General features: G+C 58.7%; 114 protein-coding genes, 2 tRNA genes, 1 pseudogene and 1 riboswitch (1 of these 118 running past the window's edge). Of the genes and pseudogenes, 51 read left to right on the top strand and 66 right to left on the bottom strand.

Annotated elements, in window-relative coordinates:
• Positions 1-651 carry the 5' end (the start) of a preprotein translocase subunit SecA gene (secA, locus tag NW805_RS08380; protein WP_414422218.1) on the bottom strand. The gene continues 2223 nt to the left of window position 1, outside the view, so 651 of the gene's 2874 nt are visible here — the first part of the coding sequence; it begins with the start codon at positions 649-651; the stop codon falls past the left edge of the window.
• 228 nt (positions 652-879) lie between these two features.
• On the opposite strand from secA, the gene NW805_RS08375 reads away from it, so the two are divergent.
• From NW805_RS08375 to purU, 3 genes are read left to right on the top strand one after another with little or no spacing between them, the layout of a single operon-like run.
• Positions 880-1224, top strand: coding sequence for a TatA/E family twin arginine-targeting protein translocase (locus NW805_RS08375; RefSeq protein WP_011434012.1), 345 nt, complete (start codon positions 880-882; stop codon positions 1222-1224).
• A gap of 3 nt (positions 1225-1227) precedes the next feature.
• Entirely contained in the window at positions 1228-1488 is a 261-nt protein-coding gene (locus NW805_RS08370) for a hypothetical protein (RefSeq protein ID WP_414422217.1), read from the top strand.
• A gap of 57 nt (positions 1489-1545) precedes the next feature.
• Positions 1546-2394 carry a formyltetrahydrofolate deformylase gene (gene purU / locus NW805_RS08365; protein WP_414422216.1) on the top strand — a complete coding sequence of 283 codons (849 nt, stop codon included), beginning with the start codon at positions 1546-1548 and terminating at the stop codon, positions 2392-2394.
• On the opposite strand, the gene NW805_RS08360 is transcribed toward purU, so the two are convergent.
• The 4 genes from NW805_RS08360 to NW805_RS08345 all read right to left on the bottom strand — a co-directional run bounded on the left by NW805_RS08360 (position 2395) and on the right by NW805_RS08345 (position 5602).
• The gene (locus NW805_RS08360) at positions 2395-3183 is read right to left on the bottom strand and encodes an ABC transporter ATP-binding protein (RefSeq protein ID WP_414422215.1); all 789 of its coding nucleotides are present in this window, start codon (positions 3181-3183) and stop codon (positions 2395-2397) included.
• 9 nt (positions 3184-3192) lie between these two features.
• Positions 3193-4029 (bottom strand): ABC transporter permease, encoded by an 837-nt coding sequence (locus NW805_RS08355; protein ID WP_414343731.1) that lies wholly within the window; start codon positions 4027-4029, stop codon positions 3193-3195.
• A 46-nt stretch (positions 4030-4075) separates the two neighbouring features.
• The gene (locus NW805_RS08350) at positions 4076-5107 is read right to left on the bottom strand and encodes an ABC transporter substrate-binding protein (protein ID WP_414330863.1); all 1032 of its coding nucleotides are present in this window, start codon (positions 5105-5107) and stop codon (positions 4076-4078) included.
• A gap of 186 nt (positions 5108-5293) precedes the next feature.
• Complete coding sequence (locus NW805_RS08345; RefSeq protein WP_238376787.1) at positions 5294-5602, bottom strand: gas vesicle protein GvpV; 309 nt, start codon at positions 5600-5602, stop codon at positions 5294-5296.
• Between the two features lie 100 nt (positions 5603-5702).
• On the opposite strand from NW805_RS08345, the gene NW805_RS08340 reads away from it, so the two are divergent.
• Positions 5703-6197 (top strand): pentapeptide repeat-containing protein, encoded by a 495-nt coding sequence (locus tag NW805_RS08340; RefSeq protein WP_414422214.1) that lies wholly within the window; start codon positions 5703-5705, stop codon positions 6195-6197.
• Between the two features lie 14 nt (positions 6198-6211).
• Here the strand turns inward: NW805_RS08340 and NW805_RS08335 are convergent, their stop codons facing one another.
• Positions 6212-6520 carry a hypothetical protein gene (locus tag NW805_RS08335; RefSeq protein ID WP_414330858.1) on the bottom strand — a complete coding sequence of 103 codons (309 nt, stop codon included), beginning with the start codon at positions 6518-6520 and terminating at the stop codon, positions 6212-6214.
• A gap of 195 nt (positions 6521-6715) precedes the next feature.
• On the opposite strand from NW805_RS08335, the gene NW805_RS08330 reads away from it, so the two are divergent.
• The 3 genes from NW805_RS08330 (at position 6716) to tenA (ending at position 9564) form a co-directional block, all read left to right on the top strand.
• Positions 6716-7447, top strand: coding sequence for an aldehyde oxygenase (deformylating) (locus tag NW805_RS08330; RefSeq protein WP_414422233.1), 732 nt, complete (start codon positions 6716-6718; stop codon positions 7445-7447).
• A gap of 110 nt (positions 7448-7557) precedes the next feature.
• Positions 7558-8583 (top strand): long-chain acyl-[acyl-carrier-protein] reductase, encoded by a 1026-nt coding sequence (locus tag NW805_RS08325; RefSeq protein WP_011434004.1) that lies wholly within the window; start codon positions 7558-7560, stop codon positions 8581-8583.
• A gap of 321 nt (positions 8584-8904) precedes the next feature.
• Positions 8905-9564 carry a thiaminase II gene (gene tenA / locus NW805_RS08320; RefSeq protein WP_414422213.1) on the top strand — a complete coding sequence of 220 codons (660 nt, stop codon included), beginning with the start codon at positions 8905-8907 and terminating at the stop codon, positions 9562-9564.
• Between the two features lie 3 nt (positions 9565-9567).
• Here the strand turns inward: tenA and NW805_RS08315 are convergent, their stop codons facing one another.
• From NW805_RS08315 to rpoB, 4 genes and pseudogenes are all read right to left on the bottom strand, one after another.
• Positions 9568-10287 carry a uracil-DNA glycosylase gene (locus NW805_RS08315; protein WP_414422212.1) on the bottom strand — a complete coding sequence of 240 codons (720 nt, stop codon included), beginning with the start codon at positions 10285-10287 and terminating at the stop codon, positions 9568-9570.
• Positions 10265-14182 (bottom strand): annotated as a pseudogene (locus tag NW805_RS08310) (DNA-directed RNA polymerase subunit beta'). Before NW805_RS08310 ends, NW805_RS08315 begins: the two are co-directional and overlap by 23 nt.
• 53 nt (positions 14183-14235) lie before the next feature.
• Positions 14236-16119, bottom strand: a complete 1884-nt coding sequence (locus tag NW805_RS08305) for a DNA-directed RNA polymerase subunit gamma (protein WP_414382414.1) — start codon at positions 16117-16119, stop codon at positions 14236-14238.
• 115 nt (positions 16120-16234) lie between these two features.
• The gene (rpoB, locus tag NW805_RS08300; protein WP_414422211.1) at positions 16235-19654 is read right to left on the bottom strand and encodes a DNA-directed RNA polymerase subunit beta; all 3420 of its coding nucleotides are present in this window, start codon (positions 19652-19654) and stop codon (positions 16235-16237) included.
• 574 nt (positions 19655-20228) lie between these two features.
• Between rpoB and NW805_RS08295 the strand changes: the two genes are divergently transcribed.
• On the top strand, positions 20229-20942 hold the full coding sequence (locus tag NW805_RS08295) for a heme oxygenase (biliverdin-producing) (RefSeq protein WP_414422232.1): 714 nt from the start codon (positions 20229-20231) through the stop codon (positions 20940-20942).
• An 84-nt stretch (positions 20943-21026) separates the two neighbouring features.
• Here the strand turns inward: NW805_RS08295 and NW805_RS08290 are convergent, their stop codons facing one another.
• Together NW805_RS08290 and NW805_RS08285 are read right to left on the bottom strand one after the other, a co-directional pair.
• Positions 21027-21557: a pentapeptide repeat-containing protein gene (locus tag NW805_RS08290; protein WP_414356737.1), complete on the bottom strand. Its 531-nt coding sequence runs from the start codon at positions 21555-21557 to the stop codon at positions 21027-21029.
• Positions 21558-21656: 99 nt separating this feature from the next.
• Positions 21657-22982 (bottom strand): RNA-guided endonuclease InsQ/TnpB family protein, encoded by a 1326-nt coding sequence (locus NW805_RS08285; RefSeq protein WP_414422210.1) that lies wholly within the window; start codon positions 22980-22982, stop codon positions 21657-21659.
• Between the two features lie 156 nt (positions 22983-23138).
• Between NW805_RS08285 and NW805_RS08280 the strand changes: the two genes are divergently transcribed.
• The 3 genes from NW805_RS08280 (at position 23139) to NW805_RS08270 (ending at position 25360) form a co-directional block, all read left to right on the top strand.
• Entirely contained in the window at positions 23139-23678 is a 540-nt protein-coding gene (locus NW805_RS08280) for a phosphoribosyltransferase family protein (protein ID WP_414422209.1), read from the top strand.
• A gap of 19 nt (positions 23679-23697) precedes the next feature.
• Positions 23698-24708, top strand: coding sequence for a putative 2-dehydropantoate 2-reductase (locus NW805_RS08275; RefSeq protein WP_414422208.1), 1011 nt, complete (start codon positions 23698-23700; stop codon positions 24706-24708).
• Positions 24709-24787: 79 nt separating this feature from the next.
• A complete protein-coding gene (locus NW805_RS08270; protein WP_414341609.1) occupies positions 24788-25360 on the top strand; it encodes a metal-binding protein in 573 nt (190 codons plus the stop codon).
• Between the two features lie 1169 nt (positions 25361-26529).
• Here NW805_RS08270 and NW805_RS08265 read toward each other — a convergent pair.
• Complete coding sequence (locus NW805_RS08265) at positions 26530-27285, bottom strand: ankyrin repeat domain-containing protein (protein WP_414422207.1); 756 nt, start codon at positions 27283-27285, stop codon at positions 26530-26532.
• 236 nt (positions 27286-27521) lie between these two features.
• Here NW805_RS08265 and NW805_RS08260 point away from each other — a divergent pair, with 236 nt between their 5' ends.
• The gene (locus NW805_RS08260) at positions 27522-28115 is read left to right on the top strand and encodes a J domain-containing protein (protein ID WP_011433991.1); all 594 of its coding nucleotides are present in this window, start codon (positions 27522-27524) and stop codon (positions 28113-28115) included.
• Here NW805_RS08260 and NW805_RS08255 read toward each other — a convergent pair.
• Entirely contained in the window at positions 28112-29524 is a 1413-nt protein-coding gene (locus NW805_RS08255; protein WP_414422206.1) for a 2-succinylbenzoate--CoA ligase, read from the bottom strand. The genes NW805_RS08260 and NW805_RS08255 overlap by 4 nt on opposite strands.
• Before the next feature lie 146 nt (positions 29525-29670).
• Here NW805_RS08255 and petG point away from each other — a divergent pair, with 146 nt between their 5' ends.
• The 3 genes from petG (at position 29671) to NW805_RS08240 (ending at position 32629) form a co-directional block, all read left to right on the top strand.
• Complete coding sequence (petG, locus tag NW805_RS08250) at positions 29671-29784, top strand: cytochrome b6-f complex subunit V (RefSeq protein ID WP_011433989.1); 114 nt, start codon at positions 29671-29673, stop codon at positions 29782-29784.
• 63 nt (positions 29785-29847) lie between these two features.
• On the top strand, positions 29848-31476 hold the full coding sequence (locus NW805_RS08245) for a bifunctional pantoate--beta-alanine ligase/(d)CMP kinase (RefSeq protein WP_414422231.1): 1629 nt from the start codon (positions 29848-29850) through the stop codon (positions 31474-31476).
• 115 nt (positions 31477-31591) lie between these two features.
• Positions 31592-32629, top strand: a complete 1038-nt coding sequence (locus tag NW805_RS08240) for a hemolysin family protein (protein WP_414422205.1) — start codon at positions 31592-31594, stop codon at positions 32627-32629.
• Between the two features lie 36 nt (positions 32630-32665).
• On the opposite strand, the gene NW805_RS08235 is transcribed toward NW805_RS08240, so the two are convergent.
• Genes NW805_RS08235 through NW805_RS08225 form a run of 3 tightly spaced genes read right to left on the bottom strand, consistent with a single transcriptional unit; the run spans position 32666 to position 35291 of the window.
• Complete coding sequence (locus NW805_RS08235; RefSeq protein ID WP_414373588.1) at positions 32666-32983, bottom strand: hypothetical protein; 318 nt, start codon at positions 32981-32983, stop codon at positions 32666-32668.
• A gap of 15 nt (positions 32984-32998) precedes the next feature.
• The gene (locus NW805_RS08230; protein ID WP_414331286.1) at positions 32999-33304 is read right to left on the bottom strand and encodes a DUF4126 family protein; all 306 of its coding nucleotides are present in this window, start codon (positions 33302-33304) and stop codon (positions 32999-33001) included.
• A 4-nt stretch (positions 33305-33308) separates the two neighbouring features.
• Positions 33309-35291 carry an ATP-binding protein gene (locus NW805_RS08225; protein WP_414422230.1) on the bottom strand — a complete coding sequence of 661 codons (1983 nt, stop codon included), beginning with the start codon at positions 35289-35291 and terminating at the stop codon, positions 33309-33311.
• A gap of 369 nt (positions 35292-35660) precedes the next feature.
• Between NW805_RS08225 and NW805_RS08220 the strand changes: the two genes are divergently transcribed.
• A complete protein-coding gene (locus NW805_RS08220) occupies positions 35661-36638 on the top strand; it encodes a deoxyhypusine synthase family protein (protein WP_414422204.1) in 978 nt (325 codons plus the stop codon).
• Positions 36639-36648: 10 nt separating this feature from the next.
• Here NW805_RS08220 and NW805_RS08215 read toward each other — a convergent pair whose 3' ends face one another.
• The 3 genes from NW805_RS08215 to NW805_RS08205 all read right to left on the bottom strand — a co-directional run bounded on the left by NW805_RS08215 (position 36649) and on the right by NW805_RS08205 (position 38688).
• Positions 36649-37116, bottom strand: a complete 468-nt coding sequence (locus tag NW805_RS08215; RefSeq protein ID WP_414422203.1) for an ankyrin repeat domain-containing protein — start codon at positions 37114-37116, stop codon at positions 36649-36651.
• Positions 37117-37219: 103 nt separating this feature from the next.
• The gene (locus NW805_RS08210) at positions 37220-38038 is read right to left on the bottom strand and encodes an MBL fold metallo-hydrolase (RefSeq protein ID WP_414382440.1); all 819 of its coding nucleotides are present in this window, start codon (positions 38036-38038) and stop codon (positions 37220-37222) included.
• Positions 38035-38688 carry an anthranilate synthase component II gene (locus tag NW805_RS08205; RefSeq protein ID WP_011433980.1) on the bottom strand — a complete coding sequence of 218 codons (654 nt, stop codon included), beginning with the start codon at positions 38686-38688 and terminating at the stop codon, positions 38035-38037. The genes NW805_RS08210 and NW805_RS08205 overlap by 4 nt, the downstream gene beginning before the upstream one ends.
• Positions 38689-38883: 195 nt before the next feature.
• Between NW805_RS08205 and NW805_RS08200 the strand changes: the two genes are divergently transcribed.
• Complete coding sequence (locus tag NW805_RS08200; protein WP_414422202.1) at positions 38884-41295, top strand: DEAD/DEAH box helicase; 2412 nt, start codon at positions 38884-38886, stop codon at positions 41293-41295.
• Between the two features lie 43 nt (positions 41296-41338).
• Complete coding sequence (locus tag NW805_RS08195) at positions 41339-41674, top strand: hypothetical protein (protein ID WP_414422201.1); 336 nt, start codon at positions 41339-41341, stop codon at positions 41672-41674.
• 260 nt (positions 41675-41934) lie between these two features.
• Here the strand turns inward: NW805_RS08195 and NW805_RS08190 are convergent.
• The 7 genes from NW805_RS08190 to NW805_RS08160 form a co-directional block, all read right to left on the bottom strand.
• Positions 41935-42019 (bottom strand) — tRNA-Ser (locus NW805_RS08190).
• A gap of 74 nt (positions 42020-42093) precedes the next feature.
• Complete coding sequence (locus tag NW805_RS08185) at positions 42094-42522, bottom strand: DUF2358 domain-containing protein (protein WP_414422200.1); 429 nt, start codon at positions 42520-42522, stop codon at positions 42094-42096.
• The gene (locus tag NW805_RS08180; protein WP_414422199.1) at positions 42519-43316 is read right to left on the bottom strand and encodes an MBL fold metallo-hydrolase; all 798 of its coding nucleotides are present in this window, start codon (positions 43314-43316) and stop codon (positions 42519-42521) included. The genes NW805_RS08185 and NW805_RS08180 overlap by 4 nt, the downstream gene beginning before the upstream one ends.
• A gap of 15 nt (positions 43317-43331) precedes the next feature.
• On the bottom strand, positions 43332-44672 hold the full coding sequence (locus NW805_RS08175; RefSeq protein WP_414422198.1) for a TldD/PmbA family protein: 1341 nt from the start codon (positions 44670-44672) through the stop codon (positions 43332-43334).
• 54 nt (positions 44673-44726) lie between these two features.
• A complete protein-coding gene (locus tag NW805_RS08170) occupies positions 44727-46004 on the bottom strand; it encodes an RNA-guided endonuclease InsQ/TnpB family protein (RefSeq protein WP_414422229.1) in 1278 nt (425 codons plus the stop codon).
• Positions 46005-46008: 4 nt separating this feature from the next.
• Positions 46009-46737 (bottom strand): DUF4351 domain-containing protein, encoded by a 729-nt coding sequence (locus NW805_RS08165; protein ID WP_414422197.1) that lies wholly within the window; start codon positions 46735-46737, stop codon positions 46009-46011.
• 159 nt (positions 46738-46896) lie between these two features.
• On the bottom strand, positions 46897-48357 hold the full coding sequence (locus NW805_RS08160; RefSeq protein ID WP_414422196.1) for a TldD/PmbA family protein: 1461 nt from the start codon (positions 48355-48357) through the stop codon (positions 46897-46899).
• A gap of 281 nt (positions 48358-48638) precedes the next feature.
• Here NW805_RS08160 and NW805_RS08155 point away from each other — a divergent pair, with 281 nt between their 5' ends.
• Positions 48639-49259, top strand: a complete 621-nt coding sequence (locus NW805_RS08155; protein ID WP_414331024.1) for a uracil-DNA glycosylase — start codon at positions 48639-48641, stop codon at positions 49257-49259.
• A gap of 47 nt (positions 49260-49306) precedes the next feature.
• On the opposite strand, the gene NW805_RS08150 is transcribed toward NW805_RS08155, so the two are convergent.
• The gene (locus tag NW805_RS08150; RefSeq protein WP_414407448.1) at positions 49307-50164 is read right to left on the bottom strand and encodes a methyltransferase domain-containing protein; all 858 of its coding nucleotides are present in this window, start codon (positions 50162-50164) and stop codon (positions 49307-49309) included.
• 122 nt (positions 50165-50286) lie between these two features.
• Positions 50287-51081 (bottom strand): CDP-alcohol phosphatidyltransferase family protein, encoded by a 795-nt coding sequence (locus NW805_RS08145; RefSeq protein ID WP_414422195.1) that lies wholly within the window; start codon positions 51079-51081, stop codon positions 50287-50289.
• Between the two features lie 16 nt (positions 51082-51097).
• On the opposite strand from NW805_RS08145, the gene NW805_RS08140 reads away from it, so the two are divergent.
• Together NW805_RS08140 and NW805_RS08135 are read left to right on the top strand one after the other, a co-directional pair.
• Positions 51098-51247: a hypothetical protein gene (locus NW805_RS08140; protein WP_187147236.1), complete on the top strand. Its 150-nt coding sequence runs from the start codon at positions 51098-51100 to the stop codon at positions 51245-51247.
• Between the two features lie 132 nt (positions 51248-51379).
• Positions 51380-52363, top strand: coding sequence for an ABC transporter ATP-binding protein (locus NW805_RS08135; protein WP_414344385.1), 984 nt, complete (start codon positions 51380-51382; stop codon positions 52361-52363).
• A gap of 95 nt (positions 52364-52458) precedes the next feature.
• Here the strand turns inward: NW805_RS08135 and NW805_RS08130 are convergent, their stop codons facing one another.
• The 4 genes from NW805_RS08130 to NW805_RS08115 form a co-directional block, all read right to left on the bottom strand.
• Positions 52459-53574 (bottom strand): glycosyltransferase family 4 protein, encoded by a 1116-nt coding sequence (locus tag NW805_RS08130; RefSeq protein WP_414422194.1) that lies wholly within the window; start codon positions 53572-53574, stop codon positions 52459-52461.
• 139 nt (positions 53575-53713) lie between these two features.
• The gene (locus NW805_RS08125; RefSeq protein WP_414383973.1) at positions 53714-53854 is read right to left on the bottom strand and encodes a hypothetical protein; all 141 of its coding nucleotides are present in this window, start codon (positions 53852-53854) and stop codon (positions 53714-53716) included.
• A 131-nt stretch (positions 53855-53985) separates the two neighbouring features.
• Complete coding sequence (locus NW805_RS08120) at positions 53986-54267, bottom strand: M50 family metallopeptidase (RefSeq protein WP_414422193.1); 282 nt, start codon at positions 54265-54267, stop codon at positions 53986-53988.
• Positions 54152-54718 carry a M50 family metallopeptidase gene (locus NW805_RS08115; protein WP_414422192.1) on the bottom strand — a complete coding sequence of 189 codons (567 nt, stop codon included), beginning with the start codon at positions 54716-54718 and terminating at the stop codon, positions 54152-54154. Before NW805_RS08115 ends, NW805_RS08120 begins: the two co-directional genes overlap by 116 nt.
• 159 nt (positions 54719-54877) lie before the next feature.
• Here NW805_RS08115 and NW805_RS08110 point away from each other — a divergent pair, with 159 nt between their 5' ends.
• Complete coding sequence (locus NW805_RS08110; RefSeq protein WP_414422191.1) at positions 54878-55510, top strand: class I SAM-dependent methyltransferase; 633 nt, start codon at positions 54878-54880, stop codon at positions 55508-55510.
• Positions 55511-55532: 22 nt separating this feature from the next.
• Here NW805_RS08110 and NW805_RS08105 read toward each other — a convergent pair whose 3' ends face one another.
• From NW805_RS08105 to NW805_RS08090, 4 genes are all read right to left on the bottom strand, one after another.
• On the bottom strand, positions 55533-56360 hold the full coding sequence (locus tag NW805_RS08105) for a thiazole synthase (protein ID WP_414328934.1): 828 nt from the start codon (positions 56358-56360) through the stop codon (positions 55533-55535).
• A gap of 42 nt (positions 56361-56402) precedes the next feature.
• Positions 56403-56600, bottom strand: coding sequence for a sulfur carrier protein ThiS (gene thiS / locus NW805_RS08100; protein WP_414422190.1), 198 nt, complete (start codon positions 56598-56600; stop codon positions 56403-56405).
• The gene (locus NW805_RS08095) at positions 56588-57856 is read right to left on the bottom strand and encodes an FAD-dependent oxidoreductase (protein ID WP_414422189.1); all 1269 of its coding nucleotides are present in this window, start codon (positions 57854-57856) and stop codon (positions 56588-56590) included. The genes thiS and NW805_RS08095 overlap by 13 nt, the downstream gene beginning before the upstream one ends.
• A gap of 416 nt (positions 57857-58272) precedes the next feature.
• Complete coding sequence (locus NW805_RS08090) at positions 58273-59349, bottom strand: ABC transporter substrate-binding protein (RefSeq protein WP_414406969.1); 1077 nt, start codon at positions 59347-59349, stop codon at positions 58273-58275.
• Positions 59350-59920: 571 nt separating this feature from the next.
• Here NW805_RS08090 and upp point away from each other — a divergent pair.
• The 3 genes from upp to NW805_RS08075 all read left to right on the top strand — a co-directional run bounded on the left by upp (position 59921) and on the right by NW805_RS08075 (position 62464).
• Positions 59921-60610 (top strand): uracil phosphoribosyltransferase, encoded by a 690-nt coding sequence (gene upp / locus NW805_RS08085; RefSeq protein WP_414344397.1) that lies wholly within the window; start codon positions 59921-59923, stop codon positions 60608-60610.
• 275 nt (positions 60611-60885) lie between these two features.
• The gene (locus tag NW805_RS08080) at positions 60886-61770 is read left to right on the top strand and encodes a hypothetical protein (RefSeq protein WP_414422188.1); all 885 of its coding nucleotides are present in this window, start codon (positions 60886-60888) and stop codon (positions 61768-61770) included.
• Positions 61757-62464, top strand: coding sequence for a tetratricopeptide repeat protein (locus tag NW805_RS08075; protein ID WP_414422187.1), 708 nt, complete (start codon positions 61757-61759; stop codon positions 62462-62464). Before NW805_RS08080 ends, NW805_RS08075 begins: the two co-directional genes overlap by 14 nt.
• A gap of 82 nt (positions 62465-62546) precedes the next feature.
• Here NW805_RS08075 and NW805_RS08070 read toward each other — a convergent pair whose 3' ends face one another.
• From NW805_RS08070 to NW805_RS08060, 3 genes are all read right to left on the bottom strand, one after another.
• Positions 62547-62693 (bottom strand): hypothetical protein, encoded by a 147-nt coding sequence (locus NW805_RS08070; RefSeq protein ID WP_414422186.1) that lies wholly within the window; start codon positions 62691-62693, stop codon positions 62547-62549.
• 72 nt (positions 62694-62765) lie between these two features.
• Complete coding sequence (locus tag NW805_RS08065) at positions 62766-63422, bottom strand: LptF/LptG family permease (protein ID WP_414422185.1); 657 nt, start codon at positions 63420-63422, stop codon at positions 62766-62768.
• Positions 63380-63967, bottom strand: a complete 588-nt coding sequence (locus NW805_RS08060; protein ID WP_414422184.1) for an LptF/LptG family permease — start codon at positions 63965-63967, stop codon at positions 63380-63382. The genes NW805_RS08065 and NW805_RS08060 overlap by 43 nt, the downstream gene beginning before the upstream one ends.
• Positions 63968-64179: 212 nt before the next feature.
• Here NW805_RS08060 and NW805_RS08055 point away from each other — a divergent pair, with 212 nt between their 5' ends.
• Positions 64180-65610, top strand: coding sequence for a pyruvate kinase (locus tag NW805_RS08055; RefSeq protein WP_011433950.1), 1431 nt, complete (start codon positions 64180-64182; stop codon positions 65608-65610).
• A gap of 12 nt (positions 65611-65622) precedes the next feature.
• On the opposite strand, the gene lptB is transcribed toward NW805_RS08055, so the two are convergent.
• On the bottom strand, positions 65623-66351 hold the full coding sequence (lptB, locus tag NW805_RS08050) for an LPS export ABC transporter ATP-binding protein (RefSeq protein WP_011433949.1): 729 nt from the start codon (positions 66349-66351) through the stop codon (positions 65623-65625).
• Positions 66352-66614: 263 nt separating this feature from the next.
• On the opposite strand from lptB, the gene NW805_RS08045 reads away from it, so the two are divergent.
• Positions 66615-66911, top strand: a complete 297-nt coding sequence (locus tag NW805_RS08045; RefSeq protein WP_011433947.1) for a hypothetical protein — start codon at positions 66615-66617, stop codon at positions 66909-66911.
• Between the two features lie 167 nt (positions 66912-67078).
• Complete coding sequence (locus NW805_RS08040; RefSeq protein WP_041436730.1) at positions 67079-67570, top strand: pentapeptide repeat-containing protein; 492 nt, start codon at positions 67079-67081, stop codon at positions 67568-67570.
• Between the two features lie 76 nt (positions 67571-67646).
• Here the strand turns inward: NW805_RS08040 and NW805_RS08035 are convergent.
• From NW805_RS08035 to NW805_RS08010, 6 genes are all read right to left on the bottom strand, one after another.
• Positions 67647-67727 (bottom strand) — tRNA-Leu (locus NW805_RS08035).
• A 90-nt stretch (positions 67728-67817) separates the two neighbouring features.
• On the bottom strand, positions 67818-68741 hold the full coding sequence (locus NW805_RS08030) for an NAD(+) kinase (RefSeq protein ID WP_414422183.1): 924 nt from the start codon (positions 68739-68741) through the stop codon (positions 67818-67820).
• A gap of 273 nt (positions 68742-69014) precedes the next feature.
• Positions 69015-69587 (bottom strand): response regulator, encoded by a 573-nt coding sequence (locus NW805_RS08025; RefSeq protein ID WP_414384216.1) that lies wholly within the window; start codon positions 69585-69587, stop codon positions 69015-69017.
• A gap of 287 nt (positions 69588-69874) precedes the next feature.
• A complete protein-coding gene (locus NW805_RS08020) occupies positions 69875-70189 on the bottom strand; it encodes a DUF3007 family protein (RefSeq protein ID WP_414331908.1) in 315 nt (104 codons plus the stop codon).
• A gap of 28 nt (positions 70190-70217) precedes the next feature.
• Positions 70218-70439 carry an NAD(P)H-quinone oxidoreductase subunit L gene (gene ndhL / locus NW805_RS08015; protein ID WP_414331907.1) on the bottom strand — a complete coding sequence of 74 codons (222 nt, stop codon included), beginning with the start codon at positions 70437-70439 and terminating at the stop codon, positions 70218-70220.
• A 108-nt stretch (positions 70440-70547) separates the two neighbouring features.
• The gene (locus NW805_RS08010) at positions 70548-70952 is read right to left on the bottom strand and encodes an NIL domain-containing protein (protein WP_414344412.1); all 405 of its coding nucleotides are present in this window, start codon (positions 70950-70952) and stop codon (positions 70548-70550) included.
• 295 nt (positions 70953-71247) lie between these two features.
• On the opposite strand from NW805_RS08010, the gene NW805_RS08005 reads away from it, so the two are divergent.
• Together NW805_RS08005 and NW805_RS08000 are read left to right on the top strand one after the other, a co-directional pair.
• Positions 71248-71418, top strand: a complete 171-nt coding sequence (locus NW805_RS08005) for a hypothetical protein (RefSeq protein WP_414344414.1) — start codon at positions 71248-71250, stop codon at positions 71416-71418.
• Between the two features lie 7 nt (positions 71419-71425).
• Complete coding sequence (locus NW805_RS08000; RefSeq protein WP_414422182.1) at positions 71426-73861, top strand: endonuclease MutS2; 2436 nt, start codon at positions 71426-71428, stop codon at positions 73859-73861.
• 95 nt (positions 73862-73956) lie between these two features.
• Here the strand turns inward: NW805_RS08000 and NW805_RS07995 are convergent, their stop codons facing one another.
• From NW805_RS07995 to NW805_RS07985, 3 genes are all read right to left on the bottom strand, one after another.
• The gene (locus NW805_RS07995) at positions 73957-74211 is read right to left on the bottom strand and encodes a hypothetical protein (protein ID WP_011433939.1); all 255 of its coding nucleotides are present in this window, start codon (positions 74209-74211) and stop codon (positions 73957-73959) included.
• Between the two features lie 122 nt (positions 74212-74333).
• Positions 74334-74762 (bottom strand): urease subunit beta, encoded by a 429-nt coding sequence (locus NW805_RS07990; RefSeq protein ID WP_414422181.1) that lies wholly within the window; start codon positions 74760-74762, stop codon positions 74334-74336.
• A 49-nt stretch (positions 74763-74811) separates the two neighbouring features.
• Positions 74812-75114, bottom strand: coding sequence for an urease subunit gamma (locus NW805_RS07985; RefSeq protein ID WP_011433938.1), 303 nt, complete (start codon positions 75112-75114; stop codon positions 74812-74814).
• Positions 75115-75473: 359 nt separating this feature from the next.
• Between NW805_RS07985 and hrcA the strand changes: the two genes are divergently transcribed.
• The 8 genes from hrcA (at position 75474) to NW805_RS07945 (ending at position 82430) form a co-directional block, all read left to right on the top strand.
• A complete protein-coding gene (gene hrcA, locus NW805_RS07980) occupies positions 75474-76625 on the top strand; it encodes a heat-inducible transcriptional repressor HrcA (RefSeq protein WP_414422180.1) in 1152 nt (383 codons plus the stop codon).
• Between the two features lie 53 nt (positions 76626-76678).
• Entirely contained in the window at positions 76679-77713 is a 1035-nt protein-coding gene (gene tilS, locus NW805_RS07975) for a tRNA lysidine(34) synthetase TilS (protein WP_414422179.1), read from the top strand.
• Between the two features lie 381 nt (positions 77714-78094).
• Complete coding sequence (gene grxD / locus NW805_RS07970; protein WP_041437553.1) at positions 78095-78433, top strand: Grx4 family monothiol glutaredoxin; 339 nt, start codon at positions 78095-78097, stop codon at positions 78431-78433.
• Positions 78434-78462: 29 nt separating this feature from the next.
• Positions 78463-78753 carry a BolA family protein gene (locus NW805_RS07965; RefSeq protein WP_414329320.1) on the top strand — a complete coding sequence of 97 codons (291 nt, stop codon included), beginning with the start codon at positions 78463-78465 and terminating at the stop codon, positions 78751-78753.
• Between the two features lie 44 nt (positions 78754-78797).
• Entirely contained in the window at positions 78798-79154 is a 357-nt protein-coding gene (locus tag NW805_RS07960; RefSeq protein WP_414422178.1) for a phage holin family protein, read from the top strand.
• 327 nt (positions 79155-79481) lie between these two features.
• Entirely contained in the window at positions 79482-81038 is a 1557-nt protein-coding gene (locus NW805_RS07955; protein WP_414422177.1) for a B12-binding domain-containing radical SAM protein, read from the top strand.
• Between the two features lie 26 nt (positions 81039-81064).
• Positions 81065-82225 (top strand): SpoIID/LytB domain-containing protein, encoded by a 1161-nt coding sequence (locus NW805_RS07950; RefSeq protein WP_414422176.1) that lies wholly within the window; start codon positions 81065-81067, stop codon positions 82223-82225.
• 37 nt (positions 82226-82262) lie between these two features.
• Positions 82263-82430: a hypothetical protein gene (locus NW805_RS07945; RefSeq protein ID WP_011433927.1), complete on the top strand. Its 168-nt coding sequence runs from the start codon at positions 82263-82265 to the stop codon at positions 82428-82430.
• An 89-nt stretch (positions 82431-82519) separates the two neighbouring features.
• Here NW805_RS07945 and topA read toward each other — a convergent pair whose 3' ends face one another.
• Positions 82520-85303, bottom strand: a complete 2784-nt coding sequence (topA, locus tag NW805_RS07940) for a type I DNA topoisomerase (RefSeq protein WP_414422175.1) — start codon at positions 85301-85303, stop codon at positions 82520-82522.
• 196 nt (positions 85304-85499) lie between these two features.
• Here topA and NW805_RS07935 point away from each other — a divergent pair, with 196 nt between their 5' ends.
• Entirely contained in the window at positions 85500-85946 is a 447-nt protein-coding gene (locus tag NW805_RS07935) for a VOC family protein (RefSeq protein ID WP_414329315.1), read from the top strand.
• Between the two features lie 42 nt (positions 85947-85988).
• Here the strand turns inward: NW805_RS07935 and NW805_RS07930 are convergent.
• A protein-coding gene (locus NW805_RS07930) for an IS5-like element ISSoc13 family transposase (RefSeq protein WP_414421590.1) occupies positions 85989-86731 on the bottom strand; the annotation gives its coding sequence in 2 pieces (ribosomal slippage) (positions 85989-86413 and positions 86413-86731; 744 coding nt in all).
• 269 nt (positions 86732-87000) lie between these two features.
• Here NW805_RS07930 and NW805_RS07925 point away from each other — a divergent pair.
• The 3 genes from NW805_RS07925 to NW805_RS07915 are packed head-to-tail and all read left to right on the top strand — an operon-like array spanning position 87001 to position 90106.
• Positions 87001-88194 (top strand): RNA-guided endonuclease InsQ/TnpB family protein, encoded by a 1194-nt coding sequence (locus tag NW805_RS07925; RefSeq protein WP_414422174.1) that lies wholly within the window; start codon positions 87001-87003, stop codon positions 88192-88194.
• 16 nt (positions 88195-88210) lie between these two features.
• On the top strand, positions 88211-89179 hold the full coding sequence (locus tag NW805_RS07920; RefSeq protein WP_414422173.1) for a CobW family GTP-binding protein: 969 nt from the start codon (positions 88211-88213) through the stop codon (positions 89177-89179).
• Positions 89180-89233: 54 nt separating this feature from the next.
• A complete protein-coding gene (locus tag NW805_RS07915; RefSeq protein WP_414422172.1) occupies positions 89234-90106 on the top strand; it encodes a hypothetical protein in 873 nt (290 codons plus the stop codon).
• Positions 90107-90316: 210 nt separating this feature from the next.
• On the opposite strand, the gene NW805_RS07910 is transcribed toward NW805_RS07915, so the two are convergent.
• A complete protein-coding gene (locus NW805_RS07910) occupies positions 90317-91285 on the bottom strand; it encodes a 30S ribosomal protein S1 (protein ID WP_011433921.1) in 969 nt (322 codons plus the stop codon).
• Between the two features lie 195 nt (positions 91286-91480).
• Here NW805_RS07910 and obgE point away from each other — a divergent pair, with 195 nt between their 5' ends.
• The 4 genes from obgE to NW805_RS07890 are packed head-to-tail and all read left to right on the top strand — an operon-like array spanning position 91481 to position 94351.
• Entirely contained in the window at positions 91481-92539 is a 1059-nt protein-coding gene (obgE, locus tag NW805_RS07905) for a GTPase ObgE (RefSeq protein WP_414383139.1), read from the top strand.
• A 39-nt stretch (positions 92540-92578) separates the two neighbouring features.
• Positions 92579-92953, top strand: coding sequence for a hypothetical protein (locus tag NW805_RS07900; RefSeq protein ID WP_238376778.1), 375 nt, complete (start codon positions 92579-92581; stop codon positions 92951-92953).
• 18 nt (positions 92954-92971) lie between these two features.
• Positions 92972-93685: an L-threonylcarbamoyladenylate synthase gene (locus NW805_RS07895; protein WP_414331536.1), complete on the top strand. Its 714-nt coding sequence runs from the start codon at positions 92972-92974 to the stop codon at positions 93683-93685.
• Positions 93686-93721: 36 nt separating this feature from the next.
• On the top strand, positions 93722-94351 hold the full coding sequence (locus NW805_RS07890) for a PAP/fibrillin family protein (RefSeq protein ID WP_414422171.1): 630 nt from the start codon (positions 93722-93724) through the stop codon (positions 94349-94351).
• On the opposite strand, the gene NW805_RS07885 is transcribed toward NW805_RS07890, so the two are convergent.
• From NW805_RS07885 to trpC, 6 genes are all read right to left on the bottom strand, one after another.
• Entirely contained in the window at positions 94348-95244 is an 897-nt protein-coding gene (locus tag NW805_RS07885) for a hypothetical protein (RefSeq protein WP_414422170.1), read from the bottom strand. The genes NW805_RS07890 and NW805_RS07885 overlap by 4 nt on opposite strands.
• A gap of 97 nt (positions 95245-95341) precedes the next feature.
• Positions 95342-96382, bottom strand: a complete 1041-nt coding sequence (locus NW805_RS07880) for a sirohydrochlorin chelatase (RefSeq protein ID WP_414422228.1) — start codon at positions 96380-96382, stop codon at positions 95342-95344.
• Between the two features lie 32 nt (positions 96383-96414).
• Positions 96415-96551, bottom strand: a riboswitch (cobalamin riboswitch).
• Positions 96552-96678: 127 nt separating this feature from the next.
• Complete coding sequence (locus NW805_RS07875) at positions 96679-98994, bottom strand: heavy metal translocating P-type ATPase (RefSeq protein WP_414422169.1); 2316 nt, start codon at positions 98992-98994, stop codon at positions 96679-96681.
• A gap of 112 nt (positions 98995-99106) precedes the next feature.
• A complete protein-coding gene (locus NW805_RS07870) occupies positions 99107-99301 on the bottom strand; it encodes a copper chaperone (RefSeq protein WP_414383147.1) in 195 nt (64 codons plus the stop codon).
• Between the two features lie 59 nt (positions 99302-99360).
• Positions 99361-99600 carry a DUF5340 domain-containing protein gene (locus NW805_RS07865; protein ID WP_041436722.1) on the bottom strand — a complete coding sequence of 80 codons (240 nt, stop codon included), beginning with the start codon at positions 99598-99600 and terminating at the stop codon, positions 99361-99363.
• A 63-nt stretch (positions 99601-99663) separates the two neighbouring features.
• Positions 99664-100584, bottom strand: coding sequence for an indole-3-glycerol phosphate synthase TrpC (gene trpC, locus NW805_RS07860; protein ID WP_414422168.1), 921 nt, complete (start codon positions 100582-100584; stop codon positions 99664-99666).
• A gap of 263 nt (positions 100585-100847) precedes the next feature.
• Here trpC and hmpF point away from each other — a divergent pair, with 263 nt between their 5' ends.
• The 4 genes from hmpF (at position 100848) to fabD (ending at position 105911) form a co-directional block, all read left to right on the top strand.
• Positions 100848-102575: a pilus motility taxis protein HmpF gene (gene hmpF, locus NW805_RS07855; protein ID WP_414422167.1), complete on the top strand. Its 1728-nt coding sequence runs from the start codon at positions 100848-100850 to the stop codon at positions 102573-102575.
• 360 nt (positions 102576-102935) lie between these two features.
• Complete coding sequence (plsX, locus tag NW805_RS07850) at positions 102936-104033, top strand: phosphate acyltransferase PlsX (protein ID WP_414422227.1); 1098 nt, start codon at positions 102936-102938, stop codon at positions 104031-104033.
• Positions 104033-105040, top strand: a complete 1008-nt coding sequence (locus NW805_RS07845; protein WP_414422166.1) for a beta-ketoacyl-ACP synthase III — start codon at positions 104033-104035, stop codon at positions 105038-105040. The genes plsX and NW805_RS07845 overlap by 1 nt, the downstream gene beginning before the upstream one ends.
• A 4-nt stretch (positions 105041-105044) precedes the next feature.
• Positions 105045-105911: an ACP S-malonyltransferase gene (gene fabD / locus NW805_RS07840; RefSeq protein ID WP_414422165.1), complete on the top strand. Its 867-nt coding sequence runs from the start codon at positions 105045-105047 to the stop codon at positions 105909-105911.
• A 300-nt stretch (positions 105912-106211) separates the two neighbouring features.
• On the opposite strand, the gene NW805_RS07835 is transcribed toward fabD, so the two are convergent.
• Entirely contained in the window at positions 106212-107714 is a 1503-nt protein-coding gene (locus tag NW805_RS07835; protein WP_414422164.1) for a glycoside hydrolase family 3 protein, read from the bottom strand.
• A gap of 767 nt (positions 107715-108481) precedes the next feature.
• Here NW805_RS07835 and NW805_RS07830 point away from each other — a divergent pair.
• Positions 108482-109165: a hypothetical protein gene (locus NW805_RS07830; protein WP_414422163.1), complete on the top strand. Its 684-nt coding sequence runs from the start codon at positions 108482-108484 to the stop codon at positions 109163-109165.
• A 35-nt stretch (positions 109166-109200) separates the two neighbouring features.
• Here the strand turns inward: NW805_RS07830 and NW805_RS07825 are convergent, their stop codons facing one another.
• The 6 genes from NW805_RS07825 to NW805_RS07800 all read right to left on the bottom strand — a co-directional run bounded on the left by NW805_RS07825 (position 109201) and on the right by NW805_RS07800 (position 112708).
• Entirely contained in the window at positions 109201-110484 is a 1284-nt protein-coding gene (locus tag NW805_RS07825; protein WP_414422162.1) for a class I SAM-dependent methyltransferase, read from the bottom strand.
• A gap of 7 nt (positions 110485-110491) precedes the next feature.
• Entirely contained in the window at positions 110492-110665 is a 174-nt protein-coding gene (locus NW805_RS07820) for a hypothetical protein (protein WP_414344869.1), read from the bottom strand.
• 47 nt (positions 110666-110712) lie between these two features.
• Positions 110713-111264: an NAD(P)H-quinone oxidoreductase subunit J gene (locus NW805_RS07815; protein ID WP_414358109.1), complete on the bottom strand. Its 552-nt coding sequence runs from the start codon at positions 111262-111264 to the stop codon at positions 110713-110715.
• A 1-nt stretch (position 111265) separates the two neighbouring features.
• The gene (locus NW805_RS07810; RefSeq protein ID WP_414374115.1) at positions 111266-112006 is read right to left on the bottom strand and encodes an NADH dehydrogenase subunit K; all 741 of its coding nucleotides are present in this window, start codon (positions 112004-112006) and stop codon (positions 111266-111268) included.
• A complete protein-coding gene (gene ndhC / locus NW805_RS07805; protein ID WP_414331498.1) occupies positions 111997-112359 on the bottom strand; it encodes a photosynthetic/respiratory NAD(P)H-quinone oxidoreductase subunit C in 363 nt (120 codons plus the stop codon). The genes NW805_RS07810 and ndhC overlap by 10 nt, the downstream gene beginning before the upstream one ends.
• Before the next feature lie 106 nt (positions 112360-112465).
• The gene (locus NW805_RS07800; protein WP_414422161.1) at positions 112466-112708 is read right to left on the bottom strand and encodes a hypothetical protein; all 243 of its coding nucleotides are present in this window, start codon (positions 112706-112708) and stop codon (positions 112466-112468) included.
• Positions 112709-113090 lie beyond the last annotated feature (382 nt).

Raw genomic sequence — 113090 nt, 5'->3', positions numbered from 1 at the left:
CTCGTCGATAAGGATTGAGTCCACCTCGTCGATGATGCAGTAGTTAAAGGGCCGTTGCATCACCTCTTTGATATCGGTGGCCATGTTGTCCCGCAGGTAGTCGAAGCCCAGCTCGCTGTTGGTGCAGTAGGTGATGTCGCAGTTGTAGCTGCGGCGCTTTTCTTCGGGTGACATGCCCTCTTGCACTAGACCGACCGTCAGGCCCAAGAAACGGTGCACCTGCCCCATCCACTCCGAGTCGCGCCGCGCCAAGTAGCCGTTGACGGTAACGATGTGAACCCCCTTCCCAGTCAGGCCGTTCAAGTAGGCAGGCAGGGTGGCGACCAGGGTTTTCCCCTCGCCGGTTTTCATTTCGGCAATCTGGCCTTCGTGCAGCACCATGCCGCCGATGAGCTGTACGTCGTAATGGCGCAAGTTCAAAACTCGCTTGGCGGCCTCCCGCACCACGGCAAACGCCTCCGGCAAGAGATCGTCCAGAGATTCTCCTCTGTCCAAGCGCTGGCGAAACTCTGTGGTCTTGGCCTTGAGCTCCGCATCCGAAAGAGAGGCGATCTCGATCTCCAGCGAGTTGATCAACTTGACGACAGGACGGTACTGCCGGATCTTCCGATCGTTAGGATCCCCGAGGAGCTTTTGTAGGGTTTGGAGCATGGGCAAGCCTAGGCCAATGAAGAACATTGATTAATGATGCAATCTTACCATTTTGACTTGGCCGGCCAGGGAGAGGTGGGCCCAGATGAGCTGAGAGGAGAACACCAAAGCCAACCAAAGCCATCAGAATGGATGAGGAGAGCCGGCAGTTACTTGCAGTCCGCGGCAAGAAAATGTCACTCTAGGGAGGCGAAGGGATCCCGACCAAACCGTACTCTGCCGAGGCTCATGAATTTTTTGGGTGTTGGACTGCCGGAAATGTTGGTCATCTTTGCGGTGGCTCTCTTGGTTTTTGGGCCCCGCAAACTGCCGGAGATTGGTCGCACGCTGGCCAAAACCCTGCGCAGCCTGCAGGATGCTTCCAGAGAGTTCGAGGCGCAACTGAACAAAGAGGCCCAAGAGCTGGAGAAAGCCACCCGCGGGACAACGGCTGCTGCCACTCCCAAGGCTTCCCGAACAGCAGCCGCGGCTGAGCCCAAAGCCGAGTCGGTCGCCACAGCCGATACACCCACCTCAGAGATGGCTCCCCCCCCATCCGCAGCCGACGACGCTCAAACAGCAGACGCTGCCTAACCTATGGCCCGCTTCACCCCCCTTTGCTTCGGCCTGGAAATCACGCGCCTGTTCGAGCAAGGGCAGTCCTACTTTGCTCCTGCTAAGGTGGAGACCTGGCTGCGGCAGCATGGCCAAAACCCGTCTGACTATGAGATCTCGTTTCACCAGGAACTGCCCCCTGCCGGCTCTTCTGCGGCGATGTGGATTCGCATCGACTTGAAGCGTTGGGATGGCCAGCCGGTGGATCCCTGGCTATTGGAAGAGATCAACCGGGTAGATTGAGAATGGATTGCTCTTGGGGAGAGCCAGTCCCCACAAAGTTGAGGCTGTTGTCTACCGATGCCCAGTGCCACCCTGTTGGTATCTTGCCCTGATCAAAAAGGGCTGGTAGCCAAGCTCTCCAGCTTCATCTACAGCTACGGCGGCAACATCATTCACGCCGATCACCATACGGATCCCGAGGCAGGACTGTTCTTGAGCCGCATCGAGTGGGACTTGGAGGGCTTCCAACTGGAGCGAGGGGAAATTGTCCCCGCCTTTTCGGGTATTGCCCGTGGGATCCAAGCCAACTGGGAACTGCATTTTTCCGACACTCGCCGTCGCATTGCGTTGTGGGCCAGCAAGCAAAGCCACTGCCTTTTGGATCTGATCTGGCGGCAAAGGGCGGGAGAACTGCCCGCCGAGATCCCCTTGATCATCAGCAATCACCCCGACCTGGAATCGGTGGCCCGCTCCTTCGGTATCGATTACTACCACATCCCCGTTTCTCCAGAGGGCAAAGCCGCAGCCGAAGCCCGTCAGCTCGCTCTCCTGCAGGAATATCGAATTGACCTGGTGGTGTTGGCCAAGTACATGCAGGTCTTGAGTGGGTCGCTGCTCCGCCAAGCCCCGCCGGTCATCAACATTCACCATTCCACCCTGCCCGCCTTTGCCGGAGTCAACCCCTACCACCGCGCCCATCAACGGGGGGTGAAGATCATCGGCGCGACTGCCCACTATGCCACCGAAGATCTGGACGAAGGGCCGATCATCGAGCAAGACGTGGTGCGGGTCAGTCACCGCGATACCGTTGCCGACCTCGTCCGCAAAGGCCGCGACATGGAACGCCTAGTCCTGGCACGGGCAGTGCGGTATCACCTGGAGAATCGGGTGCTGGTGTACCACAACAAAACGGTGGTGTTTGCCTGATCAGCCCGCGGGCGCAGCGTTGCTCAACGGGATCCCTTTCTGGTTTCGTAGGAGAGCCAAGATCTCGTCCTTCACCTCTTGGAAGGAAGAAGTGCGCTTGAGACTGTAGTCGCGCCGACTGGGGAAATCAACCCGGAGCTCCCGTTTCACCCGCCCAGGATGGGACGTGAGTACATAGATGCGCTGGGCCAGAAAGACGGCCTCTTCCACATCGTGGGTAATCATCAAAATTGAGGTGCGCGTGCGCTGCCAGAGATCCAGCAAAAACTCCTGCATCGTCTCCTTGGTTTGCACGTCCAAAGCGCCAAAAGGCTCATCCATGAGCAAAATCTTCGGCTGGGCCGCCAGAGCTCGGGCAATGGCCACCCGCTGCTGCATACCGCCCGAAAGCTGCTTGGGCAGAGCCTTGGCAAAACGCTCCAGGCCGACGATCTCCAGAAAATAATCCACACGGGCTTCCCTTTCCTGCCGTTTTACCCCCTGCAATTTCAGGCCAAAGCCGACGTTCTCCGCCACGGTCATCCAGGGGTAGAGGGTGTAGGACTGGAACACGACTCCCCGATCCGCTCCCGGCCCAATCACCGGCTCCCCATCGACGCTGATGGATCCTCGGCTAGGCTGCTCCAACCCGGCAATCAGGCGCAGTAGGGTGGTTTTACCAGAGCCGGAAGCCCCCACCACACAGACAAACTCCCCCGACTCCACATGCAAATTCACCCCATCCAGAGCCAAGATAGGTCCACGACGGGTGGGGAAGGATTTGCTCAGGCCGACCACTTCCAAATGCACGACACCACCTCATAAAAAGGCCCAACGACAGGTCAAACGTACCAAGCGTCGCAGCAGCCAATCCAGCAGAAAGCCGATCAGCCCCAACACAATCAAGCACGCAAAAATCTCGTCGGTTCTAAAGAAGCGCTGGGCTAGCTGGATCCGCCTACCCAAACCCTCATTGGCGGCCACCAATTCTGCCACCACCACCAAGTTCCAAGAGGCAGCCATGTTGACGCGGAAGGTGTCGAGAATGTTCGGGGTGATGTATGGAGTGATCACCTGCAGCAACACCTGCCAGCGCCGCCCCCCCAAGGTGTAGGTGGCCTCGATCAGCTCTTTGGGAATGAACTTCACCGCATCCATGATCATCAGCATGTTGAAGAAAACGGTGCCGATGAAAATTAACCCGATCTTGGGGGCCTCATCCAAACCCAAGTAAATAATCAACAGCGGGGTGAAGGCAGGAGCGGGCATGTAGCGAAAGATGCCGCTAATCGGCTCGATCAAGGCGCGGATGCTGGCGAAGGTGCCCATGGCAATGCCGATGGGGGTCGCCACCACTGCTGCCAACAGAAAACCGCTGCTAACCCGACTGAAGCTGGCCAAGGTATCCTTCCACAGCAGGCCGTCTCGCCACAGGCGCAGCAGGGCCGCCCATACCGAAGGGGGAGAAGGCAAAAAACGCGGCGGTACCCACCCCGAGACCGATAGGCCCCACCACAAGCCGAAAGGCACCAGCACCGATAGCGCCGTCAGCAGCAAGGCCAAGGGGCGCGGGATCTCTTCGGCAATGCGCCAAAACACCGTCGGGGGCAGACTGGGGCGGGTGGGTGGAGGCGATTCAGCCGGAGCAGTCAGCATCGTACCTTACCTCACTGGTGGCCCATGAAGGGATCCCGGATATCTCTCACCGTCTAACACCCACCGACTCGGCATAGGCGCGAACGAAGCGGTCATCGAACAATGCCTCCAGATCCTTGGGCCCCTCCGAGATGAAGCCCACTCTCACCATGAAGTCCACCATTTGTCTGGCCGCATAGGGCATGTGCTGCATTCCCTCGCCGGGGCTGAAGGCTTTTAGGTTGTCTTCTATGGTGAAGAAACGAATGCCATCTTTGAACAGTTGCAGCTCCTCTGGGGTGACACCGGCACGTCTGGCCATGATTTCGTCGGCTCGCTGCGGGTTCTCCTCCATGAACTTCAGAATATCGAACCAGCTATTCACCAAAGCCTGCACCTGATCCGGCTGCTCGTCAATCAATTTTTGGCTGACCACCAACAAATCGGGAATGGCCCCTGGGAACTCCGCCGAAGAGAACAGCTCCTTGCTTCCAGGGCGCTCCAGGGCTGTCAACCAAAAGGGCGGAAAGGCTCCCACCGCATCCACCTGACCGGCAGCAAAAGCAGCGGCGGCGGCTCCGGTTTCCAAGGGCACAATGATCACATCGTCGCGGGAAAATCCCTCCCGCTCCAGCCCCAGCGTCAGCAGAAAGTCATCCACCACGCCTTCTTCCACAGCCACCCGCTTACCCACTAGGTCGGCAATGGTGTTGATCCCTTCCCGGACGATGATCTTGTCGTTGCCTGCCGAGTTGTCGTTGACCAGCACCACCACCTGACCATTCACAGATTTCGGCGCGAAGGAGAGCGTATCGTTCAGGGTTTGGGTATTGGCATCCAGTTGTCCGGCGGCAAAGGCTTCCATCGACTCAATGTAGCCATCGAACCAGCGCAACTGCACGTTGGCCCCATTTTTCTTGAAAATGCCCTCTTCTTCTCCAATGGCCCACGGCCACCAACCTGCCCAATTGCTGTAGCCCATCTGAATGGGGGGTCGGGCCAGAGCGGGAGAGGAGCTTCCCAGCAAAAGGGTGGGCAACAACCCTAGCACCCAGGACAAAAACCGGCGGCGACGCGAGATCTGTGGAGAAGAAGTCATAAGCCTGGAAGTTCAAGTAACTGTGCAGCCAGCTTGAGAATGGCTGTTCGCTGGCCTGGATTCTATGGTCGGCTTGAGACGAGCAGCAAATAGTTAATTTGGCTACAAAATCCCCCAACTTGTTGCTTGGGTTGGCTTTGGATTTTCCGATCTTCCAGAGTGATGGGACTTAACCAAGGGGATCCCTCAATACTCGAAGGTCATGGGCGGGAAGCGGGAAGGGCGGGATCTGAGCTGGGCGGGTTCAGAGGCAGGAGCGGGATCCCGAAAGGCTTTTGCCTCCTGCTGAAGGTGTTGCATGGCCTGCTCGATTTCCTGAAGTCGCGCGTGGATTTGCCCTTGCCGCTCTCGAATAAACTCTAGCTCTTGGTTGAGCCGCTGCTTTTCGACAGTGAGCTGCTGCATTTCGGCATAGAGGGCGGATTCGGTTTGGCGGCGAGGGATCGAGCGCAGCTTGGGGCGAGGTCGAGTTCGGGGCACACGGGGCAAGCTCATAAGGGGGGATCCCGGAAAACGGCTTGCGCCTATCCTAGCGTGCTCTTGGCGGCCCTTCTATTCCTAGGTAGGATCCATTCGTCCGGTGTGGAAAACAGCGATGGTGGAAACTGGAGCAGACCTGTTGCAACGCTACGGCAGCGGTGAGCGGGACTTCAGCAACAGCCAACTGGCCGGAGCTGATCTGGCCGGGGCCGACTTGGCCGGGATCGACTTGGGGGGATCCATTCTCCACCAGGCAAAGCTGGCCTCTGCCAACCTGGAGCGGGCCTACCTGAGCGGCGCCGACCTCAGCCAAGCGGATCTGCAGGGATCCAACCTGCGGCTGGCCAACCTAGAGAAAGCCAAGCTGCAGGGATCCCGATTGCAAGGAGCCAACTTGCGTGGGGCCAACCTGGCCGAAGCGGACTTGAGCGAAGCCGATCTCAGCCAAGCGGACCTGGCAGGGGCCAATCTCACCGGGGCCAACTTGAGAGGAGCCCTTCTTGCCCAGTGCAAACTCAAGCTGGCCAACCTGCGAGGGGCTTGCTACGACGCCACCACTCAGATGGAAGCGGGTGTTACACCGGTGGAGCTGGGCATGGTTCAAGCCTAGAGGGGGAAATGGGGCTAGTCCTCCGGCTCCAAGTCCAGGATCTCCTGAATTTCGGCATCGGTATAGCCCACCGCCCGCAACTTCTCCGATACCGTCTGAATCTCCCCTGGAGACAAATCCTGCTGCCGTACCCGATCCCAGAGATTGGCCACAATCTGCAGCAGCAAACCGCTGCTCTCCGCCTCAAACAGCTCAAAAGCCGTGGCTAGCTCAATGGCCTGCAGCACCTCCTCGGCACTGCCAATCGGCTGATCGAGGGATCGTTCCTCCAGCTCCACCAGCAACTGGCGCAGTTGGTTCAGGCCATCCCCAAGAGCAGACATACAGCAGGCTCCACAACGGCACTCGAACCCTCACCCTAGCAGACCCCTATCATTCCGCAAAAGGAATCCCGCCAATTCTGCGGCAGCTACAGCTATTCTGAGTTAAGAGAGCGATTCAACTGCAATCGAGGCGATTGTCGAGTCAGCATAGACAATCAACAACACCCAAACAACACCGAGAGGAGATGCATGAGTATGGCCCCAGTGAACGTCCTGCCCAATACCCCCCAGCCTTTAGCCGATGAGGGTGGCACCACCTTGGACTATGGCAGCGCGGTTTACCGGCAGGCCTACTCTCGCATCAACGGCATTGTGATCGAAGGGGAACAAGAAGCCCACGACAACTACCTCAAGCTGGCCGAGATGTTGCCGGAAGGGGCAGAGGAGCTGCACAAGCTGGCCAAGATGGAATTGCGGCACATGAAAGGCTTTCAATCCTGCGGCAAAAACCTGCAGGTAGAGCCGGATAGGGAGTTTGCCCGCACTTTCTTCGCCCCTTTGCGCAACAATTTCCAAAAAGCGGCAGCAGCCGGAGACCTAGTTACCTGCTTGGTCATTCAGTCGCTGATCATCGAATGCTTTGCCATTGCCGCCTACAACATTTACATCCCCGTCGCCGATGAGTTTGCCCGCAAGATCACCGAGGGGGTGGTCAAGGATGAATATCTGCACCTCAATTTTGGAGAGCGCTGGCTAGGGGAGCATTTTGGCGAGGTCAAAGCGCAGATCGAAGCGGCCAACGCCCAGAACCTGCCCTTGGTCTGGCAGATGCTGCAGCAGGTGGACCAGGATGTAGAAGCCATCTATATGGATCGCGAGGCCATCGTCGAGGATTTTATGATTGCCTATGGAGAGGCGCTGGCCAACATCGGCTTCAGCACCCGCGAGGTGATGCGCCTCTCAGCCCAGGGTTTGCGGGCAGCATGACCCACCTCAGCATTCATCCTCTGCCGGCGGACTGCAGTTCTAGGCTGGCTACAGGCGGGTATGGACATGTTTTGATGGGATCCATCAGTTATCCAAGCGGGTAAATCTCTATGTTCGGCCTGATTGGGCACTTGACCAGCCTGGCCCATGCGAAGCGGGTGGCAGACAAGCTGGGTTATTCCGAATATGCGGAGAGCGACCTGGAGTTCTGGTGCATGGCTCCCCCTCAGGTGGTGGACGAGATCACGGTAACCAGCATCACCGGCCAAAAGATTTATGGGCAGTACGTCGAATCCTGTTTCTTGCCGGAGATGTTGGCGGGGGGACGGGTGAAGGCAGCTTGTCGGAAAGTGTTGAATGCCATGGCCCTAGCCCAGCGGCGCGGCTTGAACATTACTGCTTTGGGGGGATTTAGCAGCATCATTTTTGAGACTTTTCGCCTCGACAGTCTCCGGCGAGTCCGCAACATTGACTTGGAGATCCAACGCTTTACCACCGGCAATACCCACACGGCCTACATCATCTGTCAGCAACTGCAGTTGGCGGCCCAGCGCTACGCCATGGACTTGGCAGCCGCTACGGTTGCGGTGGTGGGGGCGACCGGAGATATCGGCAGCGCCATTTGTCAATGGTTGGTGGCCCACACTCACTTGGGCAAATTGTTGCTCATCGCCCGAGAGCGACGGCGTCTGGAGGAATTGCAGGCCAAGCTCAAGCAGGGGGAGATCTCTTCGCTGGAAGAGGCCCTGCCCCGCGCTGACTTTATCGTTTGGGTGGCCAGCATGAGCCAAGGCATGGCCCTCGATCCCCAAGTTTTGCCGGATCCCTGTGTCATCATCGACGGTGGCTACCCAAAGAACATCGCCTCCAGCTTGCAGCGAAAGGGACTCTACGTCATTGACGGGGGGATGGTGGAGCACTCTTTGGATATTGAATGGAACATCATGCAGTTTTTGAATGTGGCCAACCCGGCCCGTCAGCTTTTTGCCTGCTTTGCTGAATCCATGCTGCTGGAGTTTGAGGGGCTGTACACCAATTTCAGTTGGGGCCGTAATTTGATCACCCTTGAGAAATTGGATCTGATCGGGCAGCTTTCCCGCAAGCATGGGTTCCGCCCCCTCATGCCCGAAGCCTAATTGAGATTCAAAATGAAGAAAGCCTCAGCCCCAGCAGAGGTGCTGGCCCTGGTCAGGTCAATCACCAATCGAGTAAACTACCCGACACCAACCGCTAGGCGGTACGGAGCGGGCTTTTAGTAGCCCTGCAGTTAGCAAGCCAACCACGAGCCTCTGGGGTGGTTTACTGCACCCCCAATCGACCGTTACCAGTGCCTTAAAAAAAACCGTTTCTGGTGCCCGCAGTATTATTATAGCATTCCTCCCAACACTGACTTTATAGGTACAGTGCGGGGCTCCTGCAATTTCTAGCTGAAGACCAAACGCCGAGAGACGGTCGCCATGCCCCAGTCCTTTACTGCCCACCTTTGGCAAGCCATTCAGCCCATCTACAAGCAAATCCTCGATCACCCCTTCAACCGAGAGTTGGCAGCGGGCAGCCTATCGCGGCAGCGGTTCCAGTTTTATTTGCAGCAAGATGCTCTTTATCTCACGGATTTTGCCCGCGCTCTGGCCTTGATCGGAGCTCGTTCCGAAGGGGCTGAGCAAGTGGTGAGTTTCTTGAACTTTGCCCTGGGAGCCATTGTGGCCGAACGCAGCCTGCACGAAAGCTATTTTCGCCTCTACGACATTCAACCCGAAACGGCCTATGCTCCTGCTTGTTTTACCTATACCCGTTTTTTATTGGCTGCGGCGGCTGTGGATCCCTATGAGGTGGCCATTGCTGCTGTGCTGCCCTGCTTTTGGATCTACCGAGAGGTGGGATCCACCATCTATCGCACCGCGCAGCCTGACAATCCCTACCAACAGTGGATCGACACCTACGCCGGGGAAGAATTTGCCCAAGTGGTGCAGCAGGCTTTGGACATCACCGACTCCGTCGCTCAGCAGGCTACAGAACCGCTGCGGGAAAAGATGAGGGCAGCTTTTGTCACTGCCTCCCGGTTGGAATGGCTGTTTTGGGACAGTGCCTATCGCCTCGAATCTTGGCAACCCGCCTAATCCTCAGCCGGTCGGGCCGGCATATAAAGGCAGCAACTGCTGGGCCTGCGCGAAAACGGCATCCAACATCGGCTCCGTCAGCAGCCGTGTGGCCGTGTTGCGCCGGCTGGGATGGTAAGACGCCAGCAAATAGCGACCCTCTGCCAGGGGAATAACGCAGTTGTGGCCAAAGCGGGGACGGGGCCTGAGAGGTGGCAAGAGCGTCAGAGCGTGTTGGAAGGCAAAATGCCCCAACGTCAGGATCACTCGCACCTGGGTTAGCAGCTCCAGCTCTTGCTTCAGGTAGCCCAGGCAGGTCTTGGCTTCTATGGCGGTGGGGCGGTTCTCCGGGGGCACACAGCGCACCACTGCCGAGATGTAGCAATCCTGCAATTGCAGGCCATCCTCTCGGTGGGTAGAGGTGGGCTGATTGGCAAACCCGGCTCGGTACAGGGCGCGAAACAGCCAGTCCCCGCTGGGATCCCCGGTAAACACGCGCCCGGTGCGGTTGCCCCCATGGGCTGCCGGCGCCAACCCGATCACCCACAGCCGCGCCTGCGGATCCCCGAACCCTGGCACCGGTCGGCCCCAGTAGAGCTGGTCGCGAAAACGGGCCACCTTCTGAAGGGCGACTGCCTCTCGCCAAGCCACCAAGCGGGGGCAGCGGCAGCAACTGACGATTTCAGCTTGCAAAGTGGCCCACTCCTGGATCCCCAGCGCCCTACTCCTCCTCGTCGTCGTCATCCTCCTCCAGCTCGTCGAAGGCAGGGGTGGAATCGTCGATCAACTGATCGTCTTCCAAGATCAAACGAGGCGGCAGCTCCGGCAACACTGCAGGCTCTTCTTCCTCTTCGTCAGGCTCCGGTTCGGGGGTGATCTCCTCGTAGGTGGTGAAGCCCGTGCCTGCCGGGATCAAGCGCCCGATGATTACGTTTTCCTTCAAGCCGCGCAGCCAGTCGGATTTGCCCTCAATGGCCGCCTCAGTCAGCACGCGGGTGGTTTCCTGGAAGCTGGCCGCTGAGATGAAGCTGTCGGTATTCAAGCTGGCCTTGGTGATCCCCAGCAGGACGGGCGTGTATTTGGCCGGCGCCCCTCCGGTAATGGCCATGGTGGCATTGATCTGCTGGATTTCCCGCAACTCCACCAGCTCCCCCGGCAACAGGATGGTGTCGCCACCATCATCCACCCGCACCTTGGAGGTCATCTGGCGCACCACGATCTCAATGTGTTTGTCGGAGATCTCCACCCCCTGGGAGCGGTAGACGTTCTGCACTTCGTTGACAAAGAAGCGCTGCACCTCCCGCAGAGCCAACCGTGCGGCTTGGTCATCTCCCAAGGTTTGGCGATGGTACTCGTAGTAGATCTCCAAGAGGTCGTGGGGGTTGGCAGGGCCATCGGTTAGGGGATCCCCCACCCCCACCGGCTGTCCGTCCACCACCATCAAGCTTTGCCCCGGCAGCACAGGATAGTCTCTAACGGTGCCATCGGCTTCGATGACCTTCAAATCCGGCTCCTCTCCCCGCCAGCTCAGTTGAACGGTGCCGGGCCGCTTGGCCAGAACACACATTTCCTTGGGCTTGCGGGCCTCCAGCAGCTCCTCAATCCGCGGCAGACCCTGGATGATGTCCCCCGTCTTGGCCCGCTCAAACACCAGGAGGGCCAGGGAATCCCCCCGCTGCACCAGATCGCCATCTCGTACCTGCAGAATGGCACCCGCAGAAACCAAGTAGGGCCGCGCTATCCGCAACACCACTTGGCCGTCCGTTATCTGCATTACCTGTCCCGACTGTGGAGAAGGGATCCCGGGAGCAAGCTCATCTCCGGCCCGCACCAGCGCCCCTACCGCCACGCTGGCTGAACCTGTCAGGGGCACCTGCACCAGATCGTCGTCGGTAATCACCAGCACCCGCCGCACCACTTCCGCTCCCTGGCGGATCCCTTGGACGATCCCGGCCTTTTTGGCTTGGATTTCGGTTCGGGCAATAACACCTCCCCTGGAGATGGAGTCTCCTTCGCTCACCAACAGCCGAGTGTGGGTGCTCCCCTGTGTCAGATCTGCCTCCACATCGCGGCGCAGCAGCAGGGTTTCCAGAATCACCAGTTGCAGGCGGCGAATATCTGGATCCTTCTCGTCTTGGATTAGCTCGATATCGGCCTTCAGTTGTGGGGCGTCGGTATCGATTTCCAGCACCAGTTGGGTGCGCAGGAGCTCTACAGGGCCTACCGACTTCACCCGCTCCCCATCTTTGAAGGGAACCCGCTGCACCGCCCGCAGACGAATGGAGCGACCGGACTCGCTGGTGGACTCTTGAGTGGGCACCAAGGGCCGGTCGGGGATCTCGTACTCCTGCACCGGACGCAGCAGCAAGCCTGGGCCTTCGGGAGTTTCCACGTGTTCCAGGTAGACCAGTCGGTCGGGAACGATGCTGCTGAGCACCGGTTGCCCTGGCTGGATTAGGGTGCCACTTTTCACTTCCAAGTCGGCGGGGTTGTCCACCAGATGCAGGGATCCCGGCTTGATGACAATCTCCCGCAGAATGTCGTTCTTCTGGATGACTTCGACAACACCGGCATTCTGGCAAAAGATGTCTTTCACCACCTCAGTGCCTGCTTCCACATACTGGCCATCGTCCACGTTCAGCAGGGAGATGTCCTTGTTCACCTCGTGGGTCTCTTCTGGGATCCACAGCAGGGTGCCGCCCTGGATGACTTCGTAACCTTGCTTGGCCTTGCCGCGCCGTGCCACCTCAATGCCGGCGAACTTCACCAAGCCTCCCGTCTGACTGCGGAAGTGGTTGTCGATCAGCTCCGCCACCACCTCATCGTTGCCCACTTTGGTGCCCGGAGTAGCCTTGAGAACAAAGGTCTGCCCACTGGAAGTGTCCAGCAAAAATTGTTCCCGCCCCTGGTGGGATTCCACCCGTACCCGTGCTTCCCGCAACACCACCGAAGCGTTGATGATCTCCACCTCGCGCCCACTTCTGGTGTCGCTGCGCTCCGGTAGTCGCACAATGCCGCCATGCTCCGTCACCAGCGAGGTTTCGGCGATCACATCCCCCGCCTGCACCCGATCCCCGTTTTTCACCACCGGCTCGGCCCCCGGAGGCAGGTTGTACACCTGTCCAGACATCACCCAGATCAATCCCTGCCGCTGGGCAGTGTAGGTGGTGTTACCCTGGCGGTCAGTCTTCTCCTCGATGGGCAGATCGGCAAAGCGAATTTCTCCAGCCAGGTCGGCCACCACCTCTTTCTGGGCTTTCTCGGTGCTCTTACGGCTGGCCTTGGCCAGGGACACCTCTGCAATCAACTGATCCCGCTGCACCTGGGCTCCGTCCCGCACCAGCAGGGTGGATCCCTGAGTCATGTCGAAGGACTCCCGTTGACCGTCTGGGCCTTCCAAAATGATTTGGTTGTTTACCTCCACTTGTAGAGCATCGTCGCCGTGGCGGGTACGGAAGGGGCGGGTGCGCAGATTTTTCGGGAACCGCACCACACCCGCAAAGGGGGCGCGAATTTGGCGGGCCACCTCCCCTGTAAACACGCCTCCCGTGTGGAAGGTGCGCATGGTCAACTGGGTGCCCGGCTCCCCAATCGATTGGGCGGCGATGATCCCGACCGCTTCCCCCAGATCCACCAGGCGGGAGTGGGCCAAGCTCCAGCCATAACACATCCGGCACACGGAGCGGTTGGCTTCACAGGTGAGGGGAGAACGCACCATCACCTGGCGGATGCCAGCCTCTGCAATGGTTCTAGCCAAGTCGTGATCCACTTCTTGGTTGCGGCGGGCGAGGATCTCCTGAGTTTGTGGATGCACCACGTCGCGCGCCAACACTCGGCCCACCAAGCGCTCCTCCAGAGACACCACCACCTTGTCCCCGTCCATCAGGTATTCCAGAAGGATGCCCTGCTCAGTGCCGCAGTCAGATTCCCGCACGATCACATCCTGAGACACATCCACCAAGCGGCGGGTGAGGTAGCCAGAGTCGGCGGTGCGCAGGGCCGTATCCACCAAGCCCTTGCGGGCCCCATAGGAAGAGATGATGTACTCGGTAACGGTCAGGCCCTCGCGGAAATTGGTTTTGATGGGCAAATCGATGATCTCCCCCTGGGGGTTGGCCATCAGGCCGCGCATGCCCACCAACTGCCGTACCTGGGAGACATTCCCCCTCGCCCCCGAGTTGGCCATCATGTAGACGGAGTTAAGGGGATCGTTCTGGCGGAAGTTGCTGAGCATCTCCTCCTTGATCTGGTCGTTGGTTTGGTTCCAGGTGTCGATCACCTTTTGGTAGCGCTCCACCTCTGTGATTTCCCCGCGGGTGTAGATCTCGGTGGACGCCTAAAAATAAAAAAAAAAAAGAGCCAACAACTGCCGCTTGCTGGGGGGAACTAGCAGATCTTCGACGCTGATGGAGACGGCTGCCTGGGTGGCGTATTTGAAGCCCAGGGTCTTCAGAGCATCCGCCATCTGAGCGGTGCGGGCTGTGCCGTAGCGGGCAAAAGACCAGGCAATCAGGTTACGCAGCTCTTTTTTGCCAATTTGATAGTTGCGAAAGGGCACAGGGGGCAAAGGGGCGTCGGCTTTGTTGCCGTCGGCAGCCTGCCGCGACAGGCCAGCGGAAAATCGTCCTTTTTCGCTCATGATGCCTCGCTAGAGAGAAGGGGAGAGAAGAGCCGTCCTACGGCAGAGGGTAACTACGCAGACAAAATATCCTGCACGGTCTTGTTAAAAATGATCCGGCCCGGCGTGGTGCGAATGTACTGGCTGATCACGTTGCCGTTTTGATCTTCGCGGATACGGCGGTAGTTGGTGATCTTGAGGCGGATGCCGCCCGCTTCTTCGATAATTTGCGGCTCGGACTCTTTTTCGCCCTTGCCCAACTCCATCGGGCCGTGGTAGCGCACCCAGACCTTGCTGTGCAGGCCGATGGCGCCGCGGTCGTAGGCGATGAGAGCATCTTCCAAGCTGGCGAAGAAGCGATCGCCAATATCTGGCGCGTGGGGGTTGTCCGCCGTCAGGTAGTAGCACCCCAACACCATATCTTGGCTGGGGGTGATGATGGGAGCGCCAGTGGCCGGGGAGAGGATGTTGTTGGTGGCCAGCATCAGCAGGCGCGCTTCCGCCTGGGCTTCCAACGACAGGGGCACATGCACCGCCATCTGGTCGCCGTCGAAGTCAGCATTGAAGGCGGGGCAAACCAGAGGGTGAAGTTGAATCGCCCTTCCCTCCACCAGGATCGGTTCAAAGGCTTGGATCCCGAGGCGGTGCAGCGTGGGAGCGCGGTTGAGCAAAACCGGGTGGCCGTCGATCACGTCCTCCAGCACATCCCAAACCTGCGGGTCGTTGCTTTGGATCAGCTTTTTGGCGGCCTTGATGTTGTTGACGATGCCCCGCTTGATCAATTTGTGGATGACAAAGGGCTGGAACAGCTCGATGGCCATCTCTTTGGGCAGGCCACACTGGTGCATGCGCAGGTTGGGCCCCACCACGATCACCGAACGCCCGGAGTAGTCCACCCGTTTGCCCAACAGGTTTTGCCGGAAGCGCCCCTGTTTGCCCTCGATGATGTCGGAGAGGGACTTGAGGGGACGGTTGTTGGCCCCCGCCACTACGCGCCCCCGCCGACCGTTGTCGATCAGCGCGTCCACCGCCTCCTGGAGCATGCGCTTTTCGTTGCGCACAATGATCTCCGGTGCCATGATCTCCTGCAGCCGGGCCAGGCGGTTGTTGCGGTTGATCACACGACGGTAGAGATCGTTGAGGTCGCTGGTGGCAAAGCGGCCCCCATCCAACTGCACCATGGGGCGCAGATCCGGCGGGATCACCGGCAGCACCCGCAACACCATCCACTCCGGACGGGATCCGGTGGCAATGAAGTTGTCGATCACCCGCAGCCGCTTGATCAGGCGCGCCCGCTTTTGGCCGCGAGCAGTGGTGATCTCCTCCCGCAGTTGCTCCGCCTCTTTTTCCAGGTCGATATCCTTGAGCAGGCGCTCGATGGCCTCTGCCCCAATCATGGCCCAGTTCTCCGGCAGTTGCAGTTCGGATCCCTCCTCGTACATCTGATCTTCGATCTCGAGGAATTGATCCTCCGTCAACAGTTGCTTGTAAGAGAGATTCTGGGCATTGCCCGGATCCACCACTACGTAGGCGTTGAAGTACACCACTTGCTCCACATCCCGCAGCGGCATGTCCAACAGAGTGGCAATGTGGCTGGGGATCCCTTTCAAATACCAAACGTGGGTGACCGGAGCGGCCAACTTGATGTAGCCCATGCGGTGGCGGCGCACCCGCGACTCGGTCACCTCCACCCCACAGCGCTCGCAGACGATCCCCCGATGCCGTACTCGCTTGTACTTACCGCAGTGGCATTCCCAGTCTTTGGCCGGCCCAAAGATGCGCTCACAGAAAAGACCATCCATCTCCGGCTTGAGGGTGCGGTAATTGATGGTCTCGGGCTTGGTGACTTCCCCCACCACTTGACCATTCGGCAGGGTGCGCTGGCCCCACTCCATGATCCGTTCTGGAGAAGCCAAGCCGATTTTGACATAGTCAAAGCGTTGCTCTGTTTTGGCCATCGCCGTTTTCCTCCTGGCTTGCTGAACCCAAAGGAGAGGGAAGCCCCACCCTCCTTCGTGGGTTGAAGGGGATCCCCGTCACGTTCGCGTCAGGGGTGGGGAGCGCTCTCAACCCTCAAAAGTCCTCTTCCTCCTCCTCGTCCTCATCTTCCTCAAGGCTGCGGCTGGCATTCGCGTCAGCGGTGCGGAGCACTCTGGTAAAGGCGGGTGATGGCGAGAGATCCTCAGCCGTAACCGATTCATAGGTGGGTCGAGAGGGAGTGTGACGGTTGGAAGTATCGGCCATCAGATCCACTTCCACATCGTGGGTTTGCCCTTCGCTGTCCACCTCCACCTTGTGTACAGACACATCTAGGCAGAGGGACTGCAACTCCCGTACCAGCACCTTGAAGGACTCCGGCGTGCCGGGTCGAGGGATCGGCTTGCCCTTGACAATGGCGTTGAGAGCCTCGTTGCGCCCCACCATGTCGTCGGACTTGACGGTGAGCAACTCCTGCAGGATGTAGGCTGCCCCAAACGCCTCCAAAGCCCACACCTCCATCTCCCCAAAGCGCTGGCCGCCCTGCTGCGCCTTGCCCCCTAGCGGTTGCTGGGTCACCAAAGAATAGGGGCCGGTGGAGCGGGCATGGATCTTGTCATCCACCAAGTGCACCAGCTTCAGCATGTAGGCGCGGCCCACCGTAACGGGCTGGTCGAAGGGCTCCCCGGTGCGACCATCAAACACCTGGATTTTGCCGCAGTACCTGCCTTCCGGGTTGAAGATCCAGTCCTTGCCGGTCTTCTCTCGGGCTTCCCTCAGCTTGGCCTCCACCGTCAGACGGGAGGCTTCTAAACCGTGCATCTCATCAAAGGGCATCAGCTTGAAGCGCACTCCCAGATGTTCTGCTGCCCAGCCCAGCAGGCACTCGTACACTTGGCCCACGTTCATCCGGGAAGGCACCCCCAAGGGGTTGAGCACCACATCCACCGGTGTGCCGTCCGCTAGGTAGGGCATGTCCTCAATCGGCAAGATGCGGGAGATGATGCCTTTGTTGCCGTGACGGCCCGCGATCTTGTCCCCCACCTGGATTTTGCGCTTGAGGGCAATGTAGACCCGCACCACCATGTTGGCGCCGGGAGGCAGCTCATCCCCCTGTTCGCGGGTAAAGATGCGTACATCCACCACCCGACCGCGCTCGCCGTTGGGCACCCGCAGCGAGTTGTCCCGCACATCCCGAGCCTTTTCCCCGAAAATGGCCCGCAATAGCCGCTCTTCTGGGGGCTGATCCGACTCCCCTTTGGGGGTGACTTTGCCCACCAAAATGTCGCCGGCCTCCACCCAAGCCCCAATGCGCACAATGCCGTTCTCATCCAGGTCCCGCAGGGCATCTTCCCCCACGTTGGGGATTTCGCGGGTAATCTCCTCAGGGCCCAGTTTGGTTTGCCGGGCCTCGATCTCGTGCTTCTCGATGTGTACCGAGGTAAAGACATCGTCGTAGACCAGCCGCTCGCTGATCAAGATGGCATCTTCGTAGTTGTAGCCCTCCCAGGGCATGTAGGCCACCAACACGTTTTGGCCCAAAGCCAACTCGCCCCCTTCGGTCGCCGGGCCATCCGCCAGCACCTGGCCAGCCACCACCCGATCCCCCGTATAGACAAGGGGACGCTGGTTGAGGCAGGTGTCTTGGTTGGAGCGCTGGTATTTCTGCAGGCGATAGACAATTGGATCCCCGCCGTCGTCTGGCCGCACCACGATTTCGTCGGCAGAGACATAGGTCACCACGCCATTGGTGCGCGACACCACCACCATGCCGGAGTCGCGTGCCGCCTGGGCTTCCAGGCCAGTGCCCACATAGGGCCGATCCGGCTTGAGCAGGGGCACCGCCTGCCGCTGCATGTTTGCTCCCATCAAGGCACGGTTGGCGTCATCGTGCTCCAGGAAGGGGATCAAGGAGGTGGCCACCGAGATGACCTGCACCGGCGCCACTTGGACGTAGTGCACTTCTGTGGGGTGGGCGGTGGTGAACTCTTGGCGGTAGCGCACCGGCACCAAGTCGGCAGTGATGCGGCCCTCGGCATCCACCGGCACATCCCCCGGGGCCACGCGGTACTCGTCCTCTTCGTCAGCGGTGAGGTAGACCATGCCCAGATCTTTGCGCACCACGCCGTTCTCGACCCGGTAATAGGGGCTTTCGATAAAGCCGTACTGGTTGACGCGGGCGTGGGTGGCCAGGGATCCAATCAACCCGGCGTTGGGGCCTTCTGGAGTTTCGATGGGGCAGATGCGGCCGTAGTGGCTGGGGTGGATATCCCGCCCCGCAAAGCCGGCCCGTTCCCGACTTAGGCCGCCGGGGCCCAGGGCAGATAACCGGCGCTTGTGGGTCAGCTCCGCCAGGGGATTGGTCTGATCCATGAACTGGGAGAGCTGGCTGGAGCCGAAGAACTCCTTAATGGCCGCCACCAAGGGTTTGGGGTTGACCAAAGAGGCCGGGGTGAGGTTTTCCGACTCGGAGACTGTCATCCGTTCTCGGATGATCCGCTCCAGGCGATTCAGGCCCACCCGCACCTGGTTTTGCAGCAGCTCGCCCACGGAGCGCACGCGGCGGTTGCCCAGGTGGTCGATGTCGTCCACATGGCCGATGTCGTACTCCAAATTGATCAGGTAGTCGATGACGGCCAAAATGTCGGTGACGGTAAGCACCCGCACACTTTCGGCTACGTTCAAATTTAACTTTTTGTTCAGCTTGTAGCGCCCTACCCGGCCCAAATCGTAGCGTTTGGGGTCGAAGAAGCGGGATTCCAGCAACTGCTGGCCACCCGATACGGTGGGGGGTTCCCCGGGCCGCAACTTGCGGTACAGCTCCATTAGGGCTTCTTCTTCGGTGTAGGGCCCCTCTTTCTCCATGGTTTTCTGGAAGAATTCGGGGTGGCGCAGGTTGTCGTAAATCTCGGAGTCGCTCAGGCCCAAGGCTTTCAGCAGAACTGCCGCCGAGAGCTTGCGGGTTTTGTCGATGCGCACCCACACCAGGCCGTTTTTGTCGGTCTCGAACTTCAGCCAGGCACCGCGGTTGGGGATGAGGCTGGCGCTGTAGGTGCGACGCCCGTTTTTGTCCAGCTCCGATTTGTAATAGACGCCGGGGCTGCGCACAATTTGGTTGACGATCACCCGCTCGGCGCCGTTGATGATGAAGGTGCCCCGATCCGTCATCAAGGGCAGTTCGCCGATGAAGACGTCCATGTCTTTGATCTCGCCGGTCTCTTTGTTGATCAGGCGAGTGGGCACCCGGATCTGCGCTTGATAGGTGGCATCCCGCCGCTTGGCCTCCTCGGGGTCGTAGCGAGGGCGGTTAATCTTATACCCTTTGGAGGGATCCCCAGGGCGATATTCGGGCAGGAAATGCAGTTCCAGCTTGCCGGTGTAATCGACGATGGGGGAAAAGCTGAGAAGCTCCTCTTCAAACCCTTCTCGCAAAAACCACAAGAAACTCTCCCGCTGAATCTCCACCAGGTCAGGAAAGGTAGGAGCGACAGGGGATGGCACTGCTAATTGTGTCATGCGTTGCTCGGGAGGGGTCGCGCTGCAGTCAGGCTTCTCATTATAGAAACCCCGCCAACGATCGTCAACGAACGTTACAAAGGTCGAGGGGCTGTCCGGATCCCTTGAGGGCTCACTTGGAAAATCTCGGCAAAACCGCTGGGGATCCCCTTTTGGCTGCCGGGGCAGGGGCGGTTTCCGCCATGCCTTAAGGATTGTTCACATCCATTCACACTCAAGCAGATTATTCTAATCTTTAACCGTTTTTGCGGATCATCCGCTGCTCCAGCTCGGATTTCCGGTCAACCTTGGGGATCGGAGGGGTGGCTCTGACAGGCTCAGCCGGTCGACAGAGTGGACTTGGCGCCGGTTTGCGTCGCTTTTGAGATGCACGCTGTTGATGCAGGCTGTGGCGGAGCCATCAACAACAATCATGAGAAGGGGTTAGGAATGGGTTTACAAAGCTTCTCAGGCTGGGGAAACCTCCGGATGGCTTGCGGGTGATCCAGAAGCGCAGTTTGTTGGCAAGGAGGGTTTTGTGAGTCAAAGCCACAACAATCAGAATAAGAATGATTTGAGTAACCGGGACAACAGCCTGTCGGCCCAGTTGCGGGAGGGCACCAAGCAGTCCCACACCATGGCCGAGAACATGGTGTTTATCAAGTGTTTCCTGAAGGGAGTGGTGGATAAGCGGGCCTACAGCCGCTACGTGGGCAATTTCTACTTTGTCTACAGCGCTTTGGAAGAAGGCTTTGCCCAACTGCGAGAGCACCCCCTGGTGGGCCGGCTCTACTACCCAGAGCTGTGGCGCAAGGCCAGCCTGGAGAAGGATTTAAATTATTTTGTTGGCCCCAACTGGCGCTCTTTGGTCAAGCCCTCCCCTGCCTGCCAGGTCTATGTCAACCGCATTCGGGAAGTGGTGGAAAAAGATCCGCTTCTGCTGATCGCTCACGCCTACACCCGCTACATCGGCGACCTGTCGGGCGGTCAAATCCTCAAAAACATTGCCCGCCGGGCCATGGGCTTGCCGCAGGGGGAAGGAACGGCCTTCTACGATTTCGAGCAGATCCCTCATGAGGGCAAATTCAAGCAGCGCTACCGCGCCCAGCTGGATGCGTTGGAGCTGGATCAAGCCACCATCGACCGCATTGTGGCAGAGGCCAATTATGCCTTCAAGCTGAACATGGACTTGTTTAGGGAGTTGGAGGGGAATTGGCTGTTGTCGATGGCCCGCTTGGCCTGGAATTCGCTGCTCAGCCAGTTTCAACGCAAGCCCACCCGTTCTGAGGCAGCCGCTCCCAGCTCCTAAAATCCGGATTCCAGAGGGCAGTGAGGCGATGGGTTCTGCTGCCTATCTCCCCTCTCCCTCTGGGAGAAGAGCCGGGGGTGAGGATCAGTCACATTCAAGAGTGTCGCGGGTGGCCCGACCAGTTACAGGGTTAACGCCGGTGGCCCGTTCACAGAGGATGGAGAGGGCGTCTTGGCGTATTAAGGCATTGGTGAAATCGGCCCCATCAATTTGGATCCCTTCGACTCGGGCCAGCCACATCATGCTGTCCTGCAGTTGCGCTTCTCGCAGATCCGCACCCTGTAAGTTGGCCATGTCCAAAGTGGCCCCCCGCAGGTCGGCCCCGCGCAAGTTGGCTTTGCTGAGATTGGCCCCGAATAGGTTTGCCCCTGCCGCCTTCACATGGCTGAGATCGCTTTGGCGCAGGTTGGCCTTGAGAAACTTCCAGCCGCTCAGGTCTTGCCCTGCAAAGCTCACCCCCTGCAGATCTCGTTTGGTGTAGTCCTCTGCCTGGGCCGGGGATCCCAGCGGAGTAACCCCCAGGCAGAGTATCAGCCCGCAAAGCACCATCCCCCGCAGGAAACGGCTCAGCCAAGACCGCCTCGCCAGAACCGAAGCCAGCCAAGCAACAGACATCGTGGATCCCTCCCTCAAGGAAACCTCCATGGCTTGGGAATTGCTTCTGGTTTTATCTTACCGGATAGGGATCCCGCCGGCAGGTTGGGCTATCATGAACTACCCCACCGCATAGGCGGATGGGGTTTCTGATGCCCCATCCCCTTGACGGCAGGATTTTAGTCTCTTCCTCTGCCCCAGTTGCTTCATAGACCCGCAGGACTTTGAAGTAGAGCTGAAGCATCCAAGACTCACGAGGCTAGTTCCCAACCCCGGTTGCCGATTAGTGGCAACGTTGTACATCACCATCACCGAACCCCGATCCCTCGGTACCTCAAACCCACAAGCCGAGCAGACATGATAGCGGTTGCTCAAGTCCGCCCACTCCTTGTGAACTGCCCCGCACTTGGGACAGCGTTGCGAGGGCTTGAGGGTTTGCGTAGGAAACATGAGAACTAAACCACCTTTCTGCTCGATTTTGTAGGTAATCATCTGGTTCAATGTACCGAACCCCACCGACAAAATCGACTTGTTTAGCCCTGCCTTGCGCTTCCCACCCTTGCGGGTCATCCCTTTGACATGCAGCTTCTCCGTTACGCCGACGTCATAACGACAAGCTATCTCTGACGTAACTTTGTGTTGCCAGTCTTTGCGCTGACGGGCAACCTTTGCTTGCAGTTGCGCTTCCCGCCGGTGAATTTTCTTCCATCTCCTGGAAGCCTTTACGCCCTTTTTAGGGGCACGCTTTCTGCGCTTCAGTCTGGCGACTCTGCGAATCTTCTCCTCACTCCGTTGAGTAAAACGGGGATTGGCAATCTCCCGAAACTCCGCCCCGTCAAACAACGTCAGGGCGGTCTCTGTACCCAAGTCATAGGCAACGATGGACTCATATCGCAAATCCGACTGCGACCCAAACTTAGGCTCTGGTATGGCAACCTCAACCGTAAACGAAGCGAACCACTGCCGCCGGGACGGCTTGTAGACGATAGTCAGCGTTGTTGGCACGCCCCAATGCTTGGCTTGACCGCGCATTTTCAGGGTAATGCCCAAGTCATTGAGTGTGACCGTGCCATGCTTTCCCGTGCTGTTGACCTTCCACCCCGACCGGGCAGGATACGTCCAGCCCGAATACCGGCGAATGGACTTGAACCTCGGCTTCCTACTCAGTCCTCGAAAGAACCGTTGGTAAGCATAATCCACCCGCTTGACGGTGGCTTGCAGGGCTTGGGAGTTCAGTTGGGCAAACTCCACCCACACCTGCTTGAATTCGGGGAGTAGGTTCTGCTGTTCCAGGTAGGTCACCGTTCGGCGGTGGAGCTTGTACTCGGTTTCCCGGTGGCTGACACAGGCGTTGTAGAGGTAGCAGTGCAGACGACGAGCCTCGAGCAAAGCCTTTTCCTGAGCTTTGCTGGGATACAGTCGAAAGGTCTGCCTTCTGGTTGCCATATGCGTTATCCTACCCCCACCTGTCCCAGTTCTGAGTGCTCCACAAATCCAGTGGCGCTATCCATCCCCACCCTACAGAGGGTGGGGAATTCCGCGCGTTTTGTTAAAGTCTTCTACAGACCAGATCCGCGATTGGCGAGGGGGCGACAGGGATCCATGTCCGAGATCGAGGTCTTCGATGCGGAGCAGTTGGCCGGGCTGATCGAGGGTCTGGCAGAGGCGATCGGCAGGGATCATCCCCACCTCCAAAAGTTGACGTTGATCGGCATTCGCACCCGGGGAGTTCCCCTGGCCTACCGCCTGCGGGATCGGATTGCCACTCTGCTGGGGATCCCGCCCCAAGTGGGGGAGCTGGACATCACTTTTTTCCGCGACGATTTGAGCGCCGGCGGGTTGCGCACCCCCGATCGCAGCGAAATGCCGCGTGACCTAACCGGCCAAGAGGTGGTGCTGGTAGATGATGTGATCTTTCGCGGTCGCACCGTGCGAGCAGCTTTGGAGGCTCTAAACCACTTTGGGCGACCGGACGGTGCGATTGGCGGTGTTGATCGACCGGGGTCACCGGCAGTTCCCCATCCAGCCCGATTACTGCGGTTGTCAGCTTTCCACAGAACCGGAGCAAATGGTGAGAGTCCATCTGCGGGAAACCGATGCAGAAGAGCGGGTACTGTTGATAGACAAAACAGCAAAGATTAAACCCTGAGCCGGCGCTGGGGTGCGGTATTTTGGGGATGACCTGCTAAAACTTGCCGCCATGCCTCGGTTGCCGGAAACTCGCCGTTACGCTGTTTTGGGTACGGGTGCTTTGGGAGGATTTTATGGGGCGAAATTGCAACAGGCGGGCTTTTCGGTGCATTTTCTGCTGCACAGCGACTATGACCATGTTCGCCAAAGCGGCCTCTGGGTGCAGTCCTGCTGGGGGGATTTTCATTTGCCCCAGGTGAATGCCTACGCAGCCGTGGAGGACATGCCGGCTTGCGAAGGCGTGATCGTGGCTTTGAAAGCCACCCAAAATGCGCTTCTGCCGCACTTGATCCCGCCTGTGTTGGCCGAGAATGGCGTGGTGATCTTGTTGCAAAACGGGCTGGGGGTGGAACCCGAGATTGCCGATTGCGTTGGCCCAGAGCGGGTCATGGGGGGCCTCTGCTTCATCAGCTCCAATAAGGTTGGCCCCGGCCACATTCACCATCTGGATTACGGTTCGGTGCTGCTGGCAGAGTACGGCCCTGGCTATGCCCCCCAAGGGATCACGCCCCGCCTTCAACAAGTTCAAGCCGATTTTCAACGGGCAGGGATCCCGACCTCTCTCTCTCCAGATTTGATGTTGGCCCGCTGGCAGAAACTGGTCTGGAATATTCCCTTCAACGGCCTCTCGGTGGTGTTCAATGCCGATACTCAGCAAATGATTCGAGACCCTGAGGCCCGTGCTTTGGCGGAAACGCTGATGCAGGAGGTGATACAGGGAGCTGCAGCTTGTGATCGCCTGCTTCCCGACTCCCTGATCCAAGAAATGCTCACCAATACCGAGAAAATGGCCCCCTACCGCACCAGCATGAAAATCGACTATGAGCGCAAACGTCCTCTGGAACTGCAGGTGATCTTCGGCAACCCACTGCAGTACGCTCGACAAGCTGGGATCCATCTGCCACGGGTTGAAATGCTCTACCGACAGTTGCAGGTGTTGGATCGCCTGAATCGAGGGATCCCTGGGGAGCAGCAGGCTTAAGTTTTTCAAGATCCGGCGGAGCGATCCCAGGGCTGGAGCAGGCTTTCTCCTTTGCTTGCGGGTAGACTGAGCCGCAGTCGTGTACTGTTGCTCTGGCTTTATGCCGCTGGGATCCACCCACGATCGCATTACCCTCTGGACGGCCCCCGGCATCACCCTAGCCGCCGGTGTGTTGGGGAACAGCACCACAGTTGCCCTGGCTGTGGGATCCGCCTATCTGTTCAGCGGCCTGATGTTTTCTGGAGATCTGGACACCTGTTCCCGACAGTATCAACGCTGGCTGTTCTTGCGCTGGATTTGGCTGCCCTACCGCAAGTGGATGCGGCATCGCTCCTTTTGGTCTCATGGGCCGATTGTGGGCACCGCCGTGCGGGTACTGTACTTGAGCCTATGGGCAGGAGGAGCTGGCCTGCTGGGGGCTTGGCTGGGATCCCGGTTGGGCTGGTGGATGTGGCAACCCTGGGTGTGGGGCAGCGATCTCTGGCAATTGCTGCAAGTTCACGCCGAGATGCTCTTTTGGATTGGGATGGGGTTGGAACTGGGATCGGTGAACCACAGCCTAAGCGACTGGATGGTCTCCCGCTGGAAACGCTGGCGCAGAAAACGCCGTCAGGTTCGATCTCCTGCCAGGCGACTCAGCTATCGTGGCTAGGGATCCATTGGGCCAAGGTTTGATTTTTCGCCCGCCACGGCATTTGAATGGCAGTGAGGTTACCTACTGTTCCGCAACGCGTAGTCATTTATCTCACCGTCAAGGTGAAACAAACGACCGGTTGCTTCCTGCTAAGGCCTCCGGCCCGCTACGCGAGCAGTTGAAATAGAGGGTAATAAGAACCACGACTGCTATCAGCCCCTCACCCCCCCTTGAACCTGTGCTGTGCCCACAACTCCGCGACCTATCCTCTCAAGAGGGCTGAAACTGCAAATCTTGGCCAATTACCCTTTAGCCCAGGTACTCTGCTTGTGGCCATTTCGATTCAAACTGGGACACTGCACCCATACCTAAAGCCTTGAATACAGGGAATCAGAAGGCTCTCCTCAGTAGCCCAAGCGTCTCACCCTAACTTGAAACGACTACTTGAAGCAGTTTTGTCAAGAACATTTCCTCTTACGTTGGCTAGGTATTGCGATTTAATCTCAATAAAGCTATGCTGTTACTCAGTTGAGTGGTGGAGTCATATCCATCAGTCTTCCTCTCTTGTCTTGGATGCGGCAGGGATCCTGTGCTGGCAGAGCTGGCCATCTGCGTCAGCAGGGATCCCTTTTTCTCCTCTCCAAGGCTAAGTAAGGTTCTGTGCTAATGAGAGTCAGAATCAGTTGATAGAGAGATTTTTTGCTTGCTCATGTCAATCTGTGGAGGTGGCAGTGTAAAGGAGCAACAGCGGCTGAGGGTTATGGCTTTGGAAGGGGGCAATCTGGCTTCGGGAACCGGAAGACAAGACCGAATACAAAGATTGCTGCTCTAGTTTCCTTTGCAAACTTGTCAGAAGCTAAGGAAAAAGACCAACCTTTTGGGACAAACTGTCTGTCCTATGTCTTGTTTTGTCGTTCAAAAATTTATGTTGGGCTCAAGAGAAACTCTAGAAAAAAGTTGAATCAGGTGGAAGAATCAGTTAGAATCTAGCTGGCGTTAACGCTAACCGCGACGAAGAGACTGGAGGGAGGAAAGCCTAACAGCCTCTCTCCTTTTTTCTGTAGGGGTTACCCTCACTCTCAAACCCCATCTCACGAGAAGGGAGGAAGACCAAATACCCTATGACTTGAAATAGCAGCATTTTCATTAACTTTTGTTTTACTCTCTATGCCAAACTTGATACCAAGCTAAAGAGTTGCTCCTCGATCTTGTAACCATTGAGCAGCCAGCCTGTGTTGGCGTTTTTGTGCATAGGCTAAGGGGGTATGCCCATCTTCATTGCGAGGGTTTAGTTCGGCTCCATTTTCCAGCAAAAGCTCCAGGATTTCGATGTGTCCTTCCCAAGCAGCCCAGTGCATCGGTGTCGCCCCGAATCGGTTGCGCGCATTGGCATTGGCCCCGTACAAGAGCAGAAAGCGAGCGATGCCCAAATCCCCTCGGGTGGCGGCTTCATGCAGAGGGGTTCGGCCTGTTTCGTCAGTGGCATCCACCGGCGCTCCCTTGGATAGTAGGCGGGCCAGAATGCTTTTTCGACCGGTGGCTGTGGCCCAGTGGAGAACACGACCGGTGTTGGCTCCCTTCTGGATGAGCAGACCGATTACCTCCGCCTGATCGGTTAAAGCAGCCCGCTGGAGAGGGGTATAGCCATGGTTATCTGGGAGATTGATATCACTGCCTGCCCTCAAGAGACGCTCCACCAGCTTGACCTGACCGCTGTCGGCAGCCAAATGGAGAGGGGTAGCACCTGTGGGATCTAAGGCATTGGGGGAGGCGCCATATACTAAGAGCAAGTCCAGCAGTTCCAAATCGCCAAGGAGTGTCGCTTTATGAAGCAAAGTCATTCCCTGAGCATCGACAGCATTCACATCTTCCCCCCGCTGCAAATGGGTCAATAATTGTTTTAGATCTCGATTGGCAAGAGCTTGATGAAGCGCTTCACTCATAACAGATAGAAATAAAAAAGTTGCAATGAAGTTGGGCAACAGGAAGGGATCCTCGATAGGCCGGAATGGAGGCTCCAAACAACTTGGGCAAAGTCTAACACTGGATCCCTGCTGCTGAGGGAAGCGGGAGAACCAAGCGCTTGGTGGGATCCCTTGGTCAAGCCGGGGCCGCAGCGATAGACTAGAGCTGGTTTTTGGCCAGGTCTTTTCCCGATCCCTTAGTTGCGCCACCGTTTATGGATTACTACGCGATCCTGAACCTATCTCCTGCAGCGGACATTGAAGAGATTAAACAGGCGTTTCGACGGTTGGCGCGGCAGTTTCACCCTGATGTGGCAGGGGAGGGATCCCGAGAGCGTTTCCAACAAATCCACCAAGCCTACCAAGTGCTGAGCGACCCTGAGCAGCGGCGGCGCTACGATGCACAACGTCAATCTGCACAACGTCAATCTCCACCCAGCTCTCCTGCTGCCGGCGAAAGGCGGGTGGTCATTCGCAGCATAGGCCCCTCATCGGCAGAGCAGCCCAATCCGGAAGGGCTCAAGGAGGGGATTGCCCGCGTCAAGGCAGCCTGGCGGGAGCGGAAGTTGCCCACGGCGGTGGCCCAGGCGGAGGCGCTGCTGAAACGGTTTCCCAACTCCAGCGAGGCCATCCACATCTTGGCGTTGGCCTACCAGCGCTTCGGCAACCATTTGATCTACGAGGGGCGCTATCAGCAGGCGGAAGCCTACTTGAGAAAAGCTTTGGCCACGGAGCCGCACAACCGAGAATTGGCCTTTGAAATCAAGCGAGATTTAGCCCGTCTGGGCATTCGGGAGGGATCCCGCTAACTTGCCTGCGTTGGGATCCCCAACGTCTGAGCTGCCCACTGCCGGAGTTGTTGGCGGTTGACTTTGCCCTGAGGGTTGCGCGGGATCCCCGTACACCACAGCCAGTGCTTGGGGTGCTTGAAGGGACTCAGTTGGCGGCTTAGGTGTTGCTTCAGGTGCATTTCCAGCTCTTTGGGGATTGCCGGGATCCCTGTTTTGGGGACGACCACCGCCACCACCTGCTGCCCCCATTCGGCATCCGGTAGGCCCAACACGCACACATCTTCCACCCAGCCGCTGGCTCGGATCTCCCCTTCCACTTCTGCAGCCATCACCTTTTCCCCGCCGGTTAGGATTAGGTCATCGGCTCGACCTAACCAATAGAGGGATCCCTGTCGGTCTAGATAGCCCAAATCGCCGGGGGTAAAGCCTTGCTGTTGCCCTTCGCGTAAGCGGTGCGTAGCACTTAGGTGCGGGTAGTAGCCCAGTGCCAGCGACTCTGCCTGAATGTGAATGTAGCCCACAGCATGGCTGGGCAGGGGATCCCCTTTTTCGCTGCGGATCTGGAGCGTGGCGTGGGGCAGAGGCCGACCCAGACTGTCGCTCCCTTGCCAAAAGGCTTCTGGCAGTAACGTACACACCTGGGAGGCGGTCTCGGTCATACCGTAGGTGAGGGCAAGGGGAAGGTGAAGTTGCCGGGCCTGTTGCCGCAAGCTGGGCCAGGTGGGGCCACCGCCGACCAAAATGGCCCGAAATTGGCGCAGGCTCTCCAAAACTCCCGGATGGGCGCTGAGCAACAGCCGTTGTAACTGAGTGGGCACCAGCGATAGAAAGCTCCCCGGCAAAGGGGGATCCCAAGCCTTGGCCTGCTGTTGCCGTTTCCAATCCCAGACAACCCACTGCCCACCGCTCAGCCAGGAGCGGACTGCCTGCATCAAGCCGCTGACGTGGTACAAGGGCAGAAGGCAATAGCTGTGTACAGGCCCGACGGCAAAGTGCTGTTGGTGGGCTTTGGCCGAGGCACTGAGGGTCAGCCAAGAGTGCATGGCCCATTTTATCTGGCCGCCGGAGCCACCGGTGGGGATGCCGATCAACGGCCAATGGGAGCTGGGCAAAACTTCCCGCAACTCTCGCAGGCGCGGATTCAAGGGGGCGGGATCCCCTTCCAGCCGTCCCTGGCGCCAGCACCAGCCGGATCCCATATCCGCCAAAGCCTGTCCCCATTCCCGTTCTCCCCAGTGGGGATTACCCAGGAACAGCGGGATCCCCAAGCGTTGGCAGGTCAAAACTGCCGCCCACACCTGCACTGGATGCGAGTCCGCCACCAGCAGGGGAACGGCCTTGTCTGCCAAAGGGCGCAGTTGCTCTTCCAGTTTGGACAGGCACTCCTTCAAGTCTCCGCCATCCCCGGACAAGACAATTGACCTCATGGGCTATGGGTATGCCATCTCAACGGCTTCGCGGATCCCCTGCATTTTATTAGGGGATCCCCCCTCGATTTCCTTGGCAAGGAACGGTGAGGATAGGTTTGGGCTTGGCTTATCATGATCTAGGTTTGAACTGGGAGGTCTGTGTTGTGATCGAGCCGATTTTGTTGGGGATCGTGTTGGGAATGGTGGTGGTCACCTTGGCGGGCTTGTTCGTGGCAGCCTACAGGCAGTATCAACGCAGCAACAAGATCGGCCTGTAGGAGCAGCCTTTGGGCGGGTTGGAGAAAACCCATAGGGGAGAGAGAGATTGAGGTAGCATGGCGATGCACTGGCTGCGCACAGTCGCTGCTTTGCGGGAGCAGGTAGCCAATTGGCGGGGATCCACCATCGGCTTGGTGCCCACGATGGGATCCCTGCACGAGGGGCATCTCAGCTTGATTCGCCGCTGCTGCCAGGAGTGTGACCACACGGTGGTCAGCATCTTCGTCAATCCGCTGCAATTTGGCCCCAACGAAGACTGGGATCGCTATCCCCGCGACGAAGAGGGAGACCGAGCTTTGTGCGAGGCAGCAGGTGTGGATGTGGTCTTTGCCCCTGACCCGCAAGAGATGGGAGCCGACCCCGCAACCGGAAGCGACCGCACCTGGGTCATGCCCCCCGAATCCCTTCTGCAGACCCTCTGCGCCCCCCACCGACCTGGCCACTTTCGCGGTGTAGCCACCATTGTGCTGCAACTGCTGAACCTGGTGCAGCCGCAGCGGGCCTACTTCGGCCAAAAAGACGCCCAGCAACTGGCGATCATTCAGCGTTTGGTTCGGGATCTGCAAATACCCACCACGATTGTTCCCTGCCCCACGGTGCGAGAAGCCGATGGCCTCGCCTGTAGCTCCCGCAACCGCTACCTTTCTGCTGCTGAACGACAGGTGGCTGCCGGGCTGTACCGGGCCTTGCGTCGGGGATATGACCATTGGCAGGCCGGGGATCCCTCAGCAGAAGGGATCCTTGCCGCCGCCCGTGCTGAGCTGGAGCATACCCCAGAGCTGCAACTGCAGTACCTGGAATTGGTGGATCCCCAAACGCTACAGCCGCTGCCGCGGGTGGAAGACAAGGGCCTGCTGGCCATTGCTGCCTATGTGGGGCAGACTCGCCTGATCGACAACCTGCTCCTTTCCCCAGAGCAAGGGGATCCCTCGCCGGAGAGAGCCCAGCATGCGGCACCGCCCTCTTCCGGCACGACCTCTCCCCCGCGTCGCCCGCTGATTGCCATCGACGGCCCGGCTGGAGCCGGAAAATCCACCGTGGCGCGGGCAGTAGCCGCCCAGCTGCAGCTTTTGTACTTGGACACGGGGGCCATGTATCGAGCCATCACCTGGCTGGCACTGCAACGGGGGATCCCTTTGGACGATGCCAAGCAACTCACCCAACTGGCCGCCCAAACCCAGCTCACCCTGCAAAGTGGCACCTCTTCGACAGAGCCGACCCGCATCTGGGCCGATGGCGAAGAAATTACCCAGGCCATTCGCTCTCCGGAAGTGACCCGCTGGGTCTCTCACGTGGCGGCAGTGCCGGGAGTACGCCAGGAGCTGGTGAAGCGGCAACGCAGCATTGGCCGGGATGGCGGTGCTGTCTTGGAGGGGCGGGATATCGGCACCCACGTCTTTCCTGATGCAGAGCTGAAGGTTTTCTTGACCGCTTCTGTTGGGGAGCGGGCGCAGCGTCGGCAACACCAACTCCAAGCCCAAGGGCAAATGGTGCCTCTCGAAGAATTGAAAGCGCAAATCGAGCAGCGGGATCGCTGCGACAGCGAACGGCTGATTTCTCCTTTGCGGCCTGCCCCCGATGCCATCTTGATCGACACAGATCACCTGAGCCAATCCGAGGTGCAAGACAAGATTGTCATGTTGTACCGGCAACTTTTGGAGCGATCCGGCTCCGCCCATTTCGATCAGTAGCCTTAACTCAATCAAGAACAAATCAACGGGATGAATAAGATCTTCGAGGAGCTGACTGGCTTGAGCAGCTTGGGTTTAGTCCTTCGACGCCACCCATATCCCGTAACGGAGCGCTATGGTTAATGTCTTCCTCTTGGCCTTTTTGCTGCTCCTCTCAGGAGCTTGCTCTGGGGCCGAAACCGCCATCACGGCCATGGACAACCTGCGCCTGGAATCTCTGATCGAAGAACAAGGGGATCCACAGGGCTTGTATCGACTGGCCCAACAACAGCGCTCGCGGCTGATCACCACCCTGTTGCTGGTGAACAACTTTGTCAACATCGGCATTGCTGCTCTGGCCACAACCCTCTCCATTGAACTGTTGGGAACCCAGATTGGAGCTTTGGCCGCCACCGTGCCCACCACAATTGTGGTGCTCCTCTTTGGAGAAGTAGCCCCAAAGTCTTTAGCGGTGAGCCATCCGCTAGGGGTGTTCCGCTGGGTGGTGCGGCCTGTTCATGTCCTATCGGTGCTGCTGCGCCCTTTTAGCGACGCTTTTGAGTGGGTTGTCAGCAGGCTCTTCAATCTATTGGAATTCTCCCCCCTGACGGCCACCGCTTCTCTCAAGGATTTGGAGCTGCTGATCGATGTGTTGGGGCAGCGGGGGCTGCTGGATTGGCAAAAACGGCGGCTGTTCCGTGGGGCCTTGGCCTTGGACTTGCTGCAGGCGCGGGACGTGGCCAAGCCCAGAGTTAAAATGGAGACCATCTCCCACGACAAAACACTGCAGGATGTGGTGAAGCTCTGTTTGGAAACGGGCTACTCGCGCATCCCCGTGCAGGGAGAATCCAAGGACGAGATCGTCGGCATTATCCACCTCAAGCAAGCCCTGCGCCATCTGGATCAAAAAGGCAATGCCGAAGTGACCCAGGCGATGGCACCGCCTTTTTTTGTGCCGGACACCAAGCGGGTCAGCTTGTTGCTCAAGGAAATGCTGCGCTCTCGCCAACACCTGGGGATTGTGGTGGATGAGTTCGGCGGCACCACCGGCCTCATCACGCTGGAAGACATTTTGGAGGAGCTGGTGGGGGATATTTACGACGAGAGCGACCTCTCCCCCCTGCTGCTGCAGCGACAACGACGACAAGGTGGCTCTTCTGCCCCCTCCGGTTGAGCACCATGAGCAATCGGGTTGTCCACCCTCTGAGTCTTAGCTGGCCCCTGAGGGATCCGTCTCCGCGGCTGTTGGGTTTTCGTGCGCGCCGGGAGTGAGCTCCCCAAAGCCGGCCTCGACGGGATAGCGGGCCACAAAAAAGATCCAGAAGCTGTGGATCCCTAGCCCCAAAGCCCACCAGCCCAACAGGGGCACCAGCCACGGCCAATCCGCGCGGTACAGTTGCTGAAAAAACACCAGCCCAGACCCGCTACAGAGGAAAACAGACAGGTGGGCGGCATAGGTATAGCGATCATCCAGCTTGCGAAATTCGGGATCCCGACGGGAGGGCTTCCGGGGCCAGCGAGGCGGCATGGCAAAACCATCCAGTTAAAACCTTCTCCAGTGTAGAACAGCCGTCGGCGGGGATCCCTGAGACTTGGGAGCGGCATTTCTGCTGCGGAACCCCAGTTTCAACGCCCGTTTGCCCAGCCAGTACACCAGCAAACCCATCAGCAGCACTGCCAGCCAAGGGGCCAGCACCGCCACCACCGCCAGCAGCAGAGAAGTGACGTTTTCGCCGGTGGCCAACAGCGGGTTGCCCAGCCCCCCTGTGTGGTGGTAGAGGTCACCAGTGTGGCACAAAAATGCGAAACTGAGGCCCAACCCCCAAAAAATGGCCGGTATGCCCTTCATATCCTCAGCGTTGATGGGAGTGCTCCCGCCAAGCGCAACTGGGGGGATCCGTCTCGGCTGGCTGAACCTCGAACTCCAGCGGTCCCTCTTCAGTGTACAGGTGCAGGTCGAACCAGAAGGTGGATCCCTGTTCTAGCTTGCTCTCCAGGCAGATGCGGGTTCGATGTTTCTCCAGGATGTTGCGCACGATGGCCAACCCCAGGCCGGTGCCCTCTAGGGTGTGGACCCGGTTCTCGACACGGAAAAAGCGGTCGAAAATCCGCTCCTGATCTTCTGGGGCAATGCCAATGCCTGTATCGGCCACCGCCACCCGCACTGCCTGCGGGGATCCATCCGCCTGAACCACCAGGTGGGCATGTACCGTCACCAGGCCCCCTGAGGGGGTGAACTTGAGGGCATTGCCCAGGAGATTGGTCATCACCTGCAGCAGCAGATCGTAGTTGCCCCAGACCAGCGGCAGATCCGGATCGACGAACTTGCGCAGCTGGATCCCTTTGTCGCGGGCCTGCAGTTGGTGGGTGCGCAAAGTCTGCTCGATCACTGCCGCGATGTCGACACCTTCAAAGTGGTACTGCTTGCCCGATTCCAGACGAGACAAATCCAAAACATCGTTGACCAGGCGGGTGAGGCGGTCGGTTTCGCGGTTGGCAATTTCCAGATAATCCTGCCGCTCGGCGGGGGACATCTGCTCGCCGTACTCGTAGAGGGTCTCGATAAAAGACTTGATGCTGAAGAGGGGGGTGCGCAGCTCGTGGCTGATGTTGCTGATGAATTGGGCCTTGGCTTCGTTGAGCTCTGCCTCGCGGGTGATGTCCTGCACCGTCATCACGATCCCCTTGAGATTTTGCCGCCGTGGATCCGACACCGGCGAAAGCAGGATGCGGATAACACGCTTGGTGGGGCCGGTGAGGTTGACGCGAACTTCCTCTGCTTCTTGATCCCCGCGGGCAATTTGCATCAGGGGGCGGGCCAGTTGCTGCTGCAGATCCTCCGGCAACAGCTCCGGCAGGGGTTTGCCCAAAACGGGATCCCCTTCCCAGCCAAACATGCGGGAGGCGGCAGGGTTGAGCAGCAGCACCCGCAACTCGGCATCCAGCAAAATGGCAGCATCGACGATGGAGAAGACCAAGGTCTCCAACTTGGCTTTGGCGGCAGCCAGTTCCTCGATGTTTTGCTCTTCGTAGCTTTGCAGCCGCTCCGCCATCTCGTTAAAGCTGTCGATGAGCTGGGCCAGCTCTCCCCCGAAGGGCAGGTCGATGCGCTGCTTGAAGTTACCTTTGGTGATCTCCTGGACACCTTTGACCAGCTCTTTGATGGGATAGGTGATGGTGAGGGCATTGACCACCGCTCCCAGGATGGCCAAGACCCACACCGCCAAAAACACCCCAATCGAGACCTCCCGCGCCAATTGTGTGGAGCGCACCAGGGCGGGATTGGGATTGATGCCCAAGCCGAGGGTGCCCAAAAAGCGGCCCTGATGGTAGATGCCGACGAAAATATCCGTCACCCGCCCAGCAGGGGTAAGGTGGGTGCGCACCAGCGGTTGGCCCTCAGCAGGAGGACGGTTGTCCGGCAGTTGCATGCGACGGGTAAGGCTGAGGGAGGTTTTCACCTCCTGATTGGAGAACGGGATCCCGTAGTAGATGTTTCCTTCGGGATCGGCGTAGAGCAGATAGCGGATGCTGCTGGTGCTCTCAAAGTACTGGCGGGACAGTTGGGCGACTTCGCCAATGCGATCTTCCGCAATTAGAGGGGCAACATTGGCCGCCAAAAGCAACCCCAGATCCCGGCCAAAGCGGGCCTCGTTGAAGCGGGCATCCTGCTGCACAGTGCTGACGGCCCAGAAGGTAAAACTGCTCACCACCAAGGAGACCACCAGCGTGGCCACAAAGAGCAGCTGGGTCTCCAGGCGCAGCTTTTGTTTCCAGCGCGCCCACCAGCGCTGCAGGGATCCCATAGAGATCCCGGTCGTTGTTGGCACTGACATGTCCACAGCGCCAGGCAATGGCTCGGCAGGAGAAGAAGCCAGCTCAGGAGATTGGACTTCGGCAATGGGCTCGGCTGGCTCGACAGTGCTGACAGGAGGCATGAACCCAACGTGAACAGATAGCGTGAACGGATATAGGGCGGTGATTCGCCACCATTCTGACATGGGCAGGCGATCCCTTTGTCTCAGCCAAGGCCGGGTGAGAACCGGTATGGGATCCCGGCTTCGCAACGCAACCTGCTCCAGCCGACCTGCAGGGGAATGGTTGCCAATACCGATAAAGGTATCCCCAAGCAAAGCTTGTCAGCGCCCCTAAAGTTGATAGACTAGAAAATCGTGCTTCACCAGGTCAGAGTGACCGGAAAAATCGTGACCAACAGCCCCGTCAGCCAATTTATCCAACATCATTTTCGCCACTTCAACGCAGCCGCGCTGCTGGATGCAGCCAAAGGTTATTGTGCTCACCTGGAAAAGGGCGGCAAGATGATGGTGACCTTGGCCGGTGCCATGAGCACAGCAGAGCTGGGCCTTTCCCTAGCTGAGATGATCCGGCAGGGTAAGGTTCACGCCATCTCCTGCACCGGCGCCAACCTGGAAGAGGACATCTTCAACCTCATCGCCCACGACTTCTACGAGCGGGTGCCCCACTACCGCGATCTTAGCCCGCAGCAGGAGCAGGAGCTGCTGGAGCGGCACCTGAACCGGGTAACCGATACCTGCATTCCCGAAGAGGAGGCGATGCGGCGCCTAGAAAAAGCCCTCTTGGAAGAGTGGATGGCTGCCGACCAGGCCGGGGAACACTACTTCCCGCACGAGTTTATCTACCGCATCCTGCGCAGCGGCCGGCTGGAGCCCTACTACCAAATTAATCCCCGGGATTCTTGGGTTTACGCGGCTATGGAGGCCAACTTGCCCATCTATGTGCCGGGATGGGAGGACTCCACCACCGGCAACATGTATGCCGCCCACTGCATCACGGGTGAGATCCGCAATGTGCATACCGTCCGCACAGGGATCGAGTACATGATCCACCTGGCGGACTGGTACACGCACACCTCGGCGGAGTGCTCCATTGGCTTCTTTCAAATTGGCGGCGGCATTGCTGGGGATTTCCCCATTTGTGTGGTGCCCATGCTCCATCAAGATCTGGGTCGCCAGGGCGTACCCCTGTGGGGCTATTTCTGCCAGATCAGCGACTCCACCACCAGCTACGGTTCCTACTCGGGGGCAGTGCCCAATGAGAAGATCACCTGGGGCAAATTGGGGATCGACACCCCCAAATTTGTCATCGAGTCGGATGCCACCATCGTGGCGCCTTTGATCTTCGCCTGGGTGCTGGGGTGGTAGAGAAGGGGAATCAATCTGTATGCCCGTCGGTTGAGGCGGAGCGGGGCCAGCGGGACAACAGGGTTGCAGCTTCCCAGCGGCGCAGATCCTGGGCGATGCGCAGGGGCGTGAGGCCGTAGCCGTCCGGCTCGTCGATCTCGGAGCCATGTTCCAGCAGCAGCCGAACGACCTCTGGGTTGCCGGACCAAGCGGCAAAATGCAGGGGAAGGCCACCGGCGCCAAAACGAGCGTTCACCTCCGCCCCTCCCTGGAGCAGGGCTTTCGTAACCTCAGGGTTGCCCAGGCGAGCCGCTTGGTGCAGTGGGCTAGCTCCCCCATGGTCTAGTTGATTGGGATCCGCCCCCGCTGCCAGCAAAAGACGGGCGTTGAGGCCGCTTTCTACGAAAAACAGGGCTGTCTTGCCCCGCTCATCGACGGCGTTGGCGTCTTTCCCCAGCCAGAGAGCCAGTTGCAGCCGCAGCGGGTTGGCTTGGGCCAAGGCTTGTGGATCTTCTGGTAGGGAGTATCCATAGAATCCCAGACCCCCCACTAGCAGGGATCCCAGTCCGACAGCGATTTTTAGGACCTGACCTCGCATAGCCCTATTCCTCAAAGAAAAGGATGGCGAGCCCCTGCCTGGGCAGAGCCTGGGCCGAGAGCAGCAACGGGTTGCTGAGGGCAGGTTGCGGGGCAGCAGCGGGGAAGAGACGCAAAAACTCCTGCAGCGGCAGCAGCTCGCATTGGGATTCCTCGGCGGCGGCCGTGCGATACATGGTGGGGATGACCAGCTTGGGCTGCAGCGCCTCAATGGCCGCCTTGGCCCCGGCAGGATCGTAATTTTTCGGCCCACCCCCCACTGGCACCAGCAACAGGTCGGGACGAGCAAGCAGGATGGACTGCTCCCGCGTAATTGGCTGCAGCGCCCCTCCCAAATGGACAATGTCGATCCCAGCCATGCGCCAGCGCCAACCCACATTTACGCCAAAGCGAGGGCCACGGGGCATGCGTACTCCTTGCACCCGGATCCCGTCGATCAGATAGTCTCCCGGCTGAAACAGCACCTTGGGGTTGCCGGGCACCACATCCAAAGCACCCTCATCCAACAAGCGGCTGCTGAGCAACACCAGATCGGCAGCAACTCGTGGAGCAGGATAGCCAGCCGTACAACCCGCCGGCCGAAACGGGTTGACCAGAAACCGTCGGCCCTCCCCCTCGAACAAAACACAACTGTGGTGCAGCCAAGTCAGTTGCAGCCCCTGCGAGCTGGAGCCGGGAGTGAACTCTATAGACCCTGGGGTTATTGGCGTTTCCGAACCTTGTGCCGGCGCTGTCTGAGCGCCCGCTTTGCGCCCTCTGGCCAGGTTCACGGCCATCGATCCCAGCAGCCCAGCGCTGGCTTGCAGAAGCTGGCGACGCTTCATGGAGTGGGGATCCCTGATGTAACAACGGCAACGGTTTCCTGAGGTTTCTGCGAAACATTGGGCTGAGCAGCAGTTGAGGCTTTGGCGCTGCGCAGGAAGTTGCTCAACAAGCGCTTGCCCTCTGCAGTCAAGATGCTCTCCGGGTGGAACTGCACGCCCTGAACGTGGGGATAGCGGCGGTGGCGTACCCCCATGATGATCCCATCGCCTGTTTGAGCCGTCACCTCCAGCTCGTCAGGACACGTAGAAGGCTCGATCACCAAGCTGTGGTAGCGGGTGGCCGTGAAAGGCTGGCTCAACCCCTCAAACACCCCCACCCCTCGATGGTAAATGAGCGAGGTTTTGCCATGCATCAGCTCAGGTGCGCGCACGATCTGACCACCATAGACCTGGCCAATGCACTGGTGCCCCAGACAAACCCCCAAAATCGGCAGCTCTGGCCCCAGCTCCCGAATCAACTCCAGGGAGATCCCGGCATCTTCCGGCCGCCCTGGCCCAGGAGAGATAACTACAGCTTGCGGCTGCATTCGGCGCAGGTCGTCAACGGAGAGCTGGTCATTGCGAAAAACCTGAAGCTGAGCTCCCAACTCCCCCAGGTACTGCACCAAGTTGTAGGTAAAGCTGTCGTAGTTGTCGATGACGACCAGCACGATAGCATCCGGCAACGGCACCCCATTTTAGCACTTGCTTGAGCTGCTGTTCTTGATCCAAAGAAGCAGAGTAACTGGCGCTTTTTGCAGGGGAGCAGTCGACGCCCCAAGAAAGCTTGTATCCTAGAAGGTACAACCCACAGGAAGCAGTGAATTGGGCGGGTTTCCAGGTTTCCCAATGTTGATTTGGATCCCATGAGTGCGCTTCTCTCCCCGGCAACCGATTTGCTGGACGAGTTGCGGCAGCTTTTCCCCTTCGAGCTGGACGACTTTCAGATCCGAGCCATTCAGGTTCTGGCTGCTGGGGAATCGGTGGTGGTCTGTGCTCCCACGGGATCCGGCAAGACCCTGATCGGAGAGTATGCCATCTATCGGGCCCTATCCCAGGGCAAGCGGGTTTTCTATACAACGCCCCTGAAGGCCCTCTCCAACCAAAAGTTCCGGGATTTTGGCCAGCAATTCGGCCCAGAACAGGTTGGCCTGCTCACCGGCGACATCTCCATCAACCGGGAGGCGCCGATCTTGGTGATGACCACCGAGATCTTCCGCAACATGCTCTATGGCACGCCGCTCTCTCTGGCCGTTCAGAGAGGAGCCTCCGGCGATGGGATGGAACCTTGGGAGGAGGCGGAGGCCCTGAGTCGGGATCCCTTGCGAGAGGTGCAGGCGGTGATCCTGGACGAATGCCATTACATGAACGACCAGCAGCGGGGCACCGTCTGGGAAGAAGCAATCATCTACTGCCCCCCCACGATCCAGCTCATTGCCCTTTCTGCCACCCTGGCCAACAGCGACCAGCTCACCGATTGGATGAACCAGGTGCATGGCCCCACCCATCTGATCGACTCCAACCACCGCCCGGTGCCGCTGCAATTTCACTTTGCCAATCGCAAAGGGCTGTTCCCCCTGCTGGAGCAAACCGAGTCCGGCCAGTGGGTTTGCAATCGCCGCCTGAAAAGCAAACTCCCCAAGTCAGGTCAGTCTCCCTATGGGGGAGTGCCGGATATGGTGCAGGTGGTGGAGAACTTGCGCCAGCGGGACATGCTGCCGGCCATCTATTTCATCTTCAGTCGCAAAGGCTGTGATATGGCCGTGGCCAGCGTAAGGGATCTGGACTTGGTAGCCAGCGAGGAAGAGCGGCAGCAGTTGGCTGAGCAGATCGACCGCTTTTGTCGAGAAACGCCCGAAGCTGTCCGCCGAGATCAGTTGGATGCCCTTTACCGGGGTATTGCCGCTCACCATGCCGGCATGTTGCCTGCCTGGAAGGGACTGGTGGAGCATCTGTTTCAGCAGGGGCTAGTGAAGCTGGTCTTCGCCACTGAGACTTTGGCCGCCGGGATCAACATGCCCGCCCGCACAACTGTCATCTCCTCCCTTTCTAAGCGCACCGACAACGGCCACCGCCTCTTGACCGCTTCCGAGTTCATGCAAATGTCGGGCCGAGCCGGACGGCGGGGCAAGGACATCATCGGCCATGTGGTGACGGTGCAATCCCCGTTTGAGGGGGCCCAAGAAGCTGCGCGGCTGGCCACCTCTGGAGCGGATCCCTTGGTGAGCCAGTTTACCCCCACCTATGGCATGGTGCTGAACCTGCTGCAAAAGCACTCTTTGGAAGCAGCACGGGATCTGATCAACCGCAGCTTCGGCCAGTATTTGCTCTCGTTGCAAAAGTTGCCCGAACAACAGGAGATCCTGCACACGCGCGCCGAGCTGGAGGAGATCGACCGTCTCTTGGGAGGCATTGCCGACGAAGATATCGCCCGCTATGAGAAAATGCAGGCGCAACGGCGGGAAGAACGGCGCATTTTGCGCTACTTGCTCAAACAACGGGAAGCCGAGCCGGATCCCACCTTGCGTCTGTTGGCTTTTCCCCACATCCAAGCCCAAGAGGAAAAAATTCGCGCCCTAGAAGCTCAAATCCGAGAGAATCCCGCTCACCAAGTGGGGAAAAAATTGCTGGGTTTGCGAGAAAAACGCCAGCGCTTGCTCAAGCGCCTCGAGCACCTGGAGCGGCAAAGCGATTCCGTGCAGGAGTTGCGCTGGCAGCAATTTATGGCCTTGGTGGGGGTGTTGCAGGATTTCGACTGTCTGCAAGAATATCAACCTACCGATAGCGGAGAGGTGGTGGCTGCGCTGCGGGGGGATAACGAGCTCTGGCTGGCGCTGGCTCTGCTCTCCGGTGAGTGCCAGGGCTGTGCTCCTCATCATTTGGCCGGAGTTGTGGCTGCCTTGGTCTCAGAGCCTCCCCGTTCAGGCATCTACAGCCGGTTGCGCACCTCAGGACTGGTGGAAGATGTGCTGCACGGGTTACGGGGTTTACGGCGGCAACTGTTCCGCAGCCAACGCCAACACCAGGTGTTTCATGTGCCGATTGGGTTTGAGCCCAGCTTGGCCGGGATCGTCGAACATTGGGCGCAAGGGATCCCTTGGGAAACCCTAGAAGCCAGCACCAACCTAGATGCCGGAGACTTGGTGCGCCTGATCCGCCGCACGCTGGATTTGCTTTCTCAGATCCCTTATGTACCCCATCTGCCGGCAGAGTTACGGGAAAATGCCCGTCAAGCCCAAAAAATGCTGGATCGCTTCCCGGTGAGCGAGTTGATCTAGCGAGCTCAGACCGTTTGCTGTTCAGTGAGGTTGCAGCTCTATGATGCCCGCCGGTGAACCCACCCTCAGGGATGTGTTGAGTGTTATTGAAGAGATCCGGCAAGATGTGGAAGAGATCCGACAGGATGTGGAAGGACTCCGGCAGGATGTCTCCAGAACCAACGAGCGGCTAGAAGCCCTGGCAGCCGATCAAGCAAAGCGCTGGGCCGAGCAGGAAAGACGTTGGGCTGAGCAGGGGATAGAAAACCGGGTGATCCTAGAACGAATTGACACCTATCAAAAGGCTAGCGCCCAAGTGGTTAACCTGGCTTTTGCCTTGATTGGAGCTGCCACCGTAGCTCTTGTCGGCATCGTCCTACGGTTGGCCGTTAGTCTATAGTCAGCTGGTTCGGCAAAAACTTCGGCAGGCAGGATGGCCTTGCTTCTCTATTCGGCAACTGGTACGGCTTGTCCTTGAGTTTGGCATTCCGAATGGCCATCTCTGACAGGGCCATGTCCCACCCCGTCTGTTATATCCCCTATTGTGTCCCACTTTAGCCTGGATTACAGTGGGTTTCCCCGGTCTATCGTGGACACTAAAAAGCCCAGAAGCCTTGCTGGGTAAGAGCTTTCTGGACTTCAGTGGACGTTATCGGATTACGGAGAGAGTGGGATTCGAACCCACGGTGAGTTGCCCCACACAGCATTTCCAGTGCTGCGCCTTCGACCACTCGGCCATCTCTCCAGATTGAGAACAGGGGCGACTTTCCAGGAGGGCTAAAAAGTCAGCTTTGTGATCCTAGCAGAGGATGGAAGCCATCAATGAGATCCTTTGGGATCCCCAGGCCGAAACATTTGCAGCAGCACTTCCCAGTGAGAGCATCGCCAGTAGTCAATATGGGATCCGATCAACCCCGTCTCATTGATCTGCATCTCTGTCCAGCCGGGGATGCACAGGCGGGGACGCCAAGGCAAAGCCAAAGAACCGCTTAGGATCCACTCGGTGCGGATCTGGCTGCCGGTTTGTCGAATATCCTGCAGCTCGAGACGGATATCCTCTATCCAACGCCCTATCCCCTCGATCATGCGGCGATAGCGATCCAAGCCGCGAAACTCGTTGAGGGGATCCCGGAAGTAAACCTGCGGGTCGTAGATCGCATAGGTCTGATCCCGGGGAAAGCGAGCGTAATCTGCCCGCAAGATGGCCACCAGATCGGCGCTAGGCGGGGCTTGGGAAGGAAGGCTCATGTCTTGGCCACGACAGAAAGAGACACCGTTTCCCCAGGGGCAGGGCAACACAACCGGATAGATTGGGACGTGGCGGCATTCAAGGCTGCCAGCTTTTCTCGAAACTCCTGCAGGCTGCCCAAGGGGCGGATCTGGGCGGCAAACCACCCGTGGTAGTCCACCTCTCCCATCGCCGTAGGGATCACCTGCTGGGGGCGTAGGGCTGCCACCACCTCCAGGGCCCGCTCTGGCCCCATGATCACCTCTCCCAAGAGGGGAAAGATCTGCCCCACCACCGGAATCAGTAGGGTATGGATGGAGCCAAACTCCTGCTGCAGCCGCGGGCGGACATCCGGCTGGGACAGATGAGGCTCGTAGTAAAGCCGTGTCTGAGAGGGCACCTCTTCCAGCAGATAGCCCAGCTCACGGACAGGCCCTAGGGGCGCACCGGGAATGGCTGTGACCCGCAGATCCCCCCAGCGAACAGACTGCCAGGGATCCAGAGCCTGAACCGTTGCAAATCCTAGACTCTTCACGACTCTGGCTGCAGCCGGCGAGGCCAAAACGGGGATCCGCTTATCCAGGCGCTGCAACGTTGGTGGGTGGCAGTGATCCGGCTGGGCTTGGCTGAGGAGGATCCCGTCGATTTTGGGCAAGGTCTCCGGCGTAAAAGGGAGCGGCTGGCGGTGCTCCAGGCGGATGAACCAGGGGATCCCCAGAAACACCAGGGGATCCACCAGCCACGGATCCAATAGGAAGGTTTGCTCCCGGGTGTGGATGAGCCAACTGTTGAGGTCGATGCGGGTCAGTTTCATGAGTTTGAAGTGAGGTTATTGCCCGGTAATGGAGAGATCGGCAACCCAAATGCGGGGACACAGCCCACCGGGTGTGACTTGCGGCTCGGGCTCGACGTAGAAAATCGACTTCAACAGCTCCAGGAAGTCTCCGGCCACCGTGGCCGCTTCGATGCTGATGCGTTCTCCTTGGCGTACCCACCACCCCTGAAACGGCAGGGAGAAGGATCCCTGTAGGGGCTTAACGCCGGCATGAAGCGCTTGCAGCTCATCAATCCAAACTACATTTTCAGCCGTAGCCAAGTCATAGGTGCTCTCCGGCGGTGCCCCGGCAAATACATGGTAGTAGTGGGCGGCAACTGTGACCTTGGCGCCGATGTTGGCATGGCCAGTGGGCTTGGCTCCTAGGCGCTTAGCCGTACCGGCGCTGTGCAAAAAGTGGGTCAAGACCCCATTGGTGATGAGGGGGACACGGCGGGTGGGGGTGCCTTCTCCATCAAAGCTGATCGCTCCCACATTGGTCGGGTGTAGGGCATCGTCACACACCGACAGAAGAGGCGAGGCAATGGTCTTGCCCAGGGATTCTGGGGTGGACAGGCTTTGGTTGTCCAAAATGTTTTGGGCATTGAACACATTGGAGAAGGCGCCCAACAAACTCAAAAAGGCTTCTCCGGAAAAGACCACTGTGTATTTTCCAGAAGGGATCCGCTCGTACTCCAGATGGCTAATCAGTTTCTCAGCAGCTTCCTGCACACAACCCTGGATATCCAACTCATCCAGGCTGCGAGCCACTCGCATGGCTCCGGCGCTGCGGGGTTTGCGACCTTCTTGCTCTGCCTTGCTGTAGAGAAAAACCGAAGCGAGGGTATGCTCCTCTTGTCGTAGGGCTTGGTGGCTGTTGAGGTAGAAGCGGTTGATTTGCCGCTGCGCTAGGCCGTTGTAGGGCACCCCCTGAATGGCGGGATGGGATCCCAGCAGTGCCTTTTCAGCAGCCACCAACTGTTCCAACAAGTCGCCAGCCAAAGCCAACGGCCCTTTGTCGTTACAAGGCTGAGCAATAGGCAGAGTGGCTTCTGGGCTGAATTGAGGGGCATGTTCCCGCAGGCCAAAACGGCTGGCTTCAAAGGCCGTTTGCAGGGCCAGTTCTAGCCCCGCCTCATCCACATCGGTGGTGGAGGTCACCCCCACCTGACCCTGGTCGTTCCAGGCCCGCACCGTCACGCTGCAGCGATGGGAAGCCTTGACCTGGCGAGGTTCTCCATGATCTACCTGCACGCTGGTTTCATCCACTTGAGCCCCGTAGAGATCAAACTGAGGGATCCCCAGCCGCCGGGCACAGCTTTGTGTCTGTTCTGCCAACACCTCGACTTGCACCATTGCCACTCCCCAAGTTCCTGTTGCCATCCAGCGCCTCTAGTAAACTACCCGCACTCATGCTGACGCAGAGCGCTCCGCACCGCTAAAGCGAAAGAGTGCAGGCTTTCGGTAGCCCTGTAGTTGGCAAGCCAACCACGGACCTCTAGGCTGGTTTACAGCAGCCCCAAGTTTGGCAATCATGTTGGCCCCATTCCAGTCCGCATCCCCTTCCCATCCACAGTGCTCACACTTAAACTGCTTCCCACTGCGATAGGATTGCGCAGGGTCGGGATGGATGTGCAAACACTTGTGACAGGTCTGCGAGGTATAAGCAGGCGGAACAAGGATCAGAGAAACCCCTGCAACTCTCGCCTTGTATTCCAGAAACTGCCTCAGTTGGTAGAACGCCCAACTGTTGGCCCTGCGCCGCTCGGCTTTGCTGCGGGGTTGTTGGTTGATACGCTCCCGTATCCCTGTCAAGTCCTCTAAAGCAATAGCGCTATTTGTGGCCTTTGCCCTAGAAACAATAGCTTTAGAGATGCGATGATTGACCCACGTTTTTGCTACGCAACGCTGACGCGACTGAAAGCGTCTCTCCTTACCAGACAGCCGTTGCAACAGTTCTCTGCATCTGCGCCGCGAACTGCGTGTGCCCTTACTGGCTTTGCGTTGGAGTACCGCCCTCAACCGGGAGTAGTGGTCTCGGACTCTGTTCAACTGCTGTCCATTCCAGTTGTCCCCCTCTGACGTATGGGCAATATCTGTCCTGCCCAAGTCCACCCCCAGCACTCTACCCGTGCGTTGCGGTGGGGATGGCTCCGCTTCCACACAGATTTGAATGGAGTAGGAACCGTCTTTGCGCTTGACCAGAGTGGCCGATTTGGGATTGGAGCCTGCCAACTGTTCTCTCTGGTAATGACCAATCGCCAGCTCAAAGCGTTCTCGACCCTCCACCGTGGTGAGCGACACCGTCCAGTCTTTCTCGCGAAACGAAAAGATACGAGCGTCGTAGGTAGCGAAGCCACCCTTGAACGCTTTGACCGGGAGGTTTTTCTGTTGTGCCACCTTGCGAGCAGACGCTACCCGTCTGCATATCTGTTGGTCGCGTAAGCGGGACGTAGTCCTTGCCAAATTACTGGACAAGCCGAAACGGGCACGGATTTCGTAGTAGCACAGGGATTGGAGTTTCAGTGGGTTGACGACTTTCTCGGGTGTGTTTTGGTTGACCCAGTTCAAGGCTTGGCCGTTCGCGTTAGCGTCGCGTAGCGACAAAGCATCCAATGTCTCGTCCAATTTGGCGGCTTGCGACTGGGACACCTTGAGCTTGCAAGAAACGGTCAGGACTTGGGTTATAGCCTTATTGCATTTTACTCACATTCCTCCCGACCCTTGCCCTGTGGGCAGAGAGCGGGGCTCCTGCGGTTTCTAGCTGACGGGCCAGCCAGGCGGTCAACTCTTCCGATCGCGCCAGCGGGACGTAGTCCTTGCTGCTGAAGTCCAACAGAGCTTCCCCCAGCGCCTCCAGTTGTGACGTTGACAAAGCCCGAATCTTATTCTCAAGGGCCGGCTCAAGAGATCCCAACTTCCGCCTGAGCAGCCGCAAGACCAGCGTTGCTTCCCCGTGTTGCAATCCCTGTTGTAATCCTTGTTGCAATCCTTGTTGTAGCCCTTGTTGCAGGCCCAGTTGTAGTCCTTCTCTGCGTCCTTCTTTGCGCCCTTCTTCCAGCCCCTCTCGCAGAGCTTCTGCCCGCCACTCTTGGTAGATCACCGATTCCCTCATATCCAAAGACCTCATGATTTGTCGAATCAAACCCCGATCCAATGCTAGTCCCGCCAAGACGGCTGTTGCGGCTGCCAATTCCCTTCTCTCACTGGGGTCTGCCAAGCTCTCTAGCTCACTGACCACCTCTCGCAAGGTTTCTGCTGGATCTTCCACCTGGCTTAGAACCCGAAACGGTAGCAGGGCTTGCCGATCCGCTCCGGCCCTCAAATCACATTCCCATAGGCGGATGACATCAAACTCATGGCTCAGCCTCTCTAGACGAAAAGAGGTCTGGAAAACTCGCTCCGACCCCGTTTTGCGCAAGTCTAATGACCACCTGCTGCACCGATAGGTGAGGATACCTCCGATAGAGTCGGAGCCGAGCCACTTCTCCCATGAGCCAGCGGGCAAACTGCTCTGGGAAACGCTCGGCCAGATATTTGCAGACGTTGTCATAGGCCATGTCGAGGTGGATCCCTGGAATTAGCGACCGCCCACGGTAATGGAATCTACCTTGATGTGGGGCTGCCCGACGGTGACGTAAATGCTGCCACTTACAGAGCCACAGAACCCAGCTGCCAAGCTGAGGTCCTTAGAACACATGGAAATTTTGGTCAAGATGTCTTTGGCTTCTCCGATCAGAGTGGCTCCTTTGAGGGGTTTGGTAATCTTGCCGTTTTCGATGAGATAGGCTTCTTCGACGGCGAAGTTAAATTGCCCAGTGGGGCCGACGCTCCCTCCCCCCATACGCTTGCAGTAAATGCCTTTGTCGATAGAAGCAAAAAGATCGTCCAACTCTGCATCTCCAGGGGCGATGTAAGTGTTGCGCATACGGCTGGCAGGGGCAAAGGTGTAGTTCTGTCGGCGACCGCTGCCGGTGCGGGGGTGGCCGGTGCGCAGTGAGCCGGCCCGGTCGGCCAGGAAGTTCTTCAAAATGCCCTTTTCAATTAGCAAAGTGCGCTGGACCGGCATGCCCTCGTCGTCGACATCCAGGCTGCCAAAGGCCCCTTCAGAGAGACCTTCATCCCAGGCGGTGAGGTTTTTGTGGGCAATTTTCTGGCCTTTTTTGTCGGCAAAGGGAGTGGTTTTGCGCTCAATCTGGGTGGTTTCCAACAAGTGGCCGCAGGCTTCGTGGAAAATGACGCCGCCAAAGGCGTTGGACATCACAATCGGGTAGGTGCCGGATTCCACGTAGTCGGCATAGAGCATCTGGCCGGCGGCTTCTGCCAGTTCCCGGCTATGGGCCTCCAGATCCCAGCGGCGCAAAAAGTTGGGATCCCCCGTACCGCCGGAGCGTTGACTGACAGAGGCGCGATGGGATCCATCGGCACAGAGCAGCGTAGAGCTCACGGATTGGGTGAGGCGCACATCCCGCACAAAGGTGCCATCGCTGCAGGCCACCAGGATCTCTTGCCAATCGCGGAAATAGGCGGTGCGGCGGGACTGCACATGGTGGGCTTGTCGACCCAGTTGCTCGTTGGCTCTGAGCAGGATCTCCCCCATCTCCGCAATCGGGCTACATTCCTTCAGCCAGCCGTCTTTGCGGCGACGCTCGGCGTAGTCCTGCAGCATCTCCAGGTTGACGGCAGAGACCAGTGCTGTGGGGCCGGGAGGGGTGAGGCCCATCAGCGAAAGGCCCTTCTCCAGAGCAGCCTTGAGACCGGCAAAGGATAGATCGTTGGTGCTGACGTAGCAGTCGGCCAAGCCGCGAAACACCCGCACGCCGGCACCGGTGGAGAGTCGTGGGGTGATGCTGGTGATGGCGTCATCTTCGGCCAGGCAACTGATGGAATTGCCCCGTTCTAGAAAAATCTCCACCAAATCGGCACCGGCAGCGCGCCCCCAGCCCAACAGGGCAGAGAGGGGATCCCGCCAATCCTCGTCGAAGCGCTGTAGAGTATGACGGTAGTTCAGGTTGGGCAGTTCTTTGGACAAAAGCAGCATGGCAGGCTCAGGGAGTAGAGACGAGCTAAGGCCGGCGCAAGTTTTCGTTTTCTCAGTTTAACTAAGGAGTAAAGGTTCTCCCCTGCCGGCAGGTTGGCCTTGAGCTTGACAAGGGCGGGGGAGCAATCGAAGATCGCTGCACAAGGAAACCTCGACTTGCAATGGCTGCCAAGAAAAAACCGCCGGAGCTTCAGCCCAGCCTGTTTGACGATCCCATCGAGCCGCCAGCCCCGGCGGAGGAGACACTCCCCCAGTGGGATCAGATCCCCCTGTCGGCCCAGGTGTCCATCCCCCCCGGCACTTACAGGGATTTGGAGCAACTGAAGCAGCATTGTTTGGTATGCCAGCGCTGCGACTTGGCGGCCAGCCGTACCCATGTGGTGGTGCATCGGGGCAACCCCAAGGCAAGGATTTTAATCATCGGAGAGGGGCCAGGGGAAAGCGAAGACCTGCAGGGGCTGCCTTTTGTGGGCAAGTCGGGACAATTGCTGGATAAAATCCTGGCTTCGGTGGGGCTGGATCCCGAGCAGGACACCTACATCTGTAATGTGGTCAAGTGCCGCCCCCCTAACAACCGCGTGCCCACCCAGGAGGAGATGGACGCCTGCCGTCCCTATCTGTTGGAGCAGATTCGCCTGGTGGATCCCTGGATTATTCTGCTCACGGGGGCCACCTCGGTGCGCTCCCTTTTGGGCGAGAAGCGAGGGATCACCAAGATCCGCGGGGAATGGATCCAGTGGCAGGGACGCTGGTGTATGCCCATTTTTCACCCGGCCTATCTGCTGCGCAACCCAGACCGCACCCCTGGCAGCCCCAAGTGGTTGATGTGGCAGGATATTCAGGCGGTGAAGCAAAAGTATCTGGAACTCACCGGCACAGCACCGCCCCAGCCCAACTTTTGAGCCCATTTCCCCAAGCGCCCCTCCTCCCAAAGGAGAGCAAGGGATCCCTACCTTGGCTGATCCCCAGGTTTGAACCCAGTCAGCAGGCCAAAGCGAAGCAAGCCGGTGGCATAAGCCTGACGCATCAGGCCCAGCCCCAGCGCCCCGCGAACGGTAACCCAGCCGCTGCGCAGCAAAGCCCAGATCCAGCGCCAGTCGCGGGCGGAAGCGATCACCTCATCCCAGAAAGGGGCCACTCGCTCCGACCAGTCAGCGCTGCGCACCTGCTCAAAGCCCACCTGTTGGGCCAGAGCCTCGTAGCTGGAGAGGCTGATCACATAGGGCAGGCAGTACACCTCGTAGATTTTCTGCAAAAGCTGTTGATCCTGCTGGCTCAGGGATCCCTCGCGGTGGCACCAGGTTACCACCATCACTTGCCCGCCCGGTTGCAAGACCCGCCAGCCCTCGGCCAGAAACTGCCGCTTATCCGGCATGTGCTCGCCGCTTTCCAGAGACCACACCAGATCAAAGGTGTTGTCTGCAAAGGGCATCTCCAGGGCATCGGCCACCTGAAATCGCACCTTGTTGCTCAGGCCGGCCTCTTGGGCGCGCTCCGTAGCCCGCTTGGCTTGGACGGGGCTGAGGGTAATGCCCGTAACCTGTGCCCCAAAGCGCCGGGCTAACTCCAAGCTGCTTCCCCCAATGCCACAGCCAAGATCAAGAATGTGCTGGGGAGGGCAGGGATCCCCGATCTGGCCCCACTGGATAACCCTATCAATCAAGTCAATCTGAGCTTGGCGGCGATCCTTGCCGGTTTGGCCTGGCTCGTAATAGCCATGGTGCATGTGCTCCCCCCACACCCGCTCCCAGAGGCCGGAGGAGGCATCGTAGAAGTGGCGAATGCGTTGGTTGAGGGTGGAGGTCATGGTAACAGATCTCCATGGCTTTTTTATTTTGGATCCTCTCGCCCGGTGAAATCTGATGGGGAACCCTTGTAACCCAACTCGCGCCAGCCGGACGGAGCCATAGTAACAGACCCTTTCCGGGCTCACCTTGGAGCAGAAAGCGATCCCAGCGCCCAAACCAACCGCTGCACAGCACTCAAGAGCACCAGAATCGCCATCAGCCCAAACAAGCCCACCATGTACTCCGGGAAAAGGAAAAACAAGCCGTAGAAAAAGATGGTTTCGCTGCCCTCGATAAGCCCCGACGGCATACTTAAGCTGGTCAGTTCATCCAGGGATCCCGCCCCGACAGTGCCATCCGTCCTTGTTGCTCCGCAACGCTGTCGCGAACGCCGTTTTTCCAACAGCCCTGCCAAATACATCCAGGAGCAAAGGTTGATGTAAAAGCTGGCCAGCATCAGAGCCAGAGAAGCATAGCCCAGCAGGGATCCCTGGTGAAAGGCCAGCCCCAGGGGAACGACTGCGTAGACCACCACGTCCAGCAGCATATCCAGGTAGCCCCCCAGATCGCTCTGCCGCCCCTGCAGACGAGCCAACGTGCCGTCCAGCCCATCCATAAACCGGTTCAGCAACCACAGGCCCAGCCCCCACCCGTAGGCCCCATAAGCTGCCGCCACGCCAGAGGCCAGGCCCATGGCAAACCCCGACAGGGTAATGGCTAGGGGATGCACCTGTTGGAGAGGGGTTTGCAGCACTGGAGCCAACAGCCGCTCCTTCCACTGCCTAAGCACCTTATCCAGCAAGAAACACTCCTTTCTTATTGCTCTGCAACACTGTTGCCGATGATCACCACCGGCTGGGATCCCAGAGGCCAGAGGCACAAAACCTCTGGATTCAATTTTCTTGCTCCGCACCGCCAACGCGATGGAAATCATCATCCCAGAATCATCCCAGATGATGAGAATGCTACTGAAGGGAGGTCAGAGCAAAGTGCTGTGCCTACGGCAAAGGAACCGCACCGCTGTTGCGAATGAAGCGGATACCTACGCGGAGTATGTTTGCTCTGGCCCCTTTCCTCTACCGGAAGTGCTGCGGCAAGCCTAGGCTGGGACAAAGCCTGTGGGTAAACTAAAGGTTAGGCTGGGTAGCCTATCGCCTGGCGGACTGTGTGCTCCTTAACTCGGTGTTCGCGGCACCTTTTTCTCCCTCAACTCCAACATACCTACGAGCGAGTCCATGAGCGAGACCCCCACTTCCCCAGCAGAAGCGTTCGCGGCACCAGAGCCGGTCATTGCCATCACCGGCCTGACCAAAACCTATCGCACAGGATTTTGGCTGAACAAGGTGGTCAGCCCCCTCAAAGATTTTTCTCTGACTGTGGCCCGCGGAGAAACCTTTGGGCTGCTGGGGCCCAACGGGGCCGGGAAAACCACCACCATCAAATGCCTACTGGGCATTGTGGAGCCCACCCGCGGCAGCGGCACTTTGCTGGGCAAACCCCTGGGGGATCGCTCCATCAAGCAACAGGTGGGATATTTGCCGGAGAACCCCTATTTTTACGATTACTTGACGGCATGGGAGTTTCTCCAGTTTGCCGGCAAGGTGTTTGGTCTGCCCAATAGCCTGTTGAAGGAGCGGATCCCGCAACTGCTGGAGCTGGTGGGGCTTTCTATAGATACGGCCCGCAAAAAACAACTGCGCACCTACTCCAAGGGCATGCTGCAGCGCACTGGCATGGCCCAAGCGCTGATCAACGACCCAGAGCTGGTGTTTCTGGATGAGCCGATGTCGGGACTGGATCCCATGGGCCGCTATCAAATGCGCGAGATCATTCTGTCCCTCAAGCAGCAGGGCAAAACGGTGTTTTTCAACAGCCATATCCTGGCGGATGTGGAAGTTATCTGCAACCGAGTCGGCCTGATCATCGGCGGCAAATTGGTGCATCAGGGAACTTTGGATGACTTGCTGGGAGAGAGCAAAAGCTATCGGGTACAGGGGCACGGTGGCGCCGTCGAACAGTTCCGCGACCGCCTAGAGCACTTCTCGATTCAGGGATCCCATTGGTCGGGGGAATGGAGTGGATCCCTACCGGAGTTGCTGAGCCTTTTGAACCAAGCGGGGGCACTGGTCACCGACTTGCATTGGCAACGGCAATCCCTAGAAGAATTCTTTGTGGAGCAAGTGCGGGCCATTGAAGGGGATCATCCGGTCTCTGCCTAGGCTGGCCGTTCGCACTGGTGCTATGGAGAACCCCGAGAGCAGGACGGAGTTCTGCCCTGAGTATTTCCCAGTAGGGGACTCTGTGCTCCGCACCGCTAATCGGCGGCAATAACAGCCCGGTAGTAGCCTTCCAACTGTTGGGTGGCTGCCGACCAACTCCAGCGTTCTGCCTCTTGGCGAGCTTGCTGTCGGAAGAGCTGCCGCTGCCCGGCACTGCTGAGCAGTTGCTGGGTAACCTGGACAAAGTCGCTATCCGAATTGGGATCGAACAGAAAGCCATTGCGCCCACTGTCCACCACATCGGTAATGCCGCCGCAGCGGGGGGCGATCACCGGACAACCGGCAGCCATGGCTTCCAACAGAACCAGCCCCAAGGTCTCGGTGCGGGAGGGGAACACGAACAAATCCGCCGAAGCAAAGGCCGCTGCCAGAGACTCCCCCTGCAGATAGCCCGTAAACACCACATCGTAGCCGGCAAAATGTTGCTCCAGGGATCCCCGCTCTGGCCCATCCCCCACAATAGCTAGGCGCGCCTGCGGGATCCGCTCTAGCAACACCCGGATCCGCCCTACTTCCTTCTCAGCCGAAAGCCGTCCCACGTAGAGCAAGAGAGGCCGTTCCGGTTGCCCCGCCGTGAGCCGAGCCCGCATTTCTGAACTAGCCGCCTGGGGATGAAACAACTCGGTGTCCACTCCTCGCTGCCACAGCTGCACCCGCTCAATGCCGTGGGCGCTCAGCTCCTGCATCATGGCCGTCGAGGTGCAAAGATTGACCCGCGCCAAATTGTGCCCCAGCTTCAGGAGATTCCACAAAACCCCCTCCAGAAAGCCCAGCCCATAATGCTGCAGATACTTCGGCAGATGGGTATGGTAGGAGGCCACCAGCGGGATCCCCATCGTCTGGCTGTAGTAGAGGCCCCCCAATCCCAAAACTGCCGGGTTCACCACGTGGATCACATCCGGTCGGAAACGGCTGAGCAACTTGCCGATGGCCGGGCCGGGGGCAGCCAGCTTCAACTCTGGATACAGAGGCAGCGGCATCCCCGGGATCCCGTAGACCCGTGCCCGTGCAAACCGCCGGGGGGCTCCCCGGGGCGCGACGATGAGCACCGAGTTGCCTCGAGCGGTTAGGTGACGCACCGTGTGGCAGAGGCGGGTAACGATGCCATCCACCTTGGGCAGAAACGTCTCCGTAAATAGGGCTATGCGCATCAGGGATCCCAAGCCTACTGTTATTGCTCCGCAACGCTGCTGCGACCGCGCCACTCGGACGGAGTCCTCAAAGACTCTAGAATGAGTGTTGCACAAAACGACAACGCCGCTACGACTTCCGTCAGCAGACTTGAGTACCTCACTCCACCGGAAAAGAATGGGGCGTTGGCTCAGGTTCGGTGAAAGTCTGCACCTGGCCTTGGCCAAGCGTATCTGCGGCGGTTTTGCTGATCAACAGTAAGGTCGCCGCCAGGGCCAGCCCAATAACATCCCGCCACATGCTCCACTCCTCAACTCCTCACTCCTCTTGCCCATTACTGTAGCGGCGGTTTTCTCGACTGGGCAGGGATAGAGGACGGATTTTTACATAACACGAACCACTGCCAAAATTGCGGCTTTGCCCCCTGCCGGCTAGTCCCGGAACGTCAGCTGCAAGCTGGTTATCAGCAGCACCAAAGAAGAGACCGCCATCACCCCTCCCCAAAACCAGTAGGGCAAGAACAAGTTTTGGGCAATCTGGCTGGAATCGGAGTGGATCACCTGCCCGTTGATCACGGCAGAGGCCGTAAATAAGTAGTCAAGCTGGTGGTAGGTGCTCACACAGGCCTGCACCCCCAAAAATTGTGCAGCGAAGCCCCGCAGCCAGGGGGAGGCCCAGCGAGCTACCGCCAGGATCCCCAAACCCATACCCAAGAGGAACAGGAGGCCAAAGGGAGAGCGAACCCAGAGCAGCGTCGATAGCAACAGGCAGGGATCCCAGAAGTACCCGCCCCAACCGTGTTGGGGTGTGGCGGCGGGAGGCAAGGATGAACAGGGCCCCAGCCAGCGGCGGCCCCATCGGCCCAGCAGCGGCCACCAAAGCTTGCCCCACCCGTCCCAAAAACAGCTCGCCACTGTGAATGGCCAGCCCCGAGCCGTCGGGATAGATCTCCAGACGATGAAACTCCCCCCCCAACCGCCCTGCCATCAGACCATGGCCCATCTCGTGAAACCAGGTGGCCAACAAGGTAAAGGGGTAGAGGATGTAGTTACCCCAGGGAAACCGCCAGAGCAAGACCGTCAGACCTGCAGCAACCACCAGCCAAACCAAGCTGTGCCGGTTAGGTCTTCCAGAAGGGGGAGAAGGCAGCTCAAACTGAGTCATCATCAGCAGGTGGATGGAGAAAAGGCCTAAGATGGCTCATCGCCCCAGACGACTGCCGGCGGGAAAAAGTTCCACATAGGCCAAGAAAATAGCCAGGCCAACTCCCCTGCTGGGAGAGGGGCTAGGTAGGCTGAAAGAGCCCCTGAGGGATCCCTGTCTGTGGCCACCTTCCTGCGCGACTGGAGCTACCGCTTTCCCTGGCTTTACCGCAGCATCAGCCGCGGGGCTGCTCTGGCGGTGGGGGGATACGAGCGGCTGCGGAAATTGCCCCTACAAGGGATCCAGATTCATCCCCAGGAGCGGGTGTTGGATCTCTGCTGTGGCCCGGCTGAAGTAACCCCACTGTTGGCGGAGCTGAGCCAGCAGGTGGTGGGCCTGGATGCTTCCCCCAAAGCTCTAGCGGCAGCCCGCAAACGCCTTCCCCAGGTGGAGTTTGTGGAGGCCTTTGCCCAAGATATGCCCTTTCCCAATGCCAGCTTTGATTGGGTGCATACCAGCTTGGCTCTGCACGAATTGTCCCTCGCCGACTTGGAGCAGGTGCTGCGGGAAGTGTGGCGGGTGCTCAAGCCGGGGGGAGGACTCTTGATCCTGGATCTGCACGCGCCTCGACAACCCTTGATCTGGCCTGGGCTGGCCCTCTTTTTGGCCCTGTTTGAAACCGAGACCGCCTGGGAGCTACTCAAGCTGGACTTGCCCGAGCATTTGCAGCAGCAGGGTTGGCAATCCATCCGGCAGACCCTCCACGCTGGGGGAGCTCTGCAGGTTATCCAGGCGCGAAAGCCTGCCGCCTGAGCTGCACCCCTGAGAGCGGCAGTCAGCCCTGGTGCCAAAAGGGAGTGCCGAGGACAGGCGTACTGGGCTGAGCTGTTTCCTGAGGGATCATGGCCCCGGCCAGGTAAGCTCGGCGGCCTGAGCGCACCGCTTCTGCAAAGGCCTCGGCCATGGCCACCGGATCCCGGGCCAAGGCCACCGCCGTGTTTAGCAGCACCCCGTCGAAGCCCCACTCCATCACCTGGCAGGCATGGGAGGGCAGGCCCAAGCCGGCATCCACGATCAGCGGCGCCTCGATCCGCTCCCGCAGCAGGCGCAAGTTGTAGGGGTTGAGAGGGCCTTTGCCGGTGCCAATGGGGGCCGCCCAGGGCATCACCACCTCACAGCCAGCATCCAAAAGCCGCTGGCAGAGCACCAGGTCGTCGGTGCTATAGGGCAGCACCTTAAAGCCGCGCCGGACCAGCTCAGCAGCAGCAGTGGGCAGTTGCACGGGATCCGGCTGCAGCGTGTAGTCATCCCCGATCAACTCCAGCTTGATCCAGTCGGTGCCGAACACCTCCCGCGCCATCTCCGCCGTCGTGATCACCTCCTGCACGCTGTGGCAGCCGGCGGTGTTGGGCAGAACTGGGATCCCCATCTTCTGCAACAGAGCCCAGAACCTCTGGGAAGTTTCTGGCCCCAGTGCCCCTTGCCGCCGCAGAGAAACCGTCAACAAACAGGGCTGCGCGCGCGCCACCGCCTGCTCCAAAATGGCCGGCGAAGGGTAGCGAGCCGTACCCAACATCAGACGGCTGGGCAATGGTTGGCCATAGAGCACCAAGGGATCCTCATTGGCCCAAGTGGAGGGGGAAAGCTGGAGAAGGGTGGACATTGTCGGGGCAAAGTCAGGACAGAGCAGGAAGCAAGGGGGGCACTAGCCGCCAGCAACCGGAGTGACGATCTCCACCTGGTCGCCTTCTTGCAGACGGGTTTGCTCGTGCTGCGCACGTGGCACAAACTTCAGATTAACCGCTACCGCGAAAGGGCCGCTGGCCGCCACCTGAGCCACTGCCTCGGCCAAAGTGGTGCCTTCCGGCAAATCGTAAGGCTTTTGGTTGATCAAGACACGCATGGCAATGGGGACTCACCGGAAAAAGGGGCAGCCTGCACCTGAAAGGGGATCCCAAGCTGCTGAGCCAAGCGACAACTGCCCTGGTGAAGATACTCCAAGACAGCATCGTGGATGGCCGGGGAGATCAGAAAGCCATGGCGATAGAGGCCGTTGATCTGCAACAGGCGAGGTGAGCGCTCCACCACGGCTGGCAGGTTATCCGCCAAGGTGGGACGACATTGGCTGCCCAATTCCAGGATACGCGCTTCGGCAAAGGCAGGATGTACGGCGTAGGCGGCGCTGAGCAACTCCAAAGCCGAGCGAACGCTCACCGGCGAGCGATCCTCAGATTCGATCTCGGTGGCTCCCACTACGAACAGGTGTCCCGGCTTGGGAGCGATGTAGATCGGGTAGCGAGGGTGCAACAGCCGGGTTGGGCGCCGCAAAGAGACTTCCGGGGCATACAGGCGCACCACCTCACCCCGAACTCCGCGCAGCAGTCTTGGCCCGCCCCATTCTTTTTGGGCCCCCAGGCCGCGGCAATCCAAAACCCAGCCTCCGGTTTGTTGCTGCCAGGCTTGGGCCTGCTTCAGATCCCAAGGGCAACCCCACTCCACCTCCACCTCGTGCTGCCGCAGCTTGGCCAGCAGAGCCGACAACAGTTGGCGGTTGTCCAGTTGGCCCTCTTGGGGAAGATACAGGCCCTGCGCAAATCGCCCGGCTACCGCTGGCTCCAGCTCGGCAATAGCCTGGGCATCCAGCGGCTGAGGGCGGGGGAGATGCGGGAGGTGTTCCCCCACAGCGGCCAGTAGCGCCGAGAAGCGCTTGGCTTCCCCGGCATCTTGGCGGTGCCAGAGGATCAAAGTGCCCTCCTGCTGAAAGAAAACCGGCTCTGGCAGGCTGGCCAGAAGGGCGGGCCAGCGGGAGAGGGCGTAGTATCCCTGGGCCACCACACTGGCTTCGGCGATGGCAGACTCGGCTAGGGGAGCCAGCATAGCAGCGGCAAAATGGGCAGCACTGCTCTCAACAGCAGCAGCAGGAGCCGCCTCCACAATGCGGACAGGATGCCCAACCTCGACAAGGCTGGCGGCCAACAGACGCCCCATCAGCCCAGCCCCGAGGACAAGGATGGGATCCCGCTGCGCTGCCCAAGGCAAAGTGATCCCTACTGCTGACGCAGCAGCGGATGGGCCCGTCAGGCTGGCTGCCGGATTTGTCAGAGAAGAGGAGGGTGAGAGGGTTAAAGTGCCCTGCGCTGCTGACACAATGGATTCCATACTGGATCCCATGATAGGCTCTCGGGTTCTGCGATGAATCTGCTCCCACCTGTGCCTGCATTTGTTGATGGAGTGCTGGGCCAAGCTTCGCTGGAACGCCTTTTCACTTGGAGCTTTTTGTTTGATCTCGCTGTTGGTCTCCGGGATCCGTCTGGGGGTGCCGGTGTTGCTGGCGGTGTTGGGGGAGGTGATCACGCAGTGTTCTGGCATTCTCAATTAAACCGGAATGAAACATTTCCCTCTAGCCCCCTTCTCCCTCTGAGAGAAGGAATGGGGGTGAGGGCAGTGGCGCGGAGCGTTTAGGGGGTGTCTCAATCTAGTTTGAAATGACTATAGTTCCCCTCTCCCTTGGTGGAAGAGGGGCTGGGGGCGAGGGGGGATCCCTTGGGCTGAGAAGCGCCAAGGGTGGAAGTCCGTCAGGCAGTGTAGTAGGCAGTGCCTTTATTGACGAAGTCCAGTGTGTAGGCAGCCCGGTAGTTGATGGTTGGCTCAAATACGCCGGCCACCGTCATGCTGTCGAAGAAGTCTTGCCAGCGTTTGTCGGTCATGGCGCCAATGCCTTTTTCCAACGCATCGCCGGACAAGATGATGCCGTACTCCTGCAATTTCTCGAAGCTGTAGGCCAACTGGGCATCGGTCATCTCCGGGTTGTCCTGCTTGATCAAGCGATAGGCCGGACGGGGATCCTCCAAGAAGCTGTACCAGCCTTTGATAGAGGCATCCACGAATCGCTCCACCAAGTCGGGCTTGGTTTCCACCAGTTGGCGACGGGTTTCAATGGTGGTGGCATAGGGTTTGTAGCCCAAATCCGCCAGGAGGAAGACCACCGGCTCAAATCCCCCTTCCCGTTGGATGGCAAAAGGCTCGGATGTCAGATAGCCTTGCTGAGCTGAGCTGGGATCCGCCAAAAAGGGGCCGGGGTTGAAGTTGTAGGGACGAACCTGATCGTCGGTGAAGCCAAAGCGGGCCTTCAGGTAGGGCCAGTAGGTGGCAAGGCCACCTTTCGAGACAAAGATAGGCCGGCCCTTGAGCTCTTCAAAGCGCTGGGTGCCAGGGTGGGCCATGATGATCTGCGGGTCTTTTTGAAAAATGGCCGCCACACACACCAAAGGGATCCCTTCTCGCACAGCATTGATCACCCCTGTGCTTCCTCCCATGGCAAATTCGGCAGCTCCACCGGCCAAAACTTGGGTGATGTTGATGCCGGGGCCACCCATCTTGATGGTTACATCCAGGCCATGCTCGCGGTAGATGCCGGTCGCCACCGCCTGATAGAAGCCGCCGTGTTCCGCCTGAGCATACCAGTTGGTAGCATAGGAAACGCGATCCAGGCCGGATCCCTGAGCCACGATCAGGGTGGGAGAGGGTTTGCGCTGAGCTTGGGCGCCCCCTGCCGCCAGCAGACCGCCCCCAAGGGCTGCGGCTCCCACTTTGAGAAGCTGACGGCGGCTCAGAGCCTTGGTGTTCGAGTCAGAGGGTTGAGACGAAGCCATAATCCATTCTCCCTAAGCTAATCCTTGCAAGGTGTAAGGGGGCCAAAGATGCAGGTACAGCCTATTGAGGGGCTACGGATACGGTTGTAAACCTACTTGTTCTAAACCTCATCGGAGTCAAGCCTCAGAAACACGATGTTTTGTATCCCTTAAGTTTTGTATCCCTTAATTTGTGAACAGGCTGTAACTTGCGACACCCCATTAAGCCAGAAACCCTTGGGCAGAGCGGTATCTCCGGCTACCGGCACTTGCAGACGAGAGCCGTTGGCGTTCGGTTCCATCGGCGGGAGGCCAAGCTGCCCTGGGGCCAGCACCTCAGTTCGCAAATGGCAAGAGGAACAAAACTCGAAACCAGCCTTGCCCTGGTCTATCCCAAACCTGTAGCCACCGAACATGACCGGCGCTCGAAGTAACCTGCAGATCTCATTCTGCCGCAATCTTGCTGGGTCAAAGAGCCCCACCCCTTGAGCATTTGCCGGAGCTGTTGGCAATTTATCCCCGGTCGGGATGGAGTTGCGGCCAATTGGAGAGCTTGCTTTCTAGAGCTTGCTTTCTGCTAAGGCAACCCGCTATGCTACCGCCCAGATTGAGGCATTCTCCCGTGGCAAGTCAGCAGCTTCGTGTCTATGTCCCCCCTCACCCGCTCATTAAGCACTGGCTAACCGTGGCTCGGGATGCGGAGACTCCCATGCCCCTGTTTCGCACGGCCATGTCGGAGCTGGGCCGTTGGCTGACCTATGAGGCGATGCGGGAGTGGATCCCCACCCAAACCGTTCAGGTGCAAACCCCTTTGGAACCCGTTGCCGCAGAGGTCATCGCGCCGGATACCCTGCTGGGCATTGTGCCTGTATTGCGGGCTGGCTTGGCGATGCTGGAAGGCTGTCAGGCCCTTTTGCCCCAGGCGCGGATCTTTCACATTGGCATGGTGCGGGATGAGGAAACGCTGCAGGCCAGTTGCTACCTCAATCGCCTTCCAGAGCGGATCCCTGAGCAGATGCGCATTCTCATTCCCGAGCCGATGTTGGCCACCGGGGGCACGCTGCTGTGGGTTTTGGATGAGCTGAAAAAGCGGGGGGCGGATCCCAGCTTGGTCCGGATTGTCTGCGCATTGGCAGCGCCCCCAGGGTTACAGCGGTTGGGATCCCACTACCCAATGGTGCAAATTTTCTGCGCCATGATCGACGAGCGGCTGAACGATCGAGGGTTCATTTTGCCCGGGCTGGGGGATGCAGGGGATCGTGCCTTTGGCACAGAAAACTAGCCACTGACCCACTCAATCTGTCTGTCTTCTCTGCTGCTGGTTTTTGAGCCAAGATCTTCGGCGACACACGCATTCTGTAGTGCTCAATCGAGCTTTTACCACTTCTGGCGCACGGATTGCCCATTCACCCAGATGCTTTGAGGGAGAGCATTTGAGGCTAACCCCCCTCAGATTGGTCAAGCTATTGGATCATGGGTAATGTTGGCCGCTTCAGGGATCCCGGTCGCGCTACTTGCAATTCTGACGGGGCCAGCACCTTTTCCCTTCCTGCGCCTATGCGACTTGTCCTTACCAGTTTAGATGGCAGCTTGCTGGATCTAGAGTTCAACAGCTATGGTGCTGCCCGACAAGCCTTGGCTGCCCTAGAGCGCCGCTCCATTCCCTTGGTGCTCTACAGCCTGCGCACCCGCGCTCAACTGGAACATGTGCGGCGGCAGTTGCGCCTGGAGCATCCGTTCATCTGTGAGGATGGCTCTGCCGTTTACGTTCCCGAGCATTACTTCCCGGCGGGCATCCTAGACGAGCAGTGGCAACACCGACCGCCCTACTACGTGTATGCTTTGGGTCTGCCCTATTCTCGCCTGCGCAGCATCCTGCAACAGGTGCGTCAAGAGTCCCACTTGGATTTGATCGGGTTTGGGGATTGGACTGCCTCTGAGCTGGCCGCTGCCACTGGGATCCCTTTGGAAGAGGCAGAGCGGGCGCAGCGGCGAGAGTACAGTGAGATTTTCAGCTATTCCGGGGATCCCGAAACCCTGCGGGAAGCTTTTGCCCAGCAAGAAGCCAACCTCACCCAACATCTGCTGCGGGTGCGTCAGCTTCACTTCTCTAGCCTGCCGCAATGGTATCTGACCGGATGGATGCAGCCAACGATGGCCGCAGAACCCAATTGGTTACCGGGGGAACAGGCGGTGCAGCGGCTGCTGGATTGCTACCAACGGCATCTGGGCCCTATCAAAGCTTTGGGCATTGGGTGTTCCCCGCCAGATGTGGCCTTTTTGCGATGGTCGGAACAAAAAGTGGTGCTTCCCAGCCCCATTGCGGATAGTCTCTGGAGTGAGGCCCTGCCTCAATGGCAATTGGCTCAGCTCCCCGGCCCAGAGGGGTGGAATGAAGTGGTGTTGATGTGGTTGGAGGAAACAGATCATGGTGATGAATAGGCAGCAGATTGGTCGTCAGGCTGTACCCTTAGGCCTGAAAACGGTGGGGTGCCTGCTGAGCTTGGCGGTGGCCATGCCTGTCCACGCGCAACCGCCCATGACCCTACTGACAGGGGAGCCGACGGTCGCCCAACTGAAGGAAGACGGAGCTCGCTATCTGCAGATGGGCTTCCATACCTTGGCCATCAACGCCTACCGGAGCGCAATTGAACTGGAAGAAAAAACCTTGGTGCTGCCCAGCGAACGGGATCCCGACGTGCCTTTCAACCTCGGCTTGATCTATGCCCGTCAAGGCAAGCTGGCGGAGGCCCGCGCCGCCTTTCAGCGCTCGGTGGAGGTGGATCCCAGTGGCTTTAAGGCTCGCTATCAACTGGCCTTGGTGGATCTCAAGCTGGGGAACCTGGTCGCTGCCAAAGAGCAGTTCACCCTCTTGGCCCATGCCGCCAGCAACCATCCCGAAACCCACAGCCATATTCAAGCTCTGCTGGCCACTCTGGAGTCTGTTCCCTTGCCCGGCCAACAAGGGGAGAACCCGGCTCGCCCTCCAGCCGTTGAGTCAGAAGCCGCCAAGCTTTTGCTCGAACCTCAGAAAACAGAAACAGCCGCCCTGCCCACCGCAGCTGAGCAAAAACCGCCAGAGGAGACAAAACCTCTCTCGACTCTGCAGCGGCTACGTCAACGGGAGCGGGACTAGAGCCCCCTCTAGTTTTAACTATTTCTTAAGGCATGGGGCCGGCTGCCAGGGATCCCACTGGTCACCGGGCCTTGGGCTAGGCTCACCCCTTTTGGGGATCCGACTGAGAATCCTCGGGCTGGGGCCCTTTGGTGGTGAACACCGTGGTGAACATCATCAGCATGCCTCCCCCCAAGATCAGCAGGGCTAATCCGCCAAACATCCAATTCATCCAAGCTTGAACTTCCATGGGGGAGCTCTCCAGAATACGAGAATCCATTGGGCAGTTTTATCCTACATCTGGAGAAACGGTGCCCAGCAGCTACTGATTGGCTCGGTAAAGCAACCCCAGCCCTACGGCGGCACAGATCAAGTTGGGCAACCAAGCCGCCATTGCTGGCCCCAGCGTCCCAATTTGTCCCAGCGCCTGGGTGATGAACAGCAGCACATAGAAGGCAAAGATAATCAGCACACTGATGCCCAACCCCAAAGAGGAACCGGTGCGCTGCGGGCGCAGCCCCAAAGGCACCCCAATCAGGGTAAACGCCAGACACGCGAAAGGAATGGCATACTTTTGGTTGAGGCTGACCTGCAGACGGCGCACCCGTTGCAGATCTCCAGAACTGGCGATCACCTCGATGTAATGCTTCAGCTCCCGAATGTTCATTTCCTCAGGGCTGCGAATCTCCTGAGCCAGCTCCAGCGGCGCGCGAGGCAGACGCAACTCCTGCCGGCTGAAGGTGGCAATGTTGCTGTAGGTGCCATCCGGAGAAACGATGTAGTTGGTGCCATCCTCAAACACCCAAAGATTCTCTTGGGGATCCCAGCGCCCCCGCTGGGCCAGCAGAATTTGGTTGAGCGCCTCGTTGGAAAAATCCAGGACGATAATGCCGCGCATTTGCTTCCCATCGAAGCTGCGGGCGTAGAACTGACGGGTTAGCCCTTGTCGCCGGGAAAAGGTGCCGTCTGGCTCAGGCATGAGGATCTCGCCAAATTCTTGGTAGAGGATATTCTCCGCCGGAAGTCCGGATCCCGATTTAAAGCTCGGTTCAAAGTCGTGGCTGCCTGGCGATTGCTCACCGGCACCACCAGCTCATTGAACAGAAAGGTTAAAGCCGTCACCAGCAAGCTGAGGATGAGGGCAGGCACCATGAGGCGGTAAAGGCTCACCCCGCAGCCGCGCAGGGCTGTGATTTCGCTATCGGCAGACAAGCGCCCATAAGCCAGCAACGTGGCCAGCAACATGGACATCGGGAACGTCAGGACGATGATCCCCGGCGCCCGCAGCACGAACACCTGCAAGGCTGCTGAAATCGATAACCCTGCCTCCACCACCAGGCGCACCAGCTCAAACAGGGATCCCACCGCCATCACCAAGGTTGTGAAAGCTCCCACCCCAAAGAGAAACGGCAGCAGCATCTCCGAGAGGACATAGCGATCCATCAGGCCCACCGCGCAAACGAGGGAGAGCCTGTGGTCAGGCCGCTCGCGGGAACGGGCAGGAGGGAGAGAATGAAGTTTCACGCAACCCAAGGAAGTAGTAGGCAGGACAGCCGAAGGCTGTTAACGACTCTAGACCGGAACACTGGGCAATGAAAGGCTATCGCCTTCCTTTCTCAACCTAACCCGCCTATGATCGGCCCCAAGTAAGCTCAGGCATAGAATTGGGCCGGGTTTGTCTTGGGAAGACTTTCGACATGGTTTCCTCCTCTTCCCCCTCCTGCAATCTTAGGAGTTTGCTGGAGCGGCTCCTGGAGCTGCGGCAGCAGGTTGTAGAGGGATCCCAGAAATACTTGGCCGCTTGGGGCTGCCTTACGAGCCCTCCTGCGGCCATCCACAACCTGGCGCGCTACCTGGCGCTGCGCCAACAGGATCTGCGCAGCTTGCAACTGGAGCTGGCGGCTGCGGGGCTGTCCTCGCTGGGGCGCTGTGAGTCGCGGGTTCTGGAGAGCCTGGATGCGGTGATTGCTATTTTGGCAGCCACCCAGGGTTTGACCCATACGGCACCCAGCTATGAAGAGTTTTACGCCGGGGATACGGCACTAGAGCAGCACGCCGAGGCGCTGTTTGGCCCCCCTTCTCCCCATCGCCGCGCGCGCATCATGGTGACCCTGCCCAGCGAAGCCGCCGAGCAGCCGGAGCTGTTGCTGCAGTTGTTGGAGCGGGGCATGAACGTGGCCCGCATCAACTGCGCCCACGACGAGCCCTCGGTGTGGGAGAAAATGGTGGCCCACTTGCGCCAGGCCGAAGCCCAGACCCAACGGCGTTGCAAGATTTTGCTGGACCTGGCTGGCCCCAAGATCCGCACCGGCCCAGTGGCCATGCCCCCCGGCAAAACCAAGGTGTACCGCGGGGATCGCATCCTGCTCACCGCGAAGGTTCCTGAGGCCAGCGCCGATATCTCCTGCCAGGTGACCTGCAGCCTGCCGGAGGTTTTGGCGCACCTGCAAGTGGGGGCAACCGTTTGGATCGACGACGGCAAAATCGGCGCCCGCGTGGTAAGGATCGAGCCGGCAGGCGTGGTGCTGGAGGTGGACAAAGTTGCCCCTCAGGGCAAGAAGTTGCGAGCAGAAAAAGGCCTCAATTTTCCTGACAGTCAGCTCCAGATCCGTTCCCTTACCGACAAAGACTGCCAAGACCTGGACTTTGTGGTGCGGCATGCCGACTTGGTGGGCTATTCCTTCGTCCAGCAGCCCGCGGACTTGCAGTTGCTGGTTTCTGAGCTGGAGCGGCGGCAGGCTCGCCCCGATCTGGGCTTGATCCTCAAGATGGAAACGCAGCGGGCGGTGAAAAACCTGCCGGCCTTGATCGCGACCGTTGCCGGCTGCCGGCCCCTGGGGGTGATGATTGCCCGTGGCGACCTCGCCGTGGAGATCGGTTGGCTGCGCTTGGGCGAGATCCAGGAGGAACTGCTGTGGATCTGCGAGGCAGCCCAGGTGCCGGTGGTCTGGGCTACCCAGGTGCTGGATCAGCTCACCAAGGAGGGCTTGCCCTCGCGGCCTGAGCTTTCCGATGCGGTGATGTCTGCCCGCGCCGAATGTGTGATGCTCAACAAGGGCCCCTACCTGCTGGAGGCGGTTGCCCTCCTGGACGAGCTGCTGGCTCGGATGCAGACCCACCAGCACAAGAAAAGCCAACGCCTGCGAGCTCTGTACTCCTGGAGGTGACCTGGAGCTGCCCTAGAGACGGAACTTCTCCCCCAGGTAATACTTGCGCACCAAGGGATCCGCCGCCAGCTCCGCCGCCGTGCCCTTGGCCAAAATGGCCCCGTCGTTGAGGATATAGGCCCGGTCGGTGATCTCCAGCGTCTCCCGCACGTTGTGGTCAGTAATCAAAACACCGATGCCCCGTTGCTTGAGCTTGGCCACCACCTCCTGAATATCCGCCACCGCGATGGGATCCACCCCCGCAAAGGGCTCATCCAGCAGCAGAAATTTCGGCCCGTGGATCCCAGCGGCCAAGGCACGGGCGATCTCCGCTCGGCGACGCTCCCCCCCTGATACCTGTAGGCCCAAGCTGTGGGCGACATGGGCGATGCGAAACTCCTCCAGCAGTTGGTTGAGCCGCTGCTGCCAAAGGCGACGGGGCACCCCTGTTTGCTCCATGATCAGCAGCAGGTTGTCTTGAATGCTGAGGCGACGAAAAATACTCGGCTCCTGGGCCAGGTAGCCGATCCCCAATTGGGCACGACGATGCATGGGCAGGTGGGTAATATCTTGGTCATCCAACCAGACATGGCCTCGGTTCGGCTGGATCAGGCCGGTCATAATGTAGAACGTGGTGGTTTTCCCCGCCCCATTGGGGCCCAGGAGCCCCACGATTTCCCCCTGCTGAATGTTCAGGCTAACGTCGCTCACCACCTCACGGCGGCCATAGCGCTTACAGATGTTTTCTAAGTAGATCTGCATAGGGCCGGCACAGGGCTGCTGATCAATGCTTACTGATTCTGTAGGGCTGATTCTCTCCAACCGACAGGGATCCCGGCTGCCGCAGCGCACAGGCTACTTCCTCAAAGATGCCCCAAACCCCGCCCACAATCCAGGGGAGTGTAGGCAAAGTGGATCCCTCTCAAGCCAACTGGAGGGATCCTTAATGGGGTTCTCATAGCTCACGGCAACTGCTCGCCCCCCTCAAAATGGGATCATTTCACTAGGGGATCCCTGGCCTTCCCATGCTTCGCTGCCCAGCTTGCTACTGGCTCAACTCCAACTCCGATTATCGCTGTCGTCGCTGTGGGCACTTTTTGCGCCATCGCCCGCTTCCTGTTGCCGAGAAACTCAACCCAAGAAGGCCAACAACCAGCCCTGCCGGCTGGCGGGAAATCCGCTGGGATCGCGTCCTGACTTCCTCGGCAATACTCGGGGTTTTGGTGGGGTTGGGGCAACTGTCTTGGCATTGGGTGCAGCCGCTGCTCAAAGATCCACCCCTTCCCAGTGTTGGCAACGGCCCGGCAGCTTCGGGACGATAGGACTCCAAACGTCATCCCGCCCTGAGAGAGCCTGCTATCAGGTGGGCCAGACAGACCTGCGGAGTGGCCGAAGCCAGAAGATGCCACTATCATGTGACCAGCGCAGAACCATCCCCCTCTGCTGTGTCCCTTCACGTAAACCTTCAAAATTGTGAGGCTTGGTAACCATGAACCTCAATCTCAAAGTTCCCGCCATTTGGGCACTACTGGCCACGGCAGCCTTGGCTTCCTCTGCCGCAGCCACAACCTACAACTCTTGTTTTATGCGCTACCTCATGGCTTCCCGCACCTGTCCCAACTGCCGCCTGGGATCCATTGAGCTGAGCAATCTGGATTTGGCGGAGGCCAATTTCAGCGGTTCCGATCTCATTGAGGCCAATCTGGAGCGCACCATCTTGACGGGCGCCGATCTCAGCCAGTCTTACCTGGTGGGGGCCAATTTGCGGCGGGCTCAATTGGGGGGAGCCAACCTGAGTGGCGCTTACCTGGAGGGGGCAGACTTGCGGGGGGCCAACCTGCGGGGGGCCGATCTCTCTTCTGCATCCCTGTACGGCGCCGACTTGCGGGGGGCCGATCTACGCGACGCCAACCTGGTTGGGGCTGACCTGCGCTTTGCTCGCACCTGGGGCGCACGCCTGCAGGGTGCCGTTCGGGAATAGTGCCAAAGGCCGAAGCCAGCTTCCCCTCTCCCTCTCTGGGAGAGGGACTAATGAATAACGCGTACTAATTGCGTAATGCGGATGGCGAGACTCGAACTCGCAAGGCAAAGCCACACGCCCCTCAAACGTGCGCGTATACCAATTCCGCCACATCCGCTTCCGAGCCTAACCATCATAGCGACAGAGGGGTGGAGTTGTTAAGGGCATTGGCCATTTTGCAGCTATGGCTTGTCCTGCCTCGGCAAAGTTAAGGCAACTCCACCGACGTGGGCTTGGAAGCGTGGGGCAGTCCCCACCCCAACTTCTCTCGCATAACCCGGAAAAATTCCGGTCGGCGCAGGCGCATCAAATCTGTCCAATAGGGGGCACGTACCACCCGAATCTGGTCTTCCGGCATGATGTAGCAGCCGGCATTTCCATCTACCACCAAAACCAGTGGCTGAGGGGTAACGGGGCTAATCCATACTTCCTCCGAATCGGGGAAGACCAAGGCCCGCGACGCCATGGAATGGGGGCAGATGGGAATCAGCTGCAAAACCGGCACCCCCGGTGTGATCACCGGCCCACCCGCCGAGAGGGCATAGGCCGTCGAGCCGGTGGGAGTAGCCAAGATGACTCCGTCGGCAGCCACATCCAGAGGTGAGTGATCCCCGATGGTGATCTCGAAGTGGCACATGCTGGTCAAAGGCTCGCGGTGCAACACCATCTCGTTTAAGCTCAAGACCTCCCAGCGCAATTCTTGCCCTCGGTAGGCTTGCACCAGCAACATGCTGCGGCGATCCAGGGTGTATTCCCCGGCAATGGCGGCACTGGCTGCCTCTTCTAGGTGAGGAAGGTAGGTCTCCGTCAGAAAGCCCAGATGGCCCGTATTCACCGCCAACAAGGGGATCCCTTTGGGGGCCAGTTGCCGTGCTGCTGCCAAGACGGTGCCATCTCCCCCCAACACCACCGCAAACTTCATGGTTTGATCAAATCCAGCCGGGGCCAGGCTATCTACTTTGGTCAGGCAGATGGGGCTGTCGGGCTTGGCATAACCGAGGATACCGCCCCAGTTGGGGGCCACACAGACTTCCCAGCCCTGCTCCTGAAACCAGCAGGCTAGGGTTTCGCTGCTGCGTTTGGCGGCGGGTTTGGCGTCGTTGTAGAGGATCCCGGCTTTGGGCTTGGTCATGGGCAATGGGAAGGCAGAGGTGCCAAAACTCTATCAGTTCTGCAGGCCCCTCTGCTGGCCAGGTGATCCATTCCACAATTTCTGCCAGCAGACTTCGCTGATACATTGACGCTGAACAAGACGGGTAGCTTGCATGGCGAAGCCATACACTGCTGCCCGGGGCTGCAGCGATTGCATCCTGCTCGTTGCCAATCGGCAGCTCAACCCTAGCAGGGCAAGAAGCTACGAGAAGCTACGAGGAAAAACGAGTGACGGCAGGTTGGAACGAGTACCTCAATCGACAGGGCGACCCCGGTACATCAGTCGGTACTTCACCTGCGGGGTCAAGTCTTTTTGCCCTGGATCCCCTTCCGCGGTGATGGGTTGTGGAGGGGCGGTGGGAGAGTGGGCGCTCGGCTGTGGGGGAGGGGTGGAAGAAGATGTACGGCTGACCTCCGCCGGCCATAAGCCCGCTTGCTTCAGAGCCCTGTGGAGCGCCTCCGTGTCAATAGGTAAAAACCACCTGGCAGCCTCGTAAATTCGTTCGAGGGAGTGGAGAAGGTCGCCGGCCTCCGCCAAGCCAGGGATCACATCTGCTGCCCCCTGATAAATTGCCCAGCGCCGCTCTGCGGGCTCGATGTGGCGACGGGGGTGATGAGTCAGGATCACAGGGATGTTGGGCAGCTTACTTTGGCACTCTCGACAAAAGGCATAGGGGTTAAACAGCCCCGTCGTCATGTCCACCACCATCAGATCCAAATCCAGAGGCTGACTTGCTGCCACCTCCAGCAGATCTTCACGCGGGGAAACCAGCACCACAGAGTGCCCCTGAGACTCCAGCGCCAACTTCCAGAGATGAGATTGCAAGGGCTGGCCCTGAGCTAGCAGTATGGTTTTTCTCACAGTGGATGGAGATATGCGAGTAGAAGGAAAGGCAAAGGCTTGCACCACTTAATAATCCGTCGTACGCCAGAATCTTGTGCGGGGCGTAATGTAGCATTCTTAGGGGAAGCAAATGGTAACCGGATATACAGATATACAAGTATTGCGGTTTAAGCCCGACGCTCCATACCCTTAAACCTGGATCCCCAGCAGCCGACAGCCAATTTCTGGGTGCGGCCTGTCCGACGGCCTCAACGTTTGTCTTGCTCAATTCAATCTGGGATCCCTTCTTTCTCACTTTCCAATTCAGCTTGCAGGGCCTGCAACTCTTCTGGGGAGAGGGAGCGGAGCCTCTCTTGAATCTGCTGGGTCTCGAAGCTGGCCCATTGAGCCTTCAGGGTCATTTCCCCACGCAGCACCCGCTTCAGGTAGCCAAAAGTCCACCCCAAGCAGGCCAATAGAAGCACCACGCTCGATATCTGCTGCGCGGCCCCCGTATCCAAGCCCGCCCAAAGCAGCAGGCCGTAGAGGATCCCTCCCCCCAGCAGCAGGGCCAAGCCTATGCCAAGAACGTCCAATCTGCGCATGGCTCAGTGGATCGACAAACGGCTGACCTTACAGCGACCGAGGCTTGGGCCGAAACGTCATGAAGGGAGCCAAGAGCACCATGCCGGGAAAGAAAAACAAGACCAAGAAAAACATCAGCACCTTTTCCCAAGCACTGCCTGAAGTCCAGCGTTTGTCCACGTACAGCAGAGACAACAGAGGCAGCACCAGCAAATAGAGAACAGCCAAACCGGCATAAGTTAACCCAATCAACGATGTAGTAGAAGCCATGTCGAGTGCGCTCCGCAGCTAGACCTATGTCCAACAAATCTAACAGGATTGTAAAGGGATTTGTCAGCTTGGGGGAGTTCGTAACTCAGCCAACTGACCACAAACTGACTACAAGCTGGTGCTGATCGCCCCAACGGGGCAGGTGGCAACACACTGTTCGCACATGACACAGCGGTTGCGAGAGAACTCCAGCTTCCAGCTGGGAGCAGAAATCTTCAGGGCCTCGGTTGGGCAAACTCCCGTACACAATCCACAGTCCACGCACAAGTCTGGGTCGATTTGAATTTCCTTGGCCCGTTCAGTCACCTCAATGCCCAAAGACTGTACCCATTCCAATCCTGCTTCCACCTGGTCGATATCCCCCGACAGCTCCACCACCAAAGTACCCACTTCGTTGGGGGCTACCCTGGCGCGCACGATATTGGCAGCCACATCGAAGTCTTTGGCCAACCGATAGGTGAGAGGCACATTCACCAAATGGCGGGGGAAAATGAGGGTGACTCGTTTGCGCACGGATCTTGAGTGTTTTGAGTGCAGCAACTTCCTTCAGTATGGCAGGCTTGTGAGGTTCAGTTTGGCCGTGAATGCAGCTCACTTCCACCCTCCACAGGACACCCAAGGCGAACCCCACAGCGGTAGGGCGGGGCTTTGAACCCAGTTTTTCGGTGAGCTCAGCTTCTTGGGAAGATCACCAGAGGCAGCGCGTGAGACAACGGCGCCATTATCAGCGTGCCCCTCTCACCAAAAGCTATCTGTGGAAGCCGACCCAGAGCCTGCCACAATAGGATGGAGAGCGTCCCCGATCCCTATGAACCCATCTTTTGCTCAGCCCCGTCTCAACTCAGAGCAGTACCGCCAGATGCTGGTGCGGGATGGCGAACGTCGCTTCCGCGAGTGGCACACTGCCTTCCTCAAGTATCAACAGCAGTTTTTGCAAGAGATGAAGCAACTGCGTCTCCAGGGTTCCTTGCATCACTGAATGGTTAATGCCCACCGTCCCCACCTTGCACCCGCTGCCAGTCTTCTCCAAGCCCGATCCCTCCCCAAGGCCTACGGCCTGCCAAGGCGAACGGCAAGAAACCTTGGAATTGCTGGAGTGGCCCCGCCTTTGTCAGCACTTGGCCACCTTTGCGGCCACACCCTTGGGCCGTCGTGCCTGCCTAGAGCTGGATCCCTGGCAGAGCCGCGCCGACAGCGAAGCCTACCTTGAGCAGACGGAAGAGGCGATCCGCCTCGATCGCACACAGGCCGGGGGACTTTCTATGGCAGGGATCCACAACCTGCTGCCGGCTTTGGAACGGGCCGAACGGGGGGGGATCCTGAGCGGGGAAGAGCTGGTGCAGATCGCTACAACTCTGGGGGCAGCCCGCCGCATCCGCCGCCTGATCGATGATCATGACCATCTGCCCCACCTGCAGGCCTGGGTGAGCAACCTGCGCACCTACCCGGAGCTGGAGCAGGAGATCTTCCGCTGCCTGGAGGAACATGGCGAGGTGCGGGACAGCGCCAGCCCTGCCCTTGCCAATCTGCGCCAGCAGCAACGGCAACAGCGCAGCCAGATCCAGGAGCGCCTGCAACAATTGATGAGCCAGTATCCCCAGGCGCTGCAGGATACCCTGATTGGCCAGCGGCAGGGGCGGTTTGTCCTGATGGTGAAGGCCACCCATCGGGATCTCATCCGCGGCCTTGTGCACGACAGCTCTGCCAGTGGGGCCACCCTCTATGTGGAGCCCTACGCTGTGGTGGAACTGGGCAACCGCTGGCGAGAAACCCAAGCTCAGATTCAGGCGGAGGAAGAGCGGATCTTGGCCGCGCTCTCGGCTCAGGTGGCAGCCGTGGCCACCGATCTGGAGCATCTGCAGGGGGTGATGGTGGGGTTGGATGTGGCTCTGGCTCGGGGTCGCTACAGCCTCTGGCTGGAGGGCAATCGTCCCCAGTTTGTCTCGGCAGGATTGCGCCTGCGTCAGGCCAAGCACCCTCTGCTGCTCTGGCAGTCCCGCGCCGCCGCCCCTTCGGAGGGTCAAGGTTCTGCCGTTGTCCCCATCGACTTCACCCTCGCGGACTCGATTCGGGTCGTAGTCATCACCGGCCCCAACACCGGCGGCAAAACCGTTGCCCTGAAAACCCTGGGGCTGTTGGTGCTCATGGCCAAGGCGGGGATCTTCCTGCCGGCTCAGGATCCGCCCCAGCTGCCTTGGTTCGACGGGGTTTACGCCGACATTGGGGACGAGCAGTCGCTGCAACAAAATCTCTCCACCTTTTCGGGGCACATCCGCCGCATCAGCCGCATCGTGCAGGCCCTGCAGTCTGCTCCGGAGCCGGCCCTTGTCCTGTTGGATGAGGTGGGGGCGGGCACGGATCCCACCGAAGGCGCTGCCCTGGCGGCTGGGCTGTTGGAGTATCTCTCGGAAAAGGCGCTGCTCGCCCTGGCCACCACCCACTACGGCGAGTTGAAGGCCCTGAAATACCAACATCCCTGCTTTGAAAATGCCTCGGTGGAGTTTGATGAGGTCACCCTGGCCCCCACCTATCGCCTTTTGTGGGGGATCCCAGGCCGCTCCAACGCCTTGGCCATTGCCCAACGGCTGCAGTTGGATCCAGAGATTCTGCGGCGGGCCCAGCGGCACCTGCAAGGGGAAAGCCAGGTGGATAGGGTCATTGCCGGCCTGGAAGCGCAGCGGGCTCAATTGGAAGAGCGGGCGGCCCAGGTGGGATCCCTGCATCGAGAGCTGGAGAGCCTACATCAACAAATGCAGCAGCGCAGCCGCCAAATTGCCGAGCGAGAAGCCCGGCTGGAGCAGAAGCAAAACCAAGAACTGCAAGCCCTGTTGGCTGCTGCCCGTCAGGAAGTGGCTGCCGCCATCCGCAGATTGCAGCAGGGAGAGGATCCCCAACGCATTACTGCCGAGCTGGCGCAAATCCAGCAGCGCTACTCTCCCCCACCGCCGCCTGTGGATATGGAGTTTGTGCCAGAGGTGGGAGATCGGGTGCGGCTGAGAGGCTTGGGTCAGACGGGGGAAGTGATCGCCATCGAAGGAGATGTATATGTAGTGCGCAGCGGCATCCTCAAATTCACAGTGCCACGGGGGCAGTTGGATCCCATTGACGAACACCAGGCCAAGCAGCGCCAACGCCCCAAAGCCCCACCTCCCTCCCCTGCAGCCACCGCTCCCCTGAACCTGCGCACCAGCCAGAACACCCTCGATCTGAGGGGGAAAACCGTTGCTGATGCTGAGGCCATTCTGGAACAGCACTTTGCCCAAGCTCCTCCCGGCCCGGTTTGGATCATCCACGGCCACGGCACAGGGCGCCTGAAAGCCGGCGTCCAGGCTTATCTCCAAAATCACCCGCGCGTTCAGCGTTTTTCAGCCGCTGATCCCCAAGACGGCGGTACTGGAGTGACCGTGGCTCATTTACAGTGAGGCTTGTACAGTGAGGCTTGCCAGTGCCAGAAGGGAGTAGGGGTGGTCGCGTTGGCATTCTCGAGTCGGAGACCGGACAAGTGCCGGGCAATGTCTCAAGCTTGACTGTGGAGCACTGCCGCTGCTGAGCTGACGGGCTGGGATCCCTTCTGTTGCCGCTGGCTTTGCCAGAGCCAGTAGCCCCGCACCAGTTGGCTATCCCCAATGAGCTTCAACATCACCGCCACCGTTGCACCTGTCCAACTGAGAGGCCCAAAGGCGGCGCCTGCTGCTGCCAACAGCGCCAACCCAGAAAGATTTAGCCCCAAGCCTTGCACCCACATCCACAAGACAGTCTCGCGCTCTGACATCTGTCAGCTCCTAGAGGAGAAATAGGATAGCCCTACTGTCCTGAATCTGAGCAGAGACGGGGATGGGGTTGAGCCTTGACACCGCTGCCCAAAGCTGCACACTTGAGGGGGGCATATTCCCCCTACGGATGGGCTGCTTTACCCAGCCACTCCTGCAATCGGGCCAGAGCCAGCCGCTTCTGGGCAGCGGAGCGTATCGTGCCCTCCGTGAGCCGATTGAAGCCATGCACCAACCCCTTGCCCCCCAAAGCCACCAGCGTTACCCGATGGGTTTGCCCTGGCTCAAAACGCACTGCGTTGCCGGAAGGGATGTTGAGGCGCATGCCAAAGCTGGCGGCGCGATCGAAAACCAGGGCTCGGTTCACCTCAAAAAAGTGAAAATGGGATCCCACCTGAATGGGCCGATCCCCTCGGTTGGTAACCTCCAGGGTCACGGTGGCCCGTCCGACGTTGGCTTGGATGGGATCCTCTGCCAGCAACAGTTCCCCTGGGATTAGGGCTGGCTCCGCGTTGGCGCCAGGCGTGGTTTTGGATTTGCGGCCAGAGGGCATGGGGACAACCTCCTGAAGTTTTTCGGTCTTTGGAGCATCTGGGGGATCCCTAGCGAATGGGGTGGTGTAGGGTAACCAGCTTGGTTCCGTCGGGAAAGGTGGCTTCCACTTGGATTTCGGGGATCATCTCTGGGATCCCGGGCATTACGTCCTCGCGGGTCAGCCACGTCAGCCCCTCGCTCATCAATTGGGCGACTGTTTTCCCCTCCCGCGCCCCTTCCAAGACTGCTGCGCTCAAGTAGGCCACTGCCTCAGGGTAATTGAGTTTGAGGCCCCGCTGCCGCCGATCCCGAGCCAACTGGGCAGCCAGGTAGATCAACAACTTGTCTTTCTCCTGGGGGGATAAGTACATGGGGCAACCTCAAAGATACAAAAGGATACAGGGGGGACAGCAGCAGGCCCAGTTGGCCTAGAGTTGACTCAACTTTATATCACCTCTGGGCAAAAAAAGGGGTCTAGGCTAGAGGGGATTTCCCTTTCTCCTGCACAACCCACAGCCTCAACCTCTTTCGGAATTGGGTGTTGTGACTCCCTTCCTGGGCAACCCGTCATGAAAGAGTAACAATAGATGCATACAGATGTATTTAGACGCGAAAGTTTGTCTAGATTCGTATCTCAACCCTGAGTTGGTCTATCCTGGAGCAATTTACCGGCTCTGTTTAGCACTTCCCTTTAGATAGATAGGTGTTGACTGGGTTCTTTTGATCGGCTATGAAACTCGAACTGACTCCCCGCCAGCGGAAGATTCTCTGGGCGACGGTGCGCAGCTACATTGCGACGGCTGAACCTGTCGGTTCCAAAACCTTGGCCCAGTCCTATAACTTTGGGGTGAGCACGGCCACCATTCGCAACGACTTGGCCACCCTTGAGCAGGTGGGGTTACTGTTTCAGCCCCACACCTCTGCGGGTCGGGTTCCCTCCGACTTTGGCTATCGGGTTTATGTCAACGATTTGTTGACCTCCGCCAACAGCGGTGGGATCCCTCACGATGCTCCTCAGCCGGATCCCCATCCTGCCCTGCAACAGTTGATGGATCAGCTTGGCCGTGAGCTGGGAGATGACTTGGACAGTCTCCTACAAAGGGTGGCCCAGCTTTTGGCCCATCTGAGCGGTTGCATTGCTCTTATCACCCCTCCTCAGGGGCCGGTGGTAGCCATTCATCATGTGCAGTTGGTGTCGGTAGCGCCAGGGCGGGTGATGGTGTTGGTGGTGACCGACTCTTATCAAACCCATTCGGCTCTGGTCAGCCCCCCCGACTGGCCCAGCGACTCCCGCGAGGATTTGGAAGATGAACTGCAATTGCTCAGCAACTTTCTCACCCTGAAGCTGCGGGGCAAAACCTTTGCCGAGCTGCAAGATCTGAGCTGGCTAAAACTGGATGAAGAATTTCGTACCTACAGCCATTGGCTGCAGCAACTGCTGCGCTCGGTGGTGCAACGGTATCTGCAGCCCTCGCTGGGACAGGTGTTCAGTGCCGGCATGGCCGAGTTGATGCGTCAGCCGGAGTTTTCCCAGGCCCGGCAGGTGCAGGCAGTGATGCAGTTGATCGAGGAGGGAGCCAAGCAACTTCAGGGGATGATCGGGCTCCATTTTGCCGATGGGGGTTTGCCCTCTCTGCCGAGCTCAACGGAGATGGATCAGGAGTCGGGACAGTCTGCCCGCAAGACCCCGATGATCATCTACATTGGCAGCGAGAATCCACTGGAGTCTCTGCACCACTGTACGGTTATCACCTCCACTTACCACCGTCGCTCAGCTCCTCTGGGTACGGTCACCTTGCTGGGGCCGACCCGAATGGCCTACGAGCGCAGCATTGCTGCTGTGCAGGCGGTGGCCTCTCATCTGACCCGAGCTCTTGCCTAAGGGATCCCATAGCGGCAGGTAGGGTCTGGGTTGTACGTGAGCAATAGCAAGCTGTGGCCAGGCTCTCTCCTCTCCACCTGCGGGTACAGTGCGCCATTCGGCAGCAGCAACTTCTTCACCCTGGCCAGCGACTGCTGGTGGCTTTTTCGGGCGGGCAAGATTCTTTTTGCCTGCTCCAGATCTTGCGGGATTTGCAGCCTCGCTGGGGCTGGCAGATATTTGTTCTGCATTGTGATCACCGCTGGTCGGCAGATGAAACGGAGTGTGCCCGCTTTTTGCAGGGGTGGCTGCAGCAGCAGGGACTACCTCATGCTGTTGAGACTGCGGATCCCATCCGCCGAGATGAGGCAGGGGCCAGGGCTTGGCGCTACCAACAACTGGACAAATGGGCCCGCATCTGGGATTGCAGCGCCGTGGTGATGGGGCATACGGCCAGCGACCGGGCCGAGACATTTTTATGGAACTTGCTGCGGACAGGAGCCGCCGGGCTGAGCAGCCTAGATTGGCAGCGTCGCCTGGACGACCGGGATCCCACCTCTGCCCAGGTGGTGCGACCCCTGCTGGGTCTATACCGTTGGGAAACCGAACAATTTTGCCAGCAGCACCAATTGCCGGTCTGGCCGGATCGCAGCAACCAAGATCTGGCCCATTGCCGCAACCGTCTCCGCCTGGAGGTGATGCCCTACTTGAAGCAGCACTTTAATCCGCAACTGGAAGCGGCCCTGAATCGGGCTGCCACGCTGCTCCAAGCAGAACATGAGCTGGTGGTAGCCCAAGCAGCTCAGCTATGGCAGCAGGTGTATGAGCCCGCTTTGCCAGGGCTGCGACGGGATCCCTTGCGGGCTGCCCCCTTGGCTCTGCAGCGGCAGGTAATGTTCCAGTTTTTGTCCCTGGTGTTGCCCCACCACCCCACCTTTGAACAGGTAGAAGCCGGGATCCAGCTCTTAAAAGCAGACCGAGGCAGCCGTAGCCCCGATTATCCAGGTGGGCACTGGCTGGAAGTGAAAGGGGATCACTTGGTTTGTTTCCATATAATTGTTTCCATTAATTCCACTTCCCCGAAGGGAAGCGACTCCCCCCGATTATAACCCTTGCCCAGAGGTCTTGTTTTCGGCTGCAATTTCCCCTTGTTTTTCTCCGCCGAGGGGCCTGAAACCCTTGCCCAGAGCGGGATCGACCGGGTCAACGGAAGAATCAGGGTTTGAGGTTTGTCGCCGACCCTGTCGCTAACCATGTTGGTGTAGAAATTAACATGGATCCTGGGGTCGCTGCCTGGATAGGTTGGGGGCTTGGGCCAGCCCTGGGCAATGGGGCTTGCTGGTGGCGTCCGTAGAACAGAGTCTATGAGAGAATCTCTCGGCCCAACCGTGGGAAAAGTGTCGAGCATGTTAAAAGTAGACGAAAATGAGATCTCGATAGGATGCCAGTTTGCCTATCGACTGTTGTCGCTATAGTGGCTGAACACCATGCTGGATCCCCTTTTGGAAGAGAAAATCCGTGAGCAAATCCGCACCCACAAGGTGCTCATCTACATGAAGGGCACCCCGGAAATGCCCCAATGTGGGTTTTCCTATGCCGCCGTTCGTGTGCTGGATAGTTTGGGCTTCCCCTACACGGCGATTAACGTACTCGAGGATCCTGAGATCCGCCAGGGGATTAAAGAGTTTTCCAACTGGCCTACTATCCCGCAGATTTATATTGATGGGGAGTTTGTGGGCGGTTGCGACATCATCCAAGAGATGCACGCCCGCAACGAGCTGCGTCCGCTGGTCGAGGCAGCCTTTGCTAAGGCCACGGCTCAATCTTAAGGGATCCCATCTCATCCAGAGGGGTTGCCATGCTTACCCCCGACTACCTTCGGCAGCACCTGATGGAGAAGCTGCAGGCTCTTCATGTGCAGGTGGAGGATGAGTCCCACCTTCACATTGGCCACGGGGGCGGGACAGGAGGGCACTACCGAGTTCAAGTAGTGTCGCCTTCGTTTGTCGGCAAAACGACCCTACAGCGACATCGCCTGGTGTATGCCGCTCTGGCGGAACACATGGGGCGGAGCATTCATGCTTTGGCCCTGCAAACTTACAGCCCTGAAGAGGTTTCTGCGCAAGGGATCCCTGAGGAGATCAGCTAGCATAGAGGGCAAAATCGCGGCCCCATCAGGGCAGAGGAGGGAGCATGGCAACTCTTTTGGCCACCTGGCTGATGTCAGCCTTGAGTGTAATGATCCTGGCTTGGCTTTTGCCCGGGATCCACGTCTCCGGGTTTGGCGGGGCTTTGGTGGCGGCTCTGGCCATTGGTCTGGTCAATGGTTTGGTTAAGCCGATTCTCCGGTTGATCACCCTGCCGATTACAATTCTTACCCTGGGCTTGTTTTGGCTAATTTTGAACGGCATTTGTCTAGCCATTGCCGATAAGCTGGCCGGGAACGCTTTCAATATCGATAACTTCGGTTGGGCGTTCGTCGGCGCGATTGTACTTTCCATCGTCAGCGGCTTGGTTCAGCAGGTTTTTGAGCAAGGTGCGCCGAACTGACTTCGTCCCCAGCCGTGAGAGGGCAGGGTTTGGTTCAAGATTGCAGGGGGTACGCTAGGGGAACGTCAACACTCAGCCCGACGATAACCAAAACCAACTTTAAGGGATCCCGATAAGCTTTACTCCATTGGCCCTGCCCGCTAAGTTTTTGCCGCAGAACCATAGGATTCTCCACAGATAGCCTGCACAAGATCTGCCCATGGCTAACATCAGCAGAATATTGCGAGCAGGCGTTTGATCTGTGGCTGCTTTATCTAAGCCTAGCAAATCGATAGGAAACCAGTAGGGGATCAAGTTGGTCGATCTGCAACTCAGGAGCTGGTTGGTATGAAGGCGTTGCTGCTCTATCCGCGTTTTCCTCAATCATTCTGGTCTTACAATCGCACCATTGAGATGGTGGGGCTAAAAGCGCTAATGCCACCTCTGGGCTTGATCACCGTTGCTGCTTTGCTGCCCCAACACTGGGAGATTCGCTTTGTGGATCGCAATGTCGCTGCTGAAACAGAAGCCGATTGGCACTGGTGCGATCTGGTGATCTTGTCGGCCATGCTGGTGCAAAAACAAGATTTCCACGCCCTGATTCGCAAGGCTGTACAACTGGGCAAAAAAGTAGCTGTGGGCGGGCCCTATCCAACTTCTGTGCCGCAAGACGCCCTGGAATCCGGGGCTCACTATTTGGTTTTGGACGAAGGGGAAGTGACCATACCGGCTTTCGTCAAGGCCCTAGAAGCAGGTCAAGAGTCGGGCATTTTTCGGGCCGCCGAAAAACCGGACATAACCCAAAGTCCTTTGCCAAGGTTTGATCTGCTGCCCATGGATCAATACTTCATGATGTCAGTCCAATTTTCGCGAGGTTGCCCCTTCAATTGCGAGTTTTGCGATATCATCTCTCTTTACGGACGCAAGCCAAGAACCAAAGAGCCAAGTCAAATGCTAGCTGAGCTACAGGCCCTCTATGACTTGGGCTGGCGGGGTTCGGTATTTGTGGTGGATGACAACTTTATCGGCAACCAGCGCAACGTCAAGCGATTTTTACGAGAGCTGATCCCCTGGAGCCAGAAGCGCAACTATCCATTTACCTTTATGACAGAGGCTTCAGTCAACCTGGCGGAAGACGAAGAGCTGATGAGGTTGATGGTAGAAGCGGGGTTCTATGCTGTCTTTTTGGGCATTGAGACCCCAGACCAAGACAGCTTACAGATGACCCAAAAGCTCCAGAATACCCGCCACCCTTTGGTGGAGGCCTGTCGCAAGATCAACGATGCTGGACTACTGATCTATGCTGGGTTTATTCTGGGCTTTGATGGAGAGCGGCCAGGAGCAGGGGAGCGCATTCAGGCTTTTGTCGAGCAAACCGGTATTCCTCAGCCAATGCTGGGCATTTTACAGGCTTTGCCAAACACACAGCTCTGGAATCGCTTGAAGAAAGAGGAACGGTTGCTGGAAGGGATCGGCGTGACTGAGTTTGGCGATCAAAATACACTGATGAACTTTATTCCCACCCGTTCTCTATCGGAGATTGCTCAAGAATATCTGGAAAGTTTTTGGAAATTGTATGATCCTGCGCGATATTTGTCTCGCTGCCTGCAACAATGCCTGAATATCGGCATCAAAGATGGCCGACGGCAAATGATGAAGCTGCCCCTCCGCAAAGGGATCCATCTGCTTCTACAACTCATCTGGCGGCAAGGGATCCTTCACCCTGAAATTCGCGCCCAATTTTGGCGACAGCTATGGACGATTTGGCGGCGCAAGCCCAGCCTGCTGAACTTGTATTTGGGCCTCTGCGCCGCAGGAGAACACTTTTGGGAATATCGGGAATTGGCCCGCGCCCGGCTTACCCAACAACTGGGATACGATCCCTTGCTGGCCGGCTCACCTTGAGACGGGGGCAGTTCCGGGGAGAACCTATGCGACGACGACGGTTTGGGGCCATGGCGCTGGGAGCCGCCGGCGCTGCTTGTGTGGGCGCTCTGCCGGCCCGAACCGCTCCTCCAGAGGGGTGGCTGGCCGTGGAGCTGTTCAGCCGCTGGAGTGCGGATCCCTTGGTCGAGTTGGAGCTGATGGGCCCTTTTGTTTTAAATCAGCAGCCTTTTCCAACAGGCACCTGGAAGTTACAGGTTCGCCGCCAAGAGCTCCTTCTGACCGGGCCGGGACAGCCTCGTCGCTACCAGGGATCCCTTTGGCTACAGGGGGGAGCTCTGCGCTCCCTCGCAGGGGAGGAGCGTCGCTATCGGGGCTGGGTACAGATTCGTCCCAAGGGTTTAGGTCGCCTGCATCTGGTGAATTGGGTGAAGTTGGAAGACTATCTGCTGGCTTTGGTGCCCAGCGAAATGCCCGCCGACTGGCCAGCTGCCGCCTTGCAGGCGCAAGCCATCTTGGCCCGTACCTTGGCCGTTCCCCATCTGCACCCCGGCCCCAGAAGAGAATGGCCCTCTACCTCGATAAGGCTATTGCAGGATTCCACCGCCCACCAGTTTTATGGTGGCCTGGCCTATGAAACGGCGGCGACCACTGCTGCGGTGCGGGCAACCCGAGGGCAGATCCTAACCCATGCCGGCCAGCCGATAGAGGTTCTGTTTCACTCCACCTGTGGGGGCCACACCAGCGCCAATCAGGATATTTTTGCCCCACCCGCCCGCCCCTACCTACAAGGGGTGATCTGTGACGGGTGTCGCGCCTCTCCCTTCTATGGCCCTCACAGCGTCCGACTCAGCCGACGGGAGTTGGAGCCAGCCTTCGGCAACGGCGATCTGGAGATTGTGCAGTCGGATCCCTGGGGTCGCCCCCTGCGCATTCGCGTTGGATCCCAACTGTTGACCGGCCAAGAGTTTGTGCTGCGCCTTGGCCAAACCCTGGGTTGGGGGATCCTCCCCAGCAACCGCTTCACGTGGGAACGTCTCCAGCCAAAGGCCGGCCAGCAGGAAGTGTACTTTTTTACCTATCGCGGAGCCGGGCATGGGGTGGGACTGTGTCAGTGGGGATCCCGCGGCTTGGCCGAGCAGGGCTACACAGCGCCGCAAATCCTCAATCACTACTTCCCCGGCACCCAGGTGATAACGTTGAGCTGAAGGCTGTTGGCCCCGACTCCAACTCTCATTTACTCCCGTGTCCCTTGCACACCCCCATCGTCGCCATCCTGCCTACTGCTACTGCAGTGAGCTGGAACACGCCCAGATTCCCAAGCGCCAGCAGCAGGATCCCTTGCCGTTTGCAGAAGCAATGGGTTGCATTGCCAATCAGGAAGCCGCTGTGGCCGCTGCTTGCGGCCCTTGAAGCAGTTGTGTCGTCAGCAAAACTGTTACATGGCTAACCCCTAAGCCACCCTGAGCAGGCGACCTTGGGCTGTGGCAGAAAAGCTGACTTCAGGCGCGAGCTTTGGGCGTGATCCTCACAATGGTGGAACGGGATCCCACCTGGGCTGACCCATTCGCTTGCGGCTCTTTGGCCATCCCGCCGCCGGTGGAAGTTGTTTGTGCTTTACGCCGCTTCTGCGGCACAGCATTTCCGGCCTGCTGGGCTGTAGGGCTGCTGGAGGCAGCTTTGGCTTGGGCTTTACCTGCAGAAGCGGTCGAGCGGCTTTTCCCCTTGACCTCTGCAGAAGAGACTTCCTTTTCAGCCAGCACCTGCAGGGCCATTTCCAGGGTAACCGCTTCGGCAGGGATCCCTTTGGGCAAAGAGGCATTGACCTTGCCATGTTTGACATACAGCCCGTAGGGGCCGTCGTGCAGATTGACCGGCTCACCATCCTCAGGATGGGATCCCAGCTCCCGCAGCGGCTTGGCCGAGGCGCGCCCACGGCTTTTCTTGGGCTGGGCCAGCAGCTCCAGCGCCCGCTCCAGGCTGATGGTCAGCACATCCTCCTCGGCGGGCAGAGAGCGGAAATCGCCATCACAGACTACGTAGGGGCCGAAGCGGCCAATACCGGCCTGCACCTTTTTTCCCGATTCCGGGTGTTCCCCCAAGGTGCGAGGCAAGCTCAGCAACCCCAAGGCAATCTCTGGCGTGACCTGATCCGGTTTCAGCCCTTTGGGCAGAGAGGTGCGCTTGGGTTTTTTGTTGTCCTTAGAAACTTCCCCCAACTGCACATAGGGGCCATAGGGGCCCTGCGGGATCACGTAGATGGGCTCTTGGGTTTCCGGGTGAAAGGCAATGGGCTTGGGGCCTTCCTGCTTCCGCTGGATTAGCTCCGCAATGTGTTCTGCGCTCAGATCGGCGGGGGGAATATCCTCCGGCAGGTTGGCGCGCACCTCTCCGGACTCGGTTTCGACCGCCACATAGGGGCCATAGGGGCCAATGCCGATCTTGACAGGCAGGTTCTCCAGATGGATGGAGCGGGCCAGGCCGGAATCAATTTCCAGCTCGCGCGCCTTCACCTGTCCCTCGAGACCCTGCTCGCCCAAGAAGAAATGGCGCAGATAGGGCAGCCACTCCGCCTGTCCAGAAGCAATGTCGTCCAGCGTTTGCTCCATCTCGGCAGTGAAGCGGGTATTCACCAGGTTGGGAAAGTATTTTTCCAGTAGCTCGGTGACTGCAAAAGCCGTGTAGGTGGGCACGAGGGCACTTCCCATCGGCCTGACGTAGCCACGGCTCATGATCGTATTCAAGATGGTGGCGTAGGTGCTGGGGCGGCCAATGCCCTCACTTTCCAACACCTTGACCAAGGAGGCTTCCGTATATCGGGCTGGAGGCTGGGTTTCGTGGGCAACGGGTTCCAGCTTCTGGCAGCGGAGGGGATCCCCCTGCCGCAACAGAGGCAGATGCACCTCCCGATCTTCCAAAGCCGCCTCTGGGTCGTCGGATCCCTCCACATAGGCGCGGAAAAAGCCGGGAAAATCGATGCGCTTGCCGCTGGCCCGGAACACCGCATCGTCTACGGCGATGAGTACGATGGTGTGGGTCTGCCGCGCCTCAGCCATTTGGCTGGCGACGGTGCGCTTCCAGATCAGGTCGTAGAGGGCCAGCTCCTGGCCGGAGAGGGGGGTTTGGCTGGGCAGGCGAAACTCTGATCCAGCAGGACGAATGGCCTCGTGGGCTTCTTGCGCCCCTTTGGTTTTGGTGGTGTACTGACGGGGCTCGGGGCTGAGATATTCTCTGCCGTACATCGACTCCACGCAGGCGCGGGCAGCGCGGATGGCCTGCTCCGACAGGTGGACCGAATCGGTGCGCATGTAGGTGATGTAGCCCTCTTCGTAGAGCTTTTGGGCAATGCGCATCGTCTGCTGGGCCGACAGGTGCAGCTTGCGGTTGGCCTCCTGCTGCAGGGTGGAGGTGGTAAAGGGAGGGGCAGGTTTGCGGGTGGAGGGGCGCTCTTCCACAGAGCTGACGATCCAGGCTTTTCCCAGCAAGCGATCCCGCAGGGCCTCGGCCTGGGCCTGATCCAACAACACCACATCCCGCCCGGCAATGAGCTGGCCGGTGCTGGGATCGAAGTCTTGCCCATTGGCCAGGCGTTTGCCACCCAAGCTCACCAGCTCTGCTGGAAAGACAGCCTGCTGGCCGGCGACGGTCGTTTTGGGCTGCAGCTCCGCCTTGAGATCCCAGTAGGAGGCTTTTCTGAAGGCGCGCCGCTCCCGCTCTCGATCCACCAAAAGCTTGACCGCCACCGACTGCACCCGCCCTGCCGAGAGTTTGGGGGCAATTTTTTTCCACAGCAGCGGCGACAGGGTATAGCCCACCAAGCGATCCAAGATGCGGCGGGTCTCCTGGGCACGCACCAGTTGTTCATCCACCTCACGGCAGTTTTGCAGCGCCTCCTGAATGGCCTCGCGGGTAATCTCGTGGAACACCATGCGGCGGGTGGGCACTTTGGGTTGCAGCACCTGCTGCAAGTGCCAGCTAATGCTTTCCCCTTCGCGGTCTTCGTCGGTGGCCAGGATCAGCTCGTCCGCCTTCTTGAGCGCTTCCTTCAGCTCCTTGACCACCTTTCTTTTGTCCTTGGGGATGACGTAGAGGGGCTCGAAGTCGGCGTGGACATTGACCCCCAGGCGGCTCCACTCTTCTCCTTTCAATTCTTCTGGAATTTCAGATGCCGAATCGGGAAGATCCCGCACATGTCCCATCGAGGCCTGAACCTCATACCCCGCAGGCAAGAACCCACGGATGGTACGGGCTTTGGTGGGAGATTCGACAATGACCAGCTTAGGCATAATTGAGGTTGGCAGCAATCGGCTTAGGTTGTCGCATTTCCCGCCCCAAGGATTGGGCGGGCCAGCATACACTGCAAGAGGTGCTTAAGATAGACAGCCTACTTTTCTGGAGCGTAGCAAGTCTACCTGCGCTTGACCAGCCGTCAGCGGCGATTGATCTGAGCGGTCTGCCCCCATCTGGCTGCTTTACAGGACGATGAAACTGCACCATTTTTCCATTCGCACCGCCGATATCTTCCGCTCCATCGCTTTTTACGAGGGGCTGGGCTTTGCGGTGGAAGAACGCTTTACTGCTGGGATCACGTTGGCCTGCTGGATGCGCGGCCCCTGGGGGCGTTTGGAGCTGATGCAAGTGCCGCAGCCCCATCCTGCCCCGGATCCCTTTGGGGATCCCCACTATGTGGGCTACTATCACCCCGCTTTTGAGGTGGGCCCCGAATGGGGATCCCTGGCCAACTACCTAGAACATTTGCGAGCGCAAGTGCCCCTTACCCTGCTGCTGCCGCCCCAGCTCCAGCAAATTGGGGGCCAGGTCTATGAAGTGGCGTTCATCGCCGATCCCGATGGCCTGCCGATCGAGCTCATTCGTCCCCAGGGATCCTCAGGAGAGAGTCTGCCCCAACGCCCAGAGGACATTAATTAAATAAATAGTTGGATAGTTGGATAACTAGGTTGTGTTGATCTTTCATTTGAGCCAAAAGAGAGCACTGACGAGATAGAGAAAACTCAAGAAGTTCCTGGCCAATTTGTCAAAACGAGAAAATAGATGCCGGTACTGCTTTAACTTATGAAAAAAGCATTCGATTAAATGCCTCTCTTGGTACAGATGCTTGTCATAATGCCGCTGCGTCTTTCTATTCCTTTTAGGTGGAATAACCGCTTGAGCTTCCCCTATCTTCTTAATCAACTTATCCGCATCATATCCTTTATCCCCAATTACTTTGGTATCCTTTCTCTGCCAGCCCTCTATCAATTCTTCCCCTTGAGTAATATCGCTCTTTTCTCCGCCAGTTATTCTCAATTCCAGCGGATTTCCCAACCCATCTACACTCACATGAATCTTGGTGCTGTATCCGCCTCGGCTTCTCCCCAAAGCTTGCTCCCCTTTTTTCCGGCAGCACAGGAGTGCGCTCGAACCGTGGTTGAATCAATAATGAGATGCTCTAAATCAGGGTCGTCAATAAAATACTTGAACATCCGTTCCCACACTCCAACACGACTCCACCGGTGAAATCTTTGATAGATGGTGTACCATTTGCCATATCCTTCTGGGAGGTAGCGCCAAGGAGCACCGGAACGGGCTATCCAAAGAACTGCTTCAATAAACTGTTTGCAGTTTGCTTCTTTCCCAATGTTAACTCTCTCTTCTGTCTGTAAAAAAGCTAATATCTTCTGCCATTTGTTTTCATCTAAAAAAACCAACTTCATCCTCTTTCCTCTATAAATTACTCTCTCTATCCTAACATAAGATCAACACGACCTAGTTGATGGGTTAGAGGATCTAATTTGGGTGGGAGCGGTCGTTCCCCCTTGTCCAGATCCTGGAGAGCCAACCCTAAAGCTAAGCTAGTAGAGCTTCTGGGGAACTTGAGAGAAGGGTTTGTTGGCCGCTTGTCAGTTCAGCTAGAAATCGCAGAAGCCCCGCACTGTACCCGTAGGGTCAGTGTCGGGAGGAATGCGGAAGTTATGATAGAACCATGACCCAAGTCCTGACCGTCTCCTGCAAGCTCAAGGTGTCCCAGTCGCAAGCCGCCAAATTGGACGCGACAATGGATGCCTTTGTGCAGGCGTTGAACTGGGTCAACCAAAACACACCAGAAAAAGTAGTCAACGCAGTCAAACTCCAATCCCTTTGCTATTACCAGATTCGCGCTCGGTTTGGCTTGTCCAGTAATCTGGCCCAGCAGGTCTGCAGACGGGTGGCAGGCGCTCGCAAAGTGGCGAGACAGCGCAACCGTCCAGTTAAAGAGTTCAAGCGTAGGTTCGTTACCTACGATGCACGTATCTTCTCGTTTCGCGAGAAAGACTGGACAGTGTCGCTTGCCACGGTTGATGGAAGAGAACGCTTTGAGCTAGCCATTGGCAACTACCAGAGGGGAATGCTGGCTGGCTCTAACCCCAAATCGGCCACCCTAGTCCAGCGGAAGGACGGCTCCTACTCCATCCAGATTTGTGTCGAGGCAGAGCCCCCCAAGCAACAGAACACCGACAAGGTGATTGGTGTTGACCTGGGACGGCGAGACATTGCACATACCTCCGAAGGAGACAACTGGAATGGACAGCAGCTGAACAAAGTCCGAGATCACTACTGTCGGTTAAGAGCGTCTCTTCAGCGCAAGGCCAGTAAGGGCACCCGCAGTTCGCGGCGCAGATGCAGAGAACTGTTGCAACGGCTGTCTGGCAAGGAGAGACGCTTTCAAACGTGGGTCAATCATCGCATCTCCAAAGCTATTGTCTCTAGGGCAAAGGCGACAAACAGCGCTATTGCTCTGGAAGACTTGACAGAGATTCGGGAAAGGGTCAATCAACAGCCACGCAGCAAAGCCGAACGGCGCAGGGCCAACAGTTGGGCGTTTTATCAACTCCGTCAATTTTTGGAGTACAAGGCTCTGCGTGCAGGGGTTGCTTTGATTCTTGTTCCGCCTGCCTACACGTCGCAGACCTGCCACCGGTGTTTGCACATTCATCCCGACCCTGCGCAATCCTACCGCAGTGGAAAGAAGTTTAAGTGTGGACACTGTGGATGGGAAGGGGATGCGGATTTGAATGGTGCGAATGTGATTGCGCTTTTGGGGGCTGCTGTAAACCAGCCTAGAGGTTCGTGGTTGGCTTGCCAACTGCAGGGCTACCGAAAGCCCGCCCTGTACTGCGAAGCAGTCAGGGTCGGGTAGTTTACCCTCACCTGATATGAAAGCTCAGCTTCCGGTGACGATTTTGACAGGTTTTTTGGGCAGTGGCAAAACCACGCTGCTCAAGCGCATCTTGGAAGAGGAGCATGGGTTGCGCATTGGGGTTATCCTCAACGAGTTTGGCGAGATTTCCATCGATGGCGAGTTGGTCAACATGCCCGAGGGGGGGCTGATGCAGCTCAACAATGGTTGCCTCTGCTGCACGGTGCGAGAGGATTTTGAACGGGCGGCCCGCCAGCTGCTCCAGCATGCCCAGGCGTTGGATTACCTGGTGGTGGAAACCAGTGGGGTAGCGGATCCCAGGCAGGTGACGGAGCTATTTGTGCAGAGGACTTTTCATGAGGAGTTGCGCCTGGATGGCGTGGTGACGTTGGTGGATGGGGCCGAATACTGGCAGAATTTCCGGCGCTCGCAAACCGCCGCCCACCAGATCGGCAGCGCTGACATTTTGTTGCTCAATAAGGTGGATTTGATCGGCGAAGCCGAACGAGAGCGGATCCTTCTGGATCTGCGCCGCTACAACCCCGATGCCCCTTGCCTGCTCACCACCCATGCCCAGGTGCCTTTGGCCCGCATCTTGGATGTGCATGCCTTTCGTCCGGAATTGTGGGATCCCAGGCTCCCCGATTCGGGGACTGAGGCCCACCACAGCCATCACCTGGAGGAGGACGGGATCCAATCGGTGAGCTTTCAACTGCAGCAGCCGCTGGATTTGGCGGCTTTTCGCGATTGGCTACAAGACATGCCCGAGACCCTTTTTCGCGCCAAGGGGGTGCTGTGGGTTGTGGATGAGCCGCAGCGGGTTATCTTTCATCAGGTGGGCCAGCGGCAAACCCTTTTTCTGGAACGGGACTGGGATCCCGATGAGCCCCGCTTGTCCAAAATTGTGTTGATTGGCAAGGGGCTGGAGCGGGAGCAGCTAGCTGCCGGCCTCAGCCGGGTGTGTGGGGCAACCGCCGCTGGCTAGAGATCCTCTTCACCACTGCCTATTTCTTTCAATTTCTAGATTGGGTGACCTGGGATGGCTCGCAGCAAACTTTCAGAGCAAGAACAACAGCAAATTGTTAGCGCCTACCGCGGCTCGGCAGCGACCGCCGTCGAATTGGCGGAGCAATTTCAGGTGAGCATCACCACCATCACCCGCGTGTTGAAGGAAAATATCGCTGCCGATGAGTATCAGCGGTTGATCCATCTCAAACGCTCGGCTGCCCGCCGCAAAGACATGGGGGAAAAAGCTGTTGTTGGCGGGATCCCAGCCCCAGAGCAGCAGATTTTGCCGCTGGAGCCGGAGCTGCCTTTTTCATCTCCCTCGCTGCAGCCGAACGCAAACGACGAAGGCGAGGATAACACCGCTGGAACAGAGTCTCTGCCAAAACTGCCCCCAGAAGAACTGCAGTTGGCGGCTGAGCTTCAGGAAGATGTGAAGGATGTCGGGGAAGAGGATGAGGAAGAGACCGAAGAAGACCGTGACCTCGAAGACGAGGATGAGGACGACCCTGACTATCTCCTAGAAGATGAAGATGGGCCAGAAGAGGATCCCCTCACCGATCCCAGCTATCAAATTCAGGTATTACCCCTGGAAGAGCTCACCCTACCGGAAACCTGCTATGTCGTTGTTGACCGCTACCAAGAACTGACCACCCGCCCTCTCAAAGAATTCTTTGGCTCGGGATCCCTGCCCATCGAAGGGATGGATAACGCCAATACGCTGCCCATTTTCGACAGCCACAAGGTGGCCCGCCGCTTTTCCGAAATGAGCCGTCGGGGCAGCAACACCTACCCACCCTACCGGGTAATCCAGTTTCCCGGCTACATTCTGGAGATTGTGCGCACCCAACTGCAAAAGAAAGGCATCACCCATCTGCTCATGGATGGGCAGATCTACAGTCTTTGACCAGCTCCTCAAGCTCAGGAGCGGGGGATTCCCGTTACTGGCGCAGGTTTGCAGCCCTGCGTGAGCGCCGTCGGCCTACTTCGCCACAGCAGCAGTACCCGTCTCCCTAGGAGCCTGGGCTGCCCCGCTCCCACGAGCCACCCACGCCAACGGAGCTGAAGGCTCCTAACCTCAGTCTCATCGCAGGCAGAGATGGCGCCAAGCTTGCCCTCATTCCACAGCCGTCGCCGCGTATTCCAGCTCCTCTTCCACCACTTCCGGTGGGGCCTCTGCCGCTTGTCCTTGCTTAGCGGCCAGCAGTTGCTCACGGTACTTGGCTGCCATTTCCTCAGCCTTCTCGTAAACCAGCTTGGGATCCCGAATCATGTCGCCGGGATTGGGCTCCAGTTGCTTGGTGGACAGCGAGATCCGCCCCCGCTCCGCATCTAGATCGATGATCATCACCTTCACTTCGTCGTTGACGTTGAAGACGCTGTGGGGCGTGTCAACATGATCGTGGGAGATCTCGGAAATGTGCAGCAGGCCGGAGACGCCGCCAATATCGATGAAGGCACCATAGGGCTTGATGCCCCGCACCGTGCCGACCACTACCTCGCCCACTTCCAGCTTGTTCATCTTCCGCTCCACCAAGGCGCGGCGATGGCTCAACACCAAGCGGTTGCGGTCTTCGTCCACCTCTAAAAACTTCAGGGGCAGCTCTTCGCCCACCAGCTCTTCTTTTGGCTTGCGGGTGCTGATGTGGGATCCGGGGATAAAGCCCCGCAGCCCCTCAATCCGCACCAGGGCTCCACCTCGGTTGGTAGCAAAAATGGTTGAGCGAACGGTGGCATCTTCTTTCTGGAGCTGCCGTACCCGTTCCCAGGCCCGCATGTACTCGATGCGGCGGATGGAGAGGGTCAGCTGTCCCTCTTCGTTTTCTTCGGTGAGGATAAAAAACTCGCGGGTTTCTCCCGGCTGCAGCATCTCGTGCGGGTCTTCCAGGCGGCTAATCGACATCTCCTGGAGCGGCAGAAAGGCAGCCGTTTTGGCCCCAATATCGATCAAAGCACCGCGTGGCTCCACCGAGAATACTGTACCCGCCACAATTTCGCCAGGGCTGAAGTGATAGTCGTACTTATCCAGAAGGGCGGCAAAGTCTTCAGTGGTAAAACCTACATCGGCAGCAGTGAATCGACTCATAGGGGTGCAGTAACAGATCAGTTGCGCGGGATAAAGGGTAGAAGGCCAATCGAGTTTGGCAGGATCCCACTTCCACTTTCCCACCTGAGGAGGATGTGGCTGGGAAATACCATCGTAGCTTAGAGGAGCGTCTTTTGTGGCAAGTTTCCCGGCATCTTGCCAAGCTGGAAGATAGAAGATTTGGGAGAAGAACGATTGCACTTTATCGACCAAGCCGAAATTGAAGTGCAAGGGGGAAATGGCGGGGATGGCATCGTTGCCTTCCGCCGTGAGAAGTATGTGCCGGCTGGGGGGCCATCTGGCGGCAATGGCGGGCGGGGCGGCTCAGTGATCCTGGTGGCAGATCCTGGCCTGCAAACTCTGTTGGATTTTCGCTTTCAACCGGTGATCAAAGCGGAACACGGGGCCAAAGGGGGGCCCAACCATCGCAGCGGGGCCAGTGGTGCGGATCGGCTGGTGCGGGTGCCCTGCGGTACTGTGGTGTTCAATGCGGAGACTGGGGAATTGTTGGGCGATCTGGTGGGCAAGGGGGATCAATTGCTGGTAGCCCGTGGGGGCAAAGGCGGCTTAGGCAATGCCCATTTTTTGAGCAACCACAATCGCGCCCCCCGCCAATTCACCAAGGGCGAAGCGGGAGAACGGGTGCGCCTGCGCCTGGAGCTGAAGTTGATTGCCGAGGTGGGCATTGTCGGCCTGCCCAATGCGGGCAAGTCCACTCTGATTTCGGTGGTCTCCTCTGCCCGGCCCAAGATTGCTGACTACCCCTTCACCACGTTGCAGCCCAATTTGGGAGTGGTGCCCCATCCATCGGGAGATGGGGTGGTGTTTGCCGATATTCCGGGGCTGATCGAGGGGGCGCACTTGGGGGTGGGGCTGGGCCACGAGTTTTTGCGCCATGTGGAGCGCACCAGGGTACTGATTCATTTGGTGGATGGCACGGCGGCAGATCCCGTCAAGGATTACCAGGTTATTCAGCAGGAGCTGCGCGCCTACGGCCACGGGTTAATCGATAAGCCACAAATCCTGGTTTTGAACAAGATCGATGTTCTGGATCCCCAGCAGGTTGCCGAGCGCGCCCAGAGGCTGTCTGCTGCTGCCGGCACTTCGGTGGTGACCATTTCTGCGATTGCCAAGCAGGGGCTGGATGCCCTCTTGCAGCGGGTGTGGCAGTGCCTGGGTCGGGGATCCCAACAGCCTGCGCAGTTGGATCTTGTGGGAGCCATCCAGTCCCACGGCGGAAGAATCTTAGAATAGGAAAGCCCCTGCCTTCCCAGAACCCAGAGACGAGTGGCTATGTATATCTCGGCGGAGGATCTGCCACCGGATTTGCGTCAGATTATGTTGGCCGTTGAACAGGCGGCTCAGGCGAGGGCGGGAGCGTGTGTGGAGCTGCTGATGCTCCTGCGGCTGCTGGAGGAGTTGCACCGCGCGATCCTGGAAGGTGCCTTTCGGGAGTCTTTGCCCAATACCCGTCAAGCTCTGTATCGGGTGCTTCAAGATTTGGAAGAAGCGGGCGACTGGCCCTATCTGCCCCGTCTGCACATCCAAGCCCTGATGCAACAACTGAAGGACTGGCCCGAATCTCAGGGATCCCCGCCCGCGTCGGTGCCGCCGACCCCCCGCCCTCTTGTGGAAAACCCCCTGGGGGGTAGCTGCTCCCAGTCTTGACCTCTTCCCATCTGCCCGATGGCCGAGTACTTTAAGCTGCATCCGCAACAGCCCCAGGCCCGTTCCATCCGGCGGATTGCGGCGGCTTTGCGGGAGGGGGCGGTGATGCTTTACCCCACCGATACAGTCTATGCCATTGGCTGCGATGTGACCCACAAACAAGCAGTGGAGCGGGTACGCCGTATCAAGCAGCTCTCCAACGACAAGCCTCTTACCTTTTTGTGCCCTTCTCTCTCACGCATTGCCCACTATGCCCAGGTCACCGATTCGGCCTATCGGCTGATGCGGCGGCTGATCCCGGGCCCGTTTACGTTTCTGTTGCCGGCCACCAAGCTGGTGCCCAAGTTGGTGATGGAGCCCAAACGGAAAACCACCGGCATCCGCGTGCCCGACTCGGCCATTTGTCAGGCTTTGCTGGAAGAGTTGGGCAATCCAATTGTCTCCACCTCTGCCAAGCTGGGGGGGGATCCCGTCGGATCCCTGGACTTAAGTTCTGGGCAAGCCTGGGAGTGGGAGAGCGACCCCTGGGATGAGGGTGGGATCTTTGCGGCTGAAGAGATGCGGCAGTTGGAAAAACAGGTGGATCTGGTGCTGGATGACGATGCCCCCCGCCGGGCCAAGGTCTCTACGGTAATTGACTTGACGGGATCCGAGCCGCTGGTGGTGCGGGCCGGGCTGGGGTATGAGCAGGTGGCAGATCTAAATCTGAAACCCGTAGAAGAAGACGGTTGAGGGCAGCCGGATCTGGCGTTCTCTAAAATGGGGTTGATGCCTTGGAGTGTGCTCATGGCCCTGGCTCAGCAAAAATCGGCTCTGCTGCACCTGCTGGAGGCGACCGACCGGGGCCGGAAAGTTTCCCCTGACCAAAAAGCCCAGATTTTGTCTCAAATTGCCGTCCTAGAAGCGCTCAACCCCACCCCCAAGCCAACATCGGCTCCTGAAGGGTTGGAGGGGAACTGGCTCACCCTATTTACCACGAGCACAGCTCTGCTGCGGCTGGCACAGTTGCCTTTTTTGACCACCGGGGCGATCTACCAGTGTATTCGGGCCAAAGCTGGACGGGTCTTCAATGTGGCGGAGATCCAGGGATCCGGTTGGCTGGAGGCTTGGATGCCACGGGGAATCTTGGCGGTATCGGCACGCTTTTACCCCGAATCGGAGCGTCGGGTGAGGGTGATTTTCGAGCGATTGGTGCTCGGATCCCAAGCTTTGATGAGCTACGAGATCGAGAGTTTTCTCGATTTGCTCGAGCAGGCTCCAGAGCGAATCCCGGCTATTCAAATCGATATCCGCCGCCGCGAGCCAACGGGTTGGCTGGATATCACCTATTTGGATGAAGACTTGCGGCTGGGTCGGGGCAGCGAGGGGAGTGTATTTGTTCTAAAGCGGGTCGGCTAGTCGGAGGATCCAGAGGACTCCGTTTCCGCCCTTTCGTGAGATGGGTTTTGGGTTAGGGTGGAGCTTATTTCCTGTAGAACTTGCAAGGCGCGGTAGGACTCCCGCAAAGCTTGCAGCTCTTGCTGAGTTTGCTCCAGTTGCCGGGCTTTTTGCTCCTGTAAGAAGCGCAGCCTTTGATTTTCGGACGCCGTGCGACGCAGAACGTGCTTGAGTTTCTGCTTCTGCTGCTGAAGCCGAGTCCGCCTCACCTCCAACTGCTGCAGTTGGATTTCTTGGAGTTCCAGTTCTATTTTCAGAGTGGCGACCTGCATCTGGAGTTGGCGAAGTTTTTGGTTGAGCTCTGGCTCTGGTGTGGGTTTTGCCGACTCAGGGCTTGGGGAAGAAGGTGATGACAATTCTTGTAGGGGCTGCAACTGTTGGGCCTTGGCCTGCGAAGCTTGATCCTGGTGCTGCTCGCCCTGCAGTCTTACTTGAGTGTGTTCGCTTACTTCGGTTTCAGTTTCCGTCTGCTGCTCAGCTTGATCAAGAATTTGTCGATCGCGGATCTGGGTTTGAGGATCCTCGTCAACCGACTGCAAAGGGAGAGAATCCTCCTCGGGTTGCCGAGGGTTGCCGCCATAATCGGCGGGATCAAAGGGAGACAGAGCCGCTACCAGCGAGGCCCGAAAATCAGTCCAGGAGCCCGACTGCAGACCCATCTGAACCACCCGCCAGGCCCCATAGGAGGCCCCAGCGGCAGCCAGGATCCCAGGGATCCCGGCCAGGGAGAGGGAAACCTTGGGCAGGGTGGGCAGGATCTGATCCAGCAGCCCCACCACCAGAGCGAAGACGAAAATCCCGCTCCCCGCGGCAGCGGCACCCGAGACCCAAGAGGAGCGGGAAAACATCGTCATTGGCTTTTCGTTATCACAACCGCTAGAGCGGGAAAACCAGGTTCAAAAATTGCCTGTCTGCACTCAGTTTATCCCGCCAGCAGCCTCTGTTTCCCTCTTAGGGCACCTGCCATGCCCGTTGGTGGTAGCCCTCTAATTGGGCCCAGGGATCCCCAGCCGCTGCGTGGGTATGGCCGTGCTGAGGGTGATGGTGAGAATGAGGGTGGTGATGGGATCCGTGCCCGTGATGGTGGTGATGATGCTCGTGAGGGTGGTGATGGGTATGCCCAGCTCTGACCTCTGCGCTCACGGCCAGGCGAAACTTGCACAGGTGGCAGTTCATTTGGGTTTGGCCCTGCAGGGCTTCCTGCTCCAGTTGCTGCAGGCTGTGCAGCACCGTATCCACAAGGCCCAATTCCGGCAGCATCAGCCAGTCGATTTCCGGCTGTCGTTGTCGTTGTTTCTCCACTGCCGCCTCGATTTTTTTCACCAACACCCCCGTAAACAGAAAGTAGGGCAGCACGATCACCCGACGCGGCTGCCAGGACGAGGCCCGCTCCAATCCCACGGGCAGGCGGGGATGGGTAATGCCGATAAAGCAGGTCTCCACAGCGGCAAACCCGGATCCTTCCCAAAGCAGCCGAGCCAGTTTACAGGCTTCGGCATTGGCCTCAGGATCGCTGGAGCCGCGACCCACAAATAGGAGCACGGTTTCTGCCTCTGGGATCCGCCGCGGTTGGGCAGCTATCAGAGCAGCCAATCGGTCTCGCAGCAGTTGCAGGATCTCGATGCGGATCCCCAGCGGCCCACCGTAACGAATGCGCAACTGGGGATAGAGGGCCTGCAGGCGATCCAGTTCCATCGTCACATCGAACTTGTTGTGGCGGGCCCCAAACAGCAACAGCGGCAGGGCCACGATCTCCTGCCACCCTTGGGCCAAGCACTGCTCTACCCCCTGGGCAATGGTTGGCTGGGTCAGCTCCAGAAAGCAGGGGATCACCGGTCGATGGGGGGTGAGAGCTTGGTAAGCCTGGGCTAGCTCCAGAAAGGCTTGCTGCCCTTGGGGGTCGCGGGATCCGTGGCCGATGAGCAACAGGGGCAGGGGGACAACAGGAGACTGCCCAACCGCAAGCGGAGGGGAAACACTGAGGGTATTCAACACAAAAAACTCCGTTCCTTGTGAATCGCAAGGGGTACAGGACAACGGCAGGTGGGTGTTCTGGCTGAGGGAGGGATCCCATCACAGTTGCGTCACAGTGGCGGACTTGCACCGCGCTTTCCCCAGTCTGCCTGAGCCTTTTAGGTTAGCTTGCCGCTTGTCGTTCACCAAGCCCCCTGGGGGGATGTCCTTGTCTGCCAGAAGATAGCCCTGAGGCATGAGCGGTACGGCAGACTCATGCTCAAAGGGCAGCAAAACTGTTGCCGCGCTAATCCCCCTTGCCCCTGGGCGAGGGCCTAACGCCGGCCCGCTGGTCTGGGGGGCTGAAAGTGTCGCAGTCGCAGGGCATTGGCGACCACCGAAACGGAACTCAGGGCCATGGCTGCCCCCGCCAGCATAGGGTTGAGCAACCAGCCTGTAAAGGGATAGAGCGCCCCAGCGGCAATCGGGATCCCCAGCGTATTGTAGATAAAGGCGAAGAAGAGGTTCTGGCGGATGTTGTTGAGGGTGGCCCGGCTGAGTTGAATGGCTGTGGCGACTCCCCGCAGATCCCCCGACATGAGGGTAATATCGCTGGCGGCCATCGCCACATCCGTACCTGTACCAATGGCGATCCCCACATCGGCTTCTGCCAGAGCCGGAGCATCGTTAATGCCATCTCCCACCATCGCCACCCGGTGTCGAGGTTGTCTGAAGCTGCGAATGTAAGCGGCCTTCTGATCGGGGCGGACTTGGGCAATTACCCGCTGAATGCCTGCCTGCCGGGCAATCGCTTGGGCCGTGGTGGGGTTATCCCCGGTCAGCAGGATCACCTCTAGACCCATCTGTTGCAGCTGTTGCACTGCCTCAGGAGAGGTGGGTTTGAGCGGATCGGCAATGGCCAACAGCCCCACCAGGCTCTGGGATTGGGCTACGCCGATCACCGTTTTGCCCTGGCTTTCCCAATTCTGAACCCTCTCTGACCAAGAGGGATCCCAGGGGATCCCCATCTCCTGTAGCCAGCTCAGCCGACCGATGCGGATCCACTGGTCTTCCACCCAGGCTTCTGCCCCACTGCCTATCCTTGCCTGAAAATGCTGGGCAGGAGGGATGGCAATTTTTTCGGCTTCGGCTTTCTGCACCACCGCCTGGGCCAAAGGATGTTCCGAGTGCCGCTCCACCGCCGCTGCCAGGCGCAACACCGCCAGGGGAGAGGAGCCATTAGCCCAAATATCGGTGACAGTGGGACGACCTTCAGTCAGGGTGCCAGTTTTGTCCAAGACCACCGTGCGCAAGTGGTGGGCCAATTCCAGGCTGTCGGCACTTTTCACCAGGATCCCCAATTCTGCCCCTCGTCCCGTGGCCACCAGGATCGAGGTGGGGGTTGCCAACCCCAGCGCACAAGGGCAGGCGATGATCAGCACCCCAATCGTGTTCACCAAGGCCAGTGTCGGGTTATCGGCCAGCACCCACCAGAGCACAAAAGTTAGAACTGCCACCCCGATCACTGCCGGCACAAACCAGGCAGTCACCCGATCCGCCAACTGTTGAATTGGGGCTTTGGATCCCTGAGCTTCCTGCACCAAGCGCACGATCTGGGCCAGAACTGTGTCTTTGCCCACCCGCCGCGCTTCCATCACAAAGCTGCCCGTCCGATTCAGCGTTGCCCCAATCACCTCATCCCCCGCCGACTTGAGTACAGGCAGGCTCTCGCCGGTCACCATCGACTCGTCGAGGGTGGAGGATCCCTCTAGGATTACCCCATCCACCGGCACCTTCTCGCCGGGGCGCACCCGGATCCAATCCCCCACCTGCACCTCCCGAATGGGGACATCCTGCTCCACCCCATGGCGAATTACCCTTGCCGTTTTCGGTTGCAGCCCGATCAGCTTGCGAATGGCTTCGGAGGTTTGCCCCTTAGCCCGTTGCTCCATCCACTTGCCCACCAGAATCAGGGTGGTGACCACCGCCGACACCTCATAATAGACATCCGGGTGCAGTCCTTGCCGGTGAAAATAGTCGGGGAAAACCGTTGGGAAAACAGAATAGAAAAAAGCCGCGCTCGTCCCCAAGGCCACCAGCGTGTTCATATCCGCTGAACGCCGTTGCCAAGCGGCCCAAGCGCCTCGATAAAAATGCTTGCCCACCCAAAACTGCACCGGAGCCGTCAGCAGCAACTGCAACCCAGGATTGTGCAGCCACATGGGAAAGCCCGGGATGTCCATCCCCAGCATCATCGGCAGGGATCCGATCACCAGCACCGTGCTGATGCCCACCCCCATCGCCACCTTCAGCTTCAATTCCCGTTCTGCGGCCCGTTGGGCGATCCGCTCTGGGTCTGTCGGATCGTCCAGTTGCCAATCCTCTTGGATGAGGCGCGCCCGATACCCCACCCGCTCCACCGCCCGAATCAACGCCTGCGGATCCACCAGCCGGGGATCCCCTTTGACGGTGGCCTGCTCGCTGGCAAAATTCACGGATCCGGAGGATACTCCCTGCACCTGAGTGAGGGCCTGTTCGATGCTGCGGGCGCAGGAGGCACAGCTCATCCCTTGCAGGGCCAACTGCCAAGTGCCCTCAGGAGAAGGCGCAGAGGCCGATAGTGCACCCGATGACCCTTTATGGGCAGACATGGCAACACCTTGTTGATGAAACGACAGCTACTCTCCACCCTGGGCAGGGCGAAGGCAGCCATCTGTACAGAAATTCAAAACAGACGCCCGACCGTTCCCGGCCCAAAATTGACTAGGCCGGGGGATATCCCACCTGGGTGAGGGCCTGCCGCAAATCGCCCACAGGCCGCCCAGAAGTAATCCGCACCTGTTTGGTTTTGGGATCCCCTTCCACCTGCGCCTGGGGATCCAGTTGCCGCACCGCTTGCGCAATGGTGTCTATACAGGCCCCACAGGCCAGCTTGGGCACCGTCAAAACAACCTGCATCTTGGAAAACCCCCCCAATGCCACTGAAAGGATGCTAAACCTTACAGTGGACTGGAAGGTCAAGAGGGAGGCTGAGGCTCGTCCATATTCCAGCGGTAGTCCACCTGATAGCCCCGCTGTCGCCACTCTTCCTCCAGTTGCACCTGTTGGGTGAGGGCTTTGCGCAGGGAGTTGATCAGCTCTTGCGTGCGGCCTCGGTTGCCAAAATCCTGTTCCTCTACTGCCGGAAAGGTTTGCCGCTCCAACACCCGCAGCAGAAATTCGTAGTGGATATGAGCCGGCACAGGAATACGTTTCATCGATCCAAGCAATCCTTAGAGATCAATTGTTCTCGCAGAGATCCATTGATAAATGGTTTTCATTCACTGAGATGACAACAGGTGGCGCACAGCTTGGCCGGGATCCGGCTGTCTCACCAGAGCTTCCCCCACGAGCACAGAGCGCACCCCCCAGGCCCGCAACTGCTGCAGATCGGCGGGGGTATGGATGCCGGACTCGCTGACCACAGGCAGATCGCCAAGGAGCTCCGAGTGGGCGGCCAACAGGTCGCGCGTTGTGTTCAAGTCCACCGTAAAGGTTCTCAGATCGCGATTGTTGATGCCAATGAGCACCTGCCCCCTGGAGTCTTGCAGTTGGGGCAAACGCAGCACCCGCTGCAACTCTTGGGAAGTGTGCACCTCCAGCAGAGCTGCCATGCCCAATTGCCGAACCAGCTTGAGAAAATAGCCCAAGTCCGCATCCGAGAGAATGGCGGCAATCAGCAGCACCGCATCTGCCCCCAGGCTGCGGGCCCAGAGGATTTGGTAGGGGTAGAGGATGAACTCCTTGCAGAGGATGGGGATCCCTACTGCCTGACGGATCCGGCGCAGATACTCGCCGCTGCCCTGAAAGAACCGCTCATCTGTGAGCACCGAGAGACAACTGGCCCCACCGGCTTCATAGCTCTGGGCAATGGCTACCGGGTCAAAGGGATCCCGCAGAACGCCGCGGCTGGGAGAGGCTTTTTTGACCTCGGCAATCACAGAGATAGGGTGAGGCGACTGGGTAAGAGCCGCCACAAAATCCCGCACCGGCGGAGCCTGATCCAGTTGCCGTTGCAATTCCTTGAGGGGAAGCTGCTCCCGTTGCCGCTCCACCTCCTGCTCTTTATGCCAGACGATCGCTTCCAAAATGTGGCGCGGTTTGGCTTCCGGCGCTGTTGTCTGGTACACCTGAGAGGCTACGACCACCGGCGGGGCAGGAGAACGCCGACGAACAGAAAGCGGCTCACCTTGCAGCTCCATACAACCCCCGAACACAACTCTACACCACACCCTAGACTACTTTAGTGCTCCGCCACCGGTTTGAATAGCTACCCCGGACATCCCCAAAACTCATCTGGCGAAGGCGTTTTTTTTACCCTATGGTTGAGTCTAGAAAGGTGGTGTAGTCTTTATGCGCCTCGGCGAGCCATGTTCTGGCGGCCGTCCATTTTTCCTCGGCCAGGGGCAGTGGCTCGGTGGGGTCAAGGCTGGTGCTGTCCATGCTGTTTTAGAGGAGTTCAGGCGTGCTGTACCTAGCAGAGCTGTCCAAGCCGATTGGGTTTGCCAAGTCGTCTCTGCAATTGCTGGCCAAGCAGCAGCAGGACAATACCTGGGTGGCCGTGAACGAAGAATCCATTACCTTGGAAGGCCGCATCGCCCAGGAGGCTGGGCGCTTCAAGGATGGGTCATTGGTGCTGGCGGAAATCTCCGGCAACCGTCAGGTCGCCCGCATCAGCGAAGCCGCTCGCCAACTGGTGACCTATCTGCAAAACTTCAGCCAACTTCAGCTCAGAGCCCGCAGCCAGGAAGAGGAGATCGAGGTTTGGAAACAGTCCCTCACCTTTCAGGCGCATGAGCTTACCCGCCGCGAGATGGAGCTAGCAGCCCAGGAAGAAGAGGTGCAGCGGCTGTATGAGCAATACAAGAGTGTGGAGGAAGATCGCAAACTTCTGGACAGCCTCAAAGAGGAACTGGCAGCCCAGCAAGCTTACTTAGCTGAACAACAGCGCCTGATCGGAGAGCAGCGGGAAGCTCTGAATCGGCAGCGGCAAGAGTTGGAAGCCCAGTTGCAAGAAGCTCGCTCCAGCCGCTTGGGGGAGGCAGAAGCAGCGCAGCTACAGGCTTTGATGCAACAGCTCCAGGAGAGTCTGCATCCGGCTGGAGATCCCTTGGCGCTTCTGCAAAGCTTGAAAAGCCACATTCAGCAGCAGCAGGAGCACTTGAATCAACAGATTGCCCAACTGGAAGCAGAACGTCAGCAGGCCCAGGCCCGGCAAGACGAGCTGGATCGAGACTACCGCGCTTGGCAAGAACGCCACACCGCTTGGTGGGCATCCCGACAATCCCTGGAGCAAAGCCAAGCAGAGTGGCAAACTCGACAGGGATCCCTGCGAGCCCATCAAGAGCACCTGCAGAGGATTCTCCAGCAGCTGCAATCTCAAGAGAGCCTATACCAGAAAGCCTCTCGTCTGGTGCAGGAATATGACTTTATCGTCGATGGCAGCAGCAACGGCAGGGCTGGGGAGCCGGCGATCTCGGTCGAGGAGCTGGCGGCTTTGGTCAGCCAACTGCGCCGAGATTACGAGCAGCGGGCGGCCCAGGTCAGCCAGCAGCGGGCCGAACTGGAGCAAAACCGGCAAACCCTGCGGGAGCTGCAAGAGCGGCTGGCCAGCGCCTCTCCAGAGGAGCGGTTTGACATCGAGATGGATATCGACTATGCCCAGTCTGCCTGCAGTGCTTTGGAAGAAGCCCTGCTGCCTCAGGAAAAAAACCTGCAGCGAGAGTATGAAGAGTTGACCCGCCAGGAAGCCCGCCTTAGACAGCTGCAAAATCAAGCTGCTGCCCCGGTTCAGGTCGATATTGGGCCGCTCCTGGAACAGATCGGCAGCCAGAAGCAGGATCTTCTCCAAGAAAAAGGTCGTCTGCAAACCCTCATTCAACAACTGGAATCGTCCTTGCCTTCTCAGCAGGAGCAGCTCGCCCGCCAACGGCAGGAATTGGAGCAGCAGTGGCAACACCTGGAGCAAGAGGAGGGATCCCTGCGGGCGCGCGCCCAGGCCATGGCAGAAACCTGGGGTCGCCTCAATCACCTGCAGGCCACCCTCTACCCAGAGCGGGATCGATGGGCAGCGTTGGCAGGAGAATTGGCGCAGTTGGAGACGGAGCTGGGCCAACACCAGGCCAGAAACTCCACTGCACACGCCCACGTCCAACAGGTACGCTCTCTCTTGGCTGCCCTCACGCAGGCGTGAGGAAGTCCACGTTTCCTATGCAGGGTGGGGAAGAAGCAGCGCAAACGGATCCCTTCGGGCTCGGTGCGGAACCTACGGCCTTGATTGAGGAAAACAAATCTGTTGACATACCCCCCGCTCTAGAGGGCAAGGATTCTGGTTTCTGGTTCTACGACAGCACTTACGAGGAACTGCGTAGCGGTAGGGCGGGGCTTTAGATCCAGTTTTTTGGTACAATTCGGTAGCATCCTGCAGCCATTAAGGCTCCCAATTTTCCGGCAGGGGGACTGCAGAGGTCGCTGCGCTTTCCCTGACGCTTGACTTGCAGTTGCCGAGGATATTCCAGTGTGAGGTCAGCTTGTGCGAATTGCGGTTGATGCGATGGGGGGCGACTACGCTCCCGAAGAGATCATCAAGGGCGCCTTGCTGGCCCATCGGCATCTCCGGGTCGGGATTGCGCTGGTCGGTCGTCCAGAGTCCCTCAAGCCCTTTTTGCCTCAGCCCTTGCCTGCTGGGATCACCATCGTGCCTGCCGAAGAGGATGTGGGCATGGCGGAAGAGCCGCTGATGGTGCGCAAAAAGCCCAAAGCCTCCATCAACATCTCGATGCAACAGGTGCGCTCCAACCAAGCGGATGCCGTGGTGGCCGCCGGGAATACCGGAGCAGCGATGGCTGCGGCCTACCTGAATTTGGGCCGGCTGGCAGGGATCGATCGCCCGGCCATTGGCGCTCTTTTGCCCACTTTGAAAGGCAAGCCGGTGCTGCTGCTGGATGTGGGGGCCAATGTGGATTGCCGGCCCCGCTTTTTGGAGCAGTTTGCCCGCATGGGATCCCTCTACTGCCAGTGCGTGCTGGGGATCGAGAAGCCGCGGGTGGGCCTGCTCAACATCGGCGAGGAGCCCAACAAGGGCAATGATTTGGCTCTGGCCACCCACCAGCGTCTGGCCCAGTTGCCAGGGATCCATTTCGCCGGCAATGCCGAGGGGCGGGATGTGCTGACCGGGGAGTTTGATGTGGTGGTGTGTGACGGCTTTGTGGGCAATGCCCTCCTCAAGTTTGCCGAAAGTGTTGGCCAGGTGATCACCCAGGTGCTGCGGGAGGAGCTGCCCCGCGGCTGGCGCGGCAAGTTGGGCTGCTGGCTGCTCCGGCCCAACCTCAAGCAGGTAAAGCGGCGCATGGACTACGTGGAGTATGGCGGTGCTTTGCTGCTCGGCGTCAACGGCATCTGCGTGATTACCCACGGCAGCTCCAAGGCGCCGATGGTCTACCACGCCATTCGCCTGGCCAAAGAGGCGGCAGAACAGAAAATCCTACAGCGGCTGCAGGCGGAAATGGTTGACCCTCGCGAGTCTAATCCCAGCTCTGAACGGCCTTTAAGGACTCCGTCCCGCTGTCGCGAACAGTCCGCCTCTGACTCCGTCCCGCTGTCGCGATCAGAGGTGCTGCCTCTGCGGCCCTTGGATTGCGTGGAAGGGTAGTGTCCATGCCCAGCAATGGCCTCCCGACCGTGCGGCTGGTGGGGGCAGGGGCTGCCCTGCCGGATCCCTGCCTGAGCAACGACGATCTCGGCCAGATCGTCGAAACTTCCGACGAATGGATCTGGCCCCGCACCGGCATTCGTCAGCGGCGCATTCTGCCCCCTGAGCTGAGCTTGGTGGATTTGGCGGTCCAGGCAGCCAAGGCCGCTTTGGCTCAGGCCGGGATCTTGCCTCAAGACCTGGATTTGATCCTGCTGGCCACTTCCACCGGTGTCGATCGGTTTGGCTCGGCTCCTCAGGTGCAGGCAGCTCTGGGAGCAACGCGGGCGGTGGCTTTTGATCTGACGGCAGCCTGCACGGGCTTTGTCTTTGCAGTGGCCACGGCAGCGCAGTTTTTGCAAACCGGGCTGTACCGGCGGGCCTTGGTGGTGGCGGCGGATGTGCTCTCCCGTACGGTGGACTGGGCAGATCGCACCACCTGTGTCTTGTTTGGAGATGGGGCCGGGGCGGTGGTTCTGGAGGCGGGGGAAACCGGCGGGATCCTCAGCATTGAGCTGCGCAGCGATGGCAGTGGCAGCCAGCTGCTCAGCTTGTCCATGGCTACAGAGGCCAAGCCCCTGGTGGGATCCCTGCAGGTGGGGCAGTATCGCTGCTGCCCCATCGCCATGAATGGCCGCGAGGTGTACAAGTTTGCCGTCCAGGCGGTGCCGGAGGTTATCGAGAAGGCTCTCTTCCGGGCCGGGATCCCGGCGGAAGCAGTACAGGGATATTTTATTCATCAGGCCAACCAGCGCATTCTCGATGCGGTAGCCAAGCGCCTGCAGCTGGATCCGCAGCGGGTGGCCAGCGTCTTAGAGCATTACGGCAACACCTCGGGCGCTTCGGTGCCGATTGCCTTGGCCACTTGGATCGAGCAAGGACGCTTTGGCGCCGGCGATCTGGGGGTAATGGCAGGCTTTGGCGCCGGCCTTACCTGGGGGGCGATTGTGTTTCGTTGGGGGAAATGAATTGATGACTGTTGCCTGGATCTATCCCGGCCAGGGATCCCAAGCGGTAGGCATGGGAAGGGACTTGCGGAACTGGCAGGGAGCAGCCCAGAAGTTGGCTTTGGCCCGCCAGATGCTGGGATGGGATCCCTTAGCTCTGTCGGAAGACCAGATCCACCAGACCGGCTACACACAACCGGCTTTGTTCACCGTATCGGCCCTGTTGACGGACTATCTCTACGCCCAGGGACAGGCTCCTGCCTGCACTGCTGGCCACAGTCTGGGCGAATACAGCGCCCTCTACGCTGCCGGCGTGTTTGATTTCGAAACCGGCCTACGGCTGGTGGCGCTGCGGGGCCAACTGATGGAAGCTGCAGGGGATCCCCCGGGCAGCATGGCGGCAGTGATGGGGTTTGACCGCGACAAGCTGGAGCACCTGTGCCAGATGATCCCCGATGTCACCCTTGCCAACGACAACAGCCCGGATCAGGTGGTGATCAGCGGCTCAGTGGAGGGGGTGCAAGCCGTCTGTGAGCAGTTGCAGGCCAAGCGCACCGTTCCCCTCAAGGTAAGTGGCGCCTTTCACTCGCCCTTTATGCAGGCTGCTGCCGAGGAGTTTGCCCACACCTTGCGCGCTGTTGACTTTCAGCCGCCGCGAGTGCCCGTCTACAGCAACTGCACTGCCACCGCCAGCCGGGATCCGCAAGCCCTTAAGCAGGCGCTGCTGGCCCAGATGACTGCCCCTGTCCGCTGGCGAGAAACCGTGTTGCAGATGGCCGCCGACGGCATCCAAGAGGTGTGGGAAATCGGCCCCGGCAACGTGCTGACGGGCTTGGTGAGGCGAACGGTGCCGACCCTGACGCGGTGCAATTTCAGCAACCTCAGCAGCTAGGGGATCTGCTATGGAGCATGACTCTAGTCAATAATAAGCTCAACTATACTGAAAATAATGTATAACATGCTCAGTACGGATTACTACCAGTTGATCTTTCTGTTTACTTTCGAGTCTGCCAACATGGTAGCCAAAGCAAAGCAGAAAATTGGTAGTAAGACGACACGGAAACTGCGCTTTGGGTATTCTACTCAAAGCTTTGCGGGATACCGCCATTCTGTTTGGAAACAAACAGAATGCTATCGCTGCATAGTTGAACAGTGATGTTCAGCAGTGTTCAGCGTAAATGTATCAGCTCCGCTAACGCGACCAGGATCCCTCCAAGTGGGATCCAACCGGCAAGCGACCCTGGGCCCGGATCTGTCCCAACAACACCTGCAGCAACGCCTGTAGAGAGACGGGGGTAGTGCCGTAGCAGGCCAAATAGACCGGGATCTGGGGCAGGGCAAAGGCGTCGTAGGGGGATCCCAAGGCCAACCCAATCACCTTTTCCGGCGGAAGGGATCCCAGCAGCAACCTCTGCGCCGGATGCCGCCACGTCTCCAGGGATCCCACCAGCACCTGCGCAGCCCTTTGAGCCCCTTCTTGGGCAATCCGCTGCTGTTCGGGGGTGGGATCCAGAGGGATGGAGAACACTTGGGCAGCGGGACAGGCTTTTTGCAGCAGCTCCCCCAACAAAGGTACAGGGGTGATAAGCAGCGGGTCAGGGGCCAAGGGAGGCAGGGATCCCCGTACTAGGGTGATGCTGTCTTGGGCGATTTGGCGGGCCAGCGCCTGGTGGCTTTCCAGGGTGGAAGGGGGGAAAGGGGGGCAGGGGGATCCCAGCCTGTAGCGCCGCTTCAAGGCCAAAATCCGCTCCACCGACTGATCCAACTGTTCAACCGACAAGCGCCCGGCGCGAAACTCCCGCAGCAGATGGGCATAAGCTTCTTTTTGGATGGCCGGGGTAAAGCCGGGATCTGCCCCAAACAGCAGCACATCGGCCCCTGCCCTAAAGGCCAGTTCTGCCGCTTCGGGAATGCCGTAGGTGCGGGCAATGGCCCCCATGGTCAGGGAATCTGTCAGGACGAGACCCTGGAAACCCAGCCTCTGCCGCAGCCAGCCCGACACCACCTCAGGGGCCAGCGTTGCCGGTCGCACGGATCCCAGAGCCGGCATCACTACATGCGCCGTCATCACCGCCTCTGCCCCTGCCTGGATCAAAGCCTGAAACGGGCGCAATTCCGTGGTTTGTAGCGCCTCCAGGGGACGATCCACCCGCGGCAACCCCAGGTGGGAATCGATATCGGTGTCCCCATGACCGGGAAAATGTTTGGGCGTGCAGAGGATCCCGGCTTGCCGATAGCCGCGCCACAGGGCGAGGCCGTAATCTGTCACCTGTTTCGGGTCTGACCCAAAGGCTCGGATGCCGATGATGGGGTTGTGGGGGTTGCTGTTCACGTCCACAACAGGGGCGAAGTTGAGGTTAAACCCCAAACTTCTTAGCTCCGTTCCCACCGCACGGGTCATGGCTTCCGCCTTGGTCAGGGATCCCGCTGCTGCCACTGCCATGGCGCTGGGGAACACCGTCACCCCCTCGGTAAGGCGCACCACCGGCCCCCCCTCTTGATCAATGGCTATCCACAGGGGGACAAGGGCTTGTGCCTGAGCCGCGGCAATGAGCTGGGCCACCTGAGGCAACGTTTGAATGTTGCCGGCAATCGAATAGAAGATCAGCCCGCCCACGTGGTAGTCCCGGATCATCTCCTCGAGAGCGGAGGAAAACTCAGCTCCCTCAAAATAAACCAGAAACAGTTGCCCCACTTTCTCCTCAAGGCTCCAAGCCCTGGGATCCACTGCGGCAGCGGGACGGGGTCCTATCGAGCATGTCAAAGCAGATGTCCTTGGGCGTCGCTGCCAAGAAAGCCGGTCAGGATGAGCGTAAACTACCCGACACCAACCGCTAGGCGGTACGGAGCGGGCTTTTAGTAGCCCTGCAGTTAGCAAGCCAACCACGAGCCTCTGGGGTGGTTTACAGCACCCCCAATCGACCGTTACCAGTGCCTTAAACAACCGTTTCTGGTGCCCGCAGTATTATTATAGCATTCCTCCCGACACCGACCCTACGGGTACAGTGCGGGGCTCCTGCGATTTCTAGCTGAAGTGGCTCTTGCAGGTTTAGAGTGGCGATTGACTTGTAGTTGTGGCCATACTGGAGGGATGGCGTAAAGAACTGTAACCTCAGCAGTACACCAGAGTCATCTTGAAGTGCAGTGATGAAGTGCAGTGAAATAGTGCAGTAAAATTGTCTCTAAGGCGTTCTTTGTTCTTTGTGTTGGTTCTAGCTCCCCTTTCTCCTTAAAAAAAGAGGAGTTGTGAGTGAGAGAAAACCTACCCAAACATTACCTATGGTCAAAACAATCTTCAAGACAATCTCCTCTTCCACCCTGGGGTCGATGATGTTGCCTTTCTCCTGCCGCCAGCTTTGGATAACTGCCTTTCCCGCGTTGGCCGGAGTTACGGTGGCTATTGGCGGCCTTGGGGCGGGAGGATCCCTGTGGCAGGCAGGAGCAGCAGGTTTGGCTACGGGGATGACGGGCTATGTGGCTTCTGCTCTATCTGGGAGCGAGGCCAAAGTCAAAATCCAGCTTCTGCAGCACCTCGAAAATCGACAGAAGCAAAACGAAATCACTCCTTCAGACCTACAGCAATTGCAAAACGAGTTGGCCAGTCTGCGTGCTGCCCTTGAAGATTGGGCAAAAGTCCAGCAGAAGGGGGTGGCTGCTGCCCAACCTTATGATGAGGCTCGTTCGCAAGCTCAAACTCCTCAGCTTCATTTTGAAACAGAGATCCAGATCCAATCTCAAGAAGAACGACTTCCTCAGTTACGCGCAGAAGAGCAAAGTCTGAAAGCCTCGATTGGAGATTTACAAGCCAAGAAACAGAAACTCATTCAGTCCCTTAAGGAGGGCATAGCCAAGGTAGAACAACTCCAATCAAAACAGAATCTCCTCAAGCAAGATATTGCCCGCTTAACCCAGGCTGATCCCTCAACAGCTGCTGGCAACTTCGCGGAACGGCCATCCGTTCCCAAAAAAGGATCTCCAGACGTATCTCTCAACTTGGCCCGCATGACCAAAACTGCCGCCGGCGTCGCATGGGCCGACAAATATGACGAAGTCTTTGCAACCCTCGAGGAGCGAATCGACAACCTGGAAGATAGCGCCAGAGCAATGGCAGAACTGGCATCGATGGAAGGCAACGGTAGCCGGTAGGGGCAGACATCCCATCCCAATAGCACCGAAACGGTTCACAGCTCTGGCTCGCCAAAGCCCCGCAGAGGGTGAGCATATTCTGAGGGGGTCAGGCCCTTAGCCTGCACCAATACTCCAAAGCCCCCCAACCCCATGGGATCCAGCAGCGCATGAAGAGCGGATCGCCGCCGCAAAACTTGGCCCACATCCACAGCTTCGCCGCCAACCGAGCTCCCCATTTGGCTGAGGGCAGCCAGCCGCTCGGTCAATCCCAGGTTGACCAAAAAGCTGCTTTGCCGGGTGAACCCCAGACATTTTAGCCCCAGAGATTCTCCCACCTGCTCTAGGGTGGTAAAGTCCACATGAGCGGTGAGATCCTGGGATCCCACCCGAACATAGGGATCCGTGTAGCTGCCGTGCTGTCGATAGGCCAGGAGCGTACCTTGGGCGCGGTGGGGGCTGTAGTAGCGCTGGGCGGTGTGGCCATAATCGATGGTGAGCACGTAGCCTCGCCGGAGCTTGCGGGCCAGGAGCTGCAGCCACTCCAAGGCTTTTAGGTTCACCTCGGTTTGGTAGCCCGACGGATAGGTTTCTACAGGGATCCCCAAGCGGGCAAAATACTCCCTCAGCTCAGGAGTGGACAGATCCCCCAGCACTTCCCGGAAGTTGGCTTCTGCAGCCTCGCCGCAATCGACATAGATTTCCCGCAAAGCCCCATCCTGTACCTGCACCCGATGCACCGGAAAAGCATCCACCAGCTCATTGGAGAAAAAGCAGCCTGTAACTGAGTTATCCGGGATCCCGTCCCAATCCAACCAGCGCACCTTCTCCTCAAAAGGAGCCAATCGCTCCTGTTGGAGCCGCCGCAGGTGGGCAGAACGCTCCAGGATCCCATAGTCCAGCGCCTGCCAAAAAGAGGGCTGTTCGCGTAAGCGGGCCGCAGGCCTTGCAGAGCGCACGTAGGTCAGCCAATCCTGGGCCAGGCGACCGCTGCCCGCCCCCATCTCGATCACCTTGAAGTCAGGGGGGGATCCCAAAATGTGCCAGAACTGGTGGATTTGCTCCGCCAACAGTTGGGCAAAGTCCGCCGCCAGGTGGGGAGAGGTGAGGTAGTCGGGGCCAATCGGGGATCCCTGCTCGTAATAGCCCAACCCTGGCTCGTAGAGAGCCCACTCCATAAACTGGGCAAAGGTCACCGGTCCCTGAGCGCGAATGCGGCTGACAATCAACTCCCGCAACTTCTGCGTGGCCTGAGGTGTCGATAGAGAAAGACTCAGGTCGCGTAGGTGTTGCTCAGGAGCGATCACAGGTGAGGATTCCAGGGATCCAGATTTACTCAACTCAAACTTACTTGTTCAGGGGACGACGCCAATTTTGGCGAAACTGACGGTTCGAGACCAACAACACAGGCCAGAGGGCCGATACCACCCACTTCCCGGAGCCCGAATAGATGCGATCCGCCTTGCGGGCCGAGTACCAAACTCCTCCTGCGTAGATTGCCAAGAGCAAAAAAGGCCACATCTCAACCCATCCTATTCAACGCTGCTCACCGAGTCAGGGATCCTCAATCAGTAGGCATCCTGCAGCTCATAGAAGTCAGGCGTGATGTAGTCCTTGCGCAGGGGCCAACCTATCCAGTCTTCCGGCATTAAAATCCGCTTCAGGTTCGGGTGTCCCTCGAAAACAATGCCGTACATGTCGTAGGTTTCCCGTTCCTGCCAATCCGCCGACTTCCAAATCCAGTATACGGAAGGCAGCCGTGGATCGTGGCGAGGCAACTTTACCTGGAGCCGCACCTCCTGAGGGCGATCCGCCCCGTCTGACAGCTTGATCAGGTGGTAAAGGCTGACCAGTGGCTGCCCTGCCCCCAGGTCATACCCGCACTGGCACTCCAGGTAGTTAAAGCCGTAGGCATAGAGGGCGGTACACAGGGGCAGAAGAAAGTCCCGCTCCACCTCCAACAGCTCTACCCCCGCTGCGTCTCTCCCCAAATACTGGTGCTCGAAGCCGTTGTCGGCCAGAAACTGGGAAACCGGGCCCCGCTCCAACGTCACCAAGGGTTCCGACTGCTCGCCTACCGCTGGCGGCGCTTGCTTTTCTCGGGCATTTTCCTCTGCCATCTCACATCCCTCCTCGCAAGGCTTTGAGCTGCTGTTCCGCCTGCTTAAAGTCGGCAGTTTGCAAAGCCGGGGGCACCGGCAGGCCGATGGCAGCAGCCAGTTCCGGCGGAGGAGCTTGGCGGGTCTCGCTCTCCAGATACTTGCCGGTGATGATCTCCGGCACAGGCTTAAGGTTATGCTTGACCGTGTAGTAGCGGTGGGTTTGTTGCAGACGGCCCCGCTCCCGCATGTCTTCTGCAGCGATCTTCTTGCGCAGCTTGACAATGGCATCCATGATCGCCTCTGGACGAGGGGGGCAGCCAGGAATGTACACATCCACCGGGATCAGCTTGTCCACCCCCCGCACTGCCGTGTAGGAATCGGAGCTGAACATGCCACCGCTGATGGTGCAAGCCCCCATGGCAATCACGTACTTCGGCTCAGCCATTTGCTGGTAGAGCTTGACCAACGCCGGAGCCATCTTCATGGTGACCGTGCCCGCCGTGATGATCAAATCAGCCGTGCGCGGCGAAGAACGAGGCAACAGGCCAAACCGGTCGAAGTCAAAGCGGGATCCCAGCATGGCAGCAAACTCGATGAAGCAACAGGCAGTGCCGTAGAGCAGCGGCCAGAGGCTGGACATCTTGGCCCAGTTGTACAGGTCGTTCACCGTCGTCAGAACGACGTTGTTGGAGAGGTCGGTAGTCACCTGGGGGGCAGCCCCCGGAAACAGAACCTGCGATTTCTCAGACATCATGACCATTCCAGCGCTCCTTTTCTCCAGGCGTACACAAGACCCACCACGAGGATGGCGATGAAAATCAGGGCCTCCACAAAGGCCAACAGCCCCAAGCGGTGGAACGCCACTGCCCAGGGATAGAGGAACACAGTCTCTACATCGAAAATGACGAAGACCAGCGCGAACATGTAGTAGCGAATGTTGAACTGGATCCAGGCTTGCCCAAACGGCTCCATGCCCGACTCGTAAGTGCTGCGCCGCAGGGATCCCCGCCGCTTTGGCGCCAAGAGTGCAGAAGCCCCCAGAGCCAAAACCGGCAGCAGAGAGCAGAGGATCAGGAAAACCAGCAAATACTCGTAGCCGGACAGAACAAACACGACGCCAGACCGCCTCAGTTGCTCAACATTTAGATACGTTTCCAGTATAGAGCCAGTCTGTGGCTCCCCTGCGCCACCGGATCTTCAGTTCTGGTGATGATCACGATTATTGGGAGCGGCGTTTCTCCAGCCAACCCCACACTCCGCTCACCACCGCCCCGGCTATCAGGATCCCCAAAGCTGGCTGAAACAAAGGCAGCCAGAGCCGCATCCAAAGCTTGTACCCCAGTGGGATCCCAAGAAAGGCCCCGGTTACGGAAAAGACAAACCAGACAAACCCGGCGAACACCAGAAAGACAATGGCAATCAGGAAGTTATCCAGCCAGCGCTTGAGGTCAGAGGAAACCATAGGGATTGAGGCAGAACAGCTTGAAGTAGACCCAGAGGCAATCTGGGAACCGAACCTTTTGGGCCGCTAATGCCGATATCTCAGCATCTTTCACCCAGACAGACTGCCGGAATAAGTTCAACAGACAGGGTAGCTTACCCCAGCACTTGGTGAAGATCCCACGTGCACCTTTTTGGGTAGAGTAAGCTGTGCCGGCCCGCTGCTGACCCGCTGTGAACACAACCCAAAACCACGGTAGCGCCAGTAGGATTCCCCAGCCAGCCTGCTAACAACTAAGTGAGATTTCCCTTCTGCCGCTTGGTCAGCTCAGCTAGAAATCGCAGGAGCCCCGCACTGTACCCGTAGGGTCAGTGCCGGGAGGAATGCGCTTTGATGAAGTACA

Origin of the sequence: Synechococcus sp. W60.1 (assembly GCF_047461575.1) — a bacterium.
In the GTDB taxonomy this organism is placed as follows: domain Bacteria; phylum Cyanobacteriota; class Cyanobacteriia; order Thermostichales; family Thermostichaceae; genus Thermostichus.
The sequence above is the reverse complement of the archived record's forward strand: the minus strand, read 5'-3'. Positions and strand labels throughout refer to the sequence as shown.

Coding starts and splice junctions, on each gene's coding strand:
- NW805_RS08375 (WP_011434012.1), top strand. CDS start 880: ATGAATTTTTTGGGTGTTGGACTGCCGGAAATGTTGGTCATCTTTGCG.
- NW805_RS08370 (WP_414422217.1), top strand. CDS start 1,228: ATGGCCCGCTTCACCCCCCTTTGCTTCGGCCTGGAAATCACGCGCCTG.
- purU (WP_414422216.1), top strand. CDS start 1,546: ATGCCCAGTGCCACCCTGTTGGTATCTTGCCCTGATCAAAAAGGGCTG.
- NW805_RS08355 (WP_414343731.1), bottom strand. CDS start 4,029: ATGCTGACTGCTCCGGCTGAATCGCCTCCACCCACCCGCCCCAGTCTG.
- NW805_RS08350 (WP_414330863.1), bottom strand. CDS start 5,107: ATGACTTCTTCTCCACAGATCTCGCGTCGCCGCCGGTTTTTGTCCTGG.
- NW805_RS08345 (WP_238376787.1), bottom strand. CDS start 5,602: ATGAGCTTGCCCCGTGTGCCCCGAACTCGACCTCGCCCCAAGCTGCGC.
- NW805_RS08340 (WP_414422214.1), top strand. CDS start 5,703: ATGGTGGAAACTGGAGCAGACCTGTTGCAACGCTACGGCAGCGGTGAG.
- NW805_RS08335 (WP_414330858.1), bottom strand. CDS start 6,520: ATGTCTGCTCTTGGGGATGGCCTGAACCAACTGCGCCAGTTGCTGGTG.
- NW805_RS08330 (WP_414422233.1), top strand. CDS start 6,716: ATGGCCCCAGTGAACGTCCTGCCCAATACCCCCCAGCCTTTAGCCGAT.
- NW805_RS08325 (WP_011434004.1), top strand. CDS start 7,558: ATGTTCGGCCTGATTGGGCACTTGACCAGCCTGGCCCATGCGAAGCGG.
- tenA (WP_414422213.1), top strand. CDS start 8,905: ATGCCCCAGTCCTTTACTGCCCACCTTTGGCAAGCCATTCAGCCCATC.
- NW805_RS08315 (WP_414422212.1), bottom strand. CDS start 10,287: ATGACGACGACGAGGAGGAGTAGGGCGCTGGGGATCCAGGAGTGGGCC.
- NW805_RS08305 (WP_414382414.1), bottom strand. CDS start 16,119: ATGGCCAAAACAGAGCAACGCTTTGACTATGTCAAAATCGGCTTGGCT.
- rpoB (WP_414422211.1), bottom strand. CDS start 19,654: ATGACACAATTAGCAGTGCCATCCCCTGTCGCTCCTACCTTTCCTGAC.
- NW805_RS08290 (WP_414356737.1), bottom strand. CDS start 21,557: ATGTCTGTTGCTTGGCTGGCTTCGGTTCTGGCGAGGCGGTCTTGGCTG.
- NW805_RS08285 (WP_414422210.1), bottom strand. CDS start 22,982: ATGGCAACCAGAAGGCAGACCTTTCGACTGTATCCCAGCAAAGCTCAG.
- NW805_RS08280 (WP_414422209.1), top strand. CDS start 23,139: ATGTCCGAGATCGAGGTCTTCGATGCGGAGCAGTTGGCCGGGCTGATC.
- NW805_RS08265 (WP_414422207.1), bottom strand. CDS start 27,285: ATGAGTGAAGCGCTTCATCAAGCTCTTGCCAATCGAGATCTAAAACAA.
- NW805_RS08260 (WP_011433991.1), top strand. CDS start 27,522: ATGGATTACTACGCGATCCTGAACCTATCTCCTGCAGCGGACATTGAA.
- NW805_RS08255 (WP_414422206.1), bottom strand. CDS start 29,524: ATGAGGTCAATTGTCTTGTCCGGGGATGGCGGAGACTTGAAGGAGTGC.
- NW805_RS08245 (WP_414422231.1), top strand. CDS start 29,848: ATGCACTGGCTGCGCACAGTCGCTGCTTTGCGGGAGCAGGTAGCCAAT.
- NW805_RS08240 (WP_414422205.1), top strand. CDS start 31,592: ATGGTTAATGTCTTCCTCTTGGCCTTTTTGCTGCTCCTCTCAGGAGCT.
- NW805_RS08235 (WP_414373588.1), bottom strand. CDS start 32,983: ATGCCGCCTCGCTGGCCCCGGAAGCCCTCCCGTCGGGATCCCGAATTT.
- NW805_RS08230 (WP_414331286.1), bottom strand. CDS start 33,304: ATGAAGGGCATACCGGCCATTTTTTGGGGGTTGGGCCTCAGTTTCGCA.
- NW805_RS08225 (WP_414422230.1), bottom strand. CDS start 35,291: ATGTCAGTGCCAACAACGACCGGGATCTCTATGGGATCCCTGCAGCGC.
- NW805_RS08210 (WP_414382440.1), bottom strand. CDS start 38,038: ATGAAGCGTCGCCAGCTTCTGCAAGCCAGCGCTGGGCTGCTGGGATCG.
- NW805_RS08200 (WP_414422202.1), top strand. CDS start 38,884: ATGAGTGCGCTTCTCTCCCCGGCAACCGATTTGCTGGACGAGTTGCGG.
- NW805_RS08195 (WP_414422201.1), top strand. CDS start 41,339: ATGCCCGCCGGTGAACCCACCCTCAGGGATGTGTTGAGTGTTATTGAA.
- NW805_RS08185 (WP_414422200.1), bottom strand. CDS start 42,522: ATGAGCCTTCCTTCCCAAGCCCCGCCTAGCGCCGATCTGGTGGCCATC.
- NW805_RS08180 (WP_414422199.1), bottom strand. CDS start 43,316: ATGAAACTGACCCGCATCGACCTCAACAGTTGGCTCATCCACACCCGG.
- NW805_RS08175 (WP_414422198.1), bottom strand. CDS start 44,672: ATGGTGCAAGTCGAGGTGTTGGCAGAACAGACACAAAGCTGTGCCCGG.
- NW805_RS08160 (WP_414422196.1), bottom strand. CDS start 48,357: ATGCTGCTTTTGTCCAAAGAACTGCCCAACCTGAACTACCGTCATACT.
- NW805_RS08150 (WP_414407448.1), bottom strand. CDS start 50,164: ATGACCTCCACCCTCAACCAACGCATTCGCCACTTCTACGATGCCTCC.
- NW805_RS08145 (WP_414422195.1), bottom strand. CDS start 51,081: ATGATGATTTCCATCGCGTTGGCGGTGCGGAGCAAGAAAATTGAATCC.
- NW805_RS08140 (WP_187147236.1), top strand. CDS start 51,098: ATGATGAGAATGCTACTGAAGGGAGGTCAGAGCAAAGTGCTGTGCCTA.
- NW805_RS08135 (WP_414344385.1), top strand. CDS start 51,380: ATGAGCGAGACCCCCACTTCCCCAGCAGAAGCGTTCGCGGCACCAGAG.
- NW805_RS08130 (WP_414422194.1), bottom strand. CDS start 53,574: ATGCGCATAGCCCTATTTACGGAGACGTTTCTGCCCAAGGTGGATGGC.
- NW805_RS08125 (WP_414383973.1), bottom strand. CDS start 53,854: ATGTGGCGGGATGTTATTGGGCTGGCCCTGGCGGCGACCTTACTGTTG.
- NW805_RS08115 (WP_414422192.1), bottom strand. CDS start 54,718: ATGACTCAGTTTGAGCTGCCTTCTCCCCCTTCTGGAAGACCTAACCGG.
- NW805_RS08105 (WP_414328934.1), bottom strand. CDS start 56,360: ATGTCCACCCTTCTCCAGCTTTCCCCCTCCACTTGGGCCAATGAGGAT.
- thiS (WP_414422190.1), bottom strand. CDS start 56,600: ATGCGTGTCTTGATCAACCAAAAGCCTTACGATTTGCCGGAAGGCACC.
- NW805_RS08095 (WP_414422189.1), bottom strand. CDS start 57,856: ATGGAATCCATTGTGTCAGCAGCGCAGGGCACTTTAACCCTCTCACCC.
- NW805_RS08090 (WP_414406969.1), bottom strand. CDS start 59,349: ATGGCTTCGTCTCAACCCTCTGACTCGAACACCAAGGCTCTGAGCCGC.
- upp (WP_414344397.1), top strand. CDS start 59,921: ATGCTACCGCCCAGATTGAGGCATTCTCCCGTGGCAAGTCAGCAGCTT.
- NW805_RS08080 (WP_414422188.1), top strand. CDS start 60,886: ATGCGACTTGTCCTTACCAGTTTAGATGGCAGCTTGCTGGATCTAGAG.
- NW805_RS08075 (WP_414422187.1), top strand. CDS start 61,757: ATGGTGATGAATAGGCAGCAGATTGGTCGTCAGGCTGTACCCTTAGGC.
- NW805_RS08070 (WP_414422186.1), bottom strand. CDS start 62,693: ATGGAAGTTCAAGCTTGGATGAATTGGATGTTTGGCGGATTAGCCCTG.
- NW805_RS08065 (WP_414422185.1), bottom strand. CDS start 63,422: ATGCCTGAGCCAGACGGCACCTTTTCCCGGCGACAAGGGCTAACCCGT.
- lptB (WP_011433949.1), bottom strand. CDS start 66,351: ATGCAGATCTACTTAGAAAACATCTGTAAGCGCTATGGCCGCCGTGAG.
- NW805_RS08045 (WP_011433947.1), top strand. CDS start 66,615: ATGCTTCGCTGCCCAGCTTGCTACTGGCTCAACTCCAACTCCGATTAT.
- NW805_RS08040 (WP_041436730.1), top strand. CDS start 67,079: ATGAACCTCAATCTCAAAGTTCCCGCCATTTGGGCACTACTGGCCACG.
- NW805_RS08030 (WP_414422183.1), bottom strand. CDS start 68,741: ATGACCAAGCCCAAAGCCGGGATCCTCTACAACGACGCCAAACCCGCC.
- NW805_RS08020 (WP_414331908.1), bottom strand. CDS start 70,189: ATGCGCAGATTGGACGTTCTTGGCATAGGCTTGGCCCTGCTGCTGGGG.
- ndhL (WP_414331907.1), bottom strand. CDS start 70,439: ATGGCTTCTACTACATCGTTGATTGGGTTAACTTATGCCGGTTTGGCT.
- NW805_RS08005 (WP_414344414.1), top strand. CDS start 71,248: ATGAACCCATCTTTTGCTCAGCCCCGTCTCAACTCAGAGCAGTACCGC.
- NW805_RS08000 (WP_414422182.1), top strand. CDS start 71,426: ATGCCCACCGTCCCCACCTTGCACCCGCTGCCAGTCTTCTCCAAGCCC.
- NW805_RS07995 (WP_011433939.1), bottom strand. CDS start 74,211: ATGTCAGAGCGCGAGACTGTCTTGTGGATGTGGGTGCAAGGCTTGGGG.
- NW805_RS07990 (WP_414422181.1), bottom strand. CDS start 74,762: ATGCCCTCTGGCCGCAAATCCAAAACCACGCCTGGCGCCAACGCGGAG.
- NW805_RS07985 (WP_011433938.1), bottom strand. CDS start 75,114: ATGTACTTATCCCCCCAGGAGAAAGACAAGTTGTTGATCTACCTGGCT.
- hrcA (WP_414422180.1), top strand. CDS start 75,474: ATGAAACTCGAACTGACTCCCCGCCAGCGGAAGATTCTCTGGGCGACG.
- NW805_RS07965 (WP_414329320.1), top strand. CDS start 78,463: ATGCTTACCCCCGACTACCTTCGGCAGCACCTGATGGAGAAGCTGCAG.
- NW805_RS07960 (WP_414422178.1), top strand. CDS start 78,798: ATGGCAACTCTTTTGGCCACCTGGCTGATGTCAGCCTTGAGTGTAATG.
- NW805_RS07955 (WP_414422177.1), top strand. CDS start 79,482: ATGAAGGCGTTGCTGCTCTATCCGCGTTTTCCTCAATCATTCTGGTCT.
- NW805_RS07950 (WP_414422176.1), top strand. CDS start 81,065: ATGCGACGACGACGGTTTGGGGCCATGGCGCTGGGAGCCGCCGGCGCT.
- topA (WP_414422175.1), bottom strand. CDS start 85,303: ATGCCTAAGCTGGTCATTGTCGAATCTCCCACCAAAGCCCGTACCATC.
- NW805_RS07935 (WP_414329315.1), top strand. CDS start 85,500: ATGAAACTGCACCATTTTTCCATTCGCACCGCCGATATCTTCCGCTCC.
- NW805_RS07925 (WP_414422174.1), top strand. CDS start 87,001: ATGACCCAAGTCCTGACCGTCTCCTGCAAGCTCAAGGTGTCCCAGTCG.
- NW805_RS07920 (WP_414422173.1), top strand. CDS start 88,211: ATGAAAGCTCAGCTTCCGGTGACGATTTTGACAGGTTTTTTGGGCAGT.
- NW805_RS07915 (WP_414422172.1), top strand. CDS start 89,234: ATGGCTCGCAGCAAACTTTCAGAGCAAGAACAACAGCAAATTGTTAGC.
- NW805_RS07910 (WP_011433921.1), bottom strand. CDS start 91,285: ATGAGTCGATTCACTGCTGCCGATGTAGGTTTTACCACTGAAGACTTT.
- NW805_RS07900 (WP_238376778.1), top strand. CDS start 92,579: ATGTATATCTCGGCGGAGGATCTGCCACCGGATTTGCGTCAGATTATG.
- NW805_RS07895 (WP_414331536.1), top strand. CDS start 92,972: ATGGCCGAGTACTTTAAGCTGCATCCGCAACAGCCCCAGGCCCGTTCC.
- NW805_RS07890 (WP_414422171.1), top strand. CDS start 93,722: ATGCCTTGGAGTGTGCTCATGGCCCTGGCTCAGCAAAAATCGGCTCTG.
- NW805_RS07885 (WP_414422170.1), bottom strand. CDS start 95,244: ATGACGATGTTTTCCCGCTCCTCTTGGGTCTCGGGTGCCGCTGCCGCG.
- NW805_RS07875 (WP_414422169.1), bottom strand. CDS start 98,994: ATGTCTGCCCATAAAGGGTCATCGGGTGCACTATCGGCCTCTGCGCCT.
- NW805_RS07870 (WP_414383147.1), bottom strand. CDS start 99,301: ATGCAGGTTGTTTTGACGGTGCCCAAGCTGGCCTGTGGGGCCTGTATA.
- NW805_RS07865 (WP_041436722.1), bottom strand. CDS start 99,600: ATGAAACGTATTCCTGTGCCGGCTCATATCCACTACGAATTTCTGCTG.
- trpC (WP_414422168.1), bottom strand. CDS start 100,584: ATGGAGCTGCAAGGTGAGCCGCTTTCTGTTCGTCGGCGTTCTCCTGCC.
- plsX (WP_414422227.1), top strand. CDS start 102,936: ATGGGGGGCGACTACGCTCCCGAAGAGATCATCAAGGGCGCCTTGCTG.
- fabD (WP_414422165.1), top strand. CDS start 105,045: ATGACTGTTGCCTGGATCTATCCCGGCCAGGGATCCCAAGCGGTAGGC.
- NW805_RS07830 (WP_414422163.1), top strand. CDS start 108,482: ATGACGGGCTATGTGGCTTCTGCTCTATCTGGGAGCGAGGCCAAAGTC.
- NW805_RS07820 (WP_414344869.1), bottom strand. CDS start 110,665: ATGTGGCCTTTTTTGCTCTTGGCAATCTACGCAGGAGGAGTTTGGTAC.
- NW805_RS07815 (WP_414358109.1), bottom strand. CDS start 111,264: ATGGCAGAGGAAAATGCCCGAGAAAAGCAAGCGCCGCCAGCGGTAGGC.
- NW805_RS07810 (WP_414374115.1), bottom strand. CDS start 112,006: ATGGTCATGATGTCTGAGAAATCGCAGGTTCTGTTTCCGGGGGCTGCC.
- NW805_RS07800 (WP_414422161.1), bottom strand. CDS start 112,708: ATGGTTTCCTCTGACCTCAAGCGCTGGCTGGATAACTTCCTGATTGCC.